The organism is Herbidospora sp. RD11066 (assembly GCF_054661255.1).
Genome location: NZ_BAAGDO010000001.1, coordinates 1,047,557 through 1,161,662, shown reverse-complemented (window position 1 = coordinate 1,161,662; position 114,106 = coordinate 1,047,557). Strand labels below are relative to the sequence as shown.

Below are 114,106 nucleotides of genomic sequence, written 5' to 3'. Positions count from 1 at the left end.
CGCCGGGCTCGGCGTGGCGAACGTCGGGAAGTCCAGCTCGGCGGCGACCGAAACCTCGCCGAGCAGCACAGAGCCGTGGATCAGGAGCCGCTCGGGCGTCAGCGTGACCAGCCCGCCGGTCAGTTCGAGCGCGGGCTGCCCGATCGGCCGGATCTCCACCGGGCCGAGCGGGCCCTCGCCGTCCCAGGTGAACCCCGGCTCGCCGTCGGCGTCCACGGTGAACCCGCCGCCGACCCTGGTCGGCGTCCCCTCAGGTACGGCCACGCCCGCCTGGAAGGAGAGCCCCGGCTGGAGCTCGAAGAAGATCTCCGGATCCGGGTGCGCGAACGTGGTGGCGACGAACGCGGGTGCGACCGGCTCCAGGTAGGCGTAGTCGCCCCCTTGCAGCGACTCGAACGTGTCGGCCAGCCGGTAACCGGCCTCCGGCCGGGCGGTCCAGGTGACCTGGAGCAGGTGGTCCGGCGAGACGGTGAAGACCAGGACGACCGGCGCCTCGACCGCGGTCAGATCGGTGGAGGTCCCGGCCACGGTCAGGGTGAGCGCGGCCTCGTCCAGGACCGGATCGGCCGCTGTGGTGAGCCGGTAGCCGCCGATCAGCGCGCGCACGTCGTCCTCGGCCACGACCGCGGGCCCGAAGGTGTGGACGCCCTCCGGAGTGCGCGTGGCGACCAGCCGGTCGCGCTGGGCCCGCAGGATCAGCAGCGCGTCCGGCGTGGTCAGCGTGACGCCCTCGCTCGGCATCCCGACCGCTTCGACCACGACCGTGTACGCGATCCCGGGCCCGGGGACGAAGTCGCAGACCAGCGGGGATTGATCGGCCTCGGCCCGGTATTCGAACCCGCCGTCGGCGGTGACCAGGATCCGGTAGGCGTACGCGAGGTCGATCGGGGTCCACGCCACGACCAGCCGGTCGTCGTCGTAGGACAGCGTCACCACCGGCCGCAGCGCCAGCCGCGGGTCCGGAACGTCGGATGGGGTGCTCATGACACGTAGCCGACTTTGGTGCCGGCCGCGAAGTTCTCCCGGAGCATGGCGGCCTTGGTGAAGTTGCTGACGTCGATCGGGTAGGTGATCGGGGCCGAGGTCGCCATCCTGGCGTTCAGGTAGGTTTCCAGCCCCGGTTTCAGGTTGAAGCCGGTGACCAACTTGGGTTTACGGATCTCCGTGCACTCCATCAGGCTCGTGTCGTCGCTGTAGCGCAGCAGCGCCGACCAGGTGAACCCGGAGAGCACCGTCGCGTCCCGCGTCGTGCGGCCGGACGACGACACCGCCATCGTCGTGTGTTTCAGCTCGACCGCGAGATCACTGGGCTTCAGCTTGAACGGGTCCCTCTCCAGGCCGCCGCGCCCACGGCCCCGGGGGCCGAGCGCGGTCCTCCACTGCCCGTCGGACAGCCTCTTCTCATCGCGCAGGTACTCGAAGATCCGCCACAGCGCCCGGGTCGCCACCGCCGCGTAGGTGGTCGTCATGTCGTGTTCGGAGACCAGATGGACGACGACCTTGCGGGTGCCCGAGCTGAAGAACCTGATCACCAGCGTCGGGCCGAACCTCTCGTCCGCGTTCTCGACGTCGGGGATGGTCAGGAGCACGAACTCGCCGACCACCTTGGCCGCCATCTGCGCCACGTCGACCCCGTCGAGCAGCGGCGCGTCGTCCTCGTCGTCGCTGTCCACCGCGTTGTCGGTCAGGTGGTCGATGGCGATCCGGTAGGGTTCCCGCGTCTCGCTCTCCGGAGCGGGGATCTCGACCAGCGGCTCGACGCCCTTGATCATCGCCTCGACGTCGGAGGCGTTCATCAGGTCGGCCGTCACCCCCGACACGATCGAGGCCACCTGGCTCAGGCCGGTGCGATCGAAGACCCGGTACAGCGAACCGTTCGGCCGGGGATGCGCGAAGTAGTTCTCCGGCCTCGCCGATCGGCCGTCCACTCTCGACCCGTTGAGCGCGTACCACGGCACCGGGACGGCGTTGGCCAGCCAGGGGTCCATGAAGTCGACGAACGTCAGGTCGAGCGCCCGGTCCTTGCTCTGTTCCGACTCCTTGAGCCGGGTCGCGTACGGGGTCCGCGACGCCCACCACTCGTTGAAGACCTCCGGCGGGATCGGCTCACCCCCGACGAGTACCTGGACGAACTGCATGTAGCCCACGACGAGATTGCTGGGCCCGGCCGGATAGGCGTCCGGATCGTAGAACGCCCGCATCACCAGGGGATCGCTGAAATTGTCGTCGAAGGCGATGTGGTGGGGGCCCACGCTGCACTCGTAGGTCCCGAGGTAGACCTCGTCGGTGCCCTCGGTGACACCGGTCAGGTAGTACCGCCCGTCGTGCTCGGTCTGGGTCAGGCGCACCGGTGCTCCTCAGATCAGGGGGTGGTAGAACGGGCCGATCGGATAGTTGGCGTCACCCGATCCGGCGGTGTTCGGGAACAGCTCGTTCTCGGTGTCGGTCGTGTCGGTCCTCTCGGTGGTGCCGTACACCTGGACCTTGACCCGTTTGCCGGTCTCCGTGGTCGTCCGGAGCGCGACGATCGACTCGTCGGTCGGCCGGATCACGATGTCGCCGAGCAGCTTCCCCGACCGCACGTTGGTGGTGTAGTCGCGGGTCCTGCGCTTCTTGACGACCTCGGTGAGGTAGAGGCCCTCCACGGTGTTGTCGATCTCCCTGGTCGTGCCGCGCAACCCCCAGCGCGCGGTCTTGACGTTGTCGATCCGGTCGAGCACCTGCTGGGTCGGGTGGTCGTGCGCGCGGGCCCGGAACCCGCAGGAGATCGCGATCACGTACGGCCGGACCTCGGACAGGAAGTAGGTGTCCACGCTGGACGCGCTCGCGTGGTGGCTGGCCTTCATCACCGTGCAGTGCCCGGCGTGCGGGAACTTGTCGGCGCCGCGGACGTACCCGGTCAGCAGCTTGGTCGCCGGGAAGTTCTCCTGCATCGCCGGGCCGAGCACCTTCTCCACGTCTCCGTGGCTGTGCGACGAGCCGATCTTCTTGTTCTTCTTCTTGCCCTTGTACTTGGCGCCCTTGCCCTTGGGCGGGTCGGGCATCGCGTTGGTCGACACGTTGCCGCCCGCGGCACGGCCGTCGCCGGCGATATCGCCACCGCTGAAGAAACGGAACGATCCATACGACAGCACGAAGCACAGGGAGCGGTCGTTCATGTCGACCGCGTTCTTACTTCCCTTGGGCGGCACGGCGACCACGTCGTTGAACTTCTCGCGGTAGACGCCCTGGCCGGAGGCGACCATCCGTACGGTGATCGGGATCGCCTTGCCGTCTTCGTCGGCGACGCCGTCGCCGAGTTCGATGACCAGCGGTTTCTTCGTCTTCGGGTCGAGGCCGCCGGGCAGGACCTCGACGATCGTGGCCCGCTTGCCGGTCGGGAGTTTCAGGCTGACGTCCTCGAGGGTCTCCCTGAACGCCGGGAACAGCTTGTTCTTCGGCACGGTCGTCTTGTCGTACAGCGGGTTCACGTAGATCACCCCGGGCACGAAGCGCGGGACGGTCCGGCTCTTGCCCTTGGGCTTCTTGGGCACGTCCTTGTCGAGCAGCACACTGTTCAGCCCCGCCAGGTGGTCGGCGTGGAAGTGGCTGACCATCATCGACAGGTTCGGGTAGTAGCCCGGGACGGTCACCACGCCCTGGCGGATCAGCATCCGGACGACGTCGTCGCCGTAGGAGCTGTCGCCGCCGTCGACCAGCAGCGCCCTGACCACCGTGCCGGTCAGCGGGACACCCGACCGTAAGGCGAACGGGACGTAGTCGATCGGATCGGTGGGCGGGGTCTTCAGCTTGGCCTCGATCGCCGCCCGGACCTTGCCCAGGTCCCGGTGGATGATGAGGAGCGAGTCTCCCTGGCTGACGTTGATGATGTGGATTTCCAGGCGCGCAGAAGTCATCCCACCGTTCCTAGTGATCAGCCCCGATGACGAAATATCCACATAATTCGCGCGGCTTTGACCTTACGTTGGATCGTGCCAAACCGTCCATGTCCGCATCCGGACACGCTCGAGAGATGGCCGCCGGGCCACACTTTCCCTACTTTTCAAAACTTCCGGGCGGTTCGCCACGTCTTAAGGTCAGTCATTCCTTGGAACGTGACAAGCACGGGGAGAACACATGATCGCCTTACGCTCCGCCCTCGTCAGAACCGCCCTGGCGGCGGGTCTGCTGGTCCCCTTGGTGGTGACGCCCGCCGCGACGGCCAAGGCGGTGCCGCAACTGGTCGCGATCCGGGCCGACCGGCATCCCGGCGTCGACCGTCTCGTGTTCGAGTTCCGCAACGGGCTCCCGCCCACGCGGATCGCGGAGTACGTGCCGAAGCTGATCGCCGACGGCTCGGGCCACACCGTCCCGGTCCCCGGGAGCGCGAAGCTCGCCCTGCGGTTCTTCGACGCCCGGGGCCACAGCGACGCGGGCGGCTCGACCTACGGCGCGGCCCGCCGGACCTACGCGCTGCCCGGGGTCATCCAGGTCGTCAACACCGGCGACTGGGAGGCGACGCTGTCGTTCGGAGTGGGCCTGGCCAAGAAGGTGCCCTACCGGATGTACACGCTGACCGGCCCGAGCCGGGTCGTCGTCGACTTCACCGTGAACTACCGCACCGTCCCCGTGAAGGTCCACTTCCTCGACCTCCCGCGCGAGCCGAGGCTCAAGGCGGTGACCCGGCAGGTCATCCCGCCGAGCACGGCCAACGGCGCCCTGCTGCGCCTGTTCGCCGGCCCGACCACGGCCGAGCGGACGGCCGGGCTGCGGTTCGTGAACTCCGGCGCGACCGGGTTCAGCAAGCTGACCGTGACGAACAGGGTCGCCCGGGTCTACCTGACGGGGAACGTGCGCAGCGGGGGCTCGACGTTCACCATCGCCAACCACATCAACGCGACCCTCAAGGGCTTCTCCACGATCAAGTGGGTCAAGATCTACGACGCGTCGGGCAAGACGGAGCGCCCCAACGGCAACACCGACTCGATCCCCGAGTCCCTGGAGCCGTGAGACGCGGCAGTTCAGCGACGCGCCCGGTAGAAGTCGCGATGGGCGAGAGCCGCCCGGTGCCACGTGTGCCGGGCGGCCAGCGCTCTTCCCGCCGCGGCCCGATCCACCGACGGGACCGTCACCGCCTCGCGTAGCGCCCGCGCCAGTGACGACGGGCCGTCCGCGAACAGGGCCGCGCCCGTGAAGATGTCGCGGAAGACCGTCAGGTCGCGGACCACCAGCGGCACCCCGGCCGCCAGTGCCTCCATGGCGGCCAGGCCGAACCCCTCTCTCGTCGACGGGAACGCGAACGCCGACGCCCCCGCGACCAGCCCCGGCAGGTCCTCGTGCGCGACCGGGCCGAGCACGACCGGCGCGACGCCCAGCTCCACCGCCCGCGCCTCCCACTCGGCCCGGTAGGCGCGGTAGTCGAACAGCGTCTCCCCGCCCGCGATGACCAGCGGATACTCCGGCAGCAGGGCATGCGCTTCGAGCAGGTCGAGGGAGCCCTTCCGGGGTTCGATCCCGCCGACGGTCAGCACGTACGTGCCGAAACGAGACCGCCACGGCGCACCGTCGGCGGTCGAGAAGCGCGAGGCGTCCACCCCGTTGGGGATCACCGCAGCCGTGATGCCCCACCCGGCCGACAGCTCGGCGGCCACCGCCGACGACACGCAGATGTGCGCGAGGGGCTCGACCAGGGCCCGTTCGTGGCAGGCCGCCAGCTCGGGCGTCGTGAAGTGGTCGAGGTGGTGGACGGTCCTGATGCACGGCCCGGCCGCGTTGGCGGTGATGCAGTCCTGGGCGTGCACGACGTCGTACCGGGAAGGCCGGAAGGCCTCGCCCAGCAGGTCGATCGACCGCAGGACCCGCTCCCCCACCGTCTCGCCGGGCACGTCGGGGCAGTCGACGATGTGGACGGGCACCGTCACCTCGCGGTAGAAGCGCCGGTCGCCGCCACGGCCCAGCGCCCACACCTCCACCTCCTCGCCGAGCGCGGCCAGGGCCTCGGCGAGGGCGAGGGTGTGCACGACGCCGCCGCGCGGCTTGGTCGAGTAGGTCAGCAGCGCGATCCTCATGCGCGGTAGGCCTCCGGACGGCGTTCGCCGATGTGCCGCAGCACCCGCCGGGCCTGGGCGATCTCCGCCGCCACGTCGAGTTCGGCGACCGCGAGACCGGCCTTCGACCACGTGCGGGCCAGGATGTCGCCGCCGGGACCGACCACCTTGGCCTGGCCCAGGAAGCGCATCCCGCCCATCGCGCCCGTCTGGTTCGAGGAGGCCAACACCACTTGGTTCTCGGCGGCGCGGGCACAGTCGTACAGATCGAACAGGCGTGACTGCCGGTCCTGGGCCATGCGCGGGGCCCGGTTGGTGATGCTGGTGGGCCACGCGGACAGGCAGGCGATGATCTGGGCGCCGTCGAGGGCCAGCGAGCGGGCCGACTCGGGGAACGTCTTGTCGTAGTCGATCAGCATCCCGACCCGGCCGACGGGGGTGTCGAAGGCGTCGAAGCGGTCGCCGGGGGCGTAGGCCGCGATCTCGCCCGCCGGGAGGTGGACCTTGCGGTGGCGGCCGAGCACGCCGTCGCCGGTCACGCAGACGGCCGAGTTGTAGCGCAGGTCGCCCTCGGCCTCGCAGTAGCCGACGCAGACGACCATCTCGGCGGCCAGTTCGGCGACCCGTTTGATGAGCGGGTCGTCGGGGTCGAGGGCGGGCGGCAGGGCCGAGGGGTCGGGGTGGCGCAGGTCGGCGAGGTAGCCGCCGAGGGTGGCGTCGGGCAGGACGAGCAGGCCGGCGCCCTCCAGGCGCGCGTCGGCGATGAGCTTGGCGACCCGCTGGAGGTCGAATTCCAGGTCACGACCGAAGTGCGCGGAGGCGGCGGCGATGCGGAGCACGGATCAGAATCCTGCCGCATATGCCTCGGGACGGCGATCCCGCAGGTGCCCCATCGACCGCCGGGCGGTCGCCAGGGTCTCCTCCAGGTCGAGCGAGGCGGCGGCGTAGCCCTCGGAGACGCCGGTGGCGGCCAGGATCTCGCCGCCCGGTCCGACGATCTTGGCGCGGCCGACGAACCGCAGGTCACCGAAAGTGCCCGACTGATTCGACGACACCCACACCACCTGGTTCTCCAGCGCCCGCGCCTGGTCGAACAGGTCGAAGCGCCGGGTCCAGCGGTCGTCGGCCAGGTCGGGCGCGGGGTCGGTGCGGCTGGCGGGCCAGGCCGACACGCAGACGACGATCTGCGCGCCGTCGAGGGCCAGCGAGCGGGCCGACTCGGGGAACGCCTTGTCGTAGCAGATCATCATGCCCATCCGGCCGGCCGGGGTGTCGAAGGCGGTGAAGCCGTCGCCCGCCGCGTAGCTCTGGTCCTCCCGCAGCGGCTGGTGGACCTTGCGGTGGTGGCCGAGGATCCCGTCGCCGGTCACGCAGACGACGGAGTTGAACCGCAGGTCGCCCTCCGCCTCGCAGTATCCGGCGCAGATCACCAGATCCCCGGCGATGTCCGCCAGCCGCCGCAGTTCGGGGCCGTCACGCCGCAGCGCGGGCGGCCCGGCTGCGGCGCCGCCCAGGTTCGCCAGATATCCGCCCAGGCACGCCTCCGGGAGCGCCAGCACCGCCACGCCCTCCGATCGGGCCCGCGCGGCCAGGCGCCCGATCGTGGCGAAGCACGCCTCCAGGTCCCGGCCGAAAGGTGCGGCGACCGCCGCCAGCCGAATGGTCATGCGTCCTCCTCAGGCCGTTCCGAGCCCGGTCACCATCGTGTGTACGGCCTCCGTCTCCACCCCGTCGGGCCAGCGCAGCCGCACGCCGCCCCCGGAGACGAGCTCACCGCAATCGGCCCCGGTGGCGGGCCCGGCCGGCAGTTCCGGGCCTCCGGCCGTGAGCATGGCGAAGCCGGGGAAGCAGGTCAGCCAGTCGCCCATCGTCACCCCGGAGGGCCGGGGCACCCGGTGCGGTTCGAGCACCGCGCCGCAGCCGCTCGCCTCGGCGAGCATGCCGAGGGTGCCGGCGATCCCGGCCATCGACACGTCCTTGGCGGCGGCGGGCCGGGCGCGTCCGACGGCGCCGAGCATGGCCTGGAGTTCCTCGGTGGTCCGCGTCGAGGTGGAGTCCCACTGGCGGCCCCGGTAGCCGGTCCGCCACCGGCCGCCGAGGTCGGCGGTCAGCCGTACCGTCTGTCCGGGACGCCCTCCCCCGCCCGGCACCGGGCTCGGGGTCCGTCCCAGCGCGGTGACGGCCAGGGAGGCGGGCACCCCGAGCTGGGTGTGGCCGCCGAGGATCGGCACGTCGTAGGCGTAGGAGGCGCGCCGCAGCCCGGTCAGCACGCGGGCGGCGAACGAGGCGTCGCGGGCGCCCAGCGCGTCGAGCAGGCCAACGGGGGTGGCGCCCATGGCGGCGAGGTCGTTGAGGTTGACCAGCACCGCGCACCATCCGGCCCAGTCGGGGTCGCGTTCGACCATCGACGGCAGGATCGCGTCGCACGCCGCGACCACGTCGCTCCCGGGCACCGGCGCGCCGTCGTCGCCGACCCAGCCGCGTCCGCCGGGCGAGAGCCCGCGCAGCAGCGGCCCGAGCACGCCCTTCCCCGCCGCGGCCTGGGCGAGCCGCCCGATGGGCCACCGCATCGTCAGATGCGGCCGCCCGGCCACCTTCGCGGCGCCGACCGCGCGCCAGCCGAGCCGGGTGAACACCGGAACGGCCCTTTCCTGGACGTCGGCCTCGAACCGCAGCACCCCGGCGTCCTCGGCGTGGGCGCACGCGGCCCGGATCAGCGCGGGCCCCACGCCGGGAGCGCCGCGCAGCCCCGGGTCGACGACGAGCCGGGAGCCGCGCCACCACCCGATGTCGGAGCCGTCGTCCACAGGGCCCAGCCGCACCCCGCCGATGACGGTCCCCGCGGGATCGCGGGCCACCAGCACGACGGTGCGCGGATCCTCGTCGCGGAAGTCGAGGTCGTCGCCCTCGAAAAGGCCCTGCTCCTCGACGAAGACGCGGCGCCGCAGGAGGCGGTAGGCGTACAGGCACCCTCGATCGGAGGTCGCCTCCACGACGAACCGGGGTTGCGCCCGCCGGACCCCGAGCAGCGCGGGCACCTCCAGCGGACCGGGCGCCGGAAGCTCCGGCGCGTCGGTCAGCAGCACATCGCACACCGAACTCACGCCACTCACCCGCCCGCCGTCGCCAGGGCGCTGCACGCGCCGCACGCCGCGCAGCCCGCGCCCTGCTCCGCGCCGGTCATCCCGGCGCCGCGCAGCATCGCGGCCACGCGTTCGGTCACGTCGCGCACCAGTTCCCTCGAAGGCGCCGGTACGCCGTCACGCCGCCCCAGCGTCCCCACCAGAGGCCGGTAGGGCACCACGAAGGGGTAGACGCCGCGTTCGATCAGCCGGGACGCCCCCGCGACGAGCTCGTCGGGCGACTCGCCCAGCCCGATCAGCAGGTAGGTCGACACCCGGTTGCGCCCGAACACCCGCACCGCCTCGTCCCAGGCGGCCCAGTAGTCCGAGAGCGGGGTCCGCGCCTTTCCGGGGGTCCACCGGCGCCGGACCTCGTCGTCGAGCGACTCGACGTGGATGCCGATGGCGTGCGCCCCGGCCCGCTTCAGCTCCGAGATCCAGGCCAGGTCGCCGGGGGGCTCACACTGCACCTGGATCGGCAGGCCGGGCACGGCTCCGAGCACGGCCCGCACCGACCGAGCCAGCACCTTGGCGCCGCGATCGGCCCCGGAGGTGGTGCCGGTCGTCATGACCATCTGCCGCACCCCGTCGAGCCGGACCGCCGCGGCGGCCACCTCGGCGAGCTGCGCGGGGGTCTTGGCCGCCACGGTCGCACCGCCCGTGAGGGACTCCTCGACCGCGCAGAACCGGCAGCGCTCCTCCTCGGCGTAGCGCACGCAGGTCTGCACCACGGTCGTGGCGAGCACGTCCGCGCCGTGCAGCTTCGCGATCTTCTCGTACGGCACCCCGTCGGCCGTCGCCAGGTCGTAGAACCGGGGCCGCTTCACGGCCCGGACGGCCACGCCCATGTCGGTGCCGCCGAGGTAGAGCCGCCCGTCGCGGACGACGTAGGGGCTCGACGGGTCGAGGGGCAGCGCGGCGTTCGCACCGTCGACGAGCAGGTGGCCGTCGTCCGACGGACCGGCGCCACCGGTCCGCCGTACGGGCGCGTCGAGCCGGACCCCTCGGATGGCCACGTCGACGCGGGTCGAGACGCGGTCCATCAGAACATGTACGTCGAGTTGATGATGGCGCCCTTGCGGGAGTAATGGATCAGCGCGTCCTGCACGTCGAGCGGGTGGGTCGGGATCACGCCCTCGATGAGGTCCTCCTCGCGGGCGCCGTGCAGGGAGAGGCCGAACCGGCAGCAGAAGACCTTGCCGCCCTCGGCGATGAACGTCTTCAGCGAGTTGTTGATGTTGTGCTCACCGGGGAACGCCGAGTTGCCCGTGGTCGGGAAACCGCGGGTGGCCAGGCAGTTCAGCGAGCCCGGCCCGTAGAAGTAGATGGCGGATTCGAAGCCCTTCCGGAGGGCGCGGGTCGCCTGGAGGATGGCCACGAAGCTGACCGACGACTCGTGCGCGATGCCGTGGACGAGCGTGAAGTACGACTCGCCGTCCTCGGCCTTGTAGTCGGGGAAGACCTTCGTCTCGCCGTACAGGCTCGACCCGTCCGGGAGCGACGGGTGGGGGATCTCGGTGAGGCTGGCCTGCTCCAGCTCGGTCAGTTCGGTCATGTCAAAGGCTCCTATCCGTAGAGCTTCTCGAAGGTGTCGTGGAAGACCAGCCGGGCCAGCTCGCCGTCCCCCACGGCGGCGCTGAGCCGGGCGTGCTCCCCGGGGTGGTCGCCCCAGGGTTCGTCGCTGGCGAACAGCAGCCGGTCGTGGCCGAGGCCACGCCGGTCGATCTCGTGGGCCAGCCAGCGGGGGGCGAACCCGATGGCCCAGGAGAGGTCGGTGTAGACCCGCTTGCCGGCCGCGATCCAGTCGAAGAACCGCGAACCGGCCAGCTTGATGTGCCCGGAGGCACCGCCGCCGAAGTGGACGAGGTGGAGGGCGACGGCGTCGCCGTACCGCTCGACCAGATGGGCGATCTCGTCGATGTCGGAGGCGGCGCCGGGCGAGGTGTGCACATGCACGACCAGGTCGCGGTCGCGGGCGACGGCGAAGACGCGGTCGAGCAGCGGCTCGCAGGCGGGGTCGGCGGGCCGTCCACCGAGCAGGAAGCTCAGTTTCAGCGCCCGCACCCCGGGCTCCCCGGCGAGGGCGAGCGCGGCGAGGGTGCGCGGCTCGTCGGCGGGCAGCGGCGAGACCCACAGCCCGGCCCTGATCCGGTCGTCCCGCGCGGCGGCCTCGACGCAGAGTTCGTTGAAGGAGAACGCGACGGCGGGGTCGGGCACGCCGTAGTTGGGGATGACCAGCGCCCGCTCGGTCCCCTCGCGGTCGAGGTCGGCGATCAGCTCGCCGATGGTGGCGCGGGCGCCGACGTCGGGCCGGACCGGCGGGCCGCCGTAGAAGGGATAGGCCGGTAACACGCCGAGATGGCGGTGCGCGTCGCGGATCATCACGTCCCCAGCAGTTCGGGGTGGACGTAGTAACCGGACCCCGAGGCGGCCCGCCCGGCGAGGTGGGCGGCGACGTGCCCGGCGAGGTGCTCGGCGTCGCGGCCGACGCCGGAGAACCTGCCCGACCCCCAGGTGTGCTGCCAGGGGAGCCCGAGGAAGTAGAGCCCCGGCCAGCGCGTCACCCCGCGCGTGTGGGCGGGGTAGCCGGTCCCGTCGAACACGGGGACCCTGATCCACGAGTGGTCGCGCCGGAAGCCCGTACACCAGACGACGGCTGCGATCTCTTCTGTACGAACGTCTGAGGCCCCCGGCGGGGGCTGCCAGACCGGGACATAGCGCTCCTCGACGGGCGCCGAGATCCCGTTCGAGCCGATGTAGGCGTCGATGGAGTCCTTGACGCCCTCGGAGACCGCGTCGGCGTGGTCGAGATTGGCCTGGAGATCATCGCCGAAGACGATCTTTCGGTCGGTCACCTGGTTCAGCCGCCCGTGTAAGCGCATCCCGTCGCGGGCGAACGCCCGCAGGTCGATGTCGCGCCCGCCGTCGCGTCCTGTCACGTAGTGGTTGGCCCGGGACCGCACCGCGTCGGGGTCGTCGAACTCGGTGATCGGGCGGTCGTAGTGGCCCATCAGGTCGAGCCACTCGACCACGTCGCGCCCGCGGTAGCGCCGCGCGACCCGGGGCGCCGACCCCACCGACAGGTGGACGGTCCGCCCGGCCAGGAACAGGTCCTCGGCGATCTGGCAGCCCGACTGCCCGCTCCCCACGACGAGCACCGGCCCGTCGGGCAGGTCGGCCGGGCTCCGGTAGGCGTCGGAGTGGATCGACGGCACGGCCAGCCGCTCGGCCACCCGGGGCACGACCGGCGTCTGGTAGGGCCCGGTCGCCACCACGACCTGCCCGGCGGTCAGCACGCCCCGGTCGGTCGTGACGGCGAACCCGCCGTCGACGGCGGTCAGCCGGGACGCCGTGACGCGTTCGACGACGGGCGGCGCGAACGAGGCGGCGTACCCCTCCAGGTAGGAGACGATCGCGTCGCGGCCCATGAAGCCGTCGGGTTCGGCGCCCTGGTAGGGGTATCCGGGCAGGTCGCACTGCCAGTTGGGGGTGACGAGGCAGAAGGTGTCCCAGCGCCGGGAGCGCCACGACTCGCCGACCCGGCCGCGCTCCAGCACGACGTGGCCGACGCCCAGCCGGGTGAGGCAGTGGCTCATCGACAACCCGGCCTGGCCGCCGCCGATGACGACCACGGGGTGGACGGAACCGTCGACTCTCATGCCCCTTAGTGCATGAGCGGGCCGTTGCCGATCGATGTCATCCGGAACAAATCCCCGTCAACGGAAGCTCACCGAGCGTGAGCGGAGCCCGTTACTTGAGGAGCTTCTTGATCTTCTTCTTGGCGCGGTAGCCGTAGCGCAGGACCTTCGGCGGCACCTCGATGCGCAGCCGCGCGCGGCGCCGGGCGCCGGCGTGCTGCGGGCCGTCGAGCAGCGACGCCGAGGGCGTCAGCGTGCCCGCGCGGGCGGCCTCGACGAGCGCCAGGGTGCGGGAGGCCCAGTCGTTGTGGGCGGCCTCGTGGAAGTAGTTGGCCGCGCACCACTCGGGCGTCGGGGTGCGGAAGTCGGCCTTGGAGAGGTCGTCGAGGGTGCCCAGCGAGCCGGAGCCCTCGAACACCAGGTTGATCATCTCGGCGCTGACCCCGAAGTCGGACAGCACCAGCAGCGGCACGCCCTGGGCGATGGCCTCCAGCGCGGCGGTCGAGCTGACCGTGACGAAGCCGTGGGCGCGGGCCAGGTGTTCGTGCATCGGCCCGGCCTCGAACGACAACGTGTCGGCGGGCACCCGGCCCTCGGCGGCCATGGTCTTCCAGAGCCGCTCGTAGTGGTGCTTCTCGTTGTGGGTCTGGCGTTCGTCGTCGCGGGCCCGCAGCTTGACGACCACCCGCAGGTCGGGCCGGGCGTCGGCGAGCGCCTTCAGCGCCAGCAGCACGCTCTCGCGGTCGTCGCGCCGCACCGGCACCTTCGCCTGGGTGGCGAACACGACGCGGTCGCGGGTCTCCCCTGCCGTGGGGTGGCCGGTCAGGTCGAGGTAGGGCAGCCGGGCCAGCGCCACCTGGCCGCCGCCGCCGAGCCGGGCCGCGATCTCGCCGAACTCGCGCACCTCGCGGCCGCTGTGCAGGATGAACAGGTCGCAGCCGCTGCGGTAGATCCAGGCCTTCTCGGTCGCCGGGACCGAGATGCCGGGCAGGCCGGTGACGAACACCGGGCGCGGCTTCAGCCCCGACAGGATCTCGCTGACCAGGGCGTCGACGACCGGGCCCGTGCACGACACCAGGATCACGTCGGGTTTGAACCGCTCGGCGGCCTTGCGCAGCGCCCGCGCGCCGAGCGTCTGCACGTCGTGGAACCGGGTCCCGCTGACGGCGGCGGCGATCTGCGACTCCGAGGGGGCGATCGGGGTGCGGACCACGGCGAGCTCGATCTGCCAGTCGGCCGGCGCGCCTCCCACGAGCCCCGCGGCCCACTTCAGATAGGAATCGGAATCGGCCACGGCGAAAACGCGGATCAAGGAGCGACTCTTTCGTGTGCGAAAAGCTGGAGGTGGGAGCGGAGCGACGGGCCCGCTGAGGCGGTCCACCAGTCGTCCGGCACGTCGACCGTCTCCACCGAGACGCCGCGTGCCCGCAGCAGAATACGGAGAGAAGTGACCGCCGTCGACGGCAGACTCAGCACCCGCTGGCCGGGGCGCAGGTCGCGCAGGGTCATCTCGGCGGGGGCGCCGCTCTCGTAGACCGTGACGCCGTCGATGCGGCGCACCCGGTCGAGGTCCTTCGGGTCTTCCCGGCGGTGCGGGTAGTAGGCGACCGGCTCGTCGAGGGCGGTCAGCCACTTCACGTAGGCGTCGCGGTGGATCAGCCCGTTGCGCACCAGCGAGGTGCCGAGCACGACCGTCTTCTCGGACGGCGGCCGCTTGCCCGGCTGGCTGCGCAGCCACGGGAAGTCGTGTTTCACCACGTCGGCCCCGAGCGCGCGGACGGCGTCGGCGACCTCGTCGGGCACCGGCAGCGCGGTGAAGACGGTGAGACGGCTGCGGCGGGCCAGCCGGCGCAGGCGCACCCCGGCCACCGCGCCCATGGCGGTGCGGGCGGTGCCGGGCACGGCGCGGGCGCGCAGCAGCGGGCGGCGTTCGGCGAGCAGTTCGAGCAGCCGGATCGTGGCCAGGCCGTCGTCGACGAGCAGCAGCCGCCGGACCGGCGAGGTCAGCAGGCTGAGCTGGACGCGCCCGGAGAAGGCGTCGCCGACCGCCCACGACCGGCCGGGCTTGGGCATCTTCGCGGTCGGCTCGGCGAAGCGCAGCCCCTCGGGCAGGTCGAGGCGGGAGATCTCGTTGCGGGTCAGGCGGAGCGCGGGCAGACCGGAACGCGGCACGACGGTGGCGTCATCGCCAAGTAGCCCCGCGTGCTGCGCCTCGATGACGCAGAGCAGTTGAAGCGGGGACTCGACCCACGCGACGGACGTACCGCCATTACTCGCAGAACTCTCCATGGACCCGTTCACGACGGGCTCACGGTAGCCGCCGATCGCAACAGGACAGGGAACGACGGGTGAACAGCCGAATACGTGAACCCCCGGATCTCATATGAGTCACTGTCCCGGAGCGCTTGGACCGCTGCAACCGGTTGGGAGAATCCACTACGTTTCGTGCACGGTCCGCTGCTAAATGTACGTTTTCGCAGGTGTAACACAGGCAATGATCTGCCCCATGCTGAAGAGGAGTCTCGCCTGCGGTCTCGCCTTCGCCTTCCTGGCGGCGCCGCTGACCATATCCCCGGCCACCGCTGCGAAGGCGCCTCCGAACGTCGTGTTCATCCTGGCCGACGACCTCGACACCGCCGACCTCCACCGGTTCCCCAACATCGCGCGGCTGGCGTCGAGCGGCACGACGTTCTCCCACTTCTATGTGACGAACCCGTGGTGCTGCCCGTCGCGGTCGTCGATCCTGCGCTCGCAGTACATCCACAGTCACGGCGTCACCAGTAACCGGTTCCCGACCGGAGGCTTCCCGAGGTTCAAGCCGCTGGAGGAGAGCACGCTCGGCACCTGGATGCAGGACGCCGGCTACCGCACCGCACTGTTCGGCAAGTACCTGAACCAGTATCCGGGCGCCGGGGTGCCGCGCACCTACATCCCGCAGGGATGGGACGAATGGGCGGTCCCGGTCACCAACCTCTACCGCGAATACGGCTACGCCCTCAACGACGACGGCATCATCGTCGAGCGCGGCGAGCAGGCCGAGGACTACCTGACCGACGTGCTGGCCCAGAAGGCCGCCTCGTTCGTGGGCCGCGACGACCCGTTCTTCCTCTACCTGTCGCCCACCGCGCCGCACCGCCCGTCCAACCACGCGCCGCGCCACGCCGACGCGTTCGAGGGGGTCAAGGCGCCGCGCACTCCGTCGTTCAACCAGGAGGACGTGTCGGCCGAGCCCCTGTGGGTGCAGGAGCGCACGCGGATGTCGCGGCGGGTCATCCGCAACATCGACCAGATGTACCGCGACCGGCTGCGCTCGACGGCGGGGCTCGACGACCTGGTCGGCACGGTCGTCGAGGCGCTGCGGACGGCGGGCAAGCTCGACAACACGTACATCTTCTTCGGCTCGGACAACGGGTTCCACCTGGGCCAGCACCGGCTGCGGTCGGGCAAGACGACGCCCTACGAGGAGGACGTCCGGATCCCGATGATCGTGCGCGGTCCCGGGGTGCAGGCCGGGCGGGTCGACACCTCGCTCGGCTCGACGGTCGACCTGGGCCCGACGTTCGCCGAGCTCGCGGGGGCGCAGGTGCCGGGCTTCGTCGAGGGCCGGTCGCTGGTGCCGCTGCTGCGCGGGCAGCGGGTGCCGTGGCGCGACGCCGTGCTCGTGGAGTTCGACAAGCCCGACTACGCGCCGGGCTGCCCGCCCACCTACCGGGCGCTGCGCACCGAGACGCACACCTATGTCGAATACGACACCGGCGAGCGCCAGCTGTACGACATGATCAGTGATCCTCATCAGCTCACGAATCTGGCCACCACCGCCGACCCCGCACTGGTCGCCGGGCTGTCCGGGCGGCTGGCCGCGCTGCACGCGTGCTCCGGGGCCGGGTGCCGGGTCGCCGATACCATTTTGGGTGAACGGTCAGATTTCCCTCCCTCAGGAGTGCAATGGATCGGACCCCGACCCCCGAACGCGCCGCATGTGATCGGCTGAGCCCCGGCTTCGGCCACCTGATCCGGGCGGCCGCTGCGCTGGAGCACCTGATCGACCGGACGTTGCAGGACGAGATCGGGATCACCCACGTGATGTTCGAGGTGCTGATGCGCCTCTACCGCGACCACGACGGCTGCACCGCGATCAACGCGCTCGACCTGACCCTGACCAGCGGTGGGATGACCCGCCTGCTCGACCGCATGGAGCGGGCCGGACTGGTCACCCGGGCCCGCCATCCGGGTGACCGGCGGATGACGCTGATCCGGCCGACCGAGCAGGCCTCGGAGATCTTCCTGCGGGCGGTCGAGGTCCATGTGCGGGTGGTCGACCGCCACTTCGACGCCCCCCTGTCGGCCACCGAGCGGGCCACGCTGCGGCGGGCGCTGGCCCGGCTCGAAGAGGTCCTCACAGAATAATTTTGGTTGCTCGGGAAGATATTGCGCACGAAGAAGGTTGTCCGACCACATGAGTGCCATTTCCACCGAGAGCGTCCTCGACGCCACGGCTCAGGACCTGCTCTTCCGCGAGGCGCGGACGGCGAACACGTTCACCGACGAGCCCGTCTCCGACGAGACGGCGCACGCGATCTACGACCTGATCAAGTGGGGCCCGACCGCGATGAACACCCAGCCGCTCCGCATCGTCTACGTCCGCTCCCCCGAGGCGCGGGCCCGGCTGGTCGAGCACATGAGCCCCGGCAACAAGGCCAAGACGGCCGCCGCCCCGCTCGTGGCCGTCCTCGCCGTCGACGTCGACTTCCACGAGAACCTGCCGAAGACGTTCCCGCACTTCCCGGGGGCCAAGGACGCCTTCGCCGACCGTGAGGCCCGCGTCGCGACGGCCCGGTTGAACGGCGCTCTGCAGGTGGGCTACTTCATCGTCGGTGTGCGGGCGCACGGCCTGGCCGCCGGCCCGATGGCCGGGTTCGACAAGGACGCCGTGGAGAAGGAGTTCTTCCCCGGAGGCAACCACGAGGTGCTCGCCGTGGTGAACATGGGCAAGCCCGGCCCGGACGCCTGGTACTCCCGCAACCCCCGCCTGGACCTCCACGAAGCCGTGACGACCGTCTGAATCCGCCCCCACAAGTGGCCTGTCTCCGCTGTGAGATGGGCCACTTTGTTCTCTATGATCTGGGAGCGCTCCCAACTGCGGATATGTACTTTTCATCCCTTTAAGTCCCTTTGAATGCGTCTAACCGTTACCGGAGTAACAGTTAGGTTTCGGCATATTGACGGGTGCGTTGCCCATAGTGGACTCTTCGTGGGAGCGCTCCCAACCTGCTGAGCAGTCGGGGGTCGGCCGGGAGCCCACCTTCAGTCACAGATTCAGTCACAGATTCGGGAACCACCTGAGAGGGGTCCGGAATGATGAACAACACGCGCCGCGGTGTGCTCGCGGCCGTGGCCGCAGGAGCGCTGGCCTTCACGGCCGCAGCCTGTGGCGGCGAAGAGGCAGCCGCACCCGCTCCGAGCGCCGGCGGCTCCGCGGCCCCTGCGGAGAAGATCGAGATCACCCTCAACACCTTCGGCGGCGGCGAGAACTTCGCCTACGACGACGCCGTGGCCCAGTGGAACGCCGCCAACCCCAACGTCCAGGTCAAGTACGTCAACCTGACCGACCGCTTCGAGGACACCTACCTGCCGCAGGTCCTCCAGTGGCTGGAGGCCGGAAGCGGCGCCGGCGACATCATCGCGATGGACGAGGGCGCCATGGGTCTCATGGCCGCCCGTCCGCAGTACTTCGCCGACCTCGGCCAGTACGGCCTCGACAGCCGCAAGGCCGACTTCCCCGCGTTCAAGTACGACGTGGGCGTCAACACCGAGGGCAAACTGTTCGCCCTCGGCACCGACATCGGCGGCATGGCCATGTGCTACCGCACCGACCTGTTCGAGAAGGCCGGCCTGCCGACCAACCGCGACGAGGTCTCCAAGCTCTGGCCGACGTGGAACGACTACCTCGAGGTCGGCAAGAAGTTCAAGGCCAAGGTCACCGACGCGGGCTTCGTCGACGGCGCCAACACCGTGTACAACTCGGTGCTCGCCCAGGAGGCCGGCAAGAACGGCGGCCTCTACTACTTCGACAAGAGCCAGGCCCTCGTGGTCGACAAGAACCCGGGCGTCAAGGCCGCGTTCGACTACGTGCAGTCGCTCAGCTCCGCGGGCCTGACCGCCAAGCTCCGCTCCTGGAGCGAGGAGTGGAACACCGCGATGCAGAAGGGTGGCTTCGCCACCATGGGCTGCCCGTCGTGGATGCTCGGCGTGATCTCCGGCACCTCCGGCGAGTCCAACGCCAAGAAGTGGGACGTCGCGGCGGTGCCCGGCGGCTCCGGCAACTGGGGCGGCTCCTGGCTGATGGTCCCGTCGCAGAGCAAGCACCCGAAGGAGGCCGCCGACGTCCTCAACTTCCTGACCGGGAAGGACGGACAGGTCGCGGCGTTCAAGGAGGGCGGCAACTTCCCGAGCTCCATCCCGGCGCAGCAGGACCCGTCCGTGGCGGAGGCGAAGAACCCCTACTTCAACGACGCCCCGAGCGGTCCGATCTTCGCCGCCTCGGTCGCGCAGCTCGCACCGGTGTTCTTCGGTGAGAAGCACGCCCAGGTGAAGGCCGCCGTCGAGGAGGTCCTCGTGGGCGCCGACCAGGGCTCGGTCAAGTGGGACGAGGCCTGGACCCGCTTCGTGGAGGAGGGCGTGAAGGCCGCGGGCTGATCCCCCGGCCGTGCCGACCGGCCCCTTTCACCGAGGGGCCGGTCCTTACTTGAGCGGCCGGTACCCCGGCCGCTCCTTCCACGAAAGGTTGACGATGAGCCTCAGCGTCGACGCGGGCGCCCGGACCCGCACGGTGCCGCCCGGGCCACGGCGGCACGCGCGCCCGCCGGGCGGCCGGCGACTGCTCTCCTGGCTGGACCTGCGGGCCGCCCCCTATTTCTTCGTCTCTCCCTATTTCATCCTGTTCGCGATCTTCGGCATCTTCCCGCTGATCTTCACCGCCTGGGTCTCGCTGCACGACTGGCAGCTCGCGGGCGACAAGACGTTCATCGGGTTCGAGAACTACGCCGAACTGCTCGTGGACGACAAGTTCTGGAACGCGGTGCTCAACACCGTCGGCATCTTCGTGATCGCGACGGTTCCCCAGCTGCTGCTGGCGCTGCTGCTGGCCAACGCACTGAACAAGAAACTGCGCGGCCGGCTGGTGCTGCGGCTGAGCATCCTCGCGCCGCTCATCACCTCGGTGGTGGCGGTCGCCGTCGTCTTCACCCAGCTGTACGGCCGTGACTACGGCCTGATCAACTGGGTGCTGGGCGGGTTCGGGGTCGACCCGATCCACTGGCAAAACGAGAAGTGGTCGTCGTGGATCGCCATCGCCACGATGGTCGACTGGCGCTGGACCGGCTACAACGCGATCATCTACCTGGCCGCGATGCAGACGATCCCCAAGGACCTCTACGAGGCCGCCTCGATCGACGGCGCCTCCCCGCGCCGCCAGTTCTGGGGCATCACCGTCCCGCTGCTCAAGCCCACGATCATCTTCACCGTCATCGTCTCGACGATCGGCGGCTTCACCCTGTTCGCCGAACCGGTGATGTTCGGCGCCGGCCTGATGACCGGCGGCACGACGGGCCAGTTCCAGACGGTGGCCATGTTCATCGTCAAGGAGGGCTTCCGGGACTTCCAGTACGGCTACGCCGCGGCCGCGGCCTGGATCCTGTTCCTGCTCATCATGATCACCGCACTGATCAACTTCGCCATCGTCCGCGGCTTCGGGAGATCACGATGACGACTTTGACGGTTTCTCCACGCAGGTCACGGGCGGGGACGTCCGGCCTGGACCCGTTCCGCGCCACCACGCTGACCAAGGCGATGCTGGGCCTGGCGATCTTCCTGTCGATCTTCCCGATCTACTGGATGATCGTCATCGCGACCCGCACCAACGAGGACGCGCACAGCATGCCGCCGCCCCTGATCCCGGCCGGCAACCTGGGCGACAACATCCGGGCCGTGTTCGAGGCCGAGAACGCCCACTTCATGACGGGCATCATCAACTCGATCATCATCGCCTGCACGGTGACGATCGGCATCGTGATCATCTCGACCCTGGCCGGGTTCGCGTTCGCCTCGCTCACCTTCCGGGGCCGCAACCTGCTGCTGCTGTCGGTCGTGCTGACCATGATGGTGCCGCTCCAGCAGATGGGCATCGTGCCGCTCTACCAGATGATGGTCACCCTGGGCTGGACGAACACGCTGAAGGCGGTCATCCTCCCGTTCCTGGTGAACGGCTTCGGGGTGTTCCTCATGACGCAGTACACGCGCCAGGCCGTACCGAGAGAACTGGTCGAGGCCGCGCGGGTCGACGGGGCGAGCACCCTGCGGATCTGGTGGAACGTCGCGGTGCCCGCGGTCCGGCCCGGCATGGCCGTGCTGGCGATCCAGACATTCATGCTGATCTGGAACGAATTTCTCTGGCCTCTCATCGTGCTCACGCCGGACAATCCGACTGTGCAAGTCGCGTTGCGGGCCCTGAACGACCGATACTCCACCAACTACGTGCTCATCTTCGCGGGCACGACCATCTCGATCATTCCCCTTCTGCTGGTATTCGTCTTTTTCGGCCGCCAGATCATCGGCGGACTCATGGAAGGTGCGGTCAAGGAGTGACCCAGAACACAGAGACCCAGATCGACACCCCCGGTCTGGTGTTCCCCACCGGCTTCGTCTGGGGATCCGCGACGTCGGCCTACCAGATCGAGGGATCCCTCTCGGCCGACGGCCGCGGCCGATCCATCTGGGACACCTTCGCGGCGCAACCCGGGCGGGTCGTCGGCGGCGAGGACGCGTCGGTGGCCATCGACCACTACCACCGCTACCGCGACGACGTGCGGCTGATGGCCGACCTGGGGCTGACCGCCTACCGGTTCTCGGTCTCCTGGTCGCGCATCCAGCCCGACGGCAAGGGCGAGGTCAACGCCCAGGGCCTCGACTTCTACAAGAAGCTCGTCGACGAGCTGCTCTCCTACGGCATCGCGCCGTGGGTGACGCTCTACCACTGGGACCTGCCGCAGGCCCTCGAGGACGACGGCGGATGGCCGTCACGTGATCTGTCGAAGCGCTTCGCGGACTTCGCCGCCATCACCCACGGCGCCCTCGGCGACCGGGTCGCCAACTGGGCCACGGTCAACGAGCCGTGGTGCGCGGCGTTCCTCGGCTACTCCTCGGGCGAGCACGCCCCCGGCCGCCGCAACCCGGCGGAGTCGATCAAGGCCGCCCACCACCTGAACCTGGCCCACGGCCTGGCGGTGGAGGCGATGCGCGCCCAGCGCACCGACACCCGCATCGGCGGCTGCGTCAACCTGTACGCCATCAGCCCCCAGAGCGACAGCGAGGCCGACCTCGACGCCGCCCGCCGGATCGACGGCATGCAGAACCGCTTCTTCCTCGACGCCCTCATGCGCGGCAGCTACCCGCAGGACGTCCTCGACGACCTGACCCCGCTGATCGCGCCCGAGGAGTACATCAAGGACGGCGACCTGGAGCTGATCGCGGCCCCGCTCGACATGCTGCTGATCAACTACTACAGCCGCTTCACCGTCACCGGCGCCGAGGGCGGCCCCAAGTCGGCGTCCGCGGCCCCGACCGACTCGGGTTCGGCGTGGCCCGGCAACGAGCACGTGGGCTTCGTCAACGGCGGACGCCCGGTGACCGGCATGGGCTGGGAGGTCGACGGCTCGGGCCTGTTCGAGGTGCTCACCCGCCTGCGCGACGAGTACCCCGCCGTGCCTCTGTACATTTCAGAGAACGGCGCCGCCTACGACGACGTGCTGACCGAAGAGGGGACGGTCCACGACCCCGAGCGCCAGGCCTACATCGACACCCACCTGAGGGTCTGTCACCAGGCCATCGAGGCGGGCGTGCCGCTGGAGGGCTACTTCGCCTGGTCGCTGATGGACAATTTCGAGTGGGCGTGGGGTTACGGCAAGAGATTCGGCCTAGTCTACGTGGACTACCCAACCCAGGCGCGCATCCTGAAAGATAGCGCTCTCTGGTACGCCGAGACCATCCGGCACGGGGGCCTCCGGGGTCCGGCACAATAGCTTGAACGTGGTGAGGGGGCAGGACTGATGAACGGGGACCGCCGCTCGGTCGCGAGGCCGACGCTCGAAGCCGTCGCCGCGCGGGCCGGGGTCGGGCGAGGAACGGTTTCACGGGTCATCAACGGCTCACCGAAGGTGAGCGAGAAGGCCCGCGACGCCGTCCTGCTCGCCATCGACGAACTGGGTTACGTCCCCAACCGGGCGGCCCGCACCCTCGTCACCAACCGGACCGACACCATCGCCCTGGTGGTGTCGGAGTCGGAACAGCGCGTGTTCGACGAGCCCTACTTCGCCGGCCTGATCAGGGGAATCGGGTCGGCGCTGGCCGAAACGGGCCTCCAGCTGATCCTGAGCATGGCGCAGAACCGCAACGAGCACGACCGGCTGGAACACTACCTGACGGGCCAACACGTCGACGGTGTCCTGCTGACCTCGGTCCACGGCGCCGACCCCCTGCCGGGCCGCCTCGAAGAACTGGGCGTCCCCACGGTCCTGGGCGGTCGGCCCGTCGGGCTGAACCCCTACAGCTACGTCGACATGGACAACCGGGCCGGCGCGCGGCAGGCGATCAAATACCTGCTCGGCAAGGGCCGCCAGCGCATCGCCACCATCGCCGGTCCGCAGGACATGGGCGTGGGCGTCGACCGTCTGGCGGGCTACCGCGACGCCCTCCTCGCGACCGGCCTGACCGAGCGCGTCGCCTACGGAGACTTCTCCGAGGAAAGCGGTTCCACGGCCATGCGCGAGCTGCTCGACCGCCATCCCGACCTCGACGCCGTCTTCGCGGCCTCCGACCCGATGGCGGTCGGCGCGCTGCGGGTGCTCCGGGAGCGGGGCTGCTCCGTGCCGCAGGACGTCGCGTTGATCGGCTTCGAAGACTCGAAGGTGGCCCTGCACACCGAGCCGCCGCTGACGAGCGTCCACCAGCCGACCGAGTCGATGGGCCGGCAGATGGTGCAGCTCCTGGTCTCCCGGATCAACGGCGAGCCGCTGGAGCAGCCGGTCGTCATCCTCGACACCCATTTGGTGATCAGGGCGTCGACCTGAGAACGGTGTGGCGGCTGACGCTCGTCGCACCGGCCTTCGCCGCAAACCCGTCCCCGCCGGTGTTACCCGAGTGCGGGGCCGAGCACGACGCGGGTTTCTGTGATCAGGCCGCCCTCGCCCACGGAGGGTGCCGGGCCGACGAGGCCGCCGGGTTCCGCGGCTCCCACTGGGGGCGGGCCGCGTGCCGGGCGGCACCGTGACCGGATGCAGGCACGCCTTCCGGCACGGCCGTCTGTAGGGGACGGATACGGAGAATATGGCGGCCCCGGCGAGGATCTCCTTCACCGAGATCGACGTCGAAGGGGCTCCCATGCTCAACCGTTCATCTGGAGGCGCCGGAAAGGCGCTCGCGCTGACCATCGGCGCCATCGTGCTCACCGCGGGTCTGACCGCACCCGCCCAGGCCGAGCCGAACCCGTGCGCGGGCCGCAACTCGGACAGCGGCACCGGCGGCACCATCACCAACGGCGGTTTCAAGACCATCTTCGGGACCTGGTACAACTGCGGCGGTGGCACGGGTGCCGACCGCCGCAGGATCAATGTCAAGAACGGCGCCGACGGCCCCTGCATCACCATCGGCTACGGCAGCACCGAATCCTCGTCGTTCAATCGGAACCTGTACGTCCCGGGAGTCCCCCCGAGGTACGACGGCTGGATCTCCTGCTAACCGGGCCCGCGGAGCCCTGCTCCGCGGGCTTTTCCGTCAGCTCATGGCGACGAGCACGCGCCGGGAACCGGTGAAGGGCCGCCGGCCGTGGCCGACCAGGACGTTGTCGATCAGCAGGACGTCGCCCGTCCGCCAGTCGACGTTCACCGCGTGCTCCAGCCCCCGGTCACGCACCTGGATCACGTGGTCGGCCGGGATCGGGGTCCCGTCGGCGTACTGGACGGACTGGGGCAGGTCCTCCGGCGGCATGATCTCGGCGAGCATCATCGCCGTCTCGTCGCCCAGGGACGCCGGGTGCCACTGGTCCGACTGGTTGAACCAGACCTCCACGCCCGTCACCGGGTGACGCGTCGTCGACGGGCGGATCTGGGTCACGCGCAGCCCGCCGTCGCTCCGCCACGTCCACTCCGCGGACGACGCGTCGAGGAACGCCTCGACCTCCTTCTTGTCGGAGGTCTCGAAGGTCTCCTGCCAGCTCTTCCCGAGCCCCATCCCCCCGTGCAGGTTCTGGGTGTAGCGGACGCCCTTGGCGAACGCCTCCCGCACCTCCGGGTCGAGGGATTCGAGCCACGTCACTCCGTCGACCACCGGGGTCGCGCCGCCCTGTTCGGCCGCCTTCGCGCAGAAGAACATCAGCCGGGACGGCCACGAGGCCGCGTAGGAGAGTTCGTTGTGCATGGAGATGGTGTATTCGGCCGGGTACTCCGTCGAGGTGTAGACGTTCTGGCCGACCTTGGTGCGCGGGGAGTTGCCGTGGACGTAGGCCAGGCGGTTGGGCAGGAGCAGGTCCATCGGGGGGTCGAGGGTGGGTTCGGTCACGCCGAAGCCGCGGAAGACCAGGGCCTTCTTCTCGACCAGCAGGTCGTCGATCGGGGTCGCGCGCAGGAAGTCGGCCAGGGGGCGGCCGTCGGAGGTCAGTTCATGGGGTTGCCAGCTCATCGGGATCCTTTTCTCAGGTGGCGTCTGAGCGCTTCGCGCTGGGATTCCGTGAGGACGGGACGAACCGGGCGCGGGGGGCCGAGGAGCGAGGCGATGAGGGCCGCCGCTCTCGTGATGCCCGCCGACGGGTCGAGGTCCTCCGGGGCCGCGGGCTGCTCCCCCGATGCGAGCAGATCGCGCAGGTGTTCCCCCGCCTCGGGCCATTTCCCGGGCGGAAGCCATTTCGCCAAACCGAGCTTCGCCAGCCGGGCGGCGTTGTCGGGGCGGTCGGCGCCGTCGGCCAGAACCAGCTGCGGGGTTCCGGCCATCAAAGCGCGGGTCAGAGTGCCGATGCCGCCGTGGTGCACAACTGCTCTGACTTTCGGTACGACCTGGTCGAACGGCAGCCGATCGAACCAGCGCACCTCTTCCGGCAGTGGCGACGGCAGTAATTCGGGATAGGGCGTGACTACTACAGCGGGTAGGCCGTCGACGGCTTTCAACGCCGACACGTAGAACGCCTCGTTGAGCATGCGCCCGGTGCCCCCGGAGATGAGCACGGGACGGTCGGCCACGACGTCCTGAGAGAACGCTCCCCGGGACGCGGCGTCGGGCACGGCGAATCCGGCGAGTTCGAATCGCGCGGGGGATTTCGCGCCCGCCTGGTCGAACCATCGGGGCCATAATCCGATGTCCATCGTGGCGCCGGCGAAGTAGCCGTACCAGTCGGTGATGGGGGGCAGGCCGAGGTCGTCGCGGACGGACTGGAAGCCCTCGGCGAGTTCGGTCGAGTACATGTGGGCGGCCAGGCGGGCGCCCATCACCTGGATCGGCGAGACGGCGACCCAGGCGACCGGGCACCGCAATATTTCGGCGGCGAACCGAACCGACAACGCCGAGGTGTGCCGGCCGACCAGGACCGTGTTGCCCGGGTCGTGGCGCTCCATGATGGCCTTGACCTCGAAGGCGAGCTGCTCGAACAGGCCGTTGCGCTCGTAGAAGGCGAGCCAGCCGAGCCCGCCCCTGGTGTCCATGAGGCGGGCGGTGTCGGCCTGATGGCGGGCGTACTGCACGGGGGTGTCGATCGCGGCGAAGGCGAGACCGGCCGCCGCCTCCTGGTAGTGGGCGTGGGTGATCAAGGTCACCTCGTGGCCGCCCCGGCGGAGTTCCGACCCGAGCCGGACGAAGGGCATCACGTCGCCGTCGGTGCCATGGGTGACGGCGATTATCCTCGGCACGCCACCCGCCCGGCGCCCGGAATTTCGGCTGACAGTGAGTTGCGCATGAAAGTTTCTGTTCCCTTGCATCGGTGACGGTCGGTGGGTGATACTCCGACTGAGAAAGCGCTCTCTCTTTCCCGGATGCCCGTCCTGGAATGAGACCAAAGAAGCAGTAGTGACATGTTCCTGTCAACGGTGATCCCGCATAATGGAACGTCTGCTTCGGCCGTCCGGGAATGTGAGGCAGGATCAGGGTCGTGACTTTTTTTAAGTTCTATACTATCCTGCTGCCGGATGCCTGACCTGCACCGGAACTCAGCGAAGGAGGGTTGTCAGCTTACTCATCGGTAATTCACGGGTAAGACGACATTCCAGAGCGGGCCGTGGCGTGCACTTGCGCGCGGCTAATGGATTCGTTTAATCTCTTGTGGGAGTGTGGTGGGAGCGCTCCCATATCGGTTAATTGGGTTCCGCAAGTTTCTGCAACTCAGCGCAACATTAGGTGGACGCTTATCGCGCCGGCCTTTTTCGGGTTGCCTTGGACCGTTCAAAGAAAGGCCACTCCGTGGCAGTGACGTCCACATCCACACCCGAGTCCGCGCCCCGTAGCTCCCTCGGCGGGCTCTCCCCCTCGCGCCAGGCGGCCCTCGCGCGCCTGCTCACCGCGCGCCCGAAGTCCCCCATCCCGGCCGTCCCCCGTGACCAGGGCCCCCTCGTCTGCTCCTACGAGCAGCGCCAGATGTGGCTCGGCACGCACCTCGACGGCGCGGCCCCCGCCCCCAACGCGACGCTGGGGCTCAAACTCGACGGGCCCCTCGACGTCCCGGCGCTGACCTCCGCACTCGACGCCCTGATCGCCCGACACGAGAGCCTGCGTACCGTTTACGCGACTCCCGGCGACCAGGCCGTCGACGGCGGCGAACCGCGCCAGGTCGTGCTGGAGCCCTTCCCGATGCCGCTGGAGTTCTACGGCACCCCGGATCTGGCCGACGAGATCACCGCCGAGGCCGTGACCCGCAGGTTCGACCTGGAGGCGGGGCCGGTCGTCGCGGCCACCCTGATCCGCCTGGCGGAGGACTCGCACGCGCTGCTCGTCGTGTGCCACCACATCGCCGCCGACGGCTGGTCGATGGGCATCCTCGCCGACGAACTGGCGACGCTGTACAAAGGCGCCCTCGACGCCTCTGCGCTGGATGCCTCGACGCTCGGCGCCTCAGCACTCGGCGCCTCAGCACTCGACGCCCCGCCGCTGGACGCCCCGCCGCTGGATGCCTCGGCGCTCGGCGCGACCGCGCTCGACGGCCCCGTTTCAGGCGCCCCTGCCGCGCTGCCGCCGATCCCGGTCCAGTACGCCGACTACGCCGCCTGGTCGCGTGCCGAGCTCACCCCCGAGACGCTCGACCGCCGCGCGGCCTACTGGCGGAACGCCCTCGGTGGCACGGACCCGGTCGACCTGCCGATGCGGCGCGAACGGCCGGTGCCCGACGGACGGCGTACACACACGAACTGGAGTCTGCTCGCCCCGGGCACGCTCGCCGCGCTGCAGGCCGCCGGCGGGCCGGGCACCACGCCGTTCACCGCCCTGCTGGCGGTGTTCTCGATGCTGCTGGCCCGCTACACCGGCGCCGACGGGGTCACCCTGGCGACCACCAACGGCGGGCGCAGGAGGCGTGAGCTCGAAGGCGTCGTGGGGTGCTTCGTCAACGCGGTGCCCATCCACGGCGACCTGTCCGGCGACCCCTCGTTCGCCGAGGTCGCGGCCCGGGTCAGGAAGGCCGTCGGCGGCGCGCTGAGCAACCAGCTGCCGCTGTCGGTGCTGGCCGACGCCGTCGACCTGAAGCTGCCGGTCAGCTTCTCGCTGCGCGGGTTCCGCGACCAGCGCGGCGGCGACTGGCCCGGCCTGACCGCCTCCATCTGGGACCACGAGGTCGACCACCAGGGCTACGAGCTGTCGCTGCTCGTCCACCTCGACGGCGACGTCACCGGGCTCGACTTCACCTACCGGCGCGACCTGCTCGACGACGACGACGTCGACCGGATGGTGGGCCACTACCACCACCTCGCGGCCCAGATCGCCGCGAACCCGGCGGCCACGCTGGCGGAGCTCGACCTGGTCACCCCGGACGAGCGCGACACGATCCTCGGGGCGTGGAACGACTCGGCGAAATCGTATCCCGAGAGAGCGCTCCCTTTGTTGCTCGCCGAGCATCGCGACTCGTCGGCGACCGCGACGGTCTTCCACGGAACCGCCCAGAGCTACGCCGATCTGCACGCCCGCGCCCACCAGATCGCCCGTCGCCTGATCGACGAGGGGGTCACGCCGGAGAGCACGGTCGGGGTGCTGCTCGACCGCTCCCCCGACCTGATCGCGTCGCTGCTGGGCGTGTGGCTGGCGGGGGCGGCGTACGTGCCGATGGACCCCGCGTTCCCCCCGCAGCGGATCGCCGACATGCTCGAAACCGCGGCCACCTCGCTGGTGCTGACCGAGCGGAAGTACGTCACCCGCTTCGACGGCCCTAAGATCATCGAAGTCGCCGCGATCGACGGCGACACCACCCCCGTCGACGTTCCGATCGATCTCGACGGGCTGGCCTACCTGATCTTCACCTCGGGCTCGACCGGAAAGCCGAAGGGGGTCCAGGTCACCCACCGAGGGCTGGTCAACCACGTCTGGTGGGCCGTGGAGGAGCTCGCCTCGCGCGGCTCGGGCGGCGCGCCGCTGCTCGGCTCGGTCGCCTTCGACCTGGTCGTGCCCAACCTGTGGGCGCCCCTCGTCACCGGGCAGACCGTGACGATCCTCGACCAGGACTTCGACATGGGCGCGCTCGGCGACCTGCTGAGCGACCACACCTTCAGCTTCATCAAGCTCACCCCGGGCCATCTAGAGGTCCTGGGCCACCAGCTCGACGACACCCGGGCGGCGCGGCTCGCCGAGGTGATCGTCGTCGCGGGCGAGGCCCTGCCGGGGTCCCTGGCCGACCGGTGGCTCGAAATTCTGGGCCCCGGACGGCTGATCAACGAGTACGGCCCCACCGAGGCCACCGTCGGCACGTGCGTCTACCCGGTCACCCACCGGCAGCACCACGAGGTCGTCCCCATCGGGGCGCCGCTGCCCAACATGCGCATGTTCGTTCTCGACCCGCACCGCCGCCTGCTTCCCGCGGGCGTCCCGGGCGAACTGTACGTCGGCGGAGTCGGCGTCACCCGTGGCTACGTGAACCGACCGGACCTGACCGCCGAACGGTTCGTGGAGTTCGAGGGTGAACGCGTCTACAAGACGGGCGACCGGGTCCACTGGCTGCCCGACGGGAACGTGGCGTTCCTCGGCCGGTTCGACGACCAGGTGAAGATCCGCGGTTACCGCATCGAGCTGGACGAGGTCAGGGCCGCGCTCCTCGACCATCCCGGCGTGCGGGACGCGGTGGCGGCGGTGCACGAGGAACGACTGGTGGCCTACTACGTGCCGGCGGAAGGCCCGGTCCGGGACCTGGCCGAGCACTGCGCGCTCAGGCTGCCCGAATACATGGTCCCGGTGGTCTTCACCGAGCTCGACCGGATGCCGCTCAACGCGAACGGGAAGGTCGACCGGAAGGCCCTTCCCGTACCGAAGGCAGCTCTAAAAACGACCGTCGAACCTCGTACAGAGACCGAACAGAGGATCGCCGACGTCTGGAAGGAGGTTCTCAACCTCGAGACGGTCGGCGTCGAAGACGACTTCATGGCGCTCGGCGGCCATTCTCTGCTGCTCATCCGCATGATCGCCAAGCTCCGCCAGACCATGCCGGACAAGCCGATCAGCGTGGTCGACGCCCTCGCCAACCGGACCGTCGCGGCCCTCGCCGCCCTGGTCGACGGCCCCGCCGAGGAGTCGAACGGCCTCCTGGTCCGGCTCACCAAGCCGATCGCCGCCCCCACGATGACCCTCGTCTGCGTCCCCTACGGCGGCGGCAGCGCCGTCGTCTACCAGGCGCTCGCCGAGGCGTTACCCAAGGGCGTCGCGCTCCAGGCCGTCGCCCTCCCCGGACACGAACTCGGCGTCGACGAGGAGATCCTCCCCTTCGACGAGGCCGCCGAGAAGATCTGCGAAGAGATCCTGGCCAAGGTCAAAGGCCCTCTGGTCCTGTACGGCCACTGCGTCGGCAGCGCCCTCACGACCGAGATCGCCCGCCGTGTCGAGAGATCCGGCCGGGAGATCGACGCCGTCTACATCGCCGGCAGCTTCCCGTTCGCCGTCCCGACCAAGGGCCTGAGCGGCCTGCTGAACAAGCACTACTTCAACAACCGCAGGCTGCGGAACAACAACTCCGAGGCCAACTGGCTGCGCGCCATCGGCGCCGACCTCGACGGCCTCGGCGTCGACGAGGTCGAGCGCATCGTCACCACCATGCGCTCCGACGCGAAGGCGGGCGAGGCCTACTTCACCCGGCTCATCGACGACGGCGCCACCCCGCTGAACGCCCCGGTGATCTCGATCGTCGGCAGCCGCGACCCGATCACCGACTTCTACGAGGAGCGCTACCGCGACTGGCACGTCACCGCCAGGACGACGGCCCTCGTGGTGATCGACGAGGCCGGCCACTACTTCCTCCGCTACCGCGCCGAGGAACTGGCCAGGATCATCACCAAGGTCCACACCGACCTCGACGGCCCCCACTCCGAGGCGACGTGGCGCAAGGAGGCGGTCTCCCGGGAGAAGCCGCCGACCGAGGCCACGCTCGGCCGGTTCCTCCGGGTCGCCGCCGGTCAGACCGTGTCGATGATCGGCACGGCGATGACCGAGTTCGCCGTCCCGATCTGGGCCTATCTGAAGACCGGCTCGCTGCTCCAGTTCAGCCTGTTCGCGATCATCGCGCTGGTGCCGGGCCTGTTGCTCTCCCCGCTGGTCGGCGCGCTGGTCGACCGCAGCGACCGGCGTAAGGCGATGCTCATCGGTGACGGCGCCTGCCTGGGGCTCCAGGCGCTCATGCTGGGGCTCCTGCTCACCGACACGCTCCCGATGCCCGCCTTGTACGGCATCCTCGTCCTGCTCAGCGTCGCGCTCACCGTGCAACGCCTGGCCTGGGCGTCGGCCGTGCCCCAACTCGCGCCCAAGCACTACCTCGGTCACGCCGGTGGCGTGCTCCAGCTCGGCAACGCCGTCGGCCGCCTGATGGTCCCGCTGTTCGCGGTCGGGGTGCTCGCGGCGATCGGCCTGAACGGGATCCTGATCGCCAACGTCGTCTGCTACCTGCTCGCCGTGACCGTCACCCTGCTCACCCCGTTCCCCAAGGCGATGGCCTGGACGCGGCGCGAGTCGGTCGGCGCGGAGATCCGCAACGGCTTCACCTACCTGTGGCGGCGGCCGGGCCTGCGGGCGATGGCGATCACCATGTTCGCCGTCAACTTCTTCCTGTTCACCGCGTTCACGATGATCTCGCCGCTGGTGCTCTCGATGGGCGACCTCGGCGACACCGGGACCGTCGCCCTCGTGGCCGCCGCGGGTGCGGTGACGGGTGGTTTCGTGATCTCGATCTGGGGCGGGCCGCGCCGCCGCCGGATGTTCGGGATGCTCGCGGCCGTGGGGGTCGTGGCGCTGTTCGCCTTCTCGATGGGCCTGCGGCCCTGGCTGCCGCTGGTGGCGATCGGCGCGGCCGGGATGGCGCTGTTCATGACGATCAGCGACGGCATCTGGATCACGATCATCCACTCGAAGGTGCCCCAGCGCTACCACGCACGAGTGATCGCCATCAACCAGATGCTGGCCATGTCGACCCAGCCCATCGGCTTGGCCGTCCAGGCGTGGCTGGCCGGTCTGGTGTTCGTCCCGCTGCTGCGGGAGGACGGCGCGCTGGCCTCGACCGTCGGCGCCGTGATCGGGGTGGGCGAGGGACGCGGCATCGGCCTGCTCTATCTGATCTGCGGTCTGGCCATGGCCGCCACGATCATGATCGCATTGAGGCACCGGGCGCTCCGGAACTTCGACCGGGACACGCCCGACGCCGAACCCGACGATCTGGTCGGAATCGCTGAACTGAAGGGAACCTCCGCATGACCCCCACCGAATCCGCCGTCGCCGAGATCTGGACCGAGCTGCTCGGCCAGGCTCCGCCGTCGAACGACGACGACTTCTTCGAACTCGGCGGCCAGTCGCTGACGATGGTCCAGTTCCTGGCGCGGGTCGAGGAGCAGTTCGGCGTCGAGTTACCCATCGACGTGCTGTTCGCCAGCGGTTTCACGGTCACGGAGGCGGCGAAGGCGATCGACCAGGGCCGGATCGCGGCCGTGGACGACGACGAGCTGGCCGCCCTGCTGAAGCAGCTCGACGGCATGTCGGACGACGAGATCAACGAACTGCTCTCCGACGCATGAGGATCCTGCTCGCCCAGAACATGTTCCATCTGCCCAGCCACGGCGGGGCGAACAAGTCCAACCGGATCATGATGGAGCAGCTCGCCGAGCGCGGCCACGAGTGCCACGTCGTGGCGCCCATGAGCGGCGCCCTGCGGGACACCTCGATCGACGATCACGTGACGTACCTGAAGGGACTGGGCGCCGAGGTCACCTCGGCCACCCCCGACGTCCTGGAATACCGGTACCACGGGGTGCGGGCGCACGTGGTCACGCGAGCGTCGCTGCTGGCGCGGGAGATCGGCGAGGTGGCCGCCTCGGTCACCCCCGACTGGACGCTGGTCCCCTCCGACGACCCCGGGCTCATCGTGCTCGGCGCCGCGCTGAAGGCGACCCCCGAGCGGGTCGTCTATCTGGCCCACACGCTGCAGCAGCTGCCGTTCGGCCCCGGCGCGTTCTACCCGAGCGCGGCCGGGACGCGGATGGTGAAGCGGTCGGCGTCGGTCGTGGCGGTGAGCCAGGCGGCGGGGGCGTACCTCCAGAAGTGGGGCGAGATCTCGTCCACGCTGATTTATCCGCATATTTACGGAGATCCACCGGAGCTGACCGGCGGGGACCTGGTCACGATGATCAACCCGTGCGGCTACAAGGGCCTGAGCGTCCTGCTCGGGCTCGCCGACGCGCGGCCCCGGGTCCGGTTCCTGGCCGTCCCCACGTGGGGAACCACCTCGGAGGACCTCGACGAGCTGCGGAAACGGCCGAACATCGAGATCGGGCAGCCGTCCGACGACATCGACGACATCCTGTCGCGGGCGAAGGTCCTGCTCATGCCGTCGCTCTGGGACGAGACCTTCGGGTACGCCTGCGTCGAGGCGATGGCCCGGGGAGTCCCGGTGATCGCCAGCGCGGTCGGGGGCCTCTCCGAGGCCAAGCTCGGCGTGCCCTACTCGGTCCCCGTGCGGAGCATCGAACGCTACGAGTCGGTCGGCCAGGCCAGGCCGGTGCCGGTCGTGCCCGCCCAGGACCTCGGGCCCTGGCTGAACGCGCTCGACCCGGTGATCGGCGACGCCGACCTGCACCGCCACCTGGCCCGCCGGTCGCGCAAGGCCGCGCTCGGCTTCATCGCCTCACTCGACGCCGCCGCGTTGGAGACCCACCTCACCACGCTGCGCCCCAACCGGCGCCTCGCCGCCCTGGCGGCGCTCGCGGCGGCCCGCGCTAAGGAGTCACAGTCATGATCGGAGCGGTGCGGGAACGCACCCTGACGCCCGTGTCCGAGGCCGATCTGTCGCGGATGCTGCGGATCCGGCACTTCGAGAAGGCCCTGCTGCGCCTGTTCGAACAGGGCCGCCTGAACGGCACCACGCACACCTGCCTGGGTCAGGAGCACGTCCCGGTCGCGGTCAGCGCGCTGCTGCGGCCGGAGGACCACGTGTTCAGCAACCACCGGGGGCACGGCCACTTCCTCGCCCGGTACGACGAGCCGCACGCCCTGCTCGCCGAGATCACCGGCCGCGAGGGCGCGCTCTGCAACGGGGTCGGCGGCAGCCAGCACATCTACCACGAGCGGTTCCTGTCGACCGGCGTCCAGGGCGAGTCGCTGCCGGTCGCGGTCGGGGTCGCGCTGAGGCACAGGCGGACCGGCGACGGGATCGCCTGCGCGTACATCGGCGACGGCACGTGGGGTGAGGGCTCGGTGTACGAGGCCCTCAACATGGCCCAGCTCTGGGGTGCGCCGCTGCTGGTCGTCGTCGAGCACAACCGGATCGCCCAGTCGACGCCGACCGTCCACCAGATGGCGGGCTCGATCGCGGGCCGCTGCGCCGGGTTCGGGGTGCTGCACCAGCGGGTCGAGTCCGTCGACGTCAACGTGGTCCGCTCCTCGCTGGAGCCGCTGCTGCGCCGGGTCCGGGAGGAGAAGCGGCCGGCCGTCTTCGAGGTGTCCGTCCACCGGGCCGGGCCGCATAGCAAGGGCGACGACACCCGGACCCCCGCCGAGCTGGCCGAGGCCGCCGCCGGTGACTGGTACGCGCACTATCTGCGCGACTTCCCCGCGCAGGTCGCGGCGGCGGAGGAGATCGAGCGGGCGTTCATCGACGCCGCGGTCGAGAACGTGCTGGCCCGGCCCCTGTCGGAGTGGTCATGAGAGTCGCCGAACACCTCAACCAGGCGTTGCACCTGGTCATGGAGAAGGACCCGTCGGTCCACGTGCTGGGCGAGGACATCTCCGATCCGTACGGCGGCGCGTTCAAGATCACCAAGGGGCTGTCCGACCGGTTCGGCCCGCGCGTCGTGTCGACGCCGCTGGCCGAAGGGGGCATCGTCGGCGTCGGCGCCGGGCTGGCCCTCGCGGGCGACCGGGCCATCGTGGAGATCATGTTCGGCGACTTCGCCACGCTGGCCTTCGACCAGCTCGTGAACTTCGCCGCCAAGTCGACCACCATGTACGGCCGGAAGGTGGACGTACCGCTGATCGTGCGTCTCCCCACCGGCGGCCGCCGCGGCTACGGGCCGACGCACAGCCAGAGCCTGCAGAAGCACTTCATCGGCGTCCCCGGCCTGTCCGTGTACGAGATGAGCCCCTTCCACGACGCCGAGCACCTGTTCACCGAGATCTTCGGCAGCGGGCGCCCGGCCGTGTTCTTCGAGGACAAGGTCCTCTACACCAAGCCGATGCTCAGCGGCGGCGACGGCCTGCACACCTTCGAGCTGCGCGACGGCTGGGCGGTCATCCGCGCCGAACACGACACCGACGACGTGCTCATCGCCCCGGGCGGCCTCACCGACCGCGCCCTTCCGGCCCTGCGCGACCTCCTGCTCGAAGACGAGATCGCCTGTACGCTGCTCGTCCCCGCCCGCCTCCACCCCCTCGACGTGACCCCCGTCGCCGACATCCTCCAGTCGGCCAAGCGGGTGCACGTCGCCGAAGACGGCACCGCCGGGGGCACGTGGGGCGCGGAGGTGGCCCGGCTGCTGCACGAGAGGCTGTGGGGCCGACTGACCGCGCCGATCACGCACATCTCGGCGCCCGACTCGATCATCCCGACGGCCGCCCATCTCGAGGCCCGTTGCACCGTCCAGGCCACCGACATCCGAAGAGCCATCAGCCGATGACCGAATTCCGCATTCCCAAGCTGAACAACAACGATGACAGTTACATCCTCGTCGAATGGCTCGCGGCCGACGGCTCGGAGGTGAAACAGGGCGATCCCCTGGTGGTCATCGAGACCTCCAAGACGGCCGAGGAACTGGAAAGCCCCGCCGACGGAACTCTGGCGATCAGGGTGAGCTCGGGAGATTGCCAGCCGGGACAACTGATCGCCCTCGTCGGGGCCGCGCCGGAGACCGGGGGGCGGGGCGGGCCGATCGCCGCCGGCCCGGCAGTTGAGATCGCTGAGCCGGTCGTGCCGGAGGTCCCGCCGCTGGCTTCGGGGGAGATCGACGTCGTGATCACCCGCCCCGCGCAGGTGCTCATCGAGCGGCACGGCATCACGCTGGAGCGGGTCCGCTCGCTGGGCAAGAAGGTGGTCAGGGCCGAGGACGTCGAGGCGCTGTCCGACCCCCGGGAGATCGTCCGGCTGCCGAAGGCGCAGCGTCAGGCGGCCGACGTGGTCGTGCTGTCGCACCAGACCATCCCGGCCGCGTTCACGGTGGTCAAGGCCGACGTGACCGACACGGCCAAGCTCACCCGGGATCTGTCCAAGCACGCCCGGACGTTGATCGGCCTGTCGGAGCTGCTGGTCAAGGCGGTCGCCGACCAGCGGGCCGAGTTCCCGTACCTGTTCTCCGAGTGGCTCGGCGACGGCCGGATCAGGCTCGCCGAGGGCTCGCACGTCGGTGTCACGATCGACGTGGGCAAGGGGCTGTTCGTGCCGGTCGTCCGCGACGCGGACGCGCGTCCGCTCGACGCGGTGGCCCGCGAGCTCATGGACTACCGGATGACCGCGCTGCGCGGCAGCTTCCGCGAACGCGACCTCGTGGGCGCCAACATCGCCGTCACCCTGCACACCGAGCCGGGCGTGGAGCTCGCGGTGCCGATCATCTACCCCGGCCACGTGGCGGCCCTGTCGCTCGCCTCGGCCCAGCAGGAGGTCCACCCGGCCGATGAAGGTTTCACGGTCCGCCAGACGGTCCGCATCGGGCTCGCCTTCGACCACCGCGTCGTGAACGGCAGGGACGCCGCGCTCTTCCTCGGAGCGGTCAAACGGTTGCTGGAAGAACCGCGCAGATGGTTGGAATAACGCGGCGTGGTGTATTTGTGCTGATGTCACTCAGCGCCGCCGGCGCCTGCGCCGCAGACCGACCGAGGAGAACCATGACTCCCGTACGCTTCCCGCGCGACTTCGTCTGGGGGGCGGCGACCTCCGCCTTCCAGGTGGAGGGGGCCACCAAGGAGGACGGCAGGGGGGTGTCGGTCTGGGACACCTTCGCCGCCACCCCGGGGAAGGTACGGGACGGCGACACCGGCGACCCGGGCGCCGACCAGTACCACCGCTACGAACGCGACATCGAGCTCATGCGCGAGCTCGGCCTGGAGAGCTACCGCTTCTCGATCGCCTGGCCGCGCATCCAGCCCACCGGCACGGGCCGCCCCAACCTCAAGGGCCTCGACTACTACAAACGCGTGGTCGACGGCCTGCTCGGCGCCGGCATCCGCCCGATGGTCACCCTCTTCCACTGGGACCTGCCGCAGGCGCTCCAGGACGAGGGCGGCTGGGAGAACCGCGACACGGCCTACCGTTTCGCCGAATACGCCGAGATCATGTACGACGCCCTGCACGTCCGCGACTGGCTCACCATCAACGAGCCGAAGACGGTCGTCGACTGCGGCTACCGCCAGGGCATCCACGCCCCCGGGATCAGCGACGACGAGCGCGCCCTGGTCGCCTGCCACCACCTGCTGCTGGCCCACGGCCTGGCCGCCCGCGTCCTGCACGACAACCACCCGGGCCGCCGCATCGGCCCCGCGCTGAACCTCCACCCGACGTACCCGGCCGACGACTCGCCCGAGGCGAAGGAGGCCGCCCGCCTCCAGGACGCCCGCGAGAACCGCCTCTACCTGGAGCCCGTCTTCAGGGGGACCTACCCGGAGGAGGCCATGACCCGGCATGACATGATCATGCCCGGAGACCTCGACATCATCAGCGAGAAGGTGGACGTGCTCGGCGTGCAGTACTACACGCCCCTCTTCATCGACGCCGACCAACGGCGTGTCGTCCGCCACCCGGTCAGGGTGGCGAACTGGCTGGAGGACTACCCCGACGGCCTGCACGACATCCTGATGCGCGTCACCCGCGACCACCCCGGCGTGCCGATCGTCATCACCGAAAACGGCCTGGCGACCGACGACGCGGTGGCGGCCGACGGCGGCGTGCACGACGACGACCGGATCGGTTATCTGCGCGGCCACATCGGCGCGATGCACCGCGCGATGAAAGCGGGGGCGAACGTCGAGGGATATCACGTGTGGTCGCTGCTCGACAATTTCGAATGGGCCGAGGGATACGCCCAGCGGTTCGGAATCGTGCACGTCGATTTCGAGACGCAGAAGCGCACTCCGAAAGACAGCGCCCATTGGTACCGGGCTCTTATCGAGACCGGCGAACCGCGGTGACCTGGCCGTTGTTCGTTGACTCATCCACCCCAACGACACTAGGTTGTGGGAGCGCTCCCACTCGGGCGGCCAAGAGGCTGCCGAGCTGGGCCTTTGTCATGGCGCATACCCTTGACCCTGTACATCGGAGAAAGGACACCCCCCGTGCCCCAGTACACCCTCCTCGGCGGCGGTTACCGCGCGGAGCTCACCGAACTCGGCGGCGCCGTGTCGGCCCTCACGCACGGTGGACGTGACCTGATCCCGAGCCGGCCCATCGACGGGCCGATCGAGTTCTACAACGGCACCGTGCTGGCGCCGTGGCCGAACCGGGTCGTCGGGGCGCGCTACGTGTTCGCCGACGAGTGCTTCGAGCTCCCCGTCAACGAGCCCGACCGGGGCCACGCGCTGCACGGCTTCGTCTCCGACGCCCACTGGGCGTGCGTCGAGTTCACCGCGATCGAAGACCACCGGTCGTCGGCGGTCATGACGTACACGCTCGAACCGCACCAGGGCTACCCCTACCGCCTGGCGCTGACCACGACCTACGTCCTCGACGAATCGGGCCTGAAGACCACGCTGAAGGCCGAGAACATCGGCGACGCCAACGCGCCCTACGGCTGCGGCCCCCACCCCTGGCTGCTGGCCGGTCCCGACGAGACGCAGTACTCGCTGTCGCTTCCCGCCGGCAAGGTCTTCCTGACCGACGAGCTGCTCGCCCCCACGGAGCTGGTCGCGGTCGACGGCACGGAATACGACTTCCGCGAGGCCCACGTCATCGGCGACGTCTCGATCGACCACGCGTTCACCGCGCTGACCGAGGGCCGCGTCGTGGTCTCCGGCCCCGGCGGCGGCGTGGCCATGACGTGGGACCACGGGTCGCTGCCGTGGGTCCAGGTCTGCAACGGCGTGGGCCTGGGCTTCAAGGGCGTCGCGGTCGAGCCGATGACCTGCCCGCCCGACGCCTACAACAGCGGCACCGACCTGATCGTCCTCAAGCCCGGCGACACGCACGAGGCGAGCTGGACCATCTCGGTGGCCTGACGACGTCATGGACAGCAAAACGAAGCGGTCGCTGACGACCGCCGAACTCGACGCGCTCGTGATCGGCGCCCTGGGCGCCGGCGTCGTGTCCGCGGAAGAGCTGCCAGACGGCTTCGCCAACGCCGTCTGGCGGCTCGGCCTCGACGACGACTCCCAAGTGGTGTTGAAGGTCGGCCCTCCCCCGGACCTGCCGCTGCTCACCTACGAGCGCGACCTGCTCCGGACCGAGGCCATGGTCTACCACCTGGCCCAGGGCACCGGCCTGCCGACGGCCACCCTCCTGCACGCGGGCTTCGACGACCCGGAGATCGGCGGCGACTGGCTGATCCTGTCGAAGCTGTCGGGCACCCCGTGGAACCGCGCGGCCCCCGACCCGTCGCGCGACGCGTCACTGCGGCGGGAGATGGGCTTCCACCTGGCGACCCTGCACCGGATCCCGGGCTCGGGCGTGTTCGGCTACCCCTACGCGGGCCTGACGGGCGGCACCTGGCGCGAGGCCTTCCTGAAGATGATCGGCGCCATCCTGGACGACGCCGTGAAATGGGAGACCCGCCTCCCCGCGACCATCCTCGACCTGGTCGGCGCCTTCCACCGCAACGCCGCGGCCCTCGACGACGTGCACACGCCGTCGCTGGTCCACTTCGACATCTGGCCCGGAAACGTCTTCCTCAACCCCGACGGCTCGATCGAGGCGCTGATCGACCACGAGCGGGCCTTCTGGGGCGACCCCCTGGCCGACTTCGTCACCCCGACCATCTTCGGCGACCTGTCCGGAGACGACCCGATCCTCGCGGGCTACCACGAGGGCGGCGGGCGGGCGGGCTTCACCCCGACCTCGCGGGTCCGCTTCGCGATGTACCAGGCCTACCTCTACCTGATCCTGTTGGTGGAGGACGGCCCCAGGCAGTACCCGGAAGCGGAGTACGCCCGCATCCGCAACGGCGCCACCGAGGGCCTGCTCCGCGCCCTCGGCATCCTCACCCACGGTTGACCTTCCGGGCGGCGGCGCACACCCGCCGCCCGGAGGTCTCACTTCCTGCGCCGTTCCGTCTCTTTGGGGTGTCCGGCCGCCACCTTCGTGAACCAGAGCGTTCGCTCCGAGTCGTCGATCAGATACCAGACCCGACCGCCCGCGGTGACCTCGTACTGCCACTGCTCGAGTTCCCGGCCCTCGTGTTTCACGCGGCCGAGCGCGCCTGCGAGGGGGTGCTGCCGATCATTGACGCGGCGGGGGTCGGTGGTGATGTCGACCCAGCAGCGGTCGCAGTTTCCCGGCGCCTGCGCGGCCGGCTCGCGCCACGACTTGGCCGCCCTCGCGTTCGCGGCGCGCACCAGCCATTTCGTGGGGCGCCGGATCTCGTCACCGCGCGCGGTCATTCCGCACCGTGGATGATCCGCCCTCCTGAGCCGTCGAAGGGATGCGCCAGTTCGCGGGCGGTCTCGGGGTCGCTCCACACGAGCGCCGTCGCAGTCCACGACTTGCGGGCGCGCGCGTAGGGCAGCAGTTCACCGGTGTCGGCCCCGGCGAGCAGGTGGGCGAGCAGTTCGCGGACGCACTGGAGCCGCTCCGATTCCGGCAGCCAGGCGAGCCAGGGAAGGTCTTCGCTGAGCGCCTCTTCGGCGAGCGCCTGATTCGCCCGCGCGACGATGGCCATCGACCGGGCCAGGGTGAGCAGCGCGCCTCGGGCGGCCTGGTATCGCTCATCTCGTACGAGCCACACATTCTCCGCATCGCGCCGTTCGAGCAGCACGTCAGCGGCGTCGAGTTGGGGGAACACCTCGTTGCGCTCGCGCGCCAGCGCACTGAACGGAAAAGTCTTCACCCGCCCAGGCTAGTCGAACTGTGCATCATTAATGCAACACAAGTTCAACACTCCCGCCAACCTTAGCGGAGAGTGACACCGAAAACACAGAAGGGCGGAACCCCGTGGGGTTCCGCCCTTCTGGTCGGTCAGATCACCTTCGCGAGCATGATCGGTTCGGTGGTGGGCTGCTGGGAGCCGCCGGCCGGTTCGACCGTGACGCCGAAGTGTTCCGTGCCCGCTGGCAGGCCGACGGTCGCCGTGCGGACTCCGCCGCCCTCGACCAGGCCCGCCGAGCGGATCACCTCTCCGCCGATGACCCACATCTGGTACGTCTTCGACGGGTCCAACGGTGGCAGGTCGGAGGTGAACATGACCTTCCTGTAGTCGCCGGAGGCGATCACGGTGGCCGTCCCGCCGCCGACCATGCGGACCTTGCGGACCACCGCGTCGGGTGCGGCCAGGAGGTTCTGGGTCTCCTGGATCGTCGTGTCACGTGCCTGGATCTCGTTGATGGCGATCACGCCGATCGAGACCGCCGCCACCGCGGACACCGCCGCCAGAGCCAGGGCCCAGCGGCCGCTCTTGCGGCGCAACGGCACCACCTCGGCGACCTCGGGTTCGTCCTCCTCGACCACCGGCGGTTCCTGGCGGACCTCGGCGATCTGGGCCATGACCCGTGACTTCAGCGCCCGTGGCGGGGCCTCGGCCACGGCGACGCCCAGCCGGGCCGCCGTCGCCTGCAGGCCGCGGACCTCGATCGTGCAGGTCTCGCACCTCGACAGGTGACCCTCGAACTCGCCCAGCTCACGCAGCGGCAGGGCGTTCAGGGCGTAGGCCCCGGACAGGGTGTGGATCTCGTCGTTCACCTCTCCACCCCCATGCAGTCTCGCAGTCGTACCAGCCCATCACGCATCCGCGTCTTCACGGTTCCCAAGGGGACCTTCAGGAGGCCCGCCACCTCGGGATAGCTGTACCCGCCGTAGTAGGCCATCGTCACCGCCTGACGTTGCAGCTCGGTCAGTCCGTCGAGGCAGCGGCGCACCCGTTCGCCCTCCAGGCGGGTGGTGACCGTCTCGGCCACGTGGTCGTAGGCGACGTCGCCGCCCATCTGGGCGACCCGGTTCTCCCGGTCGGTCGACGCCTGCGCCGACCGGACGCGGTCGACCGCCCTGCGGTGGGCCACGGTCATCACCCAGGCCATGGCGCCGCCACGGGCGGGGTCGAAGCGGGCGGCGGTGCGCCAGACCTCGACCATCACCTCCTGTGCGACCTCTTCGGCCTGCGCGCGGTCGCGGACCACCCGCCGGATCAATCCGAACACAGAAGCGATCAATCTATCGTACAGACGCTCGAAAGCCGTCTCGTCGCCACGGGCGACCAGCAGTAACAGCTCATCGAGCTCTGGGCTGCGGCCCGTGATGGTGATGGGCACGACATCGTTCACATTCTCCATTCGCCGCAGGCCCTCTCATGGATTGCCCGGGGTAGAAGGGAATTATGGAAACCACCGTGGTGATCGCGGGCGGCGGGCCCGCGGGGGCGATGCTCGGGCTGCTGCTGGCGCGGGCGGGGATCGAGACCGTCCTGCTGGAGAAGCACGCCGACTTCTTCCGGGACTTCCGGGGCGACACGATCCATCCGTCGACGATCCAGGTCCTCGACGAACTGGGGCTGCTCGACGACTTCAACGCGATCCCGCACCGCTCGTTCGAGTACTTCGGGCTCTACACGGGCGAGGAGTTCATCCCGATGGCCGACTTCCGGGGGCTCCCCGGGAAGCACCGGCGGCTGGCGATGGTGCCCCAGTGGGACTTCCTGAAGCTGATCACGACGGCCGCCGACAAGTACCCGAACTTCCAGCTCATGATGGAGACCAAGGCCGTCGGGGTGATCCGCGAGAACGGCGCCGTGCGCGGGGTGACGGTCGAGTCGCACGGGAAGCGGACCGACATCCGGGCCGCGCTCACCGTCGCGGCCGACGGGCGGCAGAGCGATCTGCGCAGGGCGGTCGGGTTCGAGCCGGTCGACATCGGGGCGCCGATGGACGTGCTGTGGTTCCGGCTCCCCCGCCACGACGGCCACCCCGACGACGTGTTCCTGCGGCCGGGCCGGGGCACCGCGCTGGTGTCGCTCAACCGGGGCGACTACTGGCAGATGGCCTACCTGATCCCCAAGGGCGGCTTCGACGACCTGAAGGCGCGCGGGCTCGACGACTTCCGCACCAGTATCACCAACCTGCTCCCCTACCTCGACACGAGCACGGTCACCTTCGACGACGTCCAGCTGCTGACCGTGATCGTCAACCGGCTGCCGCGGTGGCACCTGCCCGGGTTCCTGGTCATCGGCGACGCCGCGCACGCCATGTCGCCGATCGGCGGGGTCGGGATCAACCTGGCGATCCAGGACGCGATCGCGGCCGGGAACCTCGTCACCGGGCCTCTGGTGAGAGCGCAGGCGACGCGCCGTCCGGTGCTCGACCCCGTGCCGGGTTCTCTCCTGGCGAAACTGCGGCGCCGCCGCTGGTATCCGACGGCCGCCACGCAGGCGCTCCAGGTGCAGGTCCAGAACCGCATCATCGCCAAGGTCCTCGCCGGTGACGCCGATGCGGGGTCCATCGGCGCCGCCGCGCGCCGGATCCCCCTTCCGGTACGCCGCCTCCTGGGCCGCGTCATCGGCCTGGGATTCCGCCCCGAGCACATCCGTTCATCTCACTGAATGGACATGGCAGGCCTGTCTTTTGGACGAGGAACGATAACCTCGTATGTCGTGAGCGCACTCAACCTCGACACCTGGCGTGACCTGCCCGCCGCACAGCAGCCCGAGTGGCCTGACCGCGGCGCGCTCGACGATGTCGTCACCGAGTTGCGCGGGTTGCCGCCGCTGGTCTTCGCCGGAGAGTGCGACCGGCTGAAAGACGAGCTGGCGGCCGTCGCGCGCGGCGAGGCGTTCGTCCTGCAGGGCGGTGACTGCGCCGAGACCTTCGCCGGCGCCACCGCCGACAACGTCCGCAACAAGATCAAGACCCTGCTCCAGATGGCGATCGTGCTGACCTACGCCGGTCGCGTGCCGGTGGTCAAGATCGGCCGCCTGGCGGGGCAGTTCGCCAAGCCGCGGTCGAAGAACACCGAGACCCGCGACGGCGTGGAGCTGCCGGCCTACCGGGGCGACATGGTCAACGGATTCGACTTCACCGAGTCCTCGCGGGTGCCCGACCCGGGCCGCCTGCTGCGGGCCTACCACTCCTCGGCCGTCACGCTGAACCTGGCGCGCGCCTTCACCAAGGGCGGCTACGCCGACCTGCGCCAGGTCCACGCCTGGAACCAGGACTTCGTGGCCGGTTCGCCCGCCGGTCAGCGCTACGAGCGGCTGGCCCGCGAGATCGACCAGGCGCTGGCGTTCATGACCGCCTGCGGCGCCGAGCCCGCCGAGTTCCACACGGTCGAGTTCTACTCCTCCCACGAGGCGCTGATCCTCGACTACGACCACGCGATGACCCGCATCGACAGCCGCACGGGCCTGCCCTACGACGTGTCGGCCCACATGGTCTGGATCGGCGAGCGCACCCGCCAGCTCGACCACGCCCACGTCGAGTTCTTCAGCAAGATCCGCAACCCGATCGGGGTCAAGCTGGGCCCGACCACCACCGCCGACGAGGCGCTGACGCTGGTCGAGAAGCTCAACCCGACCAACGAGCCGGGCCGCCTGACCTTCATCAGCCGCATGGGCGCGGGCAAGGTCCGCGACGCCCTGCCGCCGCTGGTCGAGAAGGTGACCGCGAGCGGCGCCGTGGTGACGTGGATCTGCGACCCGATGCACGGCAACACGTTCGAGGCGAGCGGCGGATTCAAGACCCGCCGGCTCGAAGACGTCATCGACGAGGTGACCGGCTTCTTCGAGGTGCACCGCGCGCTGGGCACCCACCCGGGCGGCATCCACATCGAGTTCACCGGCGACGACGTGACCGAGTGCGTCGGCGGCGGCCACCAGATCCTCGAAGAGGACCTGGCGCTGCGCTACGAGACGGCGTGCGACCCCCGGCTCAACCGGTCGCAGTCGCTCGACCTGGCGTTCCGGGTGGCGGAGCTCTACCGAGGCTGACCTCATACAACGCGAAAGGCCCCCGAAAGGGGGCCTTTGTCGTTAGGGCAAGGCTCAGTTCTTGTTGATCTCGGCGCTGATCTCGGCCCGGATCGCGTCCATGTCGAGGGCGCGGACCTGGGTGATCAGGTCGTCGAGCGCGGGGGCCGGGAGGGCGCCGGGCTGGGCGAAGACCACGATGCCGTCACGGATGGCCATGATGGTGGGGATCGCCGTGATGTCGAAGCCCTGGGCCAGCGCGGGCTGAGCCTCGGTGTCGATCTTGCCGAACTTGATGTCCTCGTGCTTGCCCGAGGCCTTCTCGAAGATCGGGCCGAACGACTTACAGGGGCCGCACCACTCCGCCCAGAAGTCGAGCAACACGATGCCGTCGTCGGCGATCTCGTTGAAGTTGCTCTCGGTTACCTCGATGGTCGCCACTCGCGACTCCTTTCCTCATGGGGATGCAACCCGTTCGGGCCGCGCCGCATTCCAAGGCCTATCACGCCGGTCAGGTTGCCCGATCGCACCCATGGGTACGTCCCGCGTCCCGACGACGGCAGGAGACCACCATGATCCCCGGTTGCGGCTCGTGTAACTGCAGCGACGAGATCCTCAGCACCCTGCGCCCCCCGCGCATCACCCAACTCGGCACCGAATGAGCCCTGGCCCCGGGAAACCTCCCGGGGCCCTGGTGTGTCATCGGCGCCACAGTTGACAGCGCGTGGCGGAGGAGACCGAGTCCATGGCCGGGCTTGGGTAAGTCTTTGACATGAGGCAACTCCTTTCCTGGAGCACCTGCGCCACGAGCGCCGACTGCGTAGGGGTGTCACGACAGCCGTACAACCGCTGCCTGACCCACATGGAAGCCGAAGAACTCGACACGTATCTCGCCACGCTCAGGCCGGGGCAGTGCCTCGATCTGCGGGGCACGACCCTGCCCGCCGGGCTGCTCGACCAGATCCTGTCCGCGATGGAGAACGTCGTCGGCCGGGCGCGGTTCGACCGGGCCACGTTCGCCGCGCCCGCCCGCTTCGGCGACGTCACCTTCACCGGGGACGCGTCGTTCGACGACGCCAGGTTCGAGGCGCTCGCGTCGTTCTTCGGCACCCGCTTCGGGGGGAACGTCTCGTTCCAGGGCGTGCGTTTCAGCCGCGAGATCTCTCTGTACGGCTCCCGCGTCCGCGGCCACCTTTCGATGGACGAGGCCACCGTCTCCAGTGACGCCCTCTTCGGTGAGGCGTGTTTCGGATCCGCGTCCTTTCGCCAGGCCGAATTCCACGGTTTCAGCTCGTTCGACCAGGCCAGGTTCCAGGGCGACGCGACCTTCCGGGCGGCCCGGTTCTCGCGGCCGGTGTCGTTCCTGAAGACCGCGTTCGAGGGCACGGCCGGGTTCCAGTCGGTGCGGTTCTCGGCGAAGGCGTTCCTCGCGCCGGCCGTGGTGGGACGTCACCTGGCGCTGAACCAGGCGCGCGCCCAGGGCCCGGTCGAGCTCCACGTCTCCGGCTGCCCGGTCGACCTGTCGGAGGCGAAGGTGCTCGGCCGCCTGACGGTGAAGGCGGGCGACGCCGACCTCGACCTCACCCGGCTGACCAGCCGGGGCCGGTCGAAGGTCGTGCGCAGGGGCGGCCCGGTCAGGATCCTGTCGATCTCGGGTCTCGACGCCGACGAGCTGACCATCGAGGGCGCCGACCTCACCCACTGCCACCTGCCCGGCGCGGTGAACGCCGAGCGGCTGCGGCTGCGCGACTGCGTGTTCGCGGCCAGCCCCGGCGGGCGGCGGCAACTGCGGTTCAGCTGGCCGCCGTTCCGGCGCACGTTTCTCAGCCGCCTGACGTGGGTGGCCCTGCTGGGCCTGGTGGCGGTGGCGGCGGTGCTGTGGTCGTCCACCCCGCAACCGGCCAATCGCCAGCCACGCCCGGCCGTGACGCAGAGCGGAACCTGGGCCCATTCGTCGGGGACGCATCAGGGTTCGCCCTGATGTGGGCGGCGGGAACCCCCGCATAGCCTGTCCCGCAACCATGGATACCGCATTCGACGCCTATCTCCACGAACTGGCCACGACGCTCCGGGGTCCTCGGCGGGCCAGGAACGACCTCATCGCCGAGGCCCGCGACGGCCTGCTCGACGCGGCCGAGGCCTATGAGGAGGAGGGCCTGCCGCCCGATGCGGCGAGGGCCCGCGCGGTGTCCGACTTCGGCCCGGTCGCCGAGGTGGCGCCGGGGTTCCAGGAGGAACTGACCGCCGCCCAGGGCCGCCGCACGGCGACGCTGCTGTTCCTCAGCACCCCGGCGGTGGCGCTCATGTGGGGCGTGCTGTGGCAGATCTTCCCCGCCGACTTCGACGTGGTGAAACCCGTCTGGTTCGATGTCGTCGCCCGCGCGGTCGACCTGCTGCAGATGGGCACCGGCCTGGTCGGCGCGACGGTCCTGCTGAGCCTGCGCCGCACCCGCCGGTCACGCGCGATGGCGCGGCTGCTGGGGGTGCTCGTGTGGGGACAGGCACCGCTGATGGCGGTCCTGTGCACCTCGCTGATGGTGTCGGCGGGGGTGGCGCTGGCCGCGTTCCCGGGCTACCTGCCGGGGGTGGTGGCGACGTGGATCAGCGTCGCCTTCTGGGCCTGGCAGCTGTCGAGCGCGGCGCGCTGCCTCAGGTCTGCGGGTTCAAAACCCGCCCGATCGCGCTCGTGAACGTCGTCCAGGCGGTGCGTTCTCCCGCCAGTTCCGCGCGGCCCGCGTCGGTCAGCCGGTAGGTGCGGCGTTTGCGGCCGCTGACGGTCGCCCATTCGCTGACCAGGAATCCGGCCCGCTCCAGCCTGCGCAAAGCGGGGTAGACCGTCCCTGTCGGCACGTCGAGGGCGCCGCCGGACCGCTCACGCAGTGCCTCGATGATCGCGTAGCCGTGGAGGGGCTCGTGCTCCACCACGGACAGCAAAAGGGCGTCCATATGCCCACGGAGCGCGTCGGGGTTCACGTGTTCACCTTAACCGTGCGCGTCATGTAGCCAGTCTACATGTAGGCTCTCTATATGTAGCCAGACATAAGGAGCCATCCATGGACGTCCTCGACCTGGCCCGGTTGCAGTTCGCGGTGACGGGGAGCCTGCATTTCCTGTTCGTCGTGCTCACGCTGGGCCTGGCCCCCCTTGTGGCGATCATGCACACCCGATACGCCCGCACCGGCAACACCCTCGACGAGCGCATGACGCGCTTCTGGGGGCAGATCTATGTGACGAACTACGCGCTCGGCATCGTCACCGGCATCGTGATGGAGTTCCAGTTCGGCCTGAGCTGGAGTGGTCTGTCCCACTACGCCGGAGACGTCTTCGGCGCGCCGCTGGCCCTGGAGACGCTGATCGCGTTCTTCCTCGAATCCACGTTCCTGGGCCTGTGGATCTTCGGCTGGCACCGCCTGCCCAAGTGGCTCCACGTGGCCACGATCTGGATGGTCACGATCACGGCCTACGCGTCGGCCTTCTGGATCATGGTGGCCAACTCGTTCCTGCAGCACCCGGCCGGATCGGTGCGCGACGGCGACGTCCTGCGCCTGGACGACTTCGGCGCCCTGCTCACCAACCCGTCGCTGTCGATGGCGCTGCCCCACGTGCTGTCGGCCGGGCTGACCGTGGGCGGGTTCGTGATGATGAGCGCGAGCGCCTACCACCTGTTCCGGAAGACCCCCGACCAGGAACTCTTCGGCCGCTCGCTGCGCATGGGGATCTGGACCGCCTTCGTCGGCTCGATGCTGGTCGTGGGCTTCGGCTTCGCCCAGTTCGGGCCGGTGACGAGCGTCCAGCCCGACAAGTTCGTCGACAAGCCGCTGGCCGCGCTGGGGCTCGGGCTCATGATCCTCATCGGTCACGTGCTCCAGCTCGCCGCCCTGGCCCTGGTCGTCGTGGTCAAGTGGGCGCCCGGCTGGCGCTTCCTGCACCCGCTGATCCTGCTGCTCACCCCGCTGCCGTTCGTGGCCGCGATCCTCGGGTGGATCGCCCGGGAGGAGGGCCGCCAGCCGTGGATGATCTGGGACCGGCTGAAGGTCGCCGACGCGATCACCCCCGGGCTGACCGGCGGCCAGATCACCCTGTCGTTCGTCGGGTTCGCAGGGGTGCTGTCCCTGCTGGCGGTCGCCGACTACGTGCTGATCGTGCGGATCATCCGCAGAGGTCCCCATGAGGTCGCGCTGGGCGAGCACCCGGCCCCCGAACCCGTGCTGAGCTACTAGGAGTGGTGATGGAAGTCCTCTGGTTCGGCGTGCTGGCGCTGCTGCTCGCCGGATATTTCGCCCTTGAGGGGTTCGACCTCGGGGTCGGGCTGCTGCTGCCCGTCACGCCCGACCGCGACCGCGCGATCGGGGCCATCGGGCCGTTCGTCCTGGCCAACGAGGTGTGGCTGATCGCGGTCGCGGGGGTGCTGTTCGGCGCGTTCCCCGCGCTCGAACACGTGCTGAGCGCCAACTACGCCGCCGTGGTGCTGCTGCTGGTCTCGTGGGTGGTCAGGGACGCCGGCCTCTGGTTCCGCCGCCGCCTGCTCTCCCCCGCCTTCTGGGAGTACGGCATCGCTCTCGGCTCCCTCGGCATCTGCCTGGCCTGGGGCCTGATCCTGGCCGGTCTGGCCGGTTTCCCCCTCCCCATCGGTCTCCTGTACGGCCTCCTCATCGCCGCCCTCTTCGTGCTGCACGGCCGGCGGTTCCTCGAATGGCGGCTGACCGGCGGGGGATCTCTGCTGGTCACCGGGGCGCTGGCGGCCGTACCGGCGCTGGTGCCGATGGTCGGGATGGCGACCGAGGTGCTCGGGAACGCGGCCCCGTCGGCGAACCTGACGGTGCTGACGCTTATGGTGTTGCCGTTCGTCCCGCTCATGGCCGGGGCGCAGATCTGGGTGTGGCGGGCCTTCGGAAGGGGTCCGGTCCCCACCTACTTCTGACCGGGGGGTTGGATGCACAGGGATCTCGTGCGGCTGCTGCCGCGCCGCCACCTGGTGGTGTGCCTCGGCGCGGCGGTCGTGGCCGGGCTGCTGGTCCTGGTGCAGGCCGAGCTGCTGGCCGGGGTGCTGTCGGGGCGGTTCGCGGTCGGCATGCTGGGCTGGCTGGCCGTGGTGATCGCGGCGCGCGGGGCGCTCGGCTGGATCCAGGGCGTGGCGGCCGGGGCGACCGCGAGCGGGGTGAAGTCGGAGCTGCGCCACCGGCTGCTGCGCCGCTTCCAGGGCATGAGCCCGGCCGAGACCCGTTCGGGCGAACTGGTCACGCTGACCGGCCGGGGCCTCGACGCCCTCGACCCCTATCTGACCGGCTACCTGCCGTCGATCGCCGTCGCGGCCGTGGTGCCCGCGGCGGTGATCGTCCGGTTGTTCGTCGCCGACCTGACGACGGCGTTGATCGTGCTGGTCACGGTGCCGCTCATCCCCATCTTCGGCGCGCTGGTCGGCATGACGACCAAGGCGGTCACCGAGAAGCAGTGGTCGGCGCTGGCCCGGCTCGGCGGTCACTTCCTCGACGTGGTGCGCGGCCTGCCGACCCTGCGGGCGTTCGGCCGGGCCCGCTACCAGGCGACCGTGATCCACGACGTGGCCGGGGCCCACCGGTCGGCCACGATGAAGACGCTGCGGGTGGCGTTCCTGTCGTCGCTCGTGCTCGAACTGATCGCCTCGCTGTCGCTGGCGCTGGTCGCGGTGCCGGTGGGCCTGCGGCTGCTCTCGGGCTCGCTCGACCTGACGACCGCGCTGCTCGTGCTGCTGCTCGCCCCCGAGGCCTACCTGCCGCTGCGGGCGATGGGCACCCGCTTCCACGCCGCGATGGAGGGCGTGACCGCCGCCGACCAGGCGTTCGCCCTGCTCGAAGGCGCCGAACCCGCCTCTCCCCGGTCGGCGACGGTGACCGAGCGCGTGCCCGAGATCCGCCTCGAAGGCGTGACCGTCCGCTATCCGGGCCGCGACGACCCCGCCCTGCTCGACGTCTCGCTCACCATCGCCCCCGGCGAACGGGTGGCCCTGGTCGGCGAGAGCGGCGCGGGCAAGAGCACCCTGCTCCACCTGCTGCTGGGCTTCGTCGCCCCCTCCGAGGGCCGGGTGCTCGTCGGCGGGGCCGACCTGGCCACACTCGACCTGGAGCGGTGGCGGCGTCAACTGGCCTTCGTCCCGCAGCGCCCCCATCTGTTCGCCACGTCGGTGGCGGGCAACATCGCGCTCGACGGCGCCGCCTCCCCCGAGGCGATCCGCGCGGCGGCGGTCTCGGCCCAGGCCGACGTCTTCATCACCGATCTGCCCGAGGGCTACGACACCGTCATCGGCGAACGCGGCGCCGACCTGTCGGCGGGCCAGCGCCAGCGCCTGGCCCTGGCCCGCGCCTTCTGCCGCCCCGACGCGGGTCTCCTTCTTCTGGACGAACCCACGGCCCGCCTCGACGGCCGCAGCGAGGCCGCGGTCATCGAGGCCACCCGCCACCTGGCCGAGGGCCGCACGGCGGTGATCGTCGCCCACCGCCCGGCGATGATCGCCCTGGCCGACCGGGTGATCCGGGTGAACGACGGAGTGATCGCATGAGCTTCCTCATCTGGAACCGGCGGCTGCTGGTGGCCGCGCTCGCCGGGTCGGCCGCCGACCTGGCCGGGCTGGGGCTGATCGCGTCGGCCGCGTGGCTGATCACCCGGGCCGCGCAGCAGCCCGAACTGGCCGCGCTGTCGGTGGCGATCGTGGCGGTGAGGGCGTTCGCGACCTCCCGGGGCGTCTTCCGCTACGCCGAGAGGCTCTCCGGGCACGACGTCGCGCTGCGAGCCCAAGCGGCCACGCGCGAACGGCTCTACGACGCGCTGATCCCGGCCGGCCCTCTGTCGCACCGGGGCGCCGACCTGCTGAGCCGGATGGTCGACGACACCGACGCCGTACAGGACCTGCTGGTCAGATGTCTGCTGCCGGCCATCGCCGCGCTGGTCACGGGGGTGACGGCGGTGGTCATCGCGGTCTTCCTGCTGCCGCTCGCCGCCGTGGTGCTGGCGGCCGGGCTGGTCGTGGCGGGGGTGCTGCTCCCTGCGGCCACGGCGGCGCTGGCACAGCGGTGGACCGCCCGGCTGGCGCCCGCGCGGGCCGACCTGGCCGCGCACACCGCCGACCTGGTGCACGGGTCGGCCGACCTCGCCGCCTACGGCGCGACCGGGCGAGCGCTCGACGCCGCCGCCGCTGCCGACGACCGGCTGGCCCGGCTGGAACGCGGGCAGGCCCGCGTCAACGCGACCGCGCTGGCCACCGGGGTGCTGACGCAGGGGCTCACCGTCGTGATCGTGGTCGCCGTGGCCTCGGCGCTCGACGCGGGGTCGATCGCGACCGCCGTGCTCGCGCTGACGTCGCTCGTCGCGTTCGAGCCGGTGCTGCCGCTGGCGGTGGCCGGAGAGCGGCTGACCGGGGTGCTCGCGGCGGTCCGGCGGCTGCGCGAGATCGAGGCCACTCCCCCGGCGGTGCCGGTGCCCGCCGCGCCACTGCCCCGGCCCGAGGGGCCGCTGACGGTGGTGGTCGAGGATCTCGTCGTCCGGCACGGCGACCGCCCCGCGCTCGGCGGGGTCGCCCTCACCCTCACGCCGGGGAAGCGCGTCGCCGTCGTGGGGCCGAGCGGGGCGGGCAAGAGCACACTGCTCTCGGCGCTGATGCGGACCGTCGACATCGTGTCGGGAACGATCACCGTCAACGGCGCCGACCTGCGCCGCATCCCGCCCGACGACGCCCGCGCCCTGATGACCGGTCTCACCCAGGACCCCTACGTCTTCCAGACCACCTTCCGCGACAACCTCCGCCTCGCCGGTCCCGAGGCCGGAGACGAGGAGCTGGAGCGCGCGGTCCGGGAGGCCAGGCTCGCCACCTTCACCGACCGCGCCGGATGGGACGTCCAGCTGGGCGAGGACGGCCGCACCCTGTCGGGCGGCCAGATCCAGCGCCTCGCCCTGGCCCGCGCCCTCCTCTACGACCCGCCCGTCCTGCTCCTCGACGAACCCGCCGAGGCCCTCGACGAGACGACCGCCGACGCCCTGATGGCCGACCTCCTCGACGCCACCCGGGGCCGCACCACCCTCCTGGTCACCCACCGGCTGCGCGGGCTGGAGGCGGTCGACGAGATCGTCGTCCTGGAAGACGGGCTGGTCATCCAGCGTGGCCCTCATCGGGAACTCGTCGTGGCCGACGGCTACTACCGCGAACTCTGGGAAGCCGAGAACATGATCAGAAGAGGCTGACCTCACGACAGCAGGGCGTCCGCCCACAGTCGTTCCCGCTCTTCGATGTACTCCGCGTCGTTCCGCCAAACGTCGCCGTGGCCTTCGTCCCACAGCCTCATCCACGGCTGGACACCGTCGGTCGCCTGGCGCCGCAGGAAGTCGTGCATCGACCGGGTGCGCGCGCCGAGGAGTGGCGGCAGGAGCCCGCGCTCGTCCTCGCTCAGGTCGTAGGCGTCGGCGAAGACCCTCAGCCGGTGCGCGGCGTCGTCGCGCCGCCAGGCCGGGTCGGCCGACAGCGGGACGAAGCCGTGGACGGCGTAGGCGACGTCCCACAGGCGGGTTCCCGGGCCGGCGCCGTCCCAGTCGATGAGCACCCAGTCATGGTCGTCGTCCGCGACCAGGTTCCACGGGGCGAGGTCGTGGTGGGCGATGATGTCGGCCCCGTCGGGCGGAATGAAGACGCGCCAGCGGGCGTCCGCCGGAGGGACGAACTCCCGCACGGCGTCGTGGAAGTCCCTGATCAACCGCGCGACCCGCGCTAGGCCTTCGACGGGGTCCACCAGGAAGAAGCGATCCGGCCACATGACCGGGCCGGGCGCGAAGGTGAGCACCTCACGTCCGCGATCATCGATACCGAGCGGGCGGGGAGCACCCGTGAATCCCACGTCGTGCAGGTGAGAGAGCAGGGCGTGTACGGCGGGAGTCCAGGGACCGGCGGGCCGGCGCACCGTGTCCCCCACCCGGACCACGCCGGTACTGACATTCCCTCCGGAAAGCGGTTCCTCCACATCGTCCATGCCCCAGTAGAACCCGCACCCACGGGAAAAGCCGACGGCGCCCCCCATGCGCTGGGGGCGCCGCCGGCTTCCCTGTTCCCTACCCGAGAGGTACCCGAGTCAGCTCGTCGTCTTCTCCTCCAGTGTGATCGTCGCCGTGTTCGCCTGACCGTTCCGGACGTAGCTCACTGTCACCTTGGTGCCCGGCTGGTGCCCGCGGATGATGCCGACGACGGTCTCGCCGGCGTCGATCGGGGTGTCGTCGACCTTGGTGATGATGTCGCCCTGCTGGAGGCCCGCCTTGGCGGCGGGGCCGTTGGGCTCGACCGTCGACACCAGCGCGCCCGGGGTGTCGCCGGTGGCGTCGCCGACGCTCACGCCGAGGTAGGCGTGGACGGCCTTCCCGGTCTTGATGAGCTGGTCGGCGACGTTCTTGGCGGTGTTGATCGGGATCGCGAAGCCGACGCCGATGTTGCCGGAGCCGCCGGAGGTCGCGATCGCGGTGTTGATGCCGATGACCTGGCCCGCCGAGTTGACCAGGGCGCCGCCCGAGTTGCCGGGGTTGATCGCCGCGTCGGTCTGGACCATGCCGCCGATCGTGGTGGTCGTCTCGGCGGGCTGCTGCTGTTGCTGCTCGTCGGGGCCGAAGCCGCCGCCCCAGCCGGGGGGCAGTTGCTGGCCGCCACCGCCGCCGCCCTCGCCCGAGGTGACCGTACGGTCCAGCGCCGACACGATGCCCGAGGTGACCGAGCCTTCCAGGCCGAGCGGGCTGCCGATCGCGAGCACCGACTCACCCACCTGGAGGGCGTCGCTGTCGCCGAGTGAGGCGGCGGTCAGGCCCGTGACGCCGGTGGCGCGGATGACCGCGATGTCGGTGGTCGGGTCGGTGCCGACGAGGGTCGCCTGGGCGGTGCGGCCGTCGCTGAACTTGACCTGCATCTGGGCGTTGGCCCCGGCGCCGGCGACCACGTGGTTGTTGGTGAGGATCAGTCCGTCGGCCGAGAGGATCACGCCGGAGCCCTCGCCCTGGCCCTGCTGCGACGTGACGGTGATCATGACCACCGACGGCTGCACGGCCTTGGCGACCGCCGCGATCGAACCGGCCATCGGCGCCTGCCGGACGGTCGCGCCGCTGTTGTTGGCGATCGGGCTGACCGCCACCGGCACGCCGTCGTCGTTCATGGCGTTGGTGATGAGGGCCCCTGCGACCCCACCGCCGATCGCCACGGCGGCGAGGGCGAGCACCGACACGCCCCGCTTCCAGGCCCGGCCGTCCGACCGCTGGTGCCGGGGCGGCTCCGGCGGGACGGGCGGGAGACCGAAGACGGCGGTGTCGCCGGTCGGGTTCGCGCCGACGTGTCCCTGGATGGGGCCGGGCTCCTGTGGCGGCGGGGGCGGTGCGAAGTACGGGGTGGGCCGGTCGGCCCGGTAGTCGCCGTGTTGCGGTGCGCGCCGGCCGAACTGACTCCAGCCACGCGCGTCCAGGACCTCGGTGGTCCCCTGTTCGTTCTCCCGCCGCTCGTCAGCGCTCATCTCTGCCATCCCCTAACCGGATTCCCCCGGCTCCCTCGGGGCCGGTGGTTCTAAGATGGCAAATCCTCGATAAGGCCCGCTTAAGCGATCAGCCCGCTGACCTGGCGAAACCGAACGATCTCCTTATCTTCCCTGCTCCGGCCGGTATTCGTCCCGCAAAATTCGTTTGTACAACTTTCCGGTGGGATGCCGGGGAAGCTCCGTACGGAAGTCCACGGACCTCGGGCACTTGTAGTGGGCCAGGTTCTCGCGGCAGTAGGCGATCAGTTCGGCCGCGAGTTCCGGTCCGGCCGACGACGGGTCGACCGGCTCGACGACGGCCTTCACCTGTTCGCCCATCTCCTCGTCGGGCACCCCGAAGACGGCCACGTCGGCGACCTTCGGGTGGACGGCCAGGAGGTTCTCGGCCTCCTGCGGGTAGATGTTCACCCCGCCCGAGATGATCATGTAGGAGCTGCGGTCGGTCAGGTAGAGGAAGCCCTCGTCGTCGAGGTGGCCGATGTCGCCGAGGGTCGACCAGCCCCGGCCCTTCGGGTCGTGCGCGGCGGCGGTCTTCTCCGGATCGCCGTGGTAGACGAAGCGGGGCCCGTCGGAGATGTACACGGCGCCGGTCTCCCCCGCCGCCAGTTCCTCGCCGTCGGGGTCGAGGATGTGCAGCTTGCCGAGCAGCGGCCGCCCCACGGTGCCCTTGTGGGCGAGCCAGTCGTGCGGGCCGGCGTACACGAAGCCGTTGCCCTCGGTGCCCGCGTAGTACTCGTGGACGATGGGCCCCCACCAGGCCATCATCTGTTCCTTGACCGGGATCGGGCAGGGCGCGGCGGCGTGGATCGCGTAGGCCAGCGTCGACAGGTCGAACCCGGCCCGGACCTCGGCGGGGAGCTTCAGGAACTTGATGAAGTGGGTCGGCACCCACTGGGAGTGGGTGACGCCGTACTTCTCGATGGCGGCCAGGGCCGGTTCGGGGTCGAAGCGGTCCATCACGACGACGGTGGCGCCGAAGCGCTGGAAGGTGAGCGAGTAGCGCAGCGGGGCGGCGTGGTAGAGCGGCGCGGGCGACAGGTAGACGCTGTCGGCGGTGGGCGCGAACAGGAAGCCGATGAGGTTCATCAGCGGGCCGGGGTCGTCGAGGGGGCGTCCGGTCCAGTTGGGTTTGACGCCCTTCGGGCGGCCGGTGGTGCCCGAAGAGTAGAGCATGTCGATGCCCTGCACCTCGTCGGCCACGGGGGTGGCGGGCAGGGGGGCGACCGCCTCCTCGTACGAGAGGAAGCCGGGCACCGTGCCGTCGAGCATGAGCCGCAGCGGCGGCCCGGTCACCGCGGCGGCCGTCCCGGCGCACGCCGCCGAGGAGATGAACGCCTTCGCCCCGCAGTTCTCCACGATGTACGTCAGCTCGCCCGCCTGCAGCCGCGAACTGATCGCCGTGTAGAACAGCCCGGACCGCTGGGCCGCCCACGCGATCACGAGGAAGAGCGGATGGTTCTCCAGCATGAACGCGATGTGGTCGCCCGGCCGCAGCCCGGCCTCGCGCAGCAGATGGGCGAGGCGGTTCGACTCCTCGTCGAGTTCCCGGTAGGTGACCACGCGGCCGCTACCGGCCATGATCACAGCGGGTTTGTCAGGGCTCACGGCGGCGATGGCACCCGGATACATGACCGAACGGTACTCGGTGATCGTCGGGCTGGAAAGAACGCGAAACGGCCCGCGCCGGGATTGGCGCGGGCCGTTCAGTAGACCGCTCAGCCTACCGTTCTTGGGGATCTAGCAGCTCAGACGGCTGCGTACACCGGCGACCAGGGGCCGTAGAAGCCCTTGGGGCCGAAGAAGTTACCGCGGGAGACCTGGACGTCGATCGTGTTCACGTTCTTCTCGGTGAAGCCGATCCAGTCGCTGCCCTTGTCGCAGTTCTTGAACTTCTCGTAGGACGTGTGACCGTCGAGGTCCTCGATCTTGAAGACGGCCCAGGCGCACTTGTACTTCTTGTCGCCCCACCACTTGTGGTTCGTGAGTTCACCCTTGACCGTGATCTTGGTGTACTCCTCCCACTTCCAGGACCACTTCTTGTCCCACTTCCAGCCGACGACCTTGCACTTCTTGTCGCCGTGCTCCCACCAGCACTTCTTGATGGGCTTCTTGAACTTCTCCCAGTACCAGACCTTCTTCTTCTCGTGGTCGAGGATGTACTTGCCCTCGGCCTCGGCCTTGTGGTCGGCGGAGAAGTAGGGGCCCCAGTCCCCGACGAACGGGGAGGCGCTGGCGGTCGCGGGAGCGGCGACCGCGCCGGCGATGAGGGCGGCGGCGACGCCACCGGTCACCAGGAGCTTCTTGATGAATCGCATTTCCGGATTCCTCTCGGGACGAGGAGTTTGACAAGCAAAGAGATAGGCCGTCCCAGTAGAGGGTGAATAGCGAGTGACTTGAACCTCGCTTTAAGCCGCAGGTCACACCCCGGAAACGAGGCTCATCACGCGTTCCCGCAGCTCAGAACCGGCGTCGGCGGCCGATCCTGGAGTGAAGGGTGGGGCCGGGTCATACTCGACCGCCGGCTGAGCGGCCCTGGCGGTGTCTCGTCCCGCATCAGACCGATCCGGTGCGTCTGGCTCCCGCCGACCAAATGGCGAAGGGGCTCCCCCTGTCCCGGGGAGCCCCTTCGGGTCGTGCGGTGTTACGCGGCGGCCGTCTGCCCGACCGTCGCCGGGGTGAGCGCGATCTCCAGGACCTCGCGCACGTCGCTGACGGCGTGGACCGTGAGGTCGGCGAGCACCTCGGCCGGCACATCGTCGAGATCGGGCTCGTTGCGGGCCGGGATCAGGACCGTCTTCATGCCCGCCCGGTGGGCGGCCAGCAGCTTCTGCTTGACGCCGCCGATCGGGAGGACCCGGCCGGTCAGCGACACCTCACCGGTCATCGCCACGTCGTTGCGCACCGGGCGCCCGCTGAGCAGCGAGGCCAGGGCGGTCGTCATGGTGACGCCGGCCGAGGGGCCGTCCTTCGGCACCGCGCCCGCGGGGACGTGGATGTGGACCTGACGGTCCTTGAGCGAACCGACCGGCAGTTCCAGCTCCGCGCCGCGTGAGCGCAGGTAGGAGAGCGCGATCTGGGCCGACTCCTTCATCACGTCACCGAGCTGACCGGTCAGGGTCACCCCGGTCGAGCCGGTCTCGGGGTCGGCCAGCGACGCCTCGACGTAGAGGACGTCGCCGCCCGCGCCGGTCACCGCGAGGCCGGTGGACACGCCGGGCACCGAGGTGCGCTGGCGCGACTCCGGCAGCGACGACTCGGGCACGTGGCGCGGCCGCCCGAGGTAGGCGACCAGGTCGGCGTCGGCGACGGTCAGCGGGAGGGCCCGCTCGCCCATCGAGACCGACGCCGCGACCTTGCGCAGGATCCGCGCGACCGCCCGCTCCAGTGAACGGACGCCCGCCTCACGGGTGTACTCGCCCGCGACGCGGCGCAGCGCCTCGTCGTCGATCGTGACCTCTTCGGGGGTCAGGCCCGCCTTCTCGAGCTGCCGGGGCAGCAGGTGGTCGCGGGCGATGACGACCTTCTCGTCTTCGGTGTAGCCGTCGAGGGTGACGATGTCCATGCGGTCGAGCAGCGGGCCGGGGATCTGCTCCAGCGCGTTGGCCGTGGCCAGGAACAGCACGTCGGACAGGTCGAGCTCGACCTCGAGGTAGTGGTCGCGGAACGTGTGGTTCTGCGCCGGGTCGAGCACCTCCAGCAGGGCGGCGGTGGGGTCGCCCCGGTAGTCGGCGCCGATCTTGTCGACCTCGTCGAGCAGCACGACCGGGTTCATCGACCCGGCCTCGCGGATGGCCCGGACGATGCGGCCCGGCAGCGCGCCGACGTAGGTGCGCCGGTGGCCGCGGATCTCCGCCTCGTCGCGGATGCCGCCCAGCGCGACCCGGACGAACTTGCGGCCCATGGCCCGCGCGACCGACTCGCCGAGCGAGGTCTTGCCGACTCCGGGAGGACCGGCCAGCGCGAGCACCGCGCCGGAGCGCCGGCCGCCGACGACGCCGAGCCCCTGGTCGGCACGGCGCTTGCGGACCGCCAGGTATTCGATGATCCGGTCCTTCACGTCGTCGAGGCCGGTGTGGTCGGCGTCGAGGATCGCGCGGGCGCCGGCGATGTCGTAGGCGTCTTCGGTGCGGTCGTTCCACGGCAGGTCGAGCACGGTGTCGAGCCAGGTGCGGATCCAGCCGGTCTCGGGCGACTGGTCGGAGGTGCGCTCGAGCTTGTCGACCTCCTTGAGGGCCGCCTCGCGCACCTTGGCGGGCAGGTCGGCCGCCTCGACGCGGGCGCGGTAGTCCTCCTCCTCGGTCTCGGGATCGCCGTTCAGCTCGGCCAGTTCCTTGCGGACGGCCGCGAGCTGCTGGCGGAGCAGGAACTCGCGCTGCTGCTTCTCCATGCCTTCTTGGACGTCCTTGCGGATCGTCTCGGCGACGTCGACCTCGGCCAGGTGGTCGCGGGCCCAGCCCACGAGCTTCTCCAGCCGCTCGCCCGCGTCGGAGGTCTCCAGGAGCAGCAGCTTCTGGGCGGTCGACAGCCAGGGCGCGTAGCCGGAGCTGTCGGCCAGGACCGAGGCGTCGTCGATGCCGTTGACCTGGTCGACGACCTGCCAGGCGCCGCGCTTCTGCAGGATCGTGGTGGTGAGCGCCTTGTACTCCTTCATCAGGGAGCTCACCTTGGCGTCGGGCTCCTCCGTGCTCTTCGGCACGATGGTGGCCTCAACCCACAGGGCCGCGCCGGGACCGGTCGTGCCGGTGCCCACGCGGGCGCGCGACACGCCCCGCACCACCGCGGCGGGCTCGCCCCCGGGCAGCCTGCCGACCTGTTCGACCACGGCGGTGACACCGACCGCGCCGTAGTGCCCGTCGATGCGGGGCACCAGGAGGACGTGGGGCTTCTTCGCACCGGTCGCCTGGGCGGCCTCGATGGCCGCGCGCACCTCAGAGTCGGACAGATCGAGGGGGACGACCATGCCGGGCAGGACGACCTCGTCGTCCAGCGGCAGGACGGGAAGGATCTCAGTCATGCGTACTCCTCAGCCTTGAGTTATATGCGCTCAACTAAGGCGAGTCCCTCTGTGTTCCCAAGCTTGCGCGAGTTCGCTGAGAGCGATCGTAATTCTGTAATCAGGTTTAACGACACCCTGTCATCAACCTGTTGACGAGCACCGCGAAGGTTTGTGACACTTCGTCATGAACGACACGCTGAGGAGCCTGCGATGGGTTTTGCCGAGGTCCTGCGGACCGCCACCTGGACCGACCACGAGTCCGCGGAGGACGACAGCTACCTGAAGAACCTGATGGCAGGGCGTCTTAGTCCCGAGGCCTACGGCGAGATGGTCGCCCAGCACTACTTCGCCTATGTGGCCTTGGACGGCGCCTCGAAGCGGCTGGCCGACGACCCGGTCGCCGGGCCCTTCGTGTTCCCCGAGCTCTACCGCGAAGAGGCTCTGGTACGCGACCTCCGGGCGATCTACGGCGACGACTGGGCCGGGCGGATCGCCCCCAGCAAGCCCACTCAGACCCTGGTCGCCCGGATCAACCAGGTTTCCGACTCGCCGGCCGGATATGTGGCGCACCATTACACTCGATACCTCGGTGACCTGTCCGGCGGACAGTTCATCCGCATGGAACTGCAGAAGATCTACGGCTACGGCAAGGGGGGCGGGGTGGACTTCTACCACTTCGACATCGGCAGCCTCCCCCGCTTCAAGGACGAATACCGCCGCCGCCTCGACGTGCTCGGCGAGAGCCTCGACGAGGCCGGGCGGCAGCGGATGATCCGCGAGACACGCCTGGCCTACCAGCTCAACACCGAAGTGCTCGGAGACCTCGGCCGGGTGGCCCGGGTGGCGGCCTGACGTGCCCCGCATCTCGGCCGCCACGATCGGCGAGCACCGCGCGCAGACCCAGGAGAAGATCCTGGAGGCGATCGCGCGCCTGGCTCGCCGGCAGGGCATCGACGCGATCTCGATGACCGAACTGGCGGCCGAGGCGGGCATCACCCGGACCGTTCTCTACAACTACTTCCCCGACAAGACGGCACTGCTGCTGGCTTTCACCGAACGCGTGACGCAGTACTTCGTCGAGAGTTACGCCCGCGACCTTCCCGCCGACGCCTCTCCTTCGGTGCGGCTCCGCGCTTTCATCCGCCTTCAGCTCACCGGATTGGTCGCCCATCCGCATCCCGGCGCGGCCGACCTTTCCGCCACTCTCGGCCCCGACGCCTATCAGCGTCTGGCCGCCCACGTGGCGCCGATGCAGGCCATTCTGCGGGAGATCATCCAGTCGGGTGTCGACTCCGGCGAGTTCGCGACCAGCGACGTCGAGGCCGCGGCACGGGCGGTGCTGGCGGTGCTGGGGTCCGAACGCATTCCGCTGACCGAGGGCGGCCGCAGCCTGGAAGAGGCGGAAGAATTCGTCTCGGATTTCTCACTGAGGGCGCTGGGAAGCGAATAGCAACCGAAAATTAGGCTTGACGGCGCGAAGGTTCTGCGCGGCGGCCAGCTATGATCATCGCTTTGTGTCCCCACGATTAGCGACGGTCGTCGTCGGGCTTTACTGCGCCGCCGCCATCATCCTTTCGATGTTCTCGGTGGCGGATTTCCTCTTCACCGCACCGGGGCGAACCTTCTATTTCCCCGACGAGGACCTCGGGGTGAGGCTGCTCTGGCTCGTCTCCCTGGGGCTGCGCGCCTGGGCGCTCTGGCTGCTGCTGGTCCGGCCGCCGCTCGCGGGCGCGCGGTGGGTGCGGGTACTGCGGATTCTCCTGTACGCCAACATCGTGGCGGCGATCCTGATGCCGGTCATCCGGATGCTCCCCGAATGGACGCCGTTCCTCCTCTCCCTGCTGAACCTGCCGATCATGATCATGCTGCCGCTCACGTTCCGGGGCGCGCCTCTCCCGCTCCGGGCGATCGTGGTGGGCGTCGGCGGCGGGGCCATGGCGCTGAGCGTGCTCCAGATCGCCGACCTGGCCCAGGTCGCCTCCGTCATCTGGCTGACGGCGGTGGTGCTGTTCCAAGCGGTCGACCGGGCGCGGCCCGTCGTGTTCGGAGTGGGGCTCCTGGCCGTGGCGCACGGCGTGTACTCCCACCTGGCGATTCCGACGACGTTCACCGCGTACGCACCTTTGGAGGCGATGCCTCCACTCGTGGTGGTCGAGACGACCGCGGTCATCTCTGTGGTCTGGCACGCGCTCACCGCCGACGAACTGGGGCGCGAACGGCCGGCCGCGCCCCCGCGGCCCTGGCCGGTCTGGCTGGGGGCGCTGGTGGTGGGTGTTCTGGTCGCGGTCGGGCTGGTGCTGCTGGCGCCGGGGTTGCACGAACCGGCGGATATCGAGTGGAACCCGGCGTATTTCGAGGGCTAGCGTGGCCGGATGGCCGCTCAGCTCGACGCTCTCTGTATCGACGCGCACGACCCGCCCGCGCTCGCCCGGTTCTGGGGCGGGGTGCTGGGCTGGAAGCCGGGCGACGGCAACTCGCTCGTCCCGACTGATGACACCGGGTTCGAGCTGCGGTTTCTGCCCACCGATGTGGCGAAGTCCGTACAGAACCCGATGCATTTCGATCTGACGAGCGCCTCGCTCGACCAGCAGCGGGAGACGGTGGCGCGGGTGCTGGCGCTCGGGGGGCGGCACGTCGACGTCGGGCAGCTGCCCGAGGAGGATCACGTCGTGCTCGGGGATCCCGAGGGGAACGAGTTCTGTGTGATCGGGCCGGGGAACGCGTTCCTCGCCGAGTGCGGGTTCGTGGGGGCGCTGGCCTGCGACGGGTCGCAGGCGGTCGGGTATTTCTGGAGCGCGGTGCTCGGGTGGCCGCTGGTGTGGGACCAGGACGAGGAGACGGCGATCCGGTCGCCGCACGGCGGGCCGAAGATCACGTGGGGCGGTCCTCCGCTGCCGGTCAAGACGGGGCCGAACCGGCTCCGCTTCGCGCTCTCGGGGGCCGAGGTCTCCTGGCTGGTCTCCCTGGGGGCCACCCGGCTCGGCGACGGGCTGATGGCCGATCCCGACGGCAACGAGTTCACCGTCTCCCGGTAGTCGAGAAAGTTTCAAGGACCACCCCCTCGGCCGTCACAGGTCAGAGGCATCCGGGCCGCCGAAAGTTTCCGTCGATCGTTGACACTTTTCGTAACATTTCTCACACTGACGAGCACTCACCTGCTGATCAATGCTCCAGTGGAGGCCAGGCATGATCGACAATGCCGACCCGGACGGTGGACGCCGCAGGCGCCCCTCCGGATTCCGAAATGCTCTCGTCATCGGCACCGTGGGCCTCCTCACGGCCGGTCTGGCCGTGGTGGCGATGTCCACCCCGGCGAGCGCCGCGAGCACGCTGGGCGCCTCGGCCCAGCAGAGCGGGCGGTATTTCGGGACCGCGATCAACGCGGGCAAGCTGAGCGACTCGCAGTACACCTCGATCGCCAACGCCGAGTTCGACATGGTCACGGCCGAGAACGAGATGAAGATCGACGCCACCGAGCCCAACCGGGGGCAGTTCAACTTCACCAACGCCGACCGGGTCTACAACTGGGCCCGCCAGAACGGCAAGCGGGTGCGCGGCCACACCCTGGCCTGGCACTCCCAGCAGCCGGGCTGGATGCAGTCGCTCTCCGGCTCCGCGCTCCGCCAGGCCATGATCGACCACATCAACGGCGTGATGGCCCACTACCGGGGCAACATCTACGCCTGGGACGTCGTCAACGAGGCCTTCGCCGACGGCAACTCCGGCGGACGCCGCAGCTCCAACCTCCAGAGCACCGGCAACGACTGGATCGAGGTCGCCTTCCGCACCGCGCGGGCCGCCGACCCGGCCGCCAAGCTCTGCTACAACGACTACAACACCGACAACTGGACGTGGGCCAAGACCCAGGGCGTCTACAACATGGTCCGCGACTTCAAGCAGCGCGGCGTGCCGATCGACTGCGTCGGCTTCCAGGCCCACTTCAACAGCGGCAGCCCGTACAACTCCAACTTCCGCACCACCCTGTCGAGCTTCGCCGCCCTCGGCGTCGACGTGCAGATCACCGAGCTCGACATCCAGGGCGCCTCGGCGACCACCTACGCCGCCGTCGTGAACGACTGCCTGGCCGTGCCCCGCTGCAACGGCATCACCGTGTGGGGCGTCCGCGACCAGGACTCGTGGCGGTCGGGTGACACCCCGCTGCTGTGGAGCGGCGGCACCAAGAAGCCGGCGTACACCGCCGTGCTGAACGCGCTGAACGGCGCCGGGCCCGTGAGCCCGACGCCGACCCCGTCGGTCAGCCCCACCCCGAACCCGACGCCCACCCCGACCCCGAGCCCGTCGGGCACGTTCCGGCTGCGCAACGAGGGCGCGGGACGCTGCGTCGACTCGCCCAACAGCGCGACCGCCAACGGGACGCTGTTCCAGATCTACGACTGCCACACCAACCCGAACCAGCGGTTCACCTACAGCTCGGGCCGGCAGTTGCAGACCCTCGGCAAGTGCCTCGACTCGCCGACCGGCGCCGGATCGGGCACCCGCGTGCAGCTCTGGGACTGTCACACCAACAGCAACCAGCAGTGGGTGTTCAACTCCAACGGCACCGTCACCAGCGCGGCCAACAACCTGTGCCTGGCCGTCGGCGGCACCGCCAACTCCAGCACGGTCACGGTCGCGAGCTGCAACGGCAGCGCCAACCAGCGCTGGACCCGCGCCTAGCGATCACCAGGTAGGTCCCGGACGAGGGAGGATCTCCTCGTCCGGGACCGCCGTACGCGGTTCGGGGAACCGCGTGAGGGTCAGCCGGCCAGCATGGTGTAGAGCCCGAGGCCGATCCCGCCCGCGACGAGCAGCAGGCAGGCGCCCGCGCCGACGCGACCGGCCGTCCGGCCGCTCGACAGGCCGACGAGGGCCAGTGAGAACAGCGCCGCCAGGCCGACTCCGGCCACCAGCGACGCCACCAGTACCTTCCAGAGGGCGTCCAGGTCCAGTTCCATGTCCCGTCCTCACGCGCGGGCGGGCGCGAGCCCGCCGGTCCACTCGTCGTTGACGTTGCCGGCGTGCACCGGAGCCCGGCGCGCGGCCAGGAAGAGCAGGCCCGACAGCAGCAGCACGGCCGCGAACACCACCGCGACCCCGGCCGTGCCGCCGATGAGGTCGGCGGCGGCCCAGGCCACGGCCCCGACCAGACCGGCGGCGGGCAGGGTGACCAGCCAGGCCACGCCCATCCGGGCGGCCAGCCCCCAGCGGACCTTCGCCGCACGCCTGCCCACTCCGGCGCCGATGACCGACCCGGTGCACACGTGCGTGGTCGACAGCGGGAAGCCGAAGTGGGACGAGGCGAAGATGACCGCCGCCGACGAGCTCTCGGCCGCGAATCCCTGGGGTGTCTCGATGTCGGTCAGGCCCTTGCCCAGGGTCCTGATCACCCGCCATCCGCCGGTGTAGGTGCCGAGCGCGATCGCGAGGGCGCTGGCCACGATCACCCACAGGGGCGGTCCGGCGTCCTCGCTCAGCGTGCCCGCCGCGATCATGGCCAGGGTGATGACGCCCATGGTCTTCTGCGCGTCGTTCGTGCCGTGCGCGAGCGACACGAGGGAGGCCGACCCGATCTGGCCGATGCGGAACCCGCGTTCGCGCATCCGCTCGGGCACCGACCGGGTCAGCCGGTAGACCACCCAGGTGCCCAGTGCCGCCACCGCCATGGCGGCCAGCGGCGCGAGCACGGCCGGGAGGAGCACCTTGCCGACGATCTCGCCGGTCTTGATCGCCGACATCCCGGCCGCGATCAGCGTCGCGCCGACCACCCCGCCGATCAGCGCATGCGACGAGCTCGACGGGATGCCGAAATACCAGGTGATCAGGTTCCAGGCGAGCCCGCCGACGAGCCCGGCGAACACCACCGTGAGGGTGATGGCGCCGGTCTCGACGATGCCGGTCGCAATGGTGGCCGCCACCTCAAGGGAGAGGAAGGCGCCGGCGAAGTTCAGCACGGCCGACAGCGTGACGGCCACCTTCGGCCGCAGCGCGCCGGTGGCGATCGAGGTCGCCATCGCGTTGGCCGTGTCGTGGAATCCGTTGGTGAAGTCGAAGGTCAGTGCGGTGGCGACGACCACCGCCAGCAGGAGGGTGTCCGCGTCCATGACGCCCCACCTGACCCCCGGTCCGGGGACCAATCCCCCGACTTCCAGAGTTCACCTGACGGCCGGCTCGGCGACACCCGGATCAGCAGGGGCGGAAATGGTAGGCGGGCTCCCAGTTCACGTCCAGCCAGCGGTTGTCGACGGGATGGGTCGGGCTGAGCACGGTCCATGTGCTGTTCATCCGGACCGCCGTCGTGCCGGGGGTCTGGTTGTTGCGGATCCAGCCCCGGTCGTGCCAGTTGTAGAAGGAGTAGTCCCCGCACTGGTAGAGGTCCCAGATCTTCCACGTGTTGTAGACGGTGTCCTGGGAGTCGAGGACCGCGAGGCAGACCCGCCCGTAGGGGCAGGACGGCAGGTAGGAAGGTGCGTAGACACCGCGCCTTCCCGACTTGTAGTGCGGCGCGGGAACGGCCGTGCCGTTGCCTCCGATGGTGGGTTTGGGGTCGGCCGCTCGGGCCGGCGCCGGGACGGCGATGAGGGCGGCACCCGCCAGGAGCGTGGCGGTCGTCGCGATGAGCTTTCTGAACACGAGTTCCCCGTTTCGATCGCGGACGTTGCGAGGACGAGTCCACCTCCGGAAGAGTCCGGGGAGTGAGCGATCGGCCGGGGTGTGTCCGTGATTCCGGGATGTGTGTCCGTCAGCCGGGGAGCGGGAGCGGGCCGCCGTGGCCGGGGATGCCGCGGTCGGGCGGGATCGGTTCTTCGGTGCCGTCTTCGGCGGTGATCCCCCGGGCGCGGGTCTGGTCGGCCAGCTTCCGGTAGTAGGCCGCGACCGCGTCGAGGGCCTCGCGGACCGAGGTCAGCAGGGTGGCGCCGGCCTGTTCGACCACGGCGCCCTCGTGCACCTCGAACGCCCTGACCCCGGTCAGCACCGCCGCCTTCAGGTCGCGCAGCAGCCGCACGTCGGCGTTGGCGTAGGTGCGGCACAGGCCGGTGACGTCGTCGCCGGAGTTCAGCAGGTCCTTCACCACCGACACCGAGTTGCGGACCAATCGGACCTCCGGCCGGTCGGCCAGGGCGGCCAGGTCGGCGTCGTAGGCGCGGATGTCCTGGTGGGCGTCGCAGAAGCCGACGGTGCGCTGCCACAGGGTGCGCAGGTCGTCGCCGAGCAGGCCGTCGAGGTAGCTGACCAGGAACCGGCGGTGCGCCTCGACCACATATTGCGCCTTGAAGGGGGTCAGCTCGGCCGGGTTCTCGCCCGCCGTGGCGGTCGTGGTGGTGAATCCGTAGTCGGCGACCAGCGCGTTCTCCATGCCGACCAGCAGGTAGACGAAGCGGACCCAGGTCCGGAACAGCTCCTCCAGCGGCAGCGCGCGCAGGCCCTCCTCGGTGAGGACCACGCCCCACCGGGCGCCGAAGTCGAGCCGCCGCAGGTGGCCGATCTGGTACATGGCGAGCTGCGCGTCGATCTCGGCGTGGACGTGGTGCAGGACCTTCCGGTAGGCGGCGGTCGCGTCCAGGCCGACGTGGTTGCGGACGATGTGGGGGCCGCCGATGTGCAGGTGGATGAACTCGGTGACGTCGAAGACGGCGCCGCCGATCGCCATCCAGAAGCCCGCCTCGGGGGTGGTGTGCCGGGCCAGCTCCGACACCTCGAAGCGGGGGCCCTGCTGCGCGTGGCCCAGGTAGGTGGTGAAGACGTCCTGGCTCAGCCGCCCTTCGGCGGTCAGGCGGCGCAGGAACTCGCGGCCGTCGCCGGGCACCACCTCGGCGAGCGCGTCGAGCACGGAGACGGCGAACCTCGCGCTTCCGCACACGTAGACGTGCGCGCCCTGGTCGAGCAGTTCGTTGAGGTCGTCGGCCTCGGCGCGGATCAGGTCGTCCACCCGCCGCCGTCGTCCGGCGCCGACGACGTGGCTCCCGCCGTCGAAGGTGACCGAGGCGTCCGCGCGGGAGAACCCGACCGACAGGCGCAGGCGGCCCTCGGCCGCCGCGCCGTTCAGTTCCTGGTGCTGGACGAACTCCTCCGGCGTCCGGATGCCCAGGTAGAGGCGGTTCTCCCCCGGTCCGGTACGCGCGGACACGAAGCCGAGGAAGGGCGCGATGCCCGAACCTGCGGCCAGCATGATGATCGGCGTGGACGGGTCGGCGGGCAGCCGGAAGCGCGGCGTGGAGACGATCCGCAGCGACAGCTTCGAGCGGCCCTCCAGGCTCGCGGCCCGCAGGAAGTGCGAGGCCGCGCCGCGCCGTTCGCGGGGGTAGGACCAGGGGGTGCGGGCGGAGGTGTAGCCGAGCCCCGCGACCACCAGTTTCAGGGTCGTGGCCGCCTCACCCGGAGGCGGCGCCGAGGCGATCGAGTAGAGCCGGAACGGTTCGGGCGGGATGATCCGGCAGAGCGCGTCCGGCTCGCGGGGGTCGGCCTTCCAGAGGCGGGTGACGTCGTAGCCGCCCGCGTACAGGAGATTGAGGACGTCCCAGAGCTCCCACTGGTCTTCCATCCGGGCGTCGACGACCCGGCGCCACGCGCCGACGGCGGTCAGCCCGACGAGGCGTTTGGCCACCTCGCGCCCGATGGGGCGGATCTTGGCGAAGCGCAGCAGGGTGCGCAGGGGCAGCACGTCGGCCTCGCCGTACCCGGCGCGGGAGGCCACCGCCGCGCGCCACTCGGGGGTGAGCGGCACGAGTTCGTCGCCGTCGGCCTGGAGCGCGGTGACGGTCCTGCGGACGAGTTCGTCGTCGTTCTCGGCCAGCACGCCGACCCGGTCGCCGGGCAGGTGGTGGACGCCCTGGCCGGCGACGTCGAGATCGAGGTAGCAGGTCCAGGCGCCGGACTCGCCGGTGACGACGCGGCCTCTGCGGGCGGTGCCGTACACGACCGGGGCGCCCACGGGAGGGCGGCGCTCCTCGCGGACGATGGCGAGTTCGCCGTCGACCTTGTCCCAGGTCCGGTCTTTGAACAGGCCGGTGAACCGGGCGCCGGTGGTGACCTGGCGGCCGACCTTGAAGGCGACCTCCAGGAAGCCGTAGGCCTTGATGCGGTGCAGGCCCATCCAGCCGCGATCGCCCACGTAGGCGTCGAGCATGGCGTTGTAGACGCCGCGCAGGGTGCTGTCGCGGGTGTCCTCGACGTACTGGCGCACCGAGACCTCGCGGAGCGCGGCCACGAGCTCCACCCAGTGCCGGGGGAAGTATCCGGCCAGGTAGGTGCTCTGCTGCCCGACCATCGAACCGAATTCGCGGCGCTCCAGGAACGCGTCGATCGCGTGGACCTGCGGCTGGGCGGTGCCGCTGGGGCTGGGGGCGCCGTCGAAGATGGGCACCCCGGCGGTGCCGACCGTCTTGGCCCACAGGACCTGGTCGAGGTAGTGGCGGCCGCGGGGGTTGGGGTCGATCTGGGGATAGATCGCCTGGGTGACGTACCGCAACCGGTCGTGGATCACCAGCAGGGAACGCTCCAGCGCGGCCGGATCGTCGGCGACCACGGCCTCCTGCGCCTCGATCATCGCCCGCAGGACCGGCGTGAGGCCCATCGCGAACTCGGTGGTGACCAGGTAGAACACGCGTTCCGCAGCGTTGTCCCAGGTCGGCACCAGCAGGTCCATGTTGTCGAGCGCGCGCGGCCCGGCCGGATCGCGCAGCCGCCAGTTGTAGAAGAACAGGTCGATGTACGACACCGCCGGCATCGACTTGCCGAGCCGCCGCGACACCGTCGTCCACGGCCGCAGCAGCGACTCGGGCAGCGCCTTCGGCGGGTCGGCCGCCATGTACTGGTAGGCGTGCGCGAACACGCCGAGCATGGTGGAGGCGCGGAGGAGGTAGCGGTCGGGCAGCGCCTCGGGCCGGGCGTCGAGCACCGGCATGGCGTCGAACGCCCGCCGCAGCGACAGCCGCCGGAACAGCTCGGGCAGCCGGACGATCATGTCGTCCCAGGCCCGGTGCGAGGCGGGGAAGGAGAGCAGCGGCTGCTCGGCGGGCAGGAACCCGTGATCGAGCGACAGGAACCCGTCGAGCTCGTGCCCCACCCGCCGGTTGTACGCCTCGGCCGCCTCGACGACCCGCCGCGCCGCGACCCGCTGCGGCCCGACCGGCCGCAGCATGGTGAGCTGGTCGAGGGAGATGGACGTCGTGCGATCGGGGTCGATGAACGCCCAGGTCAGCTCATATCGGCCGATGCGGATCTGGTCGCCGGGCACGATCACGTGCCGGGAGATCTTCGTGTCGTTGACGAACGTCCCGTTGGAGCTGCCGAGATCGGTGAGCACGAGGCGCCCGTCGGCGAACTCCAGCCGCGCGTGCCGCCGCGAGACGGCGCCGTCGTCGAGGACCACCGCGGCCGTGCCGGCGTCCCGGCCGAGGGTGACCGGCAGCGTGCACACCCTCTCGCTGGACGCCCGGGTGTGCCGATCGGTGACGGTCAGCCGCAGTTCAGGAATGGTAGATCACCGCTCTGCACAGATCGGCCCTGGACAGCGTGCCGACGAGCGCGCCGTCGTCGACCACGGGGAGCCTGCGGATCCCCCGCTCGACCATCACGATCGCGGCCCTGGCGAGGTCGTCGGCGGGCCCGACCGTCGCCGGGTCGCGGACGACCAGCGGGTCGATGACCCGCTCGGCCAGCGTGCGGCCCTTCTCCAGGAAGAGCCGGAACGCGTCGCTCAACGTACCGCCTCCGGCGGTGACGTCGTCGAAGCCCGGCAACATGGCTTTCACCAGGTCTTCTTCGGCCAGCGTCCCGACGAACCTGCCGTCGTGGTCGACGACCATCAGCTGACCGACCTCCGACACGCTGACGACCTCGGCCGCCCGCCGAATGGTCGCGCCGAGCCGTATGTGAGCGGGGAACCCCGTCATGACGTCACCGACGAGCACATGACCTCCGAACGATCTGGAGGGAGCATAAATCGACGGAGATCAGGTGTATAGCGGTAGAAAGTCCTGACATAAAGAGAGGCGTCCGGTCAGAGTGTGATGTCCTCTTTCGCCGGCGTCAGGACGGCGGCGGCCAGGCCGAAACCCAGGGCGTACAGGAAGAAAGGGGTATTACCCGCGCCCCACATGCAGAGGGCCCCCTCCTGGCACGGGTCCAGGAAGAGGGTGACGACGTTGGCGCCGAGGTTGGCGACCGCGAAGACGGCCATGAGCCCGGCCACGACCTTCACGAAACGGGGGTTCCGCCAGAACGCCGTGGCGGCGACCAGGAGCGCGGGGAGCGCGAACGCGATCGTGAACATCTCGGCGTAGAGGATCGCCTGCGCCACGTCGAAGACCGTGCTCCCCAGGTAGCCGATGCCGAGGCCCTGCAGCAGGGCGAAGAAGCCGATCCCGTCGAGCACGGACATGTCCCAGTAAAAGCCGGTGATCGTGATGACCGTGCTGCCGAAATGCGCGGCCAGGGTCGGGAAGAGGGCGCACGCCACGGCGGCCGGCCAACGGATCCACATGCGGCCCGATCCTAGATCCGGAAATGTCGGTGGCGGTCGCTAGTTTCTGATCAACCCCCGAACACGGAAGGTTGGTCATGTACCGACAGGGTGACATCTTGATCATGCCGGTGCCGGAGGCGTCGGTGCCCGCCGGTCTCGTCGTCGAGCCGCGCGACTCGAAGGGCCGCATCGTGCTGGCCCTCGGCGAGGCCACCGGTCACGCCCACGCGCTCCACGGCCCCGGGACCCTCTACCGCGGCTACCTCCACCTGCCCGAGGGCGGGCGGCTGGTCCACGAGGAGCACGCCACGATCCCGCTGCCCAAGGGGTGGTTCCGGATCATCCGCCAGCGTGAATACGTGCCGGGTTCGTTCCGGGTGGTGGCCGACTGATGAACGTCGAGACCGCAGTGGCCTGGGCCGACATCGCTTTCACCACCGGCCCCGCCGACCGGGCCGAGGCCGAGGCGGGGGTCCGTGAGGCCTACGCCGCCGCCGGGCTGGCCGCCCCCGCCACCATCCTGTGGGCCGGTTCGCCGGTCGTCGCGTCGGCCGCCGCCGCCATCCACCACGGTGGCGAGACCGCCGTCGAGGCGCTGAACAAGGCCGGCCTGGGGTCGCTGATCCTGTCGGCCGCGGCGTTGCTGGCCGAGCCTCTGGGTCATTCCGTCCGCGAAGAGGTGCGCACCCAGCCCTGGGAGTGGGCCCGCGCCGACATGCTGGGCGAGACCGGCGGGGCCGGGTGGGCCCGGGTGTGGGAGTCGACCGGCGGGCTGCTGTGGCCGAGGGTGAACACGATCGTCCAGGAGATCAGGCGCGGCCTGTCGGTGCTCGGCGGCGAGGAGGCCGGTGACCTCCTGCGCCAGGCCGCGCTCGACGCCGTGCTCGGCCAGCACGACGCCGCCTGGCTGTCGGCCTTCGACGACGCCCCCGGCCTGGCCGGGCTGGCCCGCGTCTCCCGCAACGCCGGCTGGTGGTTCCCCTACGCCAACGTCGCGATCATCTGCGAGCGCCCGACCGAGCTGCACCTCGACGAACCGGGCCGCCTCCACCGGCCCGACGGCCCCGCGCTGGTCTTCCCCGACGGGTTCGCGCTGGAGGCCTGGCACGGCATGCCGGTGCCCGAGGGCTTCGTCGCCTCGATGGCCGACCTGACGCCGGAGCGCATCCGGGCCGAGGAGAACGCCGAGCTGCGCCGCGTCATGCTGGAGCACTTCGGCTTCGACCGCTACCTGTCGGAGTCGGGCGCGACCCCCGTCCACAAGGACGAGACGGGCATCCTGTGGCGCATCGCCCTGCCCGACGACGAAGACGTCGTGACCGTCGAGGTGGTCAACTCGACCGCCGAACCCGACGGCACGTTCCGCACCTACTTCCTGCGGGTCCCGCCGTGGGTCCGGCGGGCCCGGCAGGGTGTCGCGTGGACGTTCGGCGTGAACGAGGAGGACTATCAGCCCGAGAAGGAGACCTGAGGCAGCACGAGGGTGAAGACGGCGCCCTCCCCGGGCGCCGTGCGCAGGTCGAGACGGCCACCGTTGGCCTCCGCCAAGGAGCGCGCGATAGCCAGTCCGAGCCCCGCGCCGCCCGGCCCCGACCTGCTGCGCGAGTCGTCGGCGCGGGTGAAGCGGTCGAACACCCGGCGGGCCTCCTCCGCGGTGAGCCCCGGGCCGTGGTCCTCGATGACCAGCACCGACTCGCCGTTCCGCGTCCCGACGCCGATGCGCACGGGGGTGCCGTCGGGGGTGTGGGCCACCACGTTCCCGACCAGGTTGGTCACCACCTGGCGCAGCCGGGCCTCGTCGCCGAGCACGGGCGCTGAAGCGGGTGGCCCGTCGTCGGGGCCGGTGAGCTCGACCGGGCGCCCCGGAGCGAGGGCGCGCAGGTCGAGGCGGGCGTCGGCGGCGAGGGTGCGCAGGTCCATGGGCGCCAGGTCCATCGGCAGGGCGTCGCCGCCCTCGTCGAGCCGGGCGAGCAGCAGCAGGTCGTCGACGAGGCGGGCCAGGCGTCCCGCCTCGCTCTCGATCCTGGCCATCGCCGGGGCGACGTCGGTCAGGCCGCCCATGCGGTAGAGCTCGGAGAACCCCTTGATGCCGACGAGCGGGGTGCGCAGTTCGTGGCCGACGTCCGCGACGAAGCGCCGCAGGCGGGCCTCCGACTCGGTGCGGGCGGCGAAGGCGTGCTCGATCTGGCCGAGCATTCCGTTGAGCGAGACCGACAGCCTGCCGACCTCGGTGTCGGGGGCCGCTTCCGGCACCCGCCTGGCGAGGTCCCCCGAGGCGATCGCGGCGGCGGTCTCCTCGATGTCCTTGAGTGGACGCAGCCCGGCCCGGATCGCGAACCATCCGGCCAGCGTGAGCAGGGCCAGCAGCGCGATCCCGGTGACGACGTAGGTGATCCGCAACCGGGCGACGGTCGCCTGCACCGCGTCGAGCGAGGCCGCCACGACCACCGAGGTGCCCGTCGTGCGCGGGACCACGAGCACCCGCCATTCGGCGCCACCCGCCGAGTCGCGCGCCTCGAACGGCCGGTCGTCGGGCCGAGAGGGGAGTTCGGGTCCGCCAGGACCATCGGGAAGACGCACCTCGGAGCTGATCTCCCCGCCGGGGCCGACCTCGGCGAGGTAGAGCCGGTTGATCAGGTCGAGGTTGGTGGAAAGGGCACCACTGGCCGCCGGCGCCCGGGAGGTGATCTCGGGCGGCATGACCGCGATGATGCCCCCGAACAGCCGGAGCTGGGTGTCCACCCGGTCGACCAGACCCGCCCTGAGCAGTCCGATCACGATCGACCCGCTCAGCAGTAGCCCGACCGCCAGCAGCGCGCAGGTGATCATCAATAGCCGGGCGCGCAACGACCTGTCACGCCAGCGGCCAATGGTTTCGCGGGAGCCCGCGCCGCTGAGCTCTGGGAGATTTGCACCAGTTCGTCGCGGCGCGTCCCGAAGTCGGCCGATCGTGCGCGGGACCCTCCATCGCCGGGTCATCGGGCCTCTCGCAGGACATAGCCGACTCCGTGAACGGTGTGGATCAGCCGAGGGCCGGTGGTCTCCAGTTTTCTGCGGAGGTAGCTGACGTAGGTGTCGACGATGCTGGTGTCGCCCGCGAAGTCGTACTGCCAGACGTCCTCCAGGATCGACGACTTGGACACCACCCGGCCCGCGTGGTCGGCCAGGTAGCCCAGCAGGCGGAACTCCGTGGGCGAGAGCTTCACCGTGACCCCGGCCCGCCGCACCTGGTGCCCCTCCACGTCGACCTCCAGATCTCCGACGACCACGGCGTGGGCGTGCGGAACACCGGTGCGGCGCAGGATCGCGCGGATGCGGGCGAGCAGTTCCGGCAGGTCGAAGGGTTTCGTCACGTAGTCGTCGCCGCCCAGCGTCAGGCCGGTGACCTTGTCGGCGGGTGAGTCGCGGGCGGTCAGGAACAGGACCGGCACCGGCGGCCGGGCCAGGTCGCGTAACCTCCGGACCACCTGGAACCCGTCGAGGTCGGGCAGCATCACGTCGAGCAGGATCAGGTCGGGCCGCAGCACCCGCACCGCCTCGACCGCCTCGGTGCCGGTGGCCGCCGAGCTCACCTCGAACCCGGCGAAGCGCAGGGTCGCCGACAGCAGTTCGCGTACCGTCGGCTCGTCGTCGACGACCAGCAGTCGCTCCTTCACCCTGACATCATGCGTCCCGCCTGCGGAACACCGCGTAGGCGGCGGCCAGCAGCAGGAGCGCCCAGGCGCAGGTCACGGCGATGCCCGCCCACGGTCCCGGCAGCGTGGGGTCGCCGTCGAGGCTGAGCAGGCGCAGCCCGGCCGTCACCGGCCAGTAACTCAGGATCAGCCGGGCCAGCCACTCGGGGTAGAGCGAGGCCATCGCCGGGACGAACACCCCGATCACGATGGTGACGATCAACGCGCCGGCCGTGCTGCGCACCAGGCAGCCGAGGGCCAGCCCGATCAGGCCGAGCAGGGCCAGCAGCAGCCCCGGCCCGGCCAGCACCCGGAGCATGCCCGGGTCGGTCAGCGGGGTGACCGGCACGCCGCGCGAGGTCAGCGCGGCCCGGCCGACGAAGACGACCACGAGTCCCGTCACCGTCCCCAACGCCAGGGTCACGCCGAAGCAGACCACCGCCTTGGCCGCGAGCACCCGTCCACGGCGGGGCACGGCGGTCAGGGTGAGCGTCATCGTCCGGGTCTGGTGTTCGACGGTGAACGACCGCAGCCCCAGGTAGCCGACGGCGATCTGCACGAAGATCAGGGGCCGGAAGTCCGGGCCCGGCCCGGGTTCCACGGCCGGAGACAGGCCGAACATGAAGGCGAACAGGGCGCCCAGCCCGACGATCGCGGCGACAGTGAACCAGGTCGACCGGGTCGACCACGTCTTGGCCCATTCGGAGCGGATCGCGGCGGTCATCGGGTCAGCTCCATGAACGCCTCTTCCAGGGATGCGTGGCGGGGGGTGAGCTCGTACAGGACCACTCCTTCATCGGCGGCGAGCTCGCCGATCCGCCGCGCGTCCATCCCCCGGACGACCAGTTCGTCCCCGGAGGAATCGACGGCCGAGGCACCGCCGGTGACGAGCGTCTGCGCGAACCGGCGGGGTTCCGGGGTCCGCACCAGCACCCCGTCGGGGCGGGCGAACGCCTCGACGGTGGTGTCGGCGACCAGCCGCCCGCGCGCGACCACGATCAGCCGGTCGGCGGTCACCGCCGTCTCGGCCATCAGGTGGCTGGAGACCAGGACGGTCCGCCCCTCGGCCGCGAGCTCGCGGAGGAGGCCGCGGATCCAGACGATGCCCTCGGGGTCGAGCCCGTTGACCGGTTCGTCGAGGATCAGCACGCCGGGGTCGCCCAGCAGCGCGGCGGCCAGCCCGAGCCGCTGCCGCATCCCCAGGGAGAACCCGCCCGCGTGCCGATGGGCCACCGAGGTCAGCCCGACCAGGTCGAGCACCTCGTCCACCCGTTGCCGCCGCAGGCGGTTGCTCACCGCGAGCCACCTCAGGTGGTCGCGCGCGGAACGGCGGGGGTGTACGGCCCCCGCGTCCAGTAACGCCCCGACCGCCCGCATCGGCTCGGGCAGATCGGCGAGCCGCGCCCCGAGGATCCGGGTGCGGCCCGACGAGGGGGCGTCGAGGCCGAGGATCAGGCGCATCGTGGTCGTCTTCCCCGCGCCGTTCGGCCCGAGGAACCCGGTCACCGCGCCCGGCTTGACGTCGAAGGTGAGGTCGTCGACGGCGATGACGTCGCCGTGGCGTTTGCTCAGTACGTCCACTTCGATCATGGGGCCGAGCATGCGCCTCCGGGCTGCGGGCTTTCTGTACGGTTCTGTGAGACCCCTGTGAATCACAACTGTGAGTCAGAGCCCGGCGGGGATCCGTTCGAGGATGCCGCCGGTGAAGACGTCGTACAGCCCAGTCGGTTCGAGGTGGACGTAGCCGATGTGGCAGTCGCACTCCAGTTTCGGGCAGGCCGCCGGGCCGAGCCGGGAGCGGAACGTGCCGTCGTAGAGGTTGCCCAGCACCGTCGGGATGAAGTGGCAGCGCCGGACGGTGCCGTCGCCGTCGACGGAGATGACCGTGTCACCGGTGCGGCACGCCTGTCCCGCGCTCAGGTGCGGGAAGCGGCTGTAGTGGAACAGCGGGTCGATCTCCTGCCACCGAGCCGCCTCCTCGTCGGTGTAGGTGCGGCCCTCCTCGGCGTTGATCCACAGGTAGGTGCCGGTGGGCAGGTCGCGCCGCAGGCGGCGGGCGTCGTCGAGGTGGGCGGGGTCGCCGACCACGCCGACGCTGTGGCGGACCTTCAGGCCCGTGACCTTGGCCAGGAAGCGCTCGTAGGTGATCTGGGTCGGGTGGTAGGTGACCCAGAGCGCCAGTTTCTCGGGGTCGGCGGCGTCGAGCCAGGTGGTGCGGGTGCTGAGGTTGGTCTGGATGGCGACGCGGCGGATGTTGGGCTGGTGGCTGAGCTCGGTCATCGCCTCGCGGTACCACGACCTGACCAGGCCCTCGCCCCATGGCGTGAACAGGATGCTCAGGTCGTGGTCCTGCTCCCGCGTCCAGGCGGTGAAGCGGAGCAGCGCGGCCCGGTCGGCGCGGAGCTGTTCGGGGGTGTCACGGCGTTTGCCGAACGGGCAGTAGGCGCAGTCGTAGTCGCAGCTCGCCAGCGGGCCCCGGTAGAGGATCGTGAGGTGCGTCATCGGGCGTCGTGGCCGGCCATGAGGGTGCGGACCTCGTCGGAGAACAGGGCGGGGCCGATCCCGTCGGAGTGGGCGAGGCCCTCGTCGGTCAGGCGCAGGGTGGAGTCGTCGCGGATCAGCCAGTGGCCGGGGACCGCCGAGACGTCGGGCTCGTCGCCGAACCGGGCGCGGTAGAGGGCGAGGTCGAGGCCGTCCTTCTGGAGGAGGCTCTGGATCGTGTGGCGGCGGCGCTGTTCGGGCTCGGACACGGTGAAGCCGATCAGGGCCTTCGTGAAGTCGTCCCGGACCACGTAGTCGTCGATGATCGAGCGCACGTGGCGGGCGCCGACCGCGTATTCGTGGGAGTAGTGCAGGGTGCTCGTGTACGACCGCGCGCCGCACCCCACGCTCGCCATGCCGTCGGTCTGGCAGCAGTAGTCGGTCGACGTGCCCGTGCCGGGGAGGCGGAACATCCGCATGGAGACCTGCTCGTAGCCCTGCGAGATCAAGAAATCGCGGCCCTCACGGTAGAGCTCCATGCGCTGGTCGTCCCAGTCGCGGCCGATCTTCCCGAGGCCGGTGAGGGGGCGTACGTAGAGCGGGTAGAGGTAGAGCTCCTCGGGCCGCCACCGCAGCGCGGTCGTCAGCGAGTGGAGCCAGGAGGCGGCCGTCTGGCCGTCGATGCCGTAGATGAGGTCGATGTTGAGGATCGGGAAGCCGGTCGCCCGGATCGCGTCGAGCGCCTGCTCGACCTCGGCCCGCTTCTGCGGCCGGACCGCCGAGCGCGCCTCCTCGTCGATGAAGCTCTGCACCCCGATGGAGATCCGCGTCGCGCCGCGTTCCTTCAGCACCGCCAGCCGGTCGGGGGTCGCGGTCGCCGGGGAGGTCTCCACGGAGAGCGGCATCGACCCGTAGGGCGCGATCTTGCCGGTGATGTCGAACAGGCGGCTGAGCTCGAACGGGCTCAGGTAGGTCGGGGTGCCGCCGCCGATCGCCCCCGTGGTGAACGCCGGGTCGAGCGCGTCGGAGAGCGCGAGGGTCTCGCGTTCGAGCGCGTCGAGGAAGGCCGCGACCAGTTCTTCGGGGGCGCCCGTGCGGGTGAACAGGTTGCAGAAGCCGCAGCGCATCTCGCAGAACGGGATGTGCGCGTAGAACGACCCGGCCTTCTCGCCGCGCCAGACGTCGGTCAGCGCGGGGCGGGGGTCGAGGGGGCGGTACGCGGTCTTGTGGGGATACGCGTAGACGTAACTCTCATACGGACTGATCATCGGAGCTCCGGTCGAGGACGAACTCGGCGTAGGGGACGGTCCAGACGACGTCGTGCGCGACCCGGTGTCCCACATGACCGTCTTCACCGTAGGCGGTCCCGTGATCGGAACAGACGATCACGAAGCACGGGCGGCGCCGGGTCATCAGGCCGAACAGCCGGGGGATGTGCCGGTCGACGTACTCCAGCGCCGCCGCGTGCGACTCGATCGAGTCGTCGGCGGCGCCGGGGAGGTAGAACCGGTTGGGCTGGTGCATCGCGGCGACGTTCAGGAAGAGGAAGACCGGGTCCTGGACGCCGCCCAGCACCTCCTCCACCCGATCGAGCTGCCGTTCGAAGCCGTCGGGCGCGGTGACCCCGAACGACGGGGCCCAGTGGCTCTCCTGGAACAGCCCCGGCAGCACCGAACCGAGCGGGCTGAGCTCGTTGAAGAACCCCACCCCGCCGACGCAGACGGTGCGGTATCCGGCCTTGGCCAGCCCGGCGGGCAGGTCGGGCGCGTCGAACACCCACGTCTGCGGCGCGGTGGTCGCGCTGCCGGGGAACGCCGCCGCGAACGGCCGGTCGTGCGGACCCGGGGTGACGGGCGTCGGGAGGAACCCGGCGAACATCGCGCTGTGGGAGGCGAACGTGAAGCTTCCGGGGCTGTGCCGCTTCTCCCAGGTCAGGAACCGGCCGAACCCGGGGGTGCGGCCCTCGGCCATCAGGCGTTCGGCGACGTCGTAGCGCAGGGTGTCGAGGGTGACGAGCAGGATGTCGTGGGTGCCCACGATCGCGTTCATGTCGCGCACGGCCGCCACCCCGCCGCGATGGCCTTCGCCTCGCACTCGTAGGTCGACAGCCCGCTCCCGTCGAGCGCGCCGAGACCCGGCAGCAGGTCGCCGAAGGCGTTGACCTCGGCCACGGCCATCGAGCGCCAGTCGGTGCCGATCATCAGGTCGACGCCGGTCATCAGGCTGCCGGGGAAGCACGCGGCGGTCCGGGCGCAGACGTCCATCGCCTCGTCCCACCGCTCGCCGAGCCGGGCCCGGATCTCCCCCAGGTCGCCCCGTTGCCCGCCGAGATGCAGGTTGGTCATCGGCACGCGGCTCACCCGGGCCACCGCGTGGGTCGGCCGCCCGGCCACCGTCACGACGCGCAGGTCGAAACAGCCTCCGGCCACCGACGCCTTCGGGAACCAGCGCTCGACGTGGAGCCCGTCGGGGGCCAGGGCGTCGACCAGATGGGCGACGGTCCTCTCGTCGGTGTACGTCTTCACCGCCAGCGAGTTGCGCAGGTCCACCGTGGCCGAGGTGACGGCGCGCAGGCGGGTGCCGGAGGTCTCGAAGGCGATCACGCCCGAGGCCGAACTGCCGTGGGCGGGCTTGACGAACACCCTCGGCCACGACCGGGAGCGCATCTGCTCCCGCAGGTCGTCGTAGGAGGTGACCGTCGTGCCGCCGGGGACCGGGATGCCCCTGCCGTCGAGGAAGGCGTGGCAGCGGCGCTTGTCGAACATCGTGGCGATCTCGCCGACGTCGGCCAGCAGCTCGCCGCCCGCCGACGCGACGCGGTCGAGCCCGGCGGTGAAGCGGGCGTACCAGGTCGCGCCTCCCCCGGTTCTGGTCGGGTCGCCCTCGCCCCGGAGCAGGGCGTCGGCCTCGGCGGATTCGCCGGGTGACTCGATGCGTACGAGACCGGAGAGATCGAGGTCTCCCCCGGTCAGCACGTGGGTCCACGGAACCACGGTGATCTCGCCGAGGCCGTGGGTGCGGGCCGCCGCGCCGAACATCTCGGCGCGGCGGTCACCGGGGGTGCCGACGACGATCACTCGTTCACCGCGGTGTAGAGCCAGCCCTCGTCCTCTTCGGGGTCGAGCTGCTCGTCGAGGTCGAGGTCGACGGTGGGGAGGGCGGCGCGCAGGCGGGCCGTCATCGCGTCGGACAGGTAGTGGTGGTGCAGGTCGAGGCGGCGCAGGTGGCTGAGCGGCTGGCCGCTGAGCAGGGCCTCGCCGCCCTCGTCGGTCAGGGTGCCGAGCGACAGGGCGAGGGTGTCGAGCCGGGCGACGATCGGCGCGGTGGCGACGGCGGTGGCGACGTCGTTCTGACGGTCGCTGTCCTGCAGTCCGAGGTGACGGAGGGCGGGCAGGTGGTCGCCGGTCAGGATGGGGCCGAGGTCCTCGGCCGAGTAGTCGCCGCCGTATTCGTCGACGCCGAGCCACAGCTCCAGGTGTTCGAGCGCGGGGAACTCGCACCCGGCGAGGCCGCGGACGAACTCACCGCTGAGGCCGCCGCTCTCGACCCGGAGCATGCGCAGATTCTCGTGCCGGATCGGGGAGATCCGCAGGCCGGTGCCGCCGCGGGTGTCGAGGCGTTCCAGGCCGGGCATCGCGGCCAGCAGCGGGGTGAGGTCGCCCTGCTGGATCCAGGAGATCTCGTTGGCCTCCTGGGGGATCGCCCCGAGGAAGATCGCGCGCAGCGCCGGAAGCCGGTGGGCCTCGGCGGCCAGCTTGTCGATGACCAGCTGGGCGGAGCTGTCGTAGTCCCAGGACAGGACGAGGGCGCGCACCTCTTCGAGGGCGACCTCCGCGAAGAAGGCGTCGAGGTCGTCCTTCCCCTCGTACATCAGCTCCCAGGCCGGCTCGGCGGGCGGGTTCTCGTCGGCGTCGCCGAAGTCGGCCGGCCGCAGGCCGGCGTAACCGTCGTCGAAGGCGTCGTCAACCTCGGGACGGGCGGGCAGGTCGAGGGAGATCTCGGTCATTCGGACACCGCCACGTAGAAGCCGTCGTCGTCGGGTTGCCGGTCGTTCAGGTCGACGTCGACCCCCGCGAGGGCCGTGGCCACCCGGGCGGTCATGGTCTCGCTGAGGTAGTGATGGTGCAGGTCGAGCGCGGACAGGTGGGTCAGCGGCTGGCCGCTGAGCAGCGCCTCGGCGCCCGCGTCGGTCATGGTGCCCATCGACAGGTCGAGCACGTCGAGCCGGGCCACGATCGGGGCGGCGGCCACGGCGGCGGCGACGGCGTCCTGCTGGTCGCTGTCCTGCAACCCCAGCCGCTTCAGGGCCGGGAGGTGGTCACCGGACAGGATCGGCGCCAGGTCTTCGACGGTGTAGTCGCCGCCGTACTCCTCGACGCCCAGCCAGAGGTCGAGGCGCTCCAGGGCGGGGAACTCGCAGCCGGCGACGCCGCGCACGAAGTCGCCGCTCAGGCCGCCGCTCTCCACCCGCAGGACGCGCAGCTTCTCGTGCCGGACGGGTTTCACCAGCAGGCCGTCGCCGCCCCGGACCTCCAGGCGCTCCAGGTCGGGGAACGCGGTCAGCAGCGGCGTGATGTCGCTCTGCTGGATCCAGGTGATCTCGCACTGGTCGCGGTCGATCTCGCCCAGGTAGAGGTCCCGCAGCGCCGGGAGCCGGTCGGCGTTGGCGGCCAGCTTCGCGACGATCGCCGCCGAGCTCACCTGCCACACCTCGAACCAGTGGCCGATGACGATGCTGGTCACCGTGTCGGTGTCGTCTTCGGCGAAGAAGGCGTCGAGCTCCTTGACGATGTCGCCGTCGACGACCTCGAACAGCCGCGACTGGCGCAGGTCGTCGATCATTCGGACACCGCCACGAAGAACCAGTCGTCCCGCCGCCGCTGCCGGGCGTGGAGCTTCACGCCGACCTCGGGAAGCGCCTTCTGGAGGCGGGCCGCCATCGGCTCGCTGAGGAAGTTGTGGTGCAGGTCGAGCACCTTGAGGTGGCTGAGCGGCTGGCCGCTGAGCAGCGCCTCGGCGCCCGCGTCGGTGAGCGTGCCCATCGACAGGTCGAGTTCCTCGAGCCGGGCCACGACGGGCGCGGACGCCACGGCGGCGGCGATCTCGTCCTGCTGCTCGCTGTCCTGGAGCCCGAGGTGCTTCAGGGCGGGCAGGCGTTCCCCCGACAGGATCGGGGCCAGGTCGGCGATGGTCGTGTTGCCGCCGTAGCGCTCGACGCCGAGCCACAGTTCGAGGTGTTCCAGCGCCGGGAAGTCGCAGGCGGCGACCGAAGAGACGAACGAGCCGTGCAGGCCGCCGCTCTCGACCCGGAGGGTGCGCAGCCTCTCGTGCCGGAGCGGGGTGAGGCTCAGGCCGTCGGCGCCCCTGATGGAGAGATACTCCAGGTCGGGGAACGCGGTCAGCAGCGGCGTGATGTCGCTCTGCTGGATCCACGAGATCTCGCACAACTCGGGGTCGATGTCGCCCAGCGTCAGCGCGCGCAGCCCCTTGAGCCGGTGGGCGTTCTCGGCCAGCTTCGCCACGATGGGCGCCGAGCTCTCCTCATAGGGCTCGGCCCACTGGCCGATGGTGATGGCCGCCACGTTCTCGGTGCCGCCGCGTTCGAGGAACTCGTCGATCTCCGCGAGGATGTCTTCTTCGACGACGTCGAAGACCTGGGCCTGACCGTGGTCGACGGTCACTCGGCCACCGACACATAGATCCAGTCGTCGCGGTTCTTGCGCTGCTCCAGGTCGAGCTCGGCGTCGCCCACGGCCGTCCGCAGCCGCTCGGCCATCGGCTCGGTCACGTAGTTGTGCCGCAGGTCGAGCACCTTGAGGTGGCTGAGCGGCTGCCCGCTGAGCAGCGCCTCGGCCCCCTCGTCGCCGAGCGTCCCCATGGCGAGCGACAGCACGTCGAGGCGGGCCACGATCGGGGCGGCGGCCACGGCGGCGGCGATCTCGTCCTGGTGGTCGCTGTCCTGGAGCCCGAGGTGCTTCAGGGAGGGCAGGTTGTCACCGGCCAGGATCGGCGCCAGGTCGCCGACCGTGGAGTCGCCGCCGTAGTTGTCGATGCCGAGCCACAGGTCGAGGTGCTCAAGAGCGGGCAGGTGCGACCCGGCGACCGCACGGACCACCTCGGCCGGCAGCCCGCCGGTCTCGAACCGCAGCACCCGCAGCGCGTCGTGCCTGACGGGTGAGAGCGCCAGGCCGCTGCCGCCGCGCACCTCCAGGCGCTCCAGCTTGGGGAAGGTGGTGAGCAGCGGGGTGATGTCGGACTGCTGGATCCAGGAGATCTCCGCCTCCTCCGACTGGATCGCCCCGATGAAGATCGCCCGCAGCTCGGGGAAGCGGTGGGCGTTCTCGGTCAGCATCTTGACGATCACCGACGAGTCGGTGTCGTAGGCCTGCTCCCAGCACCCGATGACCAGCGCCCGCACCTCTTCGACGGCGACCTGGTCGAGGAAGACCTGCAGGGTGCCCGCGAAGGCGCCCTCTTCGGCGTCGTAGGCCTCGGGCTCGGCGATCCGCCAGGCCACCGTGCCGGCGGGCGGGAGCTTCTCGTCATCGTCGTCGGGCGGGAAGACGAAGACGTCGAGACCGGCGTAGCTCCGGTCGTACAGGTCCCACGGATCGGGGTGGAGGTTATCCGGAAGGATTGTCAACATGGGCCACGTTCCTATCAGAATGCACGGACAAATCACTCGGCAACAGCGACATATGGGGTCACTTCCACCCCATCGGACCAGTCGCCGGCCCGTTCGAGGTCGAGGTCGACACCGGGCAGCGCCTTCTCCAGCCGGTCGATCATGGCGCGGCTGAGGAAGTTGTGGTGCAGGTCGAGGGCGCGCAGATGGGTGAGCGGCTGACCGCCCAGCAGGGCCTCGGCCCCCACATCGGTCAGCTCGCCGATCGACAGCGCGAGGGACTCCAGGCGGGCCACGATCGGGGCGGTGGAGACCTGGGCGGCGATCTCGTCCTGGCGCTCGCTGTTCTGCAGGCCCAGATGGCGCAGTGACGGGAGCCGCTCTCCGGTCAGAAGGGGTTCGAGATCCTCGGCGGTGTGGTCGCCGCCGTATTCCCGGATGCCGAGCCAGAGCTCAAGGTGTTCCAGCGCGGGCAGGTCGCTGGCGCCGATCGATCGGACCAGTTCTCCGGGCATGCAGCCGCTCTCGATCCGTAACATCTTGAGCGCTTCGTGCCGGAGGGGTCCGAGGGCGAGCTCTTCGGATCCGTAGCGGATCTCCAGCCGTTCGAGGCGGGGGAAGGCGGCCAGCAGCGGATTGAGGTCACATTGCGTGATCCAGGTGATCTCATATTGCTCGGGGCCGGCCGCGCCCAGGAACAGCGCCCGCAGTTCGGGCAGGCGGTGGGCGTTGGCGGCGAGGATCGCGTAGTCACCTTCGGGATCGTCGGCACGCCCGCAGACGAGGGCCCGGACCCGCCGGGTGTCGACCTTGTCGAAGAAGGAGGCCATGAGCCCGCGGTAGTCGAGATTCAGCCACCACGCCTCCGCATCGGAATCGATGGCCATGCCTGATTCGTAGTGCGCCACCTCGTATCCGGCGTAGTGGTGGTCGTGGGTTTCCCATCCCGGCGGCGTGCGCATGACGCCAGTTCCTACCAGGCCCCGCCGACAGAAACGCGGACCGGCTGCTCCGGAGCCCCCCGGAGCAGCCGGTGTTCATGGCGCGATCAGCCGGGCTGCTTCACGCCGTTCACCGTCAGGGTGTACGGCGCGTACTGCTGGCCCGTCTCGGTCGGCTCGTCGTAGGCGACGATGGCCACGATCTTGGTGAACGGCCGGGCGAGCAGGAGCTCGAGGCGGTTCAGGTTGATCGTGCCCTTGCCGTTGAACTCGACCTGGGCGGCCACGTGGTGCTTCTCGTCGAGGCCCACCAGGCGGACGTTCCAGTTGTGGACGGCGGTCGGCTTGATCTCGGTGAACGACTTGAACGGCGTCAGGCTGGAGCCGTCGCTCACCGTGGTGCCGCCGAGGGTGACGTCGTCGACGGACAGGCCGCCCTCGTTGACGCCGCCGTCGGAGACGTACTGGAACCCGAGCAGGACGCTCTGGCCCGCGTAGGCCGACAGGTCGAAGGTGTGCGGTTCGAAGCCGGTCGTGGCGCCGTTCAGCGACGGGCCGAGCGGGCCCGGGACCGTCTGGTCGCCGGCGACGGGGGTGTAGGTGCTGCCGCCGTCGGTGGAGACGACGACGTAGCCGTAGTCGTAGCCCTCCTCGGCGCCGTACTTGGCGAGCAGGCGCAGGGTGGGGTCGGCGGCCGGGACGGTCACCTGGGTCACGGCGCTGACGTTGAGGTTCTCCTCGTTGCCCGACCACAGGACCGGGTTGCCGTTGCGGTCGGGGTCGTTGGAGACGACCGTCCAGGCCAGGGGCAGGGCGGGCAGGCCGGTGGCGCCGGTGAACTTCAGGTTCTTGAGTTCGCTGCCCTTGAAGGGCGTGCCGTTGGCCTTCTGGAGGGTCACGTAGTCGGCGCCGTTGGGGGCGGCTCCGGGGGTGTCGTAGGCGTCGGGGTTGGCGAGGTTGACGGTGGAGCTCAGCGACGCCGAGGTGACGCGTGACTTGGGCACGCCGAGCACGATGCCGGTGCGGCTCTCCACGATCCGGTCGAGGAGCACCATCGACTGGTAGTCGTGCATGACCCGCCAGAGGTCGGCGCCCTCGGCGTCGAGGGCCGCTTCGAGGCTGGCCAGGCCCTGGTGTTCGCCGTCGCGGTGCAGCGTGGACATGAAGTCGGCGCCGTAACGGTCGTACAGGAAGAGCATCATCTCGTAGGCGTTGCCGTAGTCGGCGAGCACCTCGCTCGGCGCGCCCTCACCCCAGAGGGTCAGGGAGTTCTGCGGGCCGCCGCACTGCCTCGGATTGGGGTTGTACGGCGCCTGCACGCTCCCGTAGCCCTGGAAGCAGTAGATGTGGCTGTCGGCGCCCCGCTCGTTGATGGTCGCCTTGGCGTTGACGTAACCGGTGAGGGTCTGGGCGAAGTCCGACAGGCCCTCGTTGATCCAGTTCCCCTCGAACGGGTCGGTGTAGTACATGAGCAGGTGCTGCCACTCGTGCGCGAACGTGCCCTCGTAGGCGTTCGGGCGGGTCGGGCGGCTGGTGCACGGGTCGGCCGTCGGCTCGTCGGGCGGGTTGTCGCCGGTGCGGTGGGCCCAGTCGAAGGCGTCGATGGTCATCACGTTGCGGTCGACGCGCTCGTTGATGCCCGAGGAGAAGAAGCCCGCGATGTACGTCGGGGCCGCCGGGAAGTCGTAGAAGTTGTCGTCGCGGACGTTGTCGATCAGGGCGACGGTGTTGTCGCCCTCGCCACTGTAGTCACCCGGGATGCGGGCGTTCGACCCGTCGCGGTCGGGCGGCGTGGAGAACGCCGCCGTCTCCTTCGGGTACATGTTCGTGTCGAACTCGTTGATGAAGTAGGCGACCTGCGCGTCGGTGACCGTCGTGGAGTTCGGGATCTGCGCACGGCAGTCCCCGGCCGGGAACGACAGATCGTTCGCGACCCACACCTCGATCTTGTCGCCGACGCCGCGCAGCGTGAACGCCTTCGGGAACGGCGCGGGGTTGGGCAGGGTGTCGTCGATGGCCAGCCAGTTGCGGACCGTGCCCACGGGGGGCGTCACGGCCGCCGCGGCGGTCTTCCTGGCCTTGGACGGTTCGTACCGCGTGGGCAGATCGAGCTTCTGGCCCTGGAAGGTGTCGCCGGTCTTGCCGTCCCAGTGCCGGAAGTCGTTCAACGGCGCGGAGGTGGCGGGGGCGGCGGCGCTGGCCGTCGCCGGGAGGAGCGTCACCAGCGGGAGGGCGAGGGCGGTGACTGCTAACGCGATGACACGACTGCGTGTCATGAAACCCCCTTCGGGTGCTGCTGCGGCTGCATGACAGACCGCACTGACACAAAGTGACTATCCGGATGGAGGTAGGGCCAACAAGCATGACATCTGCCAATAAATATCCGTCACTTTGGCGGTAAGCGCCGCTTCCTCACATCACCCGGGGAAAACAGTGAGCGCCGTACCGGAAAAAGAGGAAGCCATTAAGGCACCAGAAATCGCCTGATAGTGGTGCACCCGATGCCGGGGGTACTCACTGCCCGTGACTATGTTGGGGGCATGCAAGCGGTTCAGCTCAGTTCGGCCAAGGGCCGCTGGATTCTCGTGACCACGGTGCTCGGCTCGGGCATGGCGCTCCTCGACGGCACCGTCGTCAACGTGGCGCTGCCCGACCTCGGCCGCGCCCTGAACGCCGACATCGAGGGCCTCCAGTGGACGATCAACGCCTACACCCTGACCCTCGCCGGGCTGATCCTGCTGGGCGGCTCCCTGGGTGACCGCTACGGCCGCCGCAAGATCTTCGCGATCGGCGTCGTCTGGTTCGCCATCGCCTCAGCGTTGTGCGGCCTGGCGCCCAGCATGGAGACCCTGATCGCGGCCCGCGCCCTGCAGGGCATCGGCGGCGCCCTGCTCACCCCGGGTTCGCTGGCGATCATCCAGGCCACGTTCTCGGCGGAGGACCGGCCGAAGGCGATCGGCGCCTGGTCGGGCCTGGGCGGCGTCGCCGCCGCCATCGGGCCGCTGCTGGGCGGCTGGATCGTCGAGACGATCGGCTGGCGCTGGGTCTTCCTGATCAACCTGCCGCTGGCCGTGATCGTGCTGCTCATCGCGATGAGACACGTCCCGGAGACCCGCGACGAAGAGGCCGCCGGCAAGTTCGACGTGCTCGGCGCGGCGCTGGCGGCGGTCGGCCTGGCCGCGCTGACCTACGGCCTGATCGAGATCGAATACGTGCCGATGGTGCTGGGCGTGGTGATCCTGGCCGGGTTCGTGATCGTCGAGCACCACCGGGGCGCCCAGGCGCTGGTGCCGGTGACGATCTTCAGGAACCACACCTTCACCGCCGTCAACGTCGTCACGCTGTTCATGTACGCCGCCATGGGCGTGGTGTTCTTCCTGCTGGTGCTCCAGCTACGGACGGTGTCCGGGTTCTCCCCGTTCGCCGCGGGTTCGGCCCTGGTGCCGCTGACGCTGCTCATGCTGGTCCTGTCGCCCTACTCGGGCGAGCTGGCCCGCCGCATCGGCCCGCGCTGGCCCATGACGGTCGGCACCCTGCTGTCCGGGATCGGGTTCATGTGGATGAGCCGCATCGGGCCCGGCGCCCACTACCTGACCGACGTGCTGCCGCCGGTGACCCTGTTCGGCCTCGGCCTGTCGGCGACGGTCGCGCCGCTGACGGCGACCGTGCTGGCCAGCGCGTCGCAGCGGCAGGCGGGCATCGCGAGCGGGGTCAACAACGCCGTCGCCAGAACCGGCAGCCTGCTGTCGGTCGCGGCGATCCCGCCGCTGGTGGGGCTGACCGGGGAGGCGTACAAGAACCCCGCGCTGTTCGACGCGGGGTTCCAGCTCTCCATGTACGCGTGCGCCGGGATGATGGCGATCTCCGCGCTGATTTCCCTGACGGGAATCAGAATCCGTTTCTAGCCGAGGCCGAATCCGAACAGGCCGTCGCCCTCGGCCAGTTTCTTCCCGTTCTTATTCACGCCCGGATACGAACCCTTTTTCACGCTGCCCCGGAAAAGCGTGATCTCGCCGCGCGTCGGGGCGCCGACGACGAGGTTCCCGCCGACCACCGCGACCGCGGCGCCGAACTCGGCGCCCTTCGGGCCGGGGATGAGCAGGTTGTGGTTCTTGGTCAGGCCGCCGGTCCGCGTCCCGGCGAGCACCTGGACGGCGTTCTCGCCCGGCACGCCGACCACGAGTTCGTCGTCGCCGTCGCCGTTGAGGTCACCCGCGGCCAGGGAGGTGCCGAAGCGGTCGTACATGACGGCGTCCCCGGCCAGGGTGTTCTGGGTCCAGGCCTCGGCGGTGGCCGGGCGCAGGCCGCTCGGCGAGCCGTAGACGACGTCGACGGCGCCCTCGCCGTAGTCGCCGGCCCGCTGGAGCGACGACAGGCCCTCGCCGGGCACGCCGATCGCCAGGTCGTCGTGGCCGTCGGCGTTGAAGTCGCCGGTGGCCAGGGAGGCGCCGAAGGCGTCCCAGCTCTCCGAGAGGCCGTCGATGCCGTAGGTCTCCTGGGAGTAGAGCAGGCGGCGACCCTTGGAGACCAGTGTCACGGTGCCCTCGCCCTGGCGGATGAGGTTGGCGCCGGGGGCGCCGATGGCCAGTTCGTCGGTGCCGTCGCCGTTGAAGTCGCCGGTCGCCAGGGCCTCGCCGAACTGGTCGGTGACGGCGCCGCCCTCGTTCTTGATCCGGCGCAGCTTCGCGCCCTGGCCCCAGACGTAGACCGAGCCGCCGCCGGGGGCGCCGATGGCGAGTTCGTCGTCGCCGTCGCCGTCGAGGTCGCCTGCCGCCAGGGCCGCGCCGAAGCGGTCTCCCCCGCTGCCGGGAAGGGTGACGACCTTCCGGTCCGTGAGGCCGAAGAGGATCTCGACGACGCCGTGGCCGTCGGCGCCGTTCAGCGGCCCGTCGTCCTCCTCGGAGGCGCCGATCGCGAGGTCGGTGCAGCCGTCGTCGTCGAAGTCCCCGGTCGCCAGGGCCGCGCCGAACATGTCGCCCGGTTCGGGGTCGTCCTGGGTGATCGTCAGGGTCTCCCGCAGATCGACGAACACCCGCACCGCGCCCGCTCTGACCTGGCCGTCCACCGTCGCGTAGGGCTGCGCGACGGCCAAGACGCCGGTCGTGGCGCAGGCGGGGGCGAGGCCCACGAGAAGGGGCAGGCTCAGCACCGCGACACCGAAGATCATGCGAACCTCCGCTCACCCGACGGGACGGTGAAACGGGCCGAGGTCTTGGCCGGGGCGCCCGGACGGCTGATGTAGTCGAGGGTGCGGAAGTCGGCGGTCAGTTCCTCGGCCGACAGGCGGGCCAGGATGTAGCCGCGGCGCTGGTCGAGGTACTTGATGTGCGGGTTCTCGGCACGGAGCGCGGACATCCGCTCGGTGTCGCGGTAGCCGTCGCCGTCGCTGGCGATCGAGGTCGCGACCAGCTCGACGCCGACGTTGGTGCTGGGGTCGTCGAAGTCGGTCCGCAGTTCCGCCGCGTGGTGGATGTGCGCGTCGCCGGTGAGCACCACCGGGTTGCTCACCCCCGCCATCCCGCGAAGCAGCTGGTTGCGCTCGGCGGCGTAGCCGTCCCAGGAGTCGAGGTTGACCTCGCGGCCGGGGCCGTACTTGAGGTCCTTCTGGGTCATCACGATCTGCTGGCCGACCAGGTTCCACTGGGCCGGGGAGTCGCGCAGGCCGTCGACCAGCCACTTGTGCTGGCCCTTGCCCAGGAGGCTGCGGCCGTCGTCGAGCCGGTCGTCGCAGCCGGCGCGGACACCGTCTTCACACGCCTGGTCGTCGCGGAACTGGCGGGTGTCGAGCAGGTGGAAGCGGGCCAGCGGGCCCCACGAGACGCGCCGGTTGATGGTGATCGAGGCGCCCTTGGGCACGCTGGCCTTCCGGAGCGGCATGTTCTCGTAGTAGGCCTGGAAGGCGAAGGCCCGGCGCTGGTCGAAGGCGGGCGCGTCGGTCGAGGAGACGCCGGCGGCCCAGTTGTTCTCGATCTCGTGGTCGTCGAAGGCGACCAGCCACGGCGCGACCGCGTGGGCGGCCTGGAGGTCCGGGTCGCTCTTGTACTGGGCGTGCCGCATCCGGTAGTCGGCCAGCGTCGCGCACTTCACGCCGCCCGAGTGGGTGCGGATGTTGCCGAACGGGGCGGTGTAGCCGTTGGGCTGGTACTCGTACATGTAGTCGCCCAGGTGGACGACCAGGTCGGGCTCCTGCTCGGCCAGCCGCTTGTAGGCCGTGTAGTAGCCGTGCTCCCAGTGGGCGCAGGCCGCGATGGCGAACGCCAGGGGCGACAGCGTCGTCGGGCTGGTGCGGGTGCGGCCGACGGGCGAGACGGAGTTCTCGGCGCGGAAGCGGTAGAAGTACTCCCGGCCCGGCTGGAGGCCGCGTAATTCGACGTGCACGCTGTGCGCGGACCTGGCCGAGGCGACGGCCGTCCCATCGCGCACGATGGTCGCGAAGTTCTCGTCTGTGGACACCTGCCACTTCACGTCGATGTCCCGCGAGGGCATCGAACCCCGGCCGTCGGCGCCGTAGGGATCGATCACCAGACGGGTCCACAACACGAAGCCATCAGGGGCGGGGTCTCCCGAGGCCACGCCGACGCCGAAGGGATCGGTCTTCAGGGCGCGCGAGGGGAGAGACGGAAGGGCGGGCGCGGCGGCGGCCAGGATCACGCCGGTGATGAACGATCTGCGCTGCACTCTGACAGTGCAGACGTCCCGTCTGTCGGAATTCTTTTACGCCTCTGACCAGCACGGGAACCAAAAATGAACAGCTGTGGCCGTACCCGTTGTCAATGAACGCCAGGCGTCCGTCAGCCGTCTTCTTCCAGGCCGGAGATGAATGCCTCGATCTGTTCGCACACCTCGTCGTCACCTGCCTCGCGGAAGGCGGCCAGCGCCTCCTCGGCGGTGATCTCCGCCTCGGCGAGCCGCCCGAGCCGCGCGTAGGCCTCGGCCAGCGACAGGCGGGCGTACCGGACCGGCTCCATGGTGCCGACGGCGACGTACTGCGCGACGGCCTCGATCAGGTCGTCGAGCGCCTCGGGGACCATCCCGAGCTGGAGCTTCAGGCCGCCCCGGTCGTGGTGGACACCCGCGCGTTCGGCCTCGGGGGCGTGCGCGATCGCCTCGTCGTAGGCGGCCAGCACCTCGCGGACGCCCTCGTCGTCGACGCCCCGGTTCAGCAGGATGTGGGCGTAGAGGGTGCAGGCGCGGGCCAGGCCCTCACGGTCGTCCTCGGCGCGCAGGGCGTCGCGGGCCAGCAGCGCGAGCTCGGCGTCGCCGCGCAGGTTGGCGAGCAGCAGCAGCCCGGTGCCGGTGGGCGCGGCGGCGGCCAGCACCCGTTCGGCGTCGTCCTCCCGGCCGGCGGCGAGATAGGCGTGGGCGAGCCGGGTGACCGCGTTGGGGTTGTCGAGCCGGGCCGTGGACTCTTCGACCAGCGGCAGGCCCTCGGCCTCCTGGCCGAGCTGGCACAGCAGCAGGCCGAGACGGCCGAGCGAACTCTGGCGGCGGTCGTCGTCGGTGTGCAGGTCGGCGGCGCGCCGCCATTCGGCCAGGGCGCGTTCCATGTCTCCGGCGACCATGGCCGTCAGGCCGCGGCCGTCGGCCCGCCGTGCCTCCAAAGCGGGGTCCTGCGGTCCGGCGTCGTAACGTTCCCACGCGGCTCTGGCCTCGTCGAGGCGGCCGCGCTGCCAGGCCTCCTCGGCCAGGTCGAGCAGCTCTTCCGGGGTGTGCGCGGGCGGCAGGGGCGCGGGCGGGAGCGGCGGCGGGGAGTGCCGGGCGCGGGGGTCGAGCGGCACGTGGTCGGGCAAGGGTTCGGCGGTGAGCCATTCGTCCACGCGGCGGCTCTGTTCTGAGGTGCCGTTGCGGGCGTCGAAGCGGGCCGCGATCTCGCGGGCCTTCGTGGTGAGCGCGGCCTCCTCGTCCGCGTCGCCGGGCTGGGCGTGGCCCTGCTCGCGGAGCAGGCGGAGCAGCAGCGCGCCCGCCGCCGCGAACCACATCGCCGCGCCGGGGCTCGGGGCGCGCTCCAGCAGGCGGCGTTCGCGGCTGAAGATCTCCAGGCCGCGCGCCAGGTTGCCGCTGACCGCGCAGAACCACACGTGGGTGGCGAGCTCCTCGACCTCGTTGGCGTCGCCGCGCATCGCCCGGTAGGCGACGCGGTGGGCGTGGGCGGCCTCGGCGTACCTGCCGGTGCGCACGTAGGCGGGCAGCAGGGTGGTCAGGATGCTCTGCGGCTGTACGTGACAGGTCAGCTCGCCGCTCAGCACCGGCTCGGCCAGCGCGACCGCCTCCTCGTCGCGGCCGCGCAGGGTGAGGTAGAAGGCCTTGGACGTCGGGTCGCACCCCTCGCAGTCGCTGAGGATGTCTCGGGGGGTGGTCGTCCAGCGATGGTAGAGCTCGTCGGCCTGCTCGAAGTCGCCCAGGTGGGCGGCGTGGGCGCAGCGGGCGGCGTGCACGGCGTGCAGGCCGTTGCCGCTCTCGCGGTAGCGGCGCTCCATGTCGTCGAGCATCTGGTGGGTGCGGGCCAGCGGCACCTCGGGGAAGCGGCGCAGGTCGCCGACGATCCACTTGAAGTGCCAGAGCACGTTGTGCAGCGACCAGTCGCCGAAGCCGCCGGGCTCGGCGTCGTGGTCGGCCAGGCAGCGGGCGAACGCCGCGAACGCCTTGGCGTGCTCGGCGCCATATTGGTAGGCCTCGGTGAGCTCCATCCGGACCGCCCAGATGAGGCCCTTGTCGCCGGTCTCCTCGGCCCGCTGGAGCGCCGTCTCCAGCAGCGTGGTCTTCGCCTCGCCGTACGGCAGCGCCTGCGCCTGGTCGATCAGGTCGGCGATCTCATCCATTGACGGCCCAGTCGAGCAGGCCCAGGAACGAGCGGTTGAGGGTGGCGGTGTCGACCGCCCGCATGGGGTGGTGGCCGTGCAGCAGCGCCATGCCGTAGAGCGCCTCGACGGCGGTCGCGGCCAGCGCCGGGTCGGACAGCCGGGTGACCCGGCGCACCAGCGGATTGCGGTGGTTCAACACGAGCTGCGGCTTCTCACCGCCCCCGGCGTCGAGCGCGCCGAGCACGTCGGCCCACATCTCCCCCGCCACCTCGGCGGCCTCTTTGGCCTGGGCGTCGTGGCGGGCGGCCCTGCTGGTCAGATAGAGGGCGGGCAGCGCGGCCGGGTCGAAGTCGCGCAGCACCACCTCGCACCCGAGCGGTGCCAGCGCATTGGCGGCGGTGCCGAGGAAGCCGCGTACCGCCAGTTCGGCCGCCGGGTCGACCGGGGCCATGCGGGTGGTGAGCTCGGCCGGTTCGAGGCGGGACAGCCCGTGGCCGGGCTCGATGCGCGACAGCCGCGCCAGGATGTCGCCGTCGTAGACGTAGCCGCCATTCAGCAGGCCCACGCCCTGGGCCGCGCAGACCCCGGCGAGCTGGCGGAACTCGTCGACGCTCGTGGTGTAGCGCCCGCTGGGGTGGCGGACCCGGAACTGCGCCAGGGTCATCGGCCCGTCGGCGGTCTCGTATTCGAGCCACCGGTCGACCAGCCGCAGCATGTCGTCGTCGTGCAGCGCGAGCGCCTTCACCCCGAGGTGGTGCAGCCGCAGGAAGGCCCGCAGCCGGGCCGGGTCGGTGGCGGCCAGCTTCGTCAGCCAGTCGCGCAGCTGGGTGCCGAGCGCGTCGCGGGTGTGTTCCAGCAGGTCGTCGTCGTAGAGCGCCTCGCGCGAGGCGGTCGGCCGCAGCTCGGCGGCGTCGACCACGACCCGCACGAAGAACGCCCAGTCGGGCAGCAGCCCGGTCAGCTTCTCCGACAGCAGCATGCCCTTGAGGTAGACGCGGTGCGCGTCCCTGGCCCCCGGATTGGCCGGATGCGGCACCACGAACGCCACCCCGGTCAGCCCCGCCTCGGGCACCTCCAGGTCGATCACGTCGAAGGCGGAAAAGCCGAAGAGCTCTCTCCCGTACGAGATGAGCGCCTCCCGCCGCTGCAGCGGCCCGGCGTGGCGGATCTGCCAGGGCGCCCCCGCCCCGGAAACGGGAGTGCCGTCGACGGTCACCTCGACGGGCAGCAGCGACCCGAACAGCGTGGCCAATTCGGTTACGGTCCGCCCGGATGTCCAGACGGCCGCGTCACGCCGGGGACGCAGGGTGACGGTGGTGCCCGGTTCGTCCTTGTGAACGCTCGTCGTGGCGACGTCGTAACTACCGTCCGACCGCCCGATCCATAAAACTGTGGCCCCGCCGGAGGCCGACCGCGACTCGACGTGGATCTCGTCGGCGACGAGGAACCCCGACAGCAGCCCGATGCCGAACTGCCCCAGGAACTCGTGCCGCGCGAACCCCAGCTCGTCGCGCTTGGACGAGCGCCCGATCGTCGCCAGCAGCGTGTGCACCTCGTCCTCGGTGAGCCCGATGCCGGTGTCGTGCACCCGGATCGCGTCGGGCCCCACCTCCACCCGGATGCGTCCGGGCGCCATCGGATCGCCCGCCCGCCGCGCGATGATCGCGTCACAGGCGTTCTGTAACAGCTCACGGACGTAGACCCGCGGACTGGAGTAGAGATGCCGGCTGAGCAGATCGACCACTCCGCGCAGGTCGACCTGAAAGGCCCGGGTCCCTTCGGTGTACGGCACGCGACGACCCTATCGAGCTTTTTACTGCAGAAAGTCCCTCAAATGGGAGTTCAAGACACCACAACCCAGGTAATTCCGGACGGTATGAAAGTCCAGCCAGTCAATGTTGCACTGGTAGTCACGTTCCAGTCCGCCGAACACCGGACGTAACTCGGTGGGAATGGCCGCGATGTCATCCTTGTCGGCGATGTTGATCCACCGCTTCACCCCCGGCGGCTTCGCCCCCATCCCGGCGACGGGAAGCGGCGCCAGCCGCTCGAACACCACGTTCCGCATCCCCAGCGGCGACCCGAGCGTCACGAGCAGCTCGGCCCGAAGGTCGGCGTGCGCCCAGAGCGCCTCGTAGGTCACCACGCTCCCCAGCGAGTGGGCGATCACCACCCGCGGCTTCCGCCGCCGGATCACCTCGGCCACCGCGTCCCGCGAGAGCGACCGCGGCGACCCACCCCCCAGATAGGTCGCCACCTCCGGGCAGAAGTCCTCGGCGAACTTCATCGCCCCGTCGCCGAGCCGGTCGAGCAGCCACCCCGCCAGCCGATGGACGATCGAGGTCAGCGTCTCCCCCGCCGCCACGGCGACGCGGTGGTCTTCGACCTGCCGCATCCAGTCGGTGAAGACCATCTTCTCGGCCGGCGCCATCTTTTTCGGCGGCAGCGGCGCCCCCTTGCGCAGGTGATGGGCGTAATAGGCGACCTCGACCACGGGTGCGGCCGTCAGCCCGCCGTCGTGGAAATAACGGTTCCATTTGGCCCGCATCAGCTCCGCCGCCTTGGCCGGAGAACCCTGCCCCTGCTCGAAGTACTTGTACTTCCCGATGCCGTGCACCCCGACGATCGTCACCCGCCCACAGTGCCGGAAAAACGCCCGGATCGCGACCGCCTCTCTTACCGGGACGGAGGCATCACGCCCACCTACGTGGACACGGCCAAATGGCTCACCACGTGGAAGCAGGATCCGAAGCTGGAATTCCTGCGCGAGGTGTCCAACGTTCCGCTCCAGCAAGCGCTCCGCCAGGAGGGCGCGACACCCGCGTTTCAAGTCCAAGCACAGATCCCGGGCTTCGGCGACCTTCCAGGCCAACGCCCTCCGCTATCGCGACGGTCTGATGTGGCTGGCGAAGATGCCCGCCCCGCTCTCCATCGTGTGGTCACGTCCACTGCCCGAAGGGGCGCAGCCTTCCTCGGTCACCGTGACCAGGGATCCGGCAGGGCGCTGGTTCGTGTCCATCGTCGTACAGGAGAAGATCACTCCTCTCATCGACATGGGAGCGATCGCCGTAGGGATCGATGCCGGGCTGACCCACCTGCTCACGCTACGAACGACGAGATCGCAAGAGCCTCGCCAAAGCGCAGCGCGGCCTTGCCCGCAAGGTCGCGGGGTCGGCCAACCGCCGCAGGGCCACGGCGAGACTCGCCCGCATCCATGCGCGTATCGCCGACCGACGGCGAGATCATCTGCACAAGGTCACCACTCGATTGGTGCGCGAGAACCAAACGCTCGCGATCGAGGATCTGACCGTGCGGAACATGGTCCGAAACCACCATCTCGCACGCGCCATCACCGATGCGTCGTGGCGGACGATTCGCGCCATGCTGGAGTACAAATCAGCCTGGTACGGCCGGGAGCTCTTGGTGGTGGACCGCTGGTTCCCGTCCAGCAAGCGGTGCTCGGCGCGGGGCTGTGGTCACGTCACCCCATCGATGCCACTGAACATCCCGGAGGGGACGTGCGTCTGCGGCGTGGTGCACGACCAAGACGTGAACGCCGCGAGGAACGTCCTGGCCGCCGGGCTGGCGGACAGGTGAAACACCTGCGGAGGGATGGTGAGTCCGGCTCCGGAGCCTTCCGGGGAGGCGCGGCCCGACGAAACAGGAAGGCGACCCGGTGACGGGCGCGTCCTCCCGGTTAAAGCCGTGGAGGGTGAAGTCAACGCACAGCTAATGTGGGGCGGTATGACCGAGATTCCGGAGGCCGAGCTCAGCTGGCGGTTCTCGCGTTCCTCCGGGCCGGGCGGCCAGGGTGTGAACACGACCGACAGCCGGGTCGAGCTCAGCTTCGACATCGCCAACACCGAGATCCTGACCGACGTCCAGAGGGAGCGGGCGCTGACCCGGCTGGCCAATCGGCTGGTCGACGGCGTGCTGACGATCAGCGCGCAGGAGTTCCGCTCCCAGCTCCGCAACCGGGAGGCCGCCCGCATGCGGCTGGCGCAGACGCTCCGCGAGGCGATCGCGCCGCCCGCGAAGAAGCGGCGCCCGACGAAGCCCTCGAAGGGCCAGGTCGAGCGCCGTCTGCAGAACAAGAAGCGCCGGTCCGACGTGAAGAAGCTGCGCCGCGACGTCTCCTAGCGCTCGGTGCGGTCTTCCATCTCCCACACGTGGTCGAGCACGTGCCAGATGATGCGCCGTGAGGCGTAGCGGACCGGCCACTTGTAGTCGTCGCCGTCGAGCGGCCGGGACACCACTTCCAGGAGTCGCGGCCGCATCTCGGCGACCTCCGCCGGCCTGATCCGCACGTCGAGTTTGGCCGCGTAGGCGCGTTCGGCGTTCACGACGTGGGCGACCATCTTGTCGCGGTCGCGTCCGCCGCCGCGCGGGCCTTTGCGCAGTTCCTCGGGGGTGATGCCGACGACGTCGTCGAAGACCTCCCAGGCCGCCTTCATGAGGGCGGCGTTCTTGGCCGCCTCGTCGGCGCCCCAGGGCTCGGAGTCGAGGACGGCCGGAAGCGCCGGGGCGCCGAAGTCGGTGGTCGCGTCGCCGGTGATCTTCTCGGCCACCCGGATCTCGCCCGGTTCGAACGTCAGCCCGGCCCGGTCGGCCACCACGCGGTAGCGCTCCTCGTAGGACAGGAGCGCCTCGATCGCGTCGTCCTCGGTTCTGGCCGACCGGCTCCAGCCCGGCCAGTCGACCGAGTTGGCGAAGACCCGCTTCTTGCCGAGCTCCAGGTAGATCGTGTGCATACCGACCACACTCGCAGGGATTCCTGCCAGGACGTGGCAGCTACACCATGTCGATCAGGTCGGCGACCGAGTTCACCACCTGCGACGGGCGGTAGGGCCAGCGGTCGATCTGGTCGGCCTTGGCCACGCCGGTCAGCACGAGGATCGTGTGGAGCCCGGCCTCCATGCCGCAGACGACGTCGGTGTCCATGCGGTCGCCGATCATCGCGGTCGACTCGCTGTGGGCGTCGATCCGGTTGAGGGCGCTGCGCATCATCATCGGGTTGGGCTTGCCGACGAAGTAGGGGTCGACCCCGGTCGCCTTGGTGATCATCGCGGCCACCGCGCCGCAGGCGGGCAGGTTGCCCTCGTGGGACGGGCCGACGGCGTCGGGGTTGGTGGCGATGAAGCGGGCGCCGTTCTCGATCAGCCGGATCGCGCGCGTTATGTGGGAGAAGCTGTAGGTGCGGGTCTCGCCGAGCACGACGTAGTCGGGGTTGAGGTCGGTCAGGTAGTAACCGGCGTCGTGCAGCGCGGTCGTCAGGCCCGACTCGCCGATGACGTAGGCGCTGCCCTCGGGCCGCTGCCCGGCCAGGAAGTCGGCGGTGGCCAGCGCGGACGTCCAGATCGACTCGGCCGGAACGTCCAGCCCGGCCGACCGCAGCCGGACCGAGAGGTCACGCGGGGTGTAGATCGAGTTGTTGGTGAGCACGAGGAACCGTTTCCCCGAGGCGCTCAGCCGCTTGATGAACTCGTCGGCCCCCGGCACGGGTTGACCTTCGTGGACCAGGACGCCATCCATGTCGGACAGCCAGCACTCGATCGGCTTGCGCTCACTCATGGGGCTAAGCATCGCAGAAGGAAATAAACGGAGTAAGACTCCGGTTAACCGTGTTCATGGACAATATTCGTGGCGTCGCCCGCGGGACGGCCGAGGTCCCGCTGTCGGTTCTGGAGCTCGCGACCGTCGGCGACGGGATCACCCCCACCGAGGCCCTGCGCGGGGCGACCGAGCTGGCCAGGAAGACCGAGGCGTGGGGGTTCCACCGCATCTGGGTGGCCGAGCACCACGGCATGCCGGGTGTGGCCAGTTCCTCCCCGGCCGTGCTGATCGCCCATCTTGCGGCGGCGACCGAGCGGATCAGGATCGGCTCGGGCGGCGTGATGCTGCCCAACCACGCGCCGCTCGTGGTGGCCGAGCAGTTCGGCACGCTGGAGGCGCTGCACCCGGGCCGCATCGACCTGGGGCTGGGCCGGGCGCCGGGCACCGACATGGCGACCGCGCACGCGCTGCGCCGCCGGGCCGAGGTCGACCCCGACGAGTTCCCGCAGCACGTCGCCGAGCTGACCGCCTTCCTCGACGGGACCTATCCGCGGATCCAGGCGATTCCGCGCGGGCGCGAGCGGCCGCCGATCTGGCTGCTGGGGTCGAGCGGCTTCTCGGCCAAGCTGGCGGGGCTGCTGGGGCTGCCGTTCGCGTTCGCGCACCACTTCAGCGCGGCCAACACCGAACCGGCGCTGGAGATCTACCGCACCTCGTTCAAGCCCTCGGAGGTGCTGGCCGAGCCGTACGCGATGATCGGCGTGTCGGCGCTGGCGGCGGACACCGAGGAGGAGGCCCACCGCCAGGCGCTCCCCGGCGCCCTGTCGTTCCTGCGGCTGCGGTCGGGCAACCCCGGCCCGTTCCCGACGCCCGAGGAGGCGGCGGCGTACACCTTCAGCCCGTTCGAGGCCGAGTTCGTGCGCGACCGCCTGTCGAACGTCGCGCTGGGCACCCCCGAGCAGGTCCGCACCGGCCTCGACGAGCTGCGCAAGCGCACCGACGCCGACGAGCTGATGATCACCACGATGACCCACGGCACCGAGACCCGGATCCGCTCGTACGAGCTGATCGCCCAGGCCTACGGGCTCATTTAGAGGGCGCCAGGTTCTCCATCGCCTCCTCGGCCAGGGCCAGGGAGACGGCGGGGTCGGCGTCGGGGGCGCCGAAGGCGGGGTTGAAGTTGAGGTCGTGGAAGATCTCGGTCATGCCCTGGGCGGCGAGCGCCTCGACGTCCTCGCGGATCTTCGCGTAGGGACCGGCGAGCAGCCGTGAGGCGTCGTCGCCGGGCGCGGTGACGCCCCGGCAGACGAAGCGCAGCGCCGACGGGTCGCGGCCGGCCTCCTCGGCGGCCTCCCTGATCGTGGCGATCATGGCGGGGAGGTCGTCGTTGAGCATGCGGCTGGAGCTGATCCAGCCGTCGGCCAGCCGCCCGGCCCGGCGCAGGGCCGCGGGCGCGCCGCCGCCGAGCAGGATGGGCGGCGGCGTCTCGGGCTTCGGGTCCTGGCGGGAGGGCACCACGTCGTAGAACTCGCCGTGGTGCTCGATCACGTCGTCGGTCCAGAACCGGCGCAGCAGCGTGAGGTATTCGTCGGCGCGCTTGCCCCGGCGCTCCAGCGGCACCTTGGAGGCGATGAACTCCTCCTCCATCCAGCCGAGCCCGAGCCCGGCGTCGAGCCGCCCGCCGCTGACCGCCTGGAGCGTGGCGAGCTGCTTGCCCAGCAGCGCGGGCGAGAAGAACGGCAGGTTCAGCACGGCCACGCCGAGCCGGATGCGCGAGGTCAGCGCCGCGACGTAGGCGAGCGAGACGATCGGGTCCTGCACGCTCCGGTAGGCGGCGCCGATGTCGGTGGCGGCCGGATGGAGCAGCCGCTGGAACGTCCAGACCTCGTCGTAGCCGAGTTCCTCGGCGCGGGTCGCCACCCGGGCCATGATCTGGGGCGTCGCCCACGTGCCCGAGACGGGCACACCGAAGCCGATTCTCATGTACGCGACCTTATAGATTGTCCGGGTGCCCCTCCTGGACGACCCGCTGCTCCTCGACGACCTGGTTCGCCACGTGGGCGGCGGCCCGGTGACGGTGCTCAAGGACACCAAGGTGCTCGTCGTCCGCGTCGGCAACGTGGTCGTCAAGGCCCACCCGGTGGAGACCGACGAGGCCGACCTGCGCGCCCGCCTCGCCGTGCAACTCCCCGACGACCTGATGCTCAGCGCCCTGTCGCTCGACCGGATCGGCGACCGCCTGGTCTCGGTGTGGCCCGCCGGGAGGCCCCTCACCCCCGACGACCTCGACGACGCCCCATGGGAACACGCCGGGGAACTCCTCGCCGAGCTGCACCGCCGTCCGGTTCCCGACGGCACCCCGATGATGGGCGCCCCGGCCCGGGTGACCGACGCGGTCGGCCGGCTGCTCCCCGGCGACCTGCCCGCGCTGGCCTATCCCGCCCTCGACCTGACCCAGCGGCGACGGCTGCTGACGCACGGCGACTTCCACCTCGGGCAACTCGTGGAGTACGGCGGCCGGTGGGTCCTCATCGACCCCGACGACCTCGGCTGGGGTGACCCGGTGTGGGATCTGGCCCGCCCGGCCGCGTGGTTCGCCAGCGGCATCCTCGACCCCGAGTCGTGGGACCGGCTGACACGTTCCTACCTGCGGGCCGGTGGCGTCGCGATATCGGGCGACGACATGTGGCGGGAACTCGACGGACCGGCCCGCGCGTTGACCGTCCAGTTGGCGGCCGTCGCGGTGGCCAATGCCCGCGAAGACGGCACACCGCTTGACGACGCGGCGGCGGCTCTGATGTCCTCCTGCGAGAGGATCCTGGCCACACCGCCGCTGTCCTAGAGTGAACGGTGCACGTCACATAAGGAGATGAACCTCATGCAGTGCCCTAAGTGCAGAGGCAACATGCGGACCCTTGACCGCAACGGTGTCCACATCGAGCAGTGCGACAACTGCCGTGGCATCTTCCTCGACTATGGCGAGCTCGAGACGCTGAGCCGCATGGAGAACCAGTGGAACCAGCAGCACTACCCGCCTGCTGCGCCTCCGCCCCCGCCCCCCGCCCACGGCCCCGCCTGGGGTGGCGGCCACCACGGCGGTCACCACTACGGCCACCGCCGCAACAGCTGGGTGGGCATGCTCTTCTCCAGCTGACCCCGAACTCCGGAGAGCCACGTCCCTGTTCCAGGGGCGCGGCTCTCCGCGTTTCAGAAGCAGGTCACAGGTCCAGCCGCCGGGTGATGCCGATCGAGTCGAGGAACGGCAGGTCGTGGCTGGCCACGATGAGCGCGCCCCGGTAGCTCGCCAGCGCCTGTGACAGCTGGCGCACGCTCGCCAGGTCGAGGTTGTTCGTCGGTTCGTCGAGCAGCAGCAGCTGCGGCTGGGCGAACAGCAGCCGGGCCAGCGCGGCCCGGAACCGCTCGCCGCCCGACAGCGTGCCGGCGATCTGCTCGGCCCGGTTCCCCCGGAACAGGAACTTGGCCAGACCGGCGCGGATCTCGGTCTCGCTCGCGCCGGGCGCGACCGCCCGCACGTTGGCCGCGATGCTCACCGTCTCGTCGAGGACGTCGAGCCGCTGCGGCAGGTAGCGGGTCGGCACCAGCTCCGGCCAGTCGTGCACCGCCTCCAGCAGGGTCGTCTTGCCCGACCCGTTGGGGCCGAGCAGGGCGATGCGTTCGGGGCCCCGGATGACGAGCTCGGAGGGTTCGCGGCCGCGGCGTTCCGGCACCACTTCGAGCGGGCCCGACACGTCGCGGTCGGTGACGAACGTGCCGCCGAGCGGGAACTCCAGGACCATGCGGGTCTGGGGTACCGCCGTGCCGGGCAGGTCGATGCGGATCTCGGCGTCGTCGCGGAGCGCGTCTTCGGCCTCGTTCAGCCGGTCGCGGGCCTCGGCGAGCCGGCCTTCGTGCATGATGCGGTGCTTGGCGGCGCTCTCTTGAGCGGCGCGTTTCTTCGCGCCGACCACGATCTTCGGCAGGCCCCGGGTCGCCTCCGCCTTCTTGGCGTTCCTGGCCCGTTTCGCCAGCTTCTCGTGTGCCTCGATGAGGTCGCGCTTCTCGCGCCGCAGGTCGCCCTCGGCCGCGCGGACCATCCGCTCGGCCGCCTCCTGCTCCACTTCGAGCGCTTCGGTGTACGCCGTCAGCCCGCCCCCGAAGATGCGCCCGTCGGGCAGTTCGGCGAGCCGGTCGACCAGGTCGAGCAGCACCCGGTCGTGGCTGACCACGACGATCGTGCCCGGCCAGGAGGTGATGGCGTCGTACAGGCGATGGCGGGCGGACAGGTCGAGGTTGTTGGTCGGTTCGTCGAGCAGCAGCACGTCGGGGGCGCGCAGGAACTCGGCCGCCAGGCCGACCATGACGGTCTCTCCGCCGGACAGCGTGGCGACGGTCCGGTCGAGGCCGACGTCGTCGAGGCCGAGCCTGTCGAGTTCGGCGCGGGCGCGCTCCTCGACGTCCCACACGACGTTCTCGAAGTGCTCTTCGGAGGTGTCACCGGCCTCGATGGCGTGCAGGGCGCGCCGGGCCGTGGTGATGTCCATCAGGTCGGAGACGGTACGTCCCACGCCGAGCGGCAGGTTCTGCGGCAGGTAGCCGATCGAGCCCGACACCTGGACCGAGCCCCGGATGGGCACCAGCTCACCGGCCGCCAGCTTGAGAAGGGTGGACTTGCCGGAACCGTTCACCCCGATCAGCCCGGTCACTCCGGGGCCGATCACGAGGTCGAGGCCTTCGAAGACGGGGGTGCCGTCGGCCCAATAGAAGAAAAGGTCGTCACAGCGCAACACGGCGCACCAACTCCAGAGGTCATTGTCAGAAAGAAACGGACATGAGCTCTAGAGCTTCAACGGATCTCCCGAAGGCAGGCGATGTGACGTCGTCCAGGCTAGGCGACCTGGTCGCCAGGGCTCAAATCAATTTCCGCACAGGCGCGACCGGTAGATCTGGGCGGCCTTCTCGATGAGGTCGAGGTGGTCGGCGAGCTGGCTCGGCGAGTTCAGGCGGGCGCGGGTCCGGACGGTCTGGTCGAGCAGGGCCAGCCATTCGAGGCACCAGCGCACGTCCTCGGCGCGGGCGACCGGGCGTCCGGCGACGTCGATGTAGATGGGGCTGGTGTGGGCGTACACCTGCCGGTGCAGGGAGCGGCGGTGGGGGCCGCCGGAGGCGGTGGCGACGATGTAGGTGGGGTCGGTGATCCTCAGGGTGGCCCGCAGTTCCCCGGCGGGGCCGACCGCGAGCACGCCGTCGGCGGTGCCGATCTCCAGGCGTTCGACCTCGGGGCCGACGCTGCGGGCGACGATCTCGATCTCGTCTCCGGCCGACAGGCACCAGGTGTCGCCGATCTCGGCTCCCCCGGCGGTCAGTTCCAGCCAGGGGCCGGTGGTGGCGAACGTCCTGCCCTGCCTGACGGCGTGCGCGTACGCCTCGGCGGAGAGGGGGCCGCCGAGACGGGCGTAGACGCGTTCCCAGCCGGGCGGGCTGGAGACGGTGTCCTGCCGGGTGTACGACAGCATCGAGTCGGTGCCCGCCAGCGCGGCCAGCCGGTTGCCCGCGCCGAGCAGCCGCCGGTAGACCTCGACGGTGCCGGAGATCTCCGAGAAGTGCAGCAGTTCGAGCCCGTCGACCAGGCCCAGAGCGGCATCGACGACCAGCGCGCGGGCGTTGCAGTCGCGGCCCCCGGCGCCGACGACGTCGGCGGGGGTGGAGATCGGCCCGTGGAACGGGTGGGCGTAGCCCAAGACGGCCTGGAGTTCGCGCAGCTCACCGCAGGCGGCGCCGTTGGGCGGCCAGTCGGCGTCGTCGAGGAAGCCCGTGTGGTAGATCGACGGCGGCGCGGCCAGGCCGAAGGCGTGCACGTGGCCGAGCAGGTCGTTGCGGTATTCCACGCCCATGCGGGCGACGTGCCCGGCGTCCGACCACGGCAGGTCGCGACCGGCCCAGTGGTGCAGCGCCTCCTGGTCGTAGACCCGGTGACCGGCCACGTTGCCCGCGACCAGGTTGAGCACGTGGAGGTCCTCGCCGTGCTGCATGGCGGCGGCCTCCGCGGGGGCGGCCACCACGTCACCGGCCCAGTTGAGGTGGACGTGCAGGTCGGCACCGAACCAGCCTTTCGCGGCGGCGTCGTAGAGGCGGGCGGGGGTGAGGTGCACCGTGGTCTCGCGCCAGGGCGCGGGGGTGACCTGGGCTTCGGCGGTGTCGTACTCCATGCCGCGGGTGACCCGGACGACCAGCGGTTCGGCCGGTACGGAGACGGTCACGTCGTCGCCGTGGAAGTAGGGCACGCCGTGGTAGTCGCGCCGGTTGGGCACGCCGTCGGGCCACCAGCCCTGGCCGTCGGTCGAGGTCACGCTCCACCGGCAGGGGAACCCGGCCCGCAGGCGCAGCCGCGCCGGGATCGCGGCCCGGGTGAGCACCGACAGGTCGACGCGGTCGCCGCCGACGCGCAGGTCGCTGTCGCTGGTGAACTCGGCGAGGTGTGCTCCGCCGGGGCCGAGGGTGTGCTCCGTGCCGTCGAGGGTGACGGTGGCGGGGGTCGTACGGGACGAATCGACCAGGAGCACGCCCGGCACCGGGGTCGCCGACAGGACCGCGCACGAGCGGGCCTCCAGGATGTAGCCGCCGGGGGTGAGCCGGAGCACGGTCAGGCCGTCGGGGATCTCCCGGCCGCCGACGGCGTCGCGGAAGGCCCGGTCGAGGTCGGTGTCGCCGGACATCTGGTAGGCCTCGTCCGGGAACCGCAGGAAACTCAGCATGCGCACGTAGCCGATCGGCGGTTCACCCCAGGTGATGCCGTGCTCGGCCAGCAGTGCGCGGTAGTCGTCGAGAGCCCGAGCCACCACCGGTGGCAACAGCGGGTCGTGATGCATGATCGCCTCCCCGATATCCGAAAGCGACAGCATCGTCACACTCGATCACCATGACCGGGGTGCAATCGTGCGTCGGGGTGCAGCACCCTCGAACTCGGAGGGAGAAAACCCGAACCGGGAGGGAAAAGCATCACCCGTGAAGGGATGATGAACGCGCCCTGAATTCTTTTTATGGCGCGCGTCGGCATTCGCGGCATCTCACATAATTCGGGGTGAGATGAGGAGAAGACTGCTCGGTGTGGCGCTGGCCATCCTCCTGGGGGGAGCGGTCGTCGCGGCCCTCGTCCTGGGCAACCAGGGGTCGGGCGTCACCGTTGTCCGCGGCGTGATCGGGTCGGAGAAGAAACCGTTCTTCGACGACCCGGAGGTCAAGGCCGCCTTCGCCAAACACGGCCTCCAAGTAGAGGTCGACACCGCCGGGTCACGCGAGATCGCCACGAGCGTGGACCTGAGCACCTATTCGTTCGCCTTCCCGTCGAGCGCACCGGCCGCCGAGAAGATCAAGAAGGACCGCGGGGCGACCCGGACCTTCGCGCCGTTCTTCTCGCCCATGGCGGTGGCCACCTTCGAGCCGATCGTGAGCACGCTCACGCAGGCCGGGGTCGTCAGCGGTACGACCTTCGACATCAAGAAATATCTGGAACTGGTGGCCAAGGGCACCCGGTGGGACGGGCTGCCCGGGTCGTACAAGGCCAGGAAACGGGTGCTGCTCACCACGACCGACATCCGCACCTCGAACTCGGCGGCCATGTACCTGGCCATGACGAGTTACGTCGCCAACGGCGACGACGTGGTGCAGGGCGCCGACCCGAAGGTGGCCGAACAGGTCGCGCCGCTGTTCCTCGACCAGGGCTATTCGGAGTCGACCTCCGAGGCGCCGTTCGAGGACTACCTGGCGATGGGCATGGGGAAGACGCCCATGATCATGATCTATGAGGCGCAGTACGCCTCCCGCCTGTTCGCGGGCGACGGCTCGATCGGTCCGGAGATGCGGCTGCTCTACCCGTCGCCGACCGTGCTCAGCAAGCACACGCTGGTGCCCTTCGACGAGAACGCGAACGAGGTCGGGCGGCTGCTGACCGACGACCCCGAGTTCGCGAAGCTCGCCGCCCGGCACGGCTTCCGCACGGCGAACCCCGGCGTCTTCGCCGGCCTCGCCGAGGGCACCGCGCTCACCCGTGACCTGGTCGACGTGGTCGAGCCGCCCACCTACGACCACCTGGAACAGCTCGTCGCGATGATCGAAGAGCGTTATCTCTGAGGAAGGTCTGATGGACCTCGTACTCACTCCGCCCGACCCGGTGCCGCCGGTCCCGGTGGAGAAGGCCTCCCGCATGATGCCGGTGTCGGAGCAGCGCGACGCCGAACTGTCCGAGCGGGCCCGCGCGTTCGCCGGGGAACTGGCCGCGATCGACCCGCGCTCCCCCGACTTCACCAAGAAGGTCGCCGACATCACGGCGATGGGCGCGAGCGAGATCGGCTCGTCGTCGCAGGTGTCGAACCGGATGCTGAAGCGCCCCTTACGCGCCTCCGAGGGCCCGGTCGCGGGCGACCTGGTGTCGCTGCGCCGCACGATCGTCGACCTCGACCCGAAGAACGCGACCACCGGCCGCCGCCTGATGGGCCTGCTGCCGAACCGGCTGCGCGACTACTTCGCCAAATACCAGAGCGCGCAGAAGCACCTCGACGACATCGTGCGCTCGCTCAAGTCGGGCCAGGACGAACTGCGCAAGGACAACGCCGCCATCGAGGGCGAGCGCCGCCTGCTGTGGGACGCGATGCTCAAACTCCAGGAGTACGCGATGCTCGCCGCCGCCCTCGACGCGGAGATCGAGGAGCTGATCCTGCGCGAGACCGACGAGGAGCGGGTCACCGCGCTGCGCAGCGACGCCCTGTTCGCGATCCGGCAGCGCCACCAGGACCTGCTGACCCAGCTCGCCGTCTCGGCCCAGGGCTACCTGGCGCTCGACCTGGTGCGCAAGAACAACCTGGAGCTCATCAAGGGCGTGGACCGCGCCACCACGACGACGATGGCCGCGCTGCGCACGGCGGTCGTGGTGGCCCAGGCGCTGGCCGGGCAGAAGCTGGTGCTCGACCAGATCACCGCGCTCAACGCGACCACCTCCGACCTGATCGTGTCGACCAGCGAACTGCTGCGCGGCCAGGCCGCCGACATCCAGGCGCAGGCCGCCGCGACCACGATCGACCTCGACGCGCTGCGCAAGGCGTTCGACAACATCTACGCCACCATCGACACGATCGACGAGTTCCGCTCACGCGCCGTCGACAACATGGCGACCACGATCGGCAGCCTGACCGTGGAGATCGAGAACGCGCAGAAGTACCTCGACCGGAGCGAGCGGTGAAACGGGCCCTCCTCGCGCTGCTGCTGGTAGCGGCGTCACTGACGGCGTGCTCCACCGACGAGCCGTTCCGGATCCTGGCCGGCAGCGAGGTCGCCGACCTGGAACCGCTGCTCAAGGAGTCGGGCGTCGAGGTCGAGTTCACCTACACCGGCACCCTCGACGGTGCCGAGCAGGTCGCCCGGGGCGACGCGGGCGACTACGACGCGATCTGGTTCTCCTCCAACCGCTACCTGTCGCTGATCGACGGCGCCCGCGAGCGGCTGTCGACCCAGACGAAGATCATGAATTCGCCGGTGGTGCTCGGGCTCAAGGCCGCCAAGGCCGCCGAACTGGGCTGGGACACCAAGCCGGTGACCTGGACGGACATCGCCGCGGCGGCGTCCTCGGGCAGGTTCACGTTCGGGATGACCAACCCGGCCTCCTCCAACTCCGGCTTCTCGGCGCTGGTCGGGGTGGCGGCGGCGCTGTCGGACGCCGGGGAGGCCCTCGACGCGCGGACGATCGCGGCCGTGACGCCGAAGCTCAAGCAGTTCTTCTCGGCGCAGAAGCTCACGTCGGGGTCGTCGGGCTGGCTGGCGGAGGCCTACACGGCCCGGCCCGACGTCGACGGGCTGGTCAACTACGAGTCGGTGCTGCTCGGCCTGCGCGACAAGCTGACCCTCGTCTATCCGACCGACGGGGTGGTGTCGGCCGACTACCCGCTCACCCTGCTCACCTCGTCGTCGCGGAAGGAGCAGTACGACAAGCTGACGTCGTGGCTGCGTACACCCGAGACCCAGCAGAAGATCATGACGGCCACCCATCGGCGGCCGATCGTGCCCGGGGTCGCGCTCGCGCCCGAGTTCGGGTCGGCCACCCTGGTCGAGCTGCCGTTCCCGAACCGGCGCTCGGCCGCCGACGAGCTGATCGGGGCCTACCTGAACCAGGTGCGGGTGCCCGCGCGGGCGGTGTTCGTGCTGGACACCTCCGGTTCGATGGAGGGCGACCGCATCGACGGCCTGCGCACCGCGCTCGTCACGCTGACCGGCGCCGACACCTCGGCCTACGGGACGTTCTCCCGGTTCCGCAACCGCGAGTTCGTGACGCTGCTGCCGTTCAGCGACCGGACCAAGCCACAGCACGACTACGAGCTCCCCGAGCGCGATCCGGAGGACATGCTCGCCCTGATCAGGAGCCGCGCGGAAAGCCTCTCGGCCGGCGGCGGAACCGCCATCTACGACGCTTTGCGGGCCGCCTACGAGGAGCCGGTCGACCCCGAGCGCTATTCGTCGATCGTGCTGATGACCGACGGCGAGAACACCGACGGCTCCACCTTCTCCGACTTCCAGCTCTTCTACCAGGCGCTTCCCCCCGAGAAGAAGACGGTGCGGACTTTCGTGGTCCTCTTCGGCGACAGCGACGTCGACGAGATGAACGACATCGCCAAGCTGACCGGCGGCGCCGTCTTCGACGCCAGGAACGGCTCGCTGGCCGAGGCGTTCAAGGAGATCCGTGGCTACCAGTGACCGGATCCTGACCTACCTCGGCTCGACGAAGAACATCGTCGGCTCGATCTGCGGGCTGGTCGGGGTGGGCCTGGTCTTCCTGGGCGTCGCCGGTTCGCTCTGGCCCGTCGTGGTCTTCGGCCTGTACGGATTGGGCGCTCTGCTGGCCCCCTCGGACAGGACCAGGGTGGTGCTGTCCCTCGCCGAGGCCGAGACGTCGGCGCTGCGGGTGGAGCTGGACACGCTGGTCGGGCGGCTGCGCGGGTTCCCACCCGACGTGATCGAGCGGGTGGTGGAACTGGCGGAGACGCTGCGCGGCGTCTTGGGCCGCGTCCAGTCCCCCGACCACCTGCACGTGGTGTCGCAGACGATCCGCGACTACCTCCCGACCAGCCTGGACGCCTATGGACGGCTTCCCCTGGCACGGAGAGAGGCCGCCCACGCGGAACTGCTGAACCAGCTCGACCTGCTGAAAACCGGCCTGGGCCGGGTGGCCGACGCCGTGCACGCGGGCGACGAGCAGGCTCTCAAAGACCAGGGCCGCTTCCTTCAGGACCGGTTCGGCGGGTCGTCACTGGACCTGTAGAGCAGGTCGGCCGCCTGTGCCGGGGTGAGTACGCCGTCGAGGACCTGCTGCTCGATCTCCGGGGCGATGCGTCGCGTGCGCCGGCGAAGGTCGGTGAGCACCCGGTCGCGGACCATGGCCCACGTCCAGTCGACCGCCTGGCGTTGCCGTTTGGCCGTCAGGTCGGTCGTGTTCTGGTGTTTGAGGATGTGCGCCCACAGCTCGGTCAGGCCCGCCCCGGTCATTCCGCTGCAGGTCAGCACCGGGGTGTGGGAGTTGAGCAGTCGGAGCGCTCCCGACAACTCGCGAGCCGCCTTCTTCGCGGCCAGTTCGTATTCGCCGTCGGCCTTGTTGACCGCGATGACGTCGGCCAGCTCCAGCACGCCTTTCTTAATGCCCTGGAGCTGGTCACCCGTCCGCGCGAGGGACAGCACGAGGAACGTGTCGACCATTTCGGCCACCGCCGTCTCCGACTGGCCGACGCCGACCGTCTCGACGAGGACCACGTCGTAGCCCGCCGCCTCGACGACGACCATCGCCTCACGCGTCGCCTTCGCCACGCCGCCGAGGGTTCCGGCGGTCGGCGAGGGGCGGATGAACGCGTTGGGGTCGACCGCCAGGCGGCTCATCCGGGTCTTGTCGCCCAGGATGCTGCCGCCCGACCGGGTCGACGACGGGTCGACCGCCAGCACGGCCACCTTGTGGCCCTGGCCGGTCAGGCTCGTGCCGAGGCCCTCGATGAACGTCGACTTGCCCACGCCCGGCACCCCGCTGACCCCCACCCTGCGGGCCTTCCCGGCCGACGGGGTGAGCTCCGCGAGCAGCTCCTGGGCCTGCTCGCGGTGGTCGGCGCGGGTCGACTCGACGAGGGTGATGGCGCGGGCGATCGACCGGCGGTCGCCCCTTCTGACCCCTTCGGCGATCATCGGTTGCGCAGGTCGTCGACCAGGCCGAGGGCGGCGTCGGCGATGACCGTACCGGGCGGGAAGATCGCGTCGGCTCCGGCGGCGCGCAGGGCGTCGAAGTCGCCGGGCGGGATGACGCCGCCGACCACGATCATGATGTCGTCGGCGCCCAGGTCCCCGAGCGCCTTCTTCAGCGCCGGGACCAGCGTCAGGTGGCCCGCCGCGAGCGACGACACCCCGACGACGTGCACGTCGGCCTCGACCGCCTGGCGGGCGACCTCTTCCGGCGTCTGGAACAGCGGGCCGACGTCGACGTCGAAGCCGAGGTCGGCGAAGCCGGTGGCGATCACCTTCTGGCCCCGGTCGTGGCCGTCCTGGCCCATCTTCGCCACCAGGATGCGCGGGCGGCGGCCCTGCTCCTCGGCGAACGCGGCGCAGGCCGCGCGCACCTCCTCGATCCTGCCCATACCGGCTCCGGCCTCCTGCCGGTAGACGCCCGAGATCGTGCGGATGCGGGCCTCGTGGCGGCCAAACACCTTCTCCAGCGCGTCGGAGATCTCCCCGACGGTCGCCTTCGCGCGGGCGGCGTCGACGGCCAGCGCCAGCAGGTTGCCGCTCCCGGCGGCGGCCTCGGTGAGCGCCTTCAAAGCGGTCTCCACCGCGAGGGGATCCCGTTCCGCCCTGAGTCTCTCCAGCTTGGCGAGCTGCTGCTTGCGTACCGAACTGTTGTCGACCTTCAGCACCTCGATGGGCTCGTCGGCCTCGGGGCGGTACTTGTTCACCCCGATCACCGGCTGGCGGCCCGAGTCGATGCGGGCCTGGGTGCGGGCGGCGGCCTCCTCGATGCGGAGCTTCGGCAGGCCCAGGTCGATGGCGCGGGCCATGCCGCCGGCCTCCTCGACCTCCTGGATGTGCGCCCACGCCTTCTCGGCCAGTTCCTCGGTGAGGCGCTCGACGTAGTAGGAGCCGCCCCACGGGTCGATCACCCGCGTCGTGCCCGACTCCTGCTGGAGCACGAGCTGGGTGTTGCGGGCGATCCGGGCCGAGAAGTCGCTCGGCAGCGCGAGCGCCTCGTCGAGGGCGTTGGTGTGCAGCGACTGGGTGTGGCCCTGGGTGGCGGCCATCGCCTCGACACATGTGCGGGCGACGTTGTTGTAGACGTCCTGGGCGGTCAGCGACCAGCCGGAGGTCTGCGAGTGGGTGCGCAGCGACAGCGACTTCGGGTTCTTCGCGCCGAAGCCGCTCACCAGGCGCGCCCACAGCAGCCGGGCCGCGCGCAGCTTGGCGACCTCCATGAAGAAG

102 protein-coding genes and 1 pseudogene (2 of these 103 cut by a window edge) are annotated in these 114,106 nt (G+C 70.4%); 45 read left to right on the top strand and 58 right to left on the bottom strand.

The window, feature by feature from the left end:
* The 3 genes in view from ACYQ78_RS05305 to ACYQ78_RS05295 are tightly spaced (at most 9 nt apart) and all read right to left on the bottom strand, a layout consistent with a single transcriptional unit that may run on beyond the window.
* Positions 1-984, bottom strand: partial view of a phage tail protein gene (locus tag ACYQ78_RS05305; protein WP_459799529.1) — the start only. The gene continues 6,795 nt to the left of window position 1, outside the view; 984 of the gene's 7,779 nt are visible here — the first part of the coding sequence; its start codon is at positions 982-984; its stop codon lies beyond the left edge, outside the window.
* A complete protein-coding gene (locus ACYQ78_RS05300; RefSeq protein WP_459799528.1) occupies positions 981-2,348 on the bottom strand; it encodes a hypothetical protein in 1,368 nt (455 codons plus the stop codon). Before ACYQ78_RS05300 ends, ACYQ78_RS05305 begins: the two co-directional genes overlap by 4 nt.
* A 9-nt stretch (positions 2,349-2,357) precedes the next feature.
* Complete coding sequence (locus ACYQ78_RS05295) at positions 2,358-3,896, bottom strand: ComEC/Rec2 family competence protein (protein ID WP_459799527.1); 1,539 nt, start codon at positions 3,894-3,896, stop codon at positions 2,358-2,360.
* A 220-nt stretch (positions 3,897-4,116) separates the two neighbouring features.
* On the opposite strand from ACYQ78_RS05295, the gene ACYQ78_RS05290 reads away from it, so the two are divergent.
* Positions 4,117-4,989 carry an AMIN-like domain-containing (lipo)protein gene (locus ACYQ78_RS05290; RefSeq protein ID WP_459799526.1) on the top strand — a complete coding sequence of 291 codons (873 nt, stop codon included), beginning with the start codon at positions 4,117-4,119 and terminating at the stop codon, positions 4,987-4,989.
* Positions 4,990-5,000: 11 nt separating this feature from the next.
* On the opposite strand, the gene ACYQ78_RS05285 is transcribed toward ACYQ78_RS05290, so the two are convergent.
* The 10 genes from ACYQ78_RS05285 to ACYQ78_RS05240 form a co-directional block, all read right to left on the bottom strand.
* Complete coding sequence (locus ACYQ78_RS05285; protein ID WP_459799525.1) at positions 5,001-6,047, bottom strand: MSMEG_0565 family glycosyltransferase; 1,047 nt, start codon at positions 6,045-6,047, stop codon at positions 5,001-5,003.
* Positions 6,044-6,865: a carbon-nitrogen hydrolase family protein gene (locus ACYQ78_RS05280; RefSeq protein ID WP_459799524.1), complete on the bottom strand. Its 822-nt coding sequence runs from the start codon at positions 6,863-6,865 to the stop codon at positions 6,044-6,046. Before ACYQ78_RS05280 ends, ACYQ78_RS05285 begins: the two co-directional genes overlap by 4 nt.
* 3 nt (positions 6,866-6,868) lie before the next feature.
* Positions 6,869-7,693: a carbon-nitrogen hydrolase family protein gene (locus tag ACYQ78_RS05275; protein WP_459799523.1), complete on the bottom strand. Its 825-nt coding sequence runs from the start codon at positions 7,691-7,693 to the stop codon at positions 6,869-6,871.
* A gap of 9 nt (positions 7,694-7,702) precedes the next feature.
* Complete coding sequence (locus ACYQ78_RS05270) at positions 7,703-9,130, bottom strand: MSMEG_0567/sll0787 family protein (protein WP_459799522.1); 1,428 nt, start codon at positions 9,128-9,130, stop codon at positions 7,703-7,705.
* Between the two features lie 5 nt (positions 9,131-9,135).
* A complete protein-coding gene (locus tag ACYQ78_RS05265) occupies positions 9,136-10,191 on the bottom strand; it encodes an MSMEG_0568 family radical SAM protein (protein ID WP_459799521.1) in 1,056 nt (351 codons plus the stop codon).
* Positions 10,191-10,703, bottom strand: coding sequence for an MSMEG_0572/Sll0783 family nitrogen starvation response protein (locus ACYQ78_RS05260; RefSeq protein WP_459799520.1), 513 nt, complete (start codon positions 10,701-10,703; stop codon positions 10,191-10,193). Before ACYQ78_RS05260 ends, ACYQ78_RS05265 begins: the two co-directional genes overlap by 1 nt.
* 11 nt (positions 10,704-10,714) lie before the next feature.
* The gene (locus tag ACYQ78_RS05255; RefSeq protein ID WP_459799519.1) at positions 10,715-11,530 is read right to left on the bottom strand and encodes an amidohydrolase family protein; all 816 of its coding nucleotides are present in this window, start codon (positions 11,528-11,530) and stop codon (positions 10,715-10,717) included.
* Complete coding sequence (locus ACYQ78_RS05250) at positions 11,530-12,807, bottom strand: MSMEG_0569 family flavin-dependent oxidoreductase (protein ID WP_459799518.1); 1,278 nt, start codon at positions 12,805-12,807, stop codon at positions 11,530-11,532. The genes ACYQ78_RS05255 and ACYQ78_RS05250 overlap by 1 nt, the downstream gene beginning before the upstream one ends.
* Before the next feature lie 91 nt (positions 12,808-12,898).
* Entirely contained in the window at positions 12,899-14,098 is a 1,200-nt protein-coding gene (locus ACYQ78_RS05245; RefSeq protein ID WP_459799517.1) for a DUF6716 putative glycosyltransferase, read from the bottom strand.
* Complete coding sequence (locus ACYQ78_RS05240; RefSeq protein WP_459799516.1) at positions 14,095-15,087, bottom strand: hypothetical protein; 993 nt, start codon at positions 15,085-15,087, stop codon at positions 14,095-14,097. The genes ACYQ78_RS05245 and ACYQ78_RS05240 overlap by 4 nt, the downstream gene beginning before the upstream one ends.
* Positions 15,088-15,292: 205 nt before the next feature.
* Between ACYQ78_RS05240 and ACYQ78_RS05235 the strand changes: the two genes are divergently transcribed.
* The 10 genes from ACYQ78_RS05235 (at position 15,293) to ACYQ78_RS05190 (ending at position 24,576) form a co-directional block, all read left to right on the top strand.
* A complete protein-coding gene (locus ACYQ78_RS05235) occupies positions 15,293-16,777 on the top strand; it encodes a sulfatase family protein (protein WP_459799515.1) in 1,485 nt (494 codons plus the stop codon).
* Positions 16,732-17,193 carry a MarR family winged helix-turn-helix transcriptional regulator gene (locus ACYQ78_RS05230; RefSeq protein WP_459799514.1) on the top strand — a complete coding sequence of 154 codons (462 nt, stop codon included), beginning with the start codon at positions 16,732-16,734 and terminating at the stop codon, positions 17,191-17,193. The genes ACYQ78_RS05235 and ACYQ78_RS05230 overlap by 46 nt, the downstream gene beginning before the upstream one ends.
* A gap of 49 nt (positions 17,194-17,242) precedes the next feature.
* Positions 17,243-17,848: a malonic semialdehyde reductase gene (locus ACYQ78_RS05225; protein ID WP_459799513.1), complete on the top strand. Its 606-nt coding sequence runs from the start codon at positions 17,243-17,245 to the stop codon at positions 17,846-17,848.
* A gap of 296 nt (positions 17,849-18,144) precedes the next feature.
* Entirely contained in the window at positions 18,145-19,482 is a 1,338-nt protein-coding gene (locus tag ACYQ78_RS05220) for an ABC transporter substrate-binding protein (RefSeq protein ID WP_459799512.1), read from the top strand.
* Positions 19,483-19,576: 94 nt separating this feature from the next.
* A complete protein-coding gene (locus ACYQ78_RS05215) occupies positions 19,577-20,551 on the top strand; it encodes a carbohydrate ABC transporter permease (RefSeq protein ID WP_459799511.1) in 975 nt (324 codons plus the stop codon).
* Positions 20,548-21,429 carry a carbohydrate ABC transporter permease gene (locus ACYQ78_RS05210; RefSeq protein WP_459799510.1) on the top strand — a complete coding sequence of 294 codons (882 nt, stop codon included), beginning with the start codon at positions 20,548-20,550 and terminating at the stop codon, positions 21,427-21,429. Before ACYQ78_RS05215 ends, ACYQ78_RS05210 begins: the two co-directional genes overlap by 4 nt.
* The gene (locus ACYQ78_RS05205) at positions 21,426-22,862 is read left to right on the top strand and encodes a GH1 family beta-glucosidase (RefSeq protein WP_459799509.1); all 1,437 of its coding nucleotides are present in this window, start codon (positions 21,426-21,428) and stop codon (positions 22,860-22,862) included. Before ACYQ78_RS05210 ends, ACYQ78_RS05205 begins: the two co-directional genes overlap by 4 nt.
* A 27-nt stretch (positions 22,863-22,889) precedes the next feature.
* Complete coding sequence (locus tag ACYQ78_RS05200; protein ID WP_459799508.1) at positions 22,890-23,909, top strand: LacI family DNA-binding transcriptional regulator; 1,020 nt, start codon at positions 22,890-22,892, stop codon at positions 23,907-23,909.
* Between the two features lie 5 nt (positions 23,910-23,914).
* Positions 23,915-24,109 carry a hypothetical protein gene (locus ACYQ78_RS05195; RefSeq protein ID WP_459799507.1) on the top strand — a complete coding sequence of 65 codons (195 nt, stop codon included), beginning with the start codon at positions 23,915-23,917 and terminating at the stop codon, positions 24,107-24,109.
* A gap of 56 nt (positions 24,110-24,165) precedes the next feature.
* Positions 24,166-24,576 (top strand): hypothetical protein, encoded by a 411-nt coding sequence (locus tag ACYQ78_RS05190; RefSeq protein WP_459799506.1) that lies wholly within the window; start codon positions 24,166-24,168, stop codon positions 24,574-24,576.
* Between the two features lie 36 nt (positions 24,577-24,612).
* Here the strand turns inward: ACYQ78_RS05190 and ACYQ78_RS05185 are convergent, their stop codons facing one another.
* Both ACYQ78_RS05185 and ACYQ78_RS05180 read right to left on the bottom strand, forming a co-directional pair.
* Positions 24,613-25,515: a TauD/TfdA family dioxygenase gene (locus ACYQ78_RS05185; RefSeq protein WP_459799505.1), complete on the bottom strand. Its 903-nt coding sequence runs from the start codon at positions 25,513-25,515 to the stop codon at positions 24,613-24,615.
* Positions 25,512-26,732 (bottom strand): glycosyltransferase, encoded by a 1,221-nt coding sequence (locus ACYQ78_RS05180; RefSeq protein WP_459799504.1) that lies wholly within the window; start codon positions 26,730-26,732, stop codon positions 25,512-25,514. The genes ACYQ78_RS05185 and ACYQ78_RS05180 overlap by 4 nt, the downstream gene beginning before the upstream one ends.
* Before the next feature lie 547 nt (positions 26,733-27,279).
* On the opposite strand from ACYQ78_RS05180, the gene ACYQ78_RS05175 reads away from it, so the two are divergent.
* The 9 genes from ACYQ78_RS05175 to ACYQ78_RS05135 all read left to right on the top strand — a co-directional run bounded on the left by ACYQ78_RS05175 (position 27,280) and on the right by ACYQ78_RS05135 (position 40,669).
* Entirely contained in the window at positions 27,280-32,745 is a 5,466-nt protein-coding gene (locus ACYQ78_RS05175) for an amino acid adenylation domain-containing protein (RefSeq protein WP_459799503.1), read from the top strand.
* Positions 32,742-33,062: a phosphopantetheine-binding protein gene (locus ACYQ78_RS05170; RefSeq protein ID WP_459799502.1), complete on the top strand. Its 321-nt coding sequence runs from the start codon at positions 32,742-32,744 to the stop codon at positions 33,060-33,062. The genes ACYQ78_RS05175 and ACYQ78_RS05170 overlap by 4 nt, the downstream gene beginning before the upstream one ends.
* Positions 33,059-34,279, top strand: a complete 1,221-nt coding sequence (locus tag ACYQ78_RS05165) for a glycosyltransferase family 4 protein (protein WP_459799501.1) — start codon at positions 33,059-33,061, stop codon at positions 34,277-34,279. Before ACYQ78_RS05170 ends, ACYQ78_RS05165 begins: the two co-directional genes overlap by 4 nt.
* Positions 34,276-35,187, top strand: a complete 912-nt coding sequence (locus ACYQ78_RS05160) for a thiamine pyrophosphate-dependent dehydrogenase E1 component subunit alpha (RefSeq protein WP_459799500.1) — start codon at positions 34,276-34,278, stop codon at positions 35,185-35,187. Before ACYQ78_RS05165 ends, ACYQ78_RS05160 begins: the two co-directional genes overlap by 4 nt.
* Complete coding sequence (locus tag ACYQ78_RS05155) at positions 35,184-36,155, top strand: alpha-ketoacid dehydrogenase subunit beta (RefSeq protein ID WP_459799499.1); 972 nt, start codon at positions 35,184-35,186, stop codon at positions 36,153-36,155. The genes ACYQ78_RS05160 and ACYQ78_RS05155 overlap by 4 nt, the downstream gene beginning before the upstream one ends.
* Positions 36,152-37,282: a 2-oxo acid dehydrogenase subunit E2 gene (locus tag ACYQ78_RS05150; protein ID WP_459799498.1), complete on the top strand. Its 1,131-nt coding sequence runs from the start codon at positions 36,152-36,154 to the stop codon at positions 37,280-37,282. Before ACYQ78_RS05155 ends, ACYQ78_RS05150 begins: the two co-directional genes overlap by 4 nt.
* Positions 37,283-37,356: 74 nt before the next feature.
* Positions 37,357-38,655, top strand: coding sequence for a GH1 family beta-glucosidase (locus tag ACYQ78_RS05145; protein ID WP_459799497.1), 1,299 nt, complete (start codon positions 37,357-37,359; stop codon positions 38,653-38,655).
* Positions 38,656-38,799: 144 nt separating this feature from the next.
* Complete coding sequence (locus ACYQ78_RS05140; protein ID WP_459799496.1) at positions 38,800-39,678, top strand: aldose 1-epimerase family protein; 879 nt, start codon at positions 38,800-38,802, stop codon at positions 39,676-39,678.
* A gap of 7 nt (positions 39,679-39,685) precedes the next feature.
* Positions 39,686-40,669, top strand: coding sequence for a phosphotransferase family protein (locus tag ACYQ78_RS05135; protein WP_459799495.1), 984 nt, complete (start codon positions 39,686-39,688; stop codon positions 40,667-40,669).
* 38 nt (positions 40,670-40,707) lie between these two features.
* Here ACYQ78_RS05135 and ACYQ78_RS05130 read toward each other — a convergent pair whose 3' ends face one another.
* From ACYQ78_RS05130 to sigK, 4 genes are all read right to left on the bottom strand, one after another.
* Positions 40,708-41,055 (bottom strand): hypothetical protein, encoded by a 348-nt coding sequence (locus ACYQ78_RS05130; RefSeq protein ID WP_459799494.1) that lies wholly within the window; start codon positions 41,053-41,055, stop codon positions 40,708-40,710.
* Positions 41,052-41,501 (bottom strand): hypothetical protein, encoded by a 450-nt coding sequence (locus ACYQ78_RS05125; protein WP_459799493.1) that lies wholly within the window; start codon positions 41,499-41,501, stop codon positions 41,052-41,054. Before ACYQ78_RS05125 ends, ACYQ78_RS05130 begins: the two co-directional genes overlap by 4 nt.
* Before the next feature lie 128 nt (positions 41,502-41,629).
* The gene (locus tag ACYQ78_RS05120; RefSeq protein ID WP_459799492.1) at positions 41,630-42,349 is read right to left on the bottom strand and encodes an anti-sigma factor; all 720 of its coding nucleotides are present in this window, start codon (positions 42,347-42,349) and stop codon (positions 41,630-41,632) included.
* Complete coding sequence (gene sigK, locus ACYQ78_RS05115; protein WP_459799491.1) at positions 42,346-42,936, bottom strand: ECF RNA polymerase sigma factor SigK; 591 nt, start codon at positions 42,934-42,936, stop codon at positions 42,346-42,348. The genes ACYQ78_RS05120 and sigK overlap by 4 nt, the downstream gene beginning before the upstream one ends.
* 44 nt (positions 42,937-42,980) lie before the next feature.
* Between sigK and ACYQ78_RS05110 the strand changes: the two genes are divergently transcribed.
* Positions 42,981-44,198, top strand: a complete 1,218-nt coding sequence (locus tag ACYQ78_RS05110) for an FAD-dependent oxidoreductase (protein WP_459799490.1) — start codon at positions 42,981-42,983, stop codon at positions 44,196-44,198.
* A gap of 51 nt (positions 44,199-44,249) precedes the next feature.
* The gene (locus tag ACYQ78_RS05105) at positions 44,250-45,581 is read left to right on the top strand and encodes a class II 3-deoxy-7-phosphoheptulonate synthase (RefSeq protein ID WP_459799489.1); all 1,332 of its coding nucleotides are present in this window, start codon (positions 44,250-44,252) and stop codon (positions 45,579-45,581) included.
* 54 nt (positions 45,582-45,635) lie between these two features.
* Here ACYQ78_RS05105 and ACYQ78_RS05100 read toward each other — a convergent pair whose 3' ends face one another.
* Complete coding sequence (locus ACYQ78_RS05100; RefSeq protein WP_459799488.1) at positions 45,636-46,001, bottom strand: thioredoxin family protein; 366 nt, start codon at positions 45,999-46,001, stop codon at positions 45,636-45,638.
* Positions 46,002-46,332: 331 nt separating this feature from the next.
* Between ACYQ78_RS05100 and ACYQ78_RS05095 the strand changes: the two genes are divergently transcribed.
* Positions 46,333-47,541 (top strand): pentapeptide repeat-containing protein, encoded by a 1,209-nt coding sequence (locus ACYQ78_RS05095; protein ID WP_459799487.1) that lies wholly within the window; start codon positions 46,333-46,335, stop codon positions 47,539-47,541.
* 40 nt (positions 47,542-47,581) lie between these two features.
* A complete protein-coding gene (locus tag ACYQ78_RS05090) occupies positions 47,582-48,250 on the top strand; it encodes a permease prefix domain 1-containing protein (protein WP_459799486.1) in 669 nt (222 codons plus the stop codon).
* On the opposite strand, the gene ACYQ78_RS05085 is transcribed toward ACYQ78_RS05090, so the two are convergent.
* Positions 48,210-48,533: a PadR family transcriptional regulator gene (locus tag ACYQ78_RS05085; protein ID WP_459799485.1), complete on the bottom strand. Its 324-nt coding sequence runs from the start codon at positions 48,531-48,533 to the stop codon at positions 48,210-48,212. The two genes, ACYQ78_RS05090 and ACYQ78_RS05085, sit on opposite strands and share 41 nt — an antisense overlap.
* 80 nt (positions 48,534-48,613) lie before the next feature.
* Here ACYQ78_RS05085 and ACYQ78_RS05080 point away from each other — a divergent pair, with 80 nt between their 5' ends.
* From ACYQ78_RS05080 to cydC, 4 genes are read left to right on the top strand one after another with little or no spacing between them, the layout of a single operon-like run.
* The gene (locus tag ACYQ78_RS05080; RefSeq protein ID WP_459799484.1) at positions 48,614-49,780 is read left to right on the top strand and encodes a cytochrome ubiquinol oxidase subunit I; all 1,167 of its coding nucleotides are present in this window, start codon (positions 48,614-48,616) and stop codon (positions 49,778-49,780) included.
* An 8-nt stretch (positions 49,781-49,788) separates the two neighbouring features.
* Positions 49,789-50,481 (top strand): cytochrome d ubiquinol oxidase subunit II, encoded by a 693-nt coding sequence (locus ACYQ78_RS05075; protein ID WP_459799483.1) that lies wholly within the window; start codon positions 49,789-49,791, stop codon positions 50,479-50,481.
* Positions 50,482-50,493: 12 nt separating this feature from the next.
* Positions 50,494-52,095 (top strand): thiol reductant ABC exporter subunit CydD, encoded by a 1,602-nt coding sequence (cydD, locus tag ACYQ78_RS05070; protein WP_459799482.1) that lies wholly within the window; start codon positions 50,494-50,496, stop codon positions 52,093-52,095.
* Positions 52,092-53,771 (top strand): thiol reductant ABC exporter subunit CydC, encoded by a 1,680-nt coding sequence (gene cydC, locus ACYQ78_RS05065; protein WP_459799481.1) that lies wholly within the window; start codon positions 52,092-52,094, stop codon positions 53,769-53,771. The genes cydD and cydC overlap by 4 nt, the downstream gene beginning before the upstream one ends.
* A 2-nt stretch (positions 53,772-53,773) precedes the next feature.
* Here the strand turns inward: cydC and ACYQ78_RS05060 are convergent, their stop codons facing one another.
* From ACYQ78_RS05060 to lon, 5 genes are all read right to left on the bottom strand, one after another.
* Positions 53,774-54,550, bottom strand: a complete 777-nt coding sequence (locus tag ACYQ78_RS05060) for a phosphotransferase enzyme family protein (protein ID WP_459799480.1) — start codon at positions 54,548-54,550, stop codon at positions 53,774-53,776.
* Between the two features lie 99 nt (positions 54,551-54,649).
* On the bottom strand, positions 54,650-56,062 hold the full coding sequence (locus ACYQ78_RS05055; RefSeq protein ID WP_459799479.1) for a S1C family serine protease: 1,413 nt from the start codon (positions 56,060-56,062) through the stop codon (positions 54,650-54,652).
* 123 nt (positions 56,063-56,185) lie between these two features.
* The gene (locus ACYQ78_RS05050) at positions 56,186-57,712 is read right to left on the bottom strand and encodes an acyl-CoA synthetase (RefSeq protein WP_459799478.1); all 1,527 of its coding nucleotides are present in this window, start codon (positions 57,710-57,712) and stop codon (positions 56,186-56,188) included.
* Positions 57,713-57,828: 116 nt separating this feature from the next.
* Entirely contained in the window at positions 57,829-58,398 is a 570-nt protein-coding gene (locus tag ACYQ78_RS05045; protein ID WP_459799477.1) for a hypothetical protein, read from the bottom strand.
* Between the two features lie 326 nt (positions 58,399-58,724).
* A complete protein-coding gene (gene lon / locus ACYQ78_RS05040; protein ID WP_459799476.1) occupies positions 58,725-61,097 on the bottom strand; it encodes an endopeptidase La in 2,373 nt (790 codons plus the stop codon).
* Between the two features lie 192 nt (positions 61,098-61,289).
* Between lon and ACYQ78_RS05035 the strand changes: the two genes are divergently transcribed.
* From ACYQ78_RS05035 to ACYQ78_RS05015, 5 genes are all read left to right on the top strand, one after another.
* Positions 61,290-61,931, top strand: a complete 642-nt coding sequence (locus ACYQ78_RS05035; RefSeq protein WP_459799475.1) for a biliverdin-producing heme oxygenase — start codon at positions 61,290-61,292, stop codon at positions 61,929-61,931.
* A 1-nt stretch (position 61,932) separates the two neighbouring features.
* The gene (locus tag ACYQ78_RS05030) at positions 61,933-62,529 is read left to right on the top strand and encodes a TetR/AcrR family transcriptional regulator (protein WP_459799474.1); all 597 of its coding nucleotides are present in this window, start codon (positions 61,933-61,935) and stop codon (positions 62,527-62,529) included.
* A gap of 64 nt (positions 62,530-62,593) precedes the next feature.
* The gene (locus ACYQ78_RS05025) at positions 62,594-63,442 is read left to right on the top strand and encodes a hypothetical protein (RefSeq protein WP_459799473.1); all 849 of its coding nucleotides are present in this window, start codon (positions 62,594-62,596) and stop codon (positions 63,440-63,442) included.
* Positions 63,443-63,451: 9 nt separating this feature from the next.
* Positions 63,452-64,114 carry a VOC family protein gene (locus tag ACYQ78_RS05020; RefSeq protein ID WP_459799472.1) on the top strand — a complete coding sequence of 221 codons (663 nt, stop codon included), beginning with the start codon at positions 63,452-63,454 and terminating at the stop codon, positions 64,112-64,114.
* Positions 64,115-64,265: 151 nt separating this feature from the next.
* Positions 64,266-65,756 carry an endo-1,4-beta-xylanase gene (locus tag ACYQ78_RS05015; RefSeq protein WP_459799471.1) on the top strand — a complete coding sequence of 497 codons (1,491 nt, stop codon included), beginning with the start codon at positions 64,266-64,268 and terminating at the stop codon, positions 65,754-65,756.
* Between the two features lie 80 nt (positions 65,757-65,836).
* Here the strand turns inward: ACYQ78_RS05015 and ACYQ78_RS05010 are convergent, their stop codons facing one another.
* From ACYQ78_RS05010 to ACYQ78_RS04985, 6 genes are all read right to left on the bottom strand, one after another.
* The gene (locus ACYQ78_RS05010; protein WP_459799470.1) at positions 65,837-66,034 is read right to left on the bottom strand and encodes a hypothetical protein; all 198 of its coding nucleotides are present in this window, start codon (positions 66,032-66,034) and stop codon (positions 65,837-65,839) included.
* Positions 66,035-66,043: 9 nt separating this feature from the next.
* Positions 66,044-67,180 (bottom strand): inorganic phosphate transporter, encoded by a 1,137-nt coding sequence (locus tag ACYQ78_RS05005; RefSeq protein WP_459799469.1) that lies wholly within the window; start codon positions 67,178-67,180, stop codon positions 66,044-66,046.
* Positions 67,181-67,262: 82 nt separating this feature from the next.
* Positions 67,263-67,709, bottom strand: coding sequence for a hypothetical protein (locus ACYQ78_RS05000; protein ID WP_459799468.1), 447 nt, complete (start codon positions 67,707-67,709; stop codon positions 67,263-67,265).
* Between the two features lie 109 nt (positions 67,710-67,818).
* A complete protein-coding gene (locus tag ACYQ78_RS04995; RefSeq protein WP_459799467.1) occupies positions 67,819-71,496 on the bottom strand; it encodes an FHA domain-containing protein in 3,678 nt (1,225 codons plus the stop codon).
* 49 nt (positions 71,497-71,545) lie between these two features.
* Entirely contained in the window at positions 71,546-71,989 is a 444-nt protein-coding gene (locus ACYQ78_RS04990) for a CBS domain-containing protein (RefSeq protein ID WP_459799466.1), read from the bottom strand.
* 89 nt (positions 71,990-72,078) lie between these two features.
* Positions 72,079-72,561: a hypothetical protein gene (locus tag ACYQ78_RS04985; RefSeq protein ID WP_459799465.1), complete on the bottom strand. Its 483-nt coding sequence runs from the start codon at positions 72,559-72,561 to the stop codon at positions 72,079-72,081.
* Between the two features lie 77 nt (positions 72,562-72,638).
* Here ACYQ78_RS04985 and ACYQ78_RS04980 point away from each other — a divergent pair, with 77 nt between their 5' ends.
* Positions 72,639-72,935, top strand: coding sequence for a hypothetical protein (locus ACYQ78_RS04980; protein WP_459799464.1), 297 nt, complete (start codon positions 72,639-72,641; stop codon positions 72,933-72,935).
* Positions 72,935-74,014 carry a DUF6745 domain-containing protein gene (locus tag ACYQ78_RS04975; RefSeq protein WP_459799463.1) on the top strand — a complete coding sequence of 360 codons (1,080 nt, stop codon included), beginning with the start codon at positions 72,935-72,937 and terminating at the stop codon, positions 74,012-74,014. Before ACYQ78_RS04980 ends, ACYQ78_RS04975 begins: the two co-directional genes overlap by 1 nt.
* On the opposite strand, the gene ACYQ78_RS04970 is transcribed toward ACYQ78_RS04975, so the two are convergent.
* The 14 genes from ACYQ78_RS04970 to ACYQ78_RS04905 form a co-directional block, all read right to left on the bottom strand.
* Positions 73,993-75,372 carry a sensor histidine kinase gene (locus ACYQ78_RS04970; RefSeq protein WP_459799462.1) on the bottom strand — a complete coding sequence of 460 codons (1,380 nt, stop codon included), beginning with the start codon at positions 75,370-75,372 and terminating at the stop codon, positions 73,993-73,995. The two genes, ACYQ78_RS04975 and ACYQ78_RS04970, sit on opposite strands and share 22 nt — an antisense overlap.
* A 146-nt stretch (positions 75,373-75,518) precedes the next feature.
* Complete coding sequence (locus ACYQ78_RS04965; RefSeq protein ID WP_459799461.1) at positions 75,519-76,199, bottom strand: response regulator transcription factor; 681 nt, start codon at positions 76,197-76,199, stop codon at positions 75,519-75,521.
* Between the two features lie 7 nt (positions 76,200-76,206).
* Entirely contained in the window at positions 76,207-76,941 is a 735-nt protein-coding gene (locus ACYQ78_RS04960) for a hypothetical protein (RefSeq protein ID WP_459799460.1), read from the bottom strand.
* Complete coding sequence (locus tag ACYQ78_RS04955) at positions 76,938-77,807, bottom strand: ABC transporter ATP-binding protein (RefSeq protein WP_459799459.1); 870 nt, start codon at positions 77,805-77,807, stop codon at positions 76,938-76,940. Before ACYQ78_RS04955 ends, ACYQ78_RS04960 begins: the two co-directional genes overlap by 4 nt.
* 75 nt (positions 77,808-77,882) lie before the next feature.
* Positions 77,883-78,719, bottom strand: coding sequence for an STM4011 family radical SAM protein (locus tag ACYQ78_RS04950; RefSeq protein ID WP_459799458.1), 837 nt, complete (start codon positions 78,717-78,719; stop codon positions 77,883-77,885).
* Positions 78,716-79,966: an STM4012 family radical SAM protein gene (locus ACYQ78_RS04945; RefSeq protein WP_459799457.1), complete on the bottom strand. Its 1,251-nt coding sequence runs from the start codon at positions 79,964-79,966 to the stop codon at positions 78,716-78,718. The genes ACYQ78_RS04950 and ACYQ78_RS04945 overlap by 4 nt, the downstream gene beginning before the upstream one ends.
* A complete protein-coding gene (locus tag ACYQ78_RS04940; RefSeq protein ID WP_459799752.1) occupies positions 79,950-80,747 on the bottom strand; it encodes an STM4013/SEN3800 family hydrolase in 798 nt (265 codons plus the stop codon). Before ACYQ78_RS04940 ends, ACYQ78_RS04945 begins: the two co-directional genes overlap by 17 nt.
* Entirely contained in the window at positions 80,744-81,775 is a 1,032-nt protein-coding gene (locus tag ACYQ78_RS04935; protein ID WP_459799456.1) for an STM4014 family protein, read from the bottom strand. Before ACYQ78_RS04935 ends, ACYQ78_RS04940 begins: the two co-directional genes overlap by 4 nt.
* Positions 81,772-82,704: an STM4015 family protein gene (locus ACYQ78_RS04930; RefSeq protein ID WP_459799455.1), complete on the bottom strand. Its 933-nt coding sequence runs from the start codon at positions 82,702-82,704 to the stop codon at positions 81,772-81,774. Before ACYQ78_RS04930 ends, ACYQ78_RS04935 begins: the two co-directional genes overlap by 4 nt.
* Positions 82,701-83,540: an STM4015 family protein gene (locus tag ACYQ78_RS04925; RefSeq protein WP_459799454.1), complete on the bottom strand. Its 840-nt coding sequence runs from the start codon at positions 83,538-83,540 to the stop codon at positions 82,701-82,703. Before ACYQ78_RS04925 ends, ACYQ78_RS04930 begins: the two co-directional genes overlap by 4 nt.
* Positions 83,537-84,379: an STM4015 family protein gene (locus tag ACYQ78_RS04920; RefSeq protein ID WP_459799453.1), complete on the bottom strand. Its 843-nt coding sequence runs from the start codon at positions 84,377-84,379 to the stop codon at positions 83,537-83,539. Before ACYQ78_RS04920 ends, ACYQ78_RS04925 begins: the two co-directional genes overlap by 4 nt.
* The gene (locus tag ACYQ78_RS04915) at positions 84,376-85,344 is read right to left on the bottom strand and encodes an STM4015 family protein (RefSeq protein WP_459799452.1); all 969 of its coding nucleotides are present in this window, start codon (positions 85,342-85,344) and stop codon (positions 84,376-84,378) included. The genes ACYQ78_RS04920 and ACYQ78_RS04915 overlap by 4 nt, the downstream gene beginning before the upstream one ends.
* A 32-nt stretch (positions 85,345-85,376) precedes the next feature.
* Positions 85,377-86,285, bottom strand: coding sequence for an STM4015 family protein (locus ACYQ78_RS04910; RefSeq protein ID WP_459799451.1), 909 nt, complete (start codon positions 86,283-86,285; stop codon positions 85,377-85,379).
* Between the two features lie 86 nt (positions 86,286-86,371).
* Positions 86,372-88,540 carry a hypothetical protein gene (locus ACYQ78_RS04905; protein ID WP_459799450.1) on the bottom strand — a complete coding sequence of 723 codons (2,169 nt, stop codon included), beginning with the start codon at positions 88,538-88,540 and terminating at the stop codon, positions 86,372-86,374.
* Between the two features lie 264 nt (positions 88,541-88,804).
* Between ACYQ78_RS04905 and ACYQ78_RS04900 the strand changes: the two genes are divergently transcribed.
* Positions 88,805-90,169, top strand: a complete 1,365-nt coding sequence (locus tag ACYQ78_RS04900; RefSeq protein WP_459799449.1) for an MFS transporter — start codon at positions 88,805-88,807, stop codon at positions 90,167-90,169.
* Here the strand turns inward: ACYQ78_RS04900 and ACYQ78_RS04895 are convergent.
* The 5 genes from ACYQ78_RS04895 to ACYQ78_RS04875 all read right to left on the bottom strand — a co-directional run bounded on the left by ACYQ78_RS04895 (position 90,166) and on the right by ACYQ78_RS04875 (position 97,697).
* Positions 90,166-91,431 (bottom strand): FG-GAP-like repeat-containing protein, encoded by a 1,266-nt coding sequence (locus tag ACYQ78_RS04895; RefSeq protein ID WP_459799448.1) that lies wholly within the window; start codon positions 91,429-91,431, stop codon positions 90,166-90,168. The genes ACYQ78_RS04900 and ACYQ78_RS04895 overlap by 4 nt on opposite strands.
* Entirely contained in the window at positions 91,428-92,942 is a 1,515-nt protein-coding gene (locus ACYQ78_RS04890) for an alkaline phosphatase D family protein (RefSeq protein ID WP_459799447.1), read from the bottom strand. Before ACYQ78_RS04890 ends, ACYQ78_RS04895 begins: the two co-directional genes overlap by 4 nt.
* Positions 92,943-93,055: 113 nt before the next feature.
* The gene (locus ACYQ78_RS04885) at positions 93,056-95,083 is read right to left on the bottom strand and encodes a tetratricopeptide repeat protein (protein WP_459799446.1); all 2,028 of its coding nucleotides are present in this window, start codon (positions 95,081-95,083) and stop codon (positions 93,056-93,058) included.
* The gene (locus ACYQ78_RS04880) at positions 95,076-96,857 is read right to left on the bottom strand and encodes an HSP90 family protein (RefSeq protein WP_459799445.1); all 1,782 of its coding nucleotides are present in this window, start codon (positions 96,855-96,857) and stop codon (positions 95,076-95,078) included. Before ACYQ78_RS04880 ends, ACYQ78_RS04885 begins: the two co-directional genes overlap by 8 nt.
* A gap of 21 nt (positions 96,858-96,878) precedes the next feature.
* Complete coding sequence (locus tag ACYQ78_RS04875) at positions 96,879-97,697, bottom strand: hypothetical protein (RefSeq protein ID WP_459799444.1); 819 nt, start codon at positions 97,695-97,697, stop codon at positions 96,879-96,881.
* Positions 97,698-97,766: 69 nt separating this feature from the next.
* On the opposite strand from ACYQ78_RS04875, the pseudogene ACYQ78_RS04870 reads away from it, so the two are divergent.
* Both ACYQ78_RS04870 and arfB read left to right on the top strand, forming a co-directional pair.
* Positions 97,767-98,798, top strand: a pseudogene (locus tag ACYQ78_RS04870) (RNA-guided endonuclease InsQ/TnpB family protein); the annotation flags it as partial.
* A gap of 11 nt (positions 98,799-98,809) precedes the next feature.
* On the top strand, positions 98,810-99,205 hold the full coding sequence (gene arfB, locus ACYQ78_RS04865) for an alternative ribosome rescue aminoacyl-tRNA hydrolase ArfB (RefSeq protein ID WP_459799443.1): 396 nt from the start codon (positions 98,810-98,812) through the stop codon (positions 99,203-99,205).
* Here arfB and ACYQ78_RS04860 read toward each other — a convergent pair.
* Both ACYQ78_RS04860 and ACYQ78_RS04855 read right to left on the bottom strand, forming a co-directional pair.
* On the bottom strand, positions 99,202-99,816 hold the full coding sequence (locus ACYQ78_RS04860; RefSeq protein ID WP_459799442.1) for a hypothetical protein: 615 nt from the start codon (positions 99,814-99,816) through the stop codon (positions 99,202-99,204). The genes arfB and ACYQ78_RS04860 overlap by 4 nt on opposite strands.
* 40 nt (positions 99,817-99,856) lie before the next feature.
* Positions 99,857-100,636, bottom strand: coding sequence for an HAD-IIA family hydrolase (locus ACYQ78_RS04855; RefSeq protein ID WP_459799441.1), 780 nt, complete (start codon positions 100,634-100,636; stop codon positions 99,857-99,859).
* Positions 100,637-100,692: 56 nt separating this feature from the next.
* Between ACYQ78_RS04855 and ACYQ78_RS04850 the strand changes: the two genes are divergently transcribed.
* Positions 100,693-101,712, top strand: a complete 1,020-nt coding sequence (locus ACYQ78_RS04850; RefSeq protein WP_459799440.1) for an LLM class flavin-dependent oxidoreductase — start codon at positions 100,693-100,695, stop codon at positions 101,710-101,712.
* Here the strand turns inward: ACYQ78_RS04850 and ACYQ78_RS04845 are convergent.
* Complete coding sequence (locus ACYQ78_RS04845; RefSeq protein WP_459799439.1) at positions 101,705-102,601, bottom strand: TIGR03619 family F420-dependent LLM class oxidoreductase; 897 nt, start codon at positions 102,599-102,601, stop codon at positions 101,705-101,707. The two genes, ACYQ78_RS04850 and ACYQ78_RS04845, sit on opposite strands and share 8 nt — an antisense overlap.
* Before the next feature lie 25 nt (positions 102,602-102,626).
* On the opposite strand from ACYQ78_RS04845, the gene ACYQ78_RS04840 reads away from it, so the two are divergent.
* Together ACYQ78_RS04840 and ACYQ78_RS04835 are read left to right on the top strand one after the other, a co-directional pair.
* On the top strand, positions 102,627-103,460 hold the full coding sequence (locus ACYQ78_RS04840; RefSeq protein WP_459799438.1) for a phosphotransferase: 834 nt from the start codon (positions 102,627-102,629) through the stop codon (positions 103,458-103,460).
* Between the two features lie 27 nt (positions 103,461-103,487).
* Entirely contained in the window at positions 103,488-103,772 is a 285-nt protein-coding gene (locus ACYQ78_RS04835; RefSeq protein ID WP_459799437.1) for a TFIIB-type zinc ribbon-containing protein, read from the top strand.
* Between the two features lie 64 nt (positions 103,773-103,836).
* On the opposite strand, the gene ACYQ78_RS04830 is transcribed toward ACYQ78_RS04835, so the two are convergent.
* Together ACYQ78_RS04830 and ACYQ78_RS04825 are read right to left on the bottom strand one after the other, a co-directional pair.
* Positions 103,837-105,405 carry an ABC-F family ATP-binding cassette domain-containing protein gene (locus tag ACYQ78_RS04830; RefSeq protein WP_459799436.1) on the bottom strand — a complete coding sequence of 523 codons (1,569 nt, stop codon included), beginning with the start codon at positions 105,403-105,405 and terminating at the stop codon, positions 103,837-103,839.
* Positions 105,406-105,531: 126 nt separating this feature from the next.
* Positions 105,532-107,484 carry a CehA/McbA family metallohydrolase gene (locus ACYQ78_RS04825; protein WP_459799435.1) on the bottom strand — a complete coding sequence of 651 codons (1,953 nt, stop codon included), beginning with the start codon at positions 107,482-107,484 and terminating at the stop codon, positions 105,532-105,534.
* A 217-nt stretch (positions 107,485-107,701) separates the two neighbouring features.
* Between ACYQ78_RS04825 and ACYQ78_RS04820 the strand changes: the two genes are divergently transcribed.
* The 4 genes from ACYQ78_RS04820 to ACYQ78_RS04805 are packed head-to-tail and all read left to right on the top strand — an operon-like array spanning position 107,702 to position 111,920.
* Positions 107,702-108,745, top strand: a complete 1,044-nt coding sequence (locus tag ACYQ78_RS04820; RefSeq protein WP_459799434.1) for a hypothetical protein — start codon at positions 107,702-107,704, stop codon at positions 108,743-108,745.
* 10 nt (positions 108,746-108,755) lie between these two features.
* Positions 108,756-109,850, top strand: coding sequence for a toxic anion resistance protein (locus ACYQ78_RS04815; protein ID WP_459799433.1), 1,095 nt, complete (start codon positions 108,756-108,758; stop codon positions 109,848-109,850).
* The gene (locus ACYQ78_RS04810; protein WP_459799432.1) at positions 109,847-111,355 is read left to right on the top strand and encodes a vWA domain-containing protein; all 1,509 of its coding nucleotides are present in this window, start codon (positions 109,847-109,849) and stop codon (positions 111,353-111,355) included. The genes ACYQ78_RS04815 and ACYQ78_RS04810 overlap by 4 nt, the downstream gene beginning before the upstream one ends.
* Positions 111,342-111,920 carry a hypothetical protein gene (locus ACYQ78_RS04805; RefSeq protein ID WP_459799431.1) on the top strand — a complete coding sequence of 193 codons (579 nt, stop codon included), beginning with the start codon at positions 111,342-111,344 and terminating at the stop codon, positions 111,918-111,920. Before ACYQ78_RS04810 ends, ACYQ78_RS04805 begins: the two co-directional genes overlap by 14 nt.
* Here ACYQ78_RS04805 and meaB read toward each other — a convergent pair.
* On the bottom strand, positions 111,884-112,825 hold the full coding sequence (gene meaB / locus ACYQ78_RS04800) for a methylmalonyl Co-A mutase-associated GTPase MeaB (protein WP_459799430.1): 942 nt from the start codon (positions 112,823-112,825) through the stop codon (positions 111,884-111,886). The two genes, ACYQ78_RS04805 and meaB, sit on opposite strands and share 37 nt — an antisense overlap.
* A protein-coding gene (gene scpA / locus ACYQ78_RS04795) for a methylmalonyl-CoA mutase (RefSeq protein WP_459799429.1) crosses the window boundary here: on the bottom strand, positions 112,822-114,106 show its 3' portion. It continues 833 nt past the right edge of the window; 1,285 of the gene's 2,118 nt are visible here — the last part of the coding sequence; the start codon falls outside the window, past its right edge; its stop codon occupies positions 112,822-112,824. Before scpA ends, meaB begins: the two co-directional genes overlap by 4 nt.

Excerpts from the sequence above, each read along its gene's own strand:
- meaB (WP_459799430.1), bottom strand. The coding sequence starts at position 112,825 with ATGATCGCCGAAGGGGTCAGAAGGGGCGACCGCCGGTCGATCGCCCGC.
- ACYQ78_RS05035 (WP_459799475.1), top strand. The coding sequence starts at position 61,290 with ATGGGTTTTGCCGAGGTCCTGCGGACCGCCACCTGGACCGACCACGAG.
- ACYQ78_RS05215 (WP_459799511.1), top strand. The coding sequence starts at position 19,577 with ATGAGCCTCAGCGTCGACGCGGGCGCCCGGACCCGCACGGTGCCGCCC.
- ACYQ78_RS04960 (WP_459799460.1), bottom strand. The coding sequence starts at position 76,941 with ATGACCGCCGCGATCCGCTCCGAATGGGCCAAGACGTGGTCGACCCGG.
- sigK (WP_459799491.1), bottom strand. The coding sequence starts at position 42,936 with ATGGAGAATGTGAACGATGTCGTGCCCATCACCATCACGGGCCGCAGC.
- ACYQ78_RS04955 (WP_459799459.1), bottom strand. The coding sequence starts at position 77,807 with ATGATCGAAGTGGACGTACTGAGCAAACGCCACGGCGACGTCATCGCC.
- ACYQ78_RS05185 (WP_459799505.1), bottom strand. The coding sequence starts at position 25,515 with ATGAGCTGGCAACCCCATGAACTGACCTCCGACGGCCGCCCCCTGGCC.
- ACYQ78_RS04980 (WP_459799464.1), top strand. The coding sequence starts at position 72,639 with ATGTACCGACAGGGTGACATCTTGATCATGCCGGTGCCGGAGGCGTCG.
- ACYQ78_RS05060 (WP_459799480.1), bottom strand. The coding sequence starts at position 54,550 with ATGGACGATGTGGAGGAACCGCTTTCCGGAGGGAATGTCAGTACCGGC.
- ACYQ78_RS05225 (WP_459799513.1), top strand. The coding sequence starts at position 17,243 with ATGAGTGCCATTTCCACCGAGAGCGTCCTCGACGCCACGGCTCAGGAC.
- ACYQ78_RS05235 (WP_459799515.1), top strand. The coding sequence starts at position 15,293 with ATGCTGAAGAGGAGTCTCGCCTGCGGTCTCGCCTTCGCCTTCCTGGCG.
- ACYQ78_RS05255 (WP_459799519.1), bottom strand. The coding sequence starts at position 11,530 with ATGATCCGCGACGCGCACCGCCATCTCGGCGTGTTACCGGCCTATCCC.
- ACYQ78_RS04910 (WP_459799451.1), bottom strand. The coding sequence starts at position 86,285 with ATGCGCACGCCGCCGGGATGGGAAACCCACGACCACCACTACGCCGGA.
- ACYQ78_RS05295 (WP_459799527.1), bottom strand. The coding sequence starts at position 3,896 with ATGACTTCTGCGCGCCTGGAAATCCACATCATCAACGTCAGCCAGGGA.
- ACYQ78_RS05260 (WP_459799520.1), bottom strand. The coding sequence starts at position 10,703 with ATGACCGAACTGACCGAGCTGGAGCAGGCCAGCCTCACCGAGATCCCC.
- ACYQ78_RS05250 (WP_459799518.1), bottom strand. The coding sequence starts at position 12,807 with ATGAGAGTCGACGGTTCCGTCCACCCCGTGGTCGTCATCGGCGGCGGC.
- ACYQ78_RS04970 (WP_459799462.1), bottom strand. The coding sequence starts at position 75,372 with ATGATCACCTGCGCGCTGCTGGCGGTCGGGCTACTGCTGAGCGGGTCG.
- ACYQ78_RS05230 (WP_459799514.1), top strand. The coding sequence starts at position 16,732 with ATGGATCGGACCCCGACCCCCGAACGCGCCGCATGTGATCGGCTGAGC.
- ACYQ78_RS04945 (WP_459799457.1), bottom strand. The coding sequence starts at position 79,966 with ATGATCAGTCCGTATGAGAGTTACGTCTACGCGTATCCCCACAAGACC.
- ACYQ78_RS05090 (WP_459799486.1), top strand. The coding sequence starts at position 47,582 with ATGGATACCGCATTCGACGCCTATCTCCACGAACTGGCCACGACGCTC.
- ACYQ78_RS04950 (WP_459799458.1), bottom strand. The coding sequence starts at position 78,719 with ATGACGCACCTCACGATCCTCTACCGGGGCCCGCTGGCGAGCTGCGAC.
- ACYQ78_RS04915 (WP_459799452.1), bottom strand. The coding sequence starts at position 85,344 with ATGTTGACAATCCTTCCGGATAACCTCCACCCCGATCCGTGGGACCTG.
- ACYQ78_RS05285 (WP_459799525.1), bottom strand. The coding sequence starts at position 6,047 with ATGAGGATCGCGCTGCTGACCTACTCGACCAAGCCGCGCGGCGGCGTC.
- ACYQ78_RS05055 (WP_459799479.1), bottom strand. The coding sequence starts at position 56,062 with ATGAGCGCTGACGAGCGGCGGGAGAACGAACAGGGGACCACCGAGGTC.
- ACYQ78_RS05150 (WP_459799498.1), top strand. The coding sequence starts at position 36,152 with ATGACCGAATTCCGCATTCCCAAGCTGAACAACAACGATGACAGTTAC.
- cydC (WP_459799481.1), top strand. The coding sequence starts at position 52,092 with ATGAGCTTCCTCATCTGGAACCGGCGGCTGCTGGTGGCCGCGCTCGCC.
- ACYQ78_RS05045 (WP_459799477.1), bottom strand. The coding sequence starts at position 58,398 with ATGCGATTCATCAAGAAGCTCCTGGTGACCGGTGGCGTCGCCGCCGCC.
- ACYQ78_RS05010 (WP_459799470.1), bottom strand. The coding sequence starts at position 66,034 with ATGGAACTGGACCTGGACGCCCTCTGGAAGGTACTGGTGGCGTCGCTG.
- ACYQ78_RS04975 (WP_459799463.1), top strand. The coding sequence starts at position 72,935 with ATGAACGTCGAGACCGCAGTGGCCTGGGCCGACATCGCTTTCACCACC.
- ACYQ78_RS04985 (WP_459799465.1), bottom strand. The coding sequence starts at position 72,561 with ATGTGGATCCGTTGGCCGGCCGCCGTGGCGTGCGCCCTCTTCCCGACC.
- ACYQ78_RS05110 (WP_459799490.1), top strand. The coding sequence starts at position 42,981 with ATGGAAACCACCGTGGTGATCGCGGGCGGCGGGCCCGCGGGGGCGATG.
- ACYQ78_RS05005 (WP_459799469.1), bottom strand. The coding sequence starts at position 67,180 with ATGGACGCGGACACCCTCCTGCTGGCGGTGGTCGTCGCCACCGCACTG.
- ACYQ78_RS05165 (WP_459799501.1), top strand. The coding sequence starts at position 33,059 with ATGAGGATCCTGCTCGCCCAGAACATGTTCCATCTGCCCAGCCACGGC.
- ACYQ78_RS05145 (WP_459799497.1), top strand. The coding sequence starts at position 37,357 with ATGACTCCCGTACGCTTCCCGCGCGACTTCGTCTGGGGGGCGGCGACC.
- ACYQ78_RS05155 (WP_459799499.1), top strand. The coding sequence starts at position 35,184 with ATGAGAGTCGCCGAACACCTCAACCAGGCGTTGCACCTGGTCATGGAG.
- ACYQ78_RS05095 (WP_459799487.1), top strand. The coding sequence starts at position 46,333 with ATGAGGCAACTCCTTTCCTGGAGCACCTGCGCCACGAGCGCCGACTGC.
- ACYQ78_RS05275 (WP_459799523.1), bottom strand. The coding sequence starts at position 7,693 with ATGACCATTCGGCTGGCGGCGGTCGCCGCACCTTTCGGCCGGGACCTG.
- ACYQ78_RS05200 (WP_459799508.1), top strand. The coding sequence starts at position 22,890 with ATGAACGGGGACCGCCGCTCGGTCGCGAGGCCGACGCTCGAAGCCGTC.
- ACYQ78_RS04895 (WP_459799448.1), bottom strand. The coding sequence starts at position 91,431 with ATGATCTTCGGTGTCGCGGTGCTGAGCCTGCCCCTTCTCGTGGGCCTC.
- ACYQ78_RS05135 (WP_459799495.1), top strand. The coding sequence starts at position 39,686 with ATGGACAGCAAAACGAAGCGGTCGCTGACGACCGCCGAACTCGACGCG.
- ACYQ78_RS04930 (WP_459799455.1), bottom strand. The coding sequence starts at position 82,704 with ATGACCGAGATCTCCCTCGACCTGCCCGCCCGTCCCGAGGTTGACGAC.
- ACYQ78_RS05190 (WP_459799506.1), top strand. The coding sequence starts at position 24,166 with ATGGCGGCCCCGGCGAGGATCTCCTTCACCGAGATCGACGTCGAAGGG.
- ACYQ78_RS05075 (WP_459799483.1), top strand. The coding sequence starts at position 49,789 with ATGGAAGTCCTCTGGTTCGGCGTGCTGGCGCTGCTGCTCGCCGGATAT.
- ACYQ78_RS05050 (WP_459799478.1), bottom strand. The coding sequence starts at position 57,712 with ATGTATCCGGGTGCCATCGCCGCCGTGAGCCCTGACAAACCCGCTGTG.
- ACYQ78_RS04925 (WP_459799454.1), bottom strand. The coding sequence starts at position 83,540 with ATGATCGACGACCTGCGCCAGTCGCGGCTGTTCGAGGTCGTCGACGGC.
- ACYQ78_RS04885 (WP_459799446.1), bottom strand. The coding sequence starts at position 95,083 with ATGGATGAGATCGCCGACCTGATCGACCAGGCGCAGGCGCTGCCGTAC.
- ACYQ78_RS05210 (WP_459799510.1), top strand. The coding sequence starts at position 20,548 with ATGACGACTTTGACGGTTTCTCCACGCAGGTCACGGGCGGGGACGTCC.
- ACYQ78_RS05130 (WP_459799494.1), bottom strand. The coding sequence starts at position 41,055 with ATGACCGCGCGCGGTGACGAGATCCGGCGCCCCACGAAATGGCTGGTG.
- ACYQ78_RS04900 (WP_459799449.1), top strand. The coding sequence starts at position 88,805 with ATGCAAGCGGTTCAGCTCAGTTCGGCCAAGGGCCGCTGGATTCTCGTG.
- ACYQ78_RS04860 (WP_459799442.1), bottom strand. The coding sequence starts at position 99,816 with ATGCACACGATCTACCTGGAGCTCGGCAAGAAGCGGGTCTTCGCCAAC.
- ACYQ78_RS04940 (WP_459799752.1), bottom strand. The coding sequence starts at position 80,747 with ATGAACGCGATCGTGGGCACCCACGACATCCTGCTCGTCACCCTCGAC.
- ACYQ78_RS05080 (WP_459799484.1), top strand. The coding sequence starts at position 48,614 with ATGGACGTCCTCGACCTGGCCCGGTTGCAGTTCGCGGTGACGGGGAGC.
- ACYQ78_RS05290 (WP_459799526.1), top strand. The coding sequence starts at position 4,117 with ATGATCGCCTTACGCTCCGCCCTCGTCAGAACCGCCCTGGCGGCGGGT.
- ACYQ78_RS05020 (WP_459799472.1), top strand. The coding sequence starts at position 63,452 with ATGGCCGCTCAGCTCGACGCTCTCTGTATCGACGCGCACGACCCGCCC.
- arfB (WP_459799443.1), top strand. The coding sequence starts at position 98,810 with ATGACCGAGATTCCGGAGGCCGAGCTCAGCTGGCGGTTCTCGCGTTCC.
- ACYQ78_RS04825 (WP_459799435.1), bottom strand. The coding sequence starts at position 107,484 with ATGCATCACGACCCGCTGTTGCCACCGGTGGTGGCTCGGGCTCTCGAC.
- ACYQ78_RS05170 (WP_459799502.1), top strand. The coding sequence starts at position 32,742 with ATGACCCCCACCGAATCCGCCGTCGCCGAGATCTGGACCGAGCTGCTC.
- ACYQ78_RS05265 (WP_459799521.1), bottom strand. The coding sequence starts at position 10,191 with ATGGACCGCGTCTCGACCCGCGTCGACGTGGCCATCCGAGGGGTCCGG.
- ACYQ78_RS04815 (WP_459799433.1), top strand. The coding sequence starts at position 108,756 with ATGGACCTCGTACTCACTCCGCCCGACCCGGTGCCGCCGGTCCCGGTG.
- ACYQ78_RS05160 (WP_459799500.1), top strand. The coding sequence starts at position 34,276 with ATGATCGGAGCGGTGCGGGAACGCACCCTGACGCCCGTGTCCGAGGCC.
- cydD (WP_459799482.1), top strand. The coding sequence starts at position 50,494 with ATGCACAGGGATCTCGTGCGGCTGCTGCCGCGCCGCCACCTGGTGGTG.
- ACYQ78_RS05220 (WP_459799512.1), top strand. The coding sequence starts at position 18,145 with ATGAACAACACGCGCCGCGGTGTGCTCGCGGCCGTGGCCGCAGGAGCG.
- lon (WP_459799476.1), bottom strand. The coding sequence starts at position 61,097 with ATGACTGAGATCCTTCCCGTCCTGCCGCTGGACGACGAGGTCGTCCTG.
- ACYQ78_RS04905 (WP_459799450.1), bottom strand. The coding sequence starts at position 88,540 with ATGACACGCAGTCGTGTCATCGCGTTAGCAGTCACCGCCCTCGCCCTC.
- ACYQ78_RS04845 (WP_459799439.1), bottom strand. The coding sequence starts at position 102,601 with ATGAGAATCGGCTTCGGTGTGCCCGTCTCGGGCACGTGGGCGACGCCC.
- ACYQ78_RS04855 (WP_459799441.1), bottom strand. The coding sequence starts at position 100,636 with ATGAGTGAGCGCAAGCCGATCGAGTGCTGGCTGTCCGACATGGATGGC.
- ACYQ78_RS04835 (WP_459799437.1), top strand. The coding sequence starts at position 103,488 with ATGAACCTCATGCAGTGCCCTAAGTGCAGAGGCAACATGCGGACCCTT.
- ACYQ78_RS04820 (WP_459799434.1), top strand. The coding sequence starts at position 107,702 with ATGAGGAGAAGACTGCTCGGTGTGGCGCTGGCCATCCTCCTGGGGGGA.
- ACYQ78_RS05015 (WP_459799471.1), top strand. The coding sequence starts at position 64,266 with ATGATCGACAATGCCGACCCGGACGGTGGACGCCGCAGGCGCCCCTCC.
- ACYQ78_RS04850 (WP_459799440.1), top strand. The coding sequence starts at position 100,693 with ATGGACAATATTCGTGGCGTCGCCCGCGGGACGGCCGAGGTCCCGCTG.